Annotated in this window: 108 protein-coding genes (2 of these 108 running past the window's edge); 43 read left to right on the top strand and 65 right to left on the bottom strand. The window is 63.1% G+C overall.

All coding sequences use genetic code 11. The annotated features are described in order from the left end of the window. The 7 genes in view from pilW to der are tightly spaced (at most 39 nt apart) and all read left to right on the top strand, a layout consistent with a single transcriptional unit that may run on beyond the window. A protein-coding gene (pilW, locus tag ACFOEV_RS04280) for a type IV pilus biogenesis/stability protein PilW (protein WP_386771896.1) crosses the window boundary here: on the top strand, positions 1-222 show its end. The gene continues 525 nt to the left of window position 1, outside the view; only the last 222 of its 747 coding nucleotides appear in the window; its start codon lies off the left edge, out of view; it ends in the stop codon at positions 220-222. Positions 223-252: 30 nt separating this feature from the next. After that, positions 253-1,308 carry a RodZ domain-containing protein gene (locus ACFOEV_RS04275; protein WP_386771895.1) on the top strand — a complete coding sequence of 352 codons (1,056 nt, stop codon included), beginning with the start codon at positions 253-255 and terminating at the stop codon, positions 1,306-1,308. A 10-nt stretch (positions 1,309-1,318) separates the two neighbouring features. Further along, positions 1,319-2,434, top strand: coding sequence for a flavodoxin-dependent (E)-4-hydroxy-3-methylbut-2-enyl-diphosphate synthase (gene ispG / locus ACFOEV_RS04270; RefSeq protein ID WP_386771894.1), 1,116 nt, complete (start codon positions 1,319-1,321; stop codon positions 2,432-2,434). 31 nt (positions 2,435-2,465) lie between these two features. Continuing rightward, a complete protein-coding gene (gene hisS / locus ACFOEV_RS04265) occupies positions 2,466-3,752 on the top strand; it encodes a histidine--tRNA ligase (protein WP_386771893.1) in 1,287 nt (428 codons plus the stop codon). 39 nt (positions 3,753-3,791) lie between these two features. Next, positions 3,792-4,451 carry a YfgM family protein gene (locus tag ACFOEV_RS04260; RefSeq protein WP_386771892.1) on the top strand — a complete coding sequence of 220 codons (660 nt, stop codon included), beginning with the start codon at positions 3,792-3,794 and terminating at the stop codon, positions 4,449-4,451. Next, entirely contained in the window at positions 4,448-5,602 is a 1,155-nt protein-coding gene (gene bamB, locus ACFOEV_RS04255; protein WP_386771891.1) for an outer membrane protein assembly factor BamB, read from the top strand. Before ACFOEV_RS04260 ends, bamB begins: the two co-directional genes overlap by 4 nt. Then, positions 5,599-7,002 (top strand): ribosome biogenesis GTPase Der, encoded by a 1,404-nt coding sequence (gene der, locus ACFOEV_RS04250; protein ID WP_386771890.1) that lies wholly within the window; start codon positions 5,599-5,601, stop codon positions 7,000-7,002. The genes bamB and der overlap by 4 nt, the downstream gene beginning before the upstream one ends. A gap of 60 nt (positions 7,003-7,062) precedes the next feature. On the opposite strand, the gene ACFOEV_RS04245 is transcribed toward der, so the two are convergent. Both ACFOEV_RS04245 and ACFOEV_RS04240 read right to left on the bottom strand, forming a co-directional pair. Then, the gene (locus ACFOEV_RS04245) at positions 7,063-8,172 is read right to left on the bottom strand and encodes a PQQ-dependent sugar dehydrogenase (protein ID WP_386771889.1); all 1,110 of its coding nucleotides are present in this window, start codon (positions 8,170-8,172) and stop codon (positions 7,063-7,065) included. Between the two features lie 19 nt (positions 8,173-8,191). Then, entirely contained in the window at positions 8,192-8,650 is a 459-nt protein-coding gene (locus tag ACFOEV_RS04240) for a hypothetical protein (protein ID WP_386771888.1), read from the bottom strand. A 162-nt stretch (positions 8,651-8,812) separates the two neighbouring features. On the opposite strand from ACFOEV_RS04240, the gene ACFOEV_RS04235 reads away from it, so the two are divergent. Further along, entirely contained in the window at positions 8,813-9,442 is a 630-nt protein-coding gene (locus ACFOEV_RS04235) for a hypothetical protein (protein ID WP_386771887.1), read from the top strand. Between the two features lie 12 nt (positions 9,443-9,454). Here ACFOEV_RS04235 and ACFOEV_RS04230 read toward each other — a convergent pair whose 3' ends face one another. From ACFOEV_RS04230 to ACFOEV_RS04215, 4 genes are read right to left on the bottom strand one after another with little or no spacing between them, the layout of a single operon-like run. After that, positions 9,455-9,781: an AzlD domain-containing protein gene (locus tag ACFOEV_RS04230; protein ID WP_386771886.1), complete on the bottom strand. Its 327-nt coding sequence runs from the start codon at positions 9,779-9,781 to the stop codon at positions 9,455-9,457. After that, positions 9,778-10,509 (bottom strand): AzlC family ABC transporter permease, encoded by a 732-nt coding sequence (locus tag ACFOEV_RS04225; protein ID WP_386771885.1) that lies wholly within the window; start codon positions 10,507-10,509, stop codon positions 9,778-9,780. Before ACFOEV_RS04225 ends, ACFOEV_RS04230 begins: the two co-directional genes overlap by 4 nt. Positions 10,510-10,541: 32 nt before the next feature. Further along, the gene (locus ACFOEV_RS04220) at positions 10,542-11,390 is read right to left on the bottom strand and encodes an AraC family transcriptional regulator (RefSeq protein WP_386771884.1); all 849 of its coding nucleotides are present in this window, start codon (positions 11,388-11,390) and stop codon (positions 10,542-10,544) included. Positions 11,391-11,413: 23 nt separating this feature from the next. Beyond that, on the bottom strand, positions 11,414-12,283 hold the full coding sequence (locus ACFOEV_RS04215) for an ATP-binding protein (RefSeq protein WP_386771988.1): 870 nt from the start codon (positions 12,281-12,283) through the stop codon (positions 11,414-11,416). A gap of 114 nt (positions 12,284-12,397) precedes the next feature. On the opposite strand from ACFOEV_RS04215, the gene ACFOEV_RS04210 reads away from it, so the two are divergent. Together ACFOEV_RS04210 and ACFOEV_RS04205 are read left to right on the top strand one after the other, a co-directional pair. After that, complete coding sequence (locus ACFOEV_RS04210; protein ID WP_386771883.1) at positions 12,398-13,192, top strand: M48 family metallopeptidase; 795 nt, start codon at positions 12,398-12,400, stop codon at positions 13,190-13,192. 9 nt (positions 13,193-13,201) lie between these two features. Then, entirely contained in the window at positions 13,202-13,459 is a 258-nt protein-coding gene (locus ACFOEV_RS04205; RefSeq protein WP_386771882.1) for a hypothetical protein, read from the top strand. A 13-nt stretch (positions 13,460-13,472) separates the two neighbouring features. Here the strand turns inward: ACFOEV_RS04205 and aroE are convergent, their stop codons facing one another. From aroE to ACFOEV_RS04180, 5 genes are all read right to left on the bottom strand, one after another. Then, a complete protein-coding gene (gene aroE / locus ACFOEV_RS04200; protein ID WP_386771881.1) occupies positions 13,473-14,285 on the bottom strand; it encodes a shikimate dehydrogenase in 813 nt (270 codons plus the stop codon). Beyond that, a complete protein-coding gene (hemF, locus tag ACFOEV_RS04195; protein ID WP_386771880.1) occupies positions 14,282-15,217 on the bottom strand; it encodes an oxygen-dependent coproporphyrinogen oxidase in 936 nt (311 codons plus the stop codon). The genes aroE and hemF overlap by 4 nt, the downstream gene beginning before the upstream one ends. Before the next feature lie 35 nt (positions 15,218-15,252). Then, positions 15,253-15,810: an L-threonylcarbamoyladenylate synthase gene (locus ACFOEV_RS04190; protein WP_386771879.1), complete on the bottom strand. Its 558-nt coding sequence runs from the start codon at positions 15,808-15,810 to the stop codon at positions 15,253-15,255. A 120-nt stretch (positions 15,811-15,930) separates the two neighbouring features. Beyond that, positions 15,931-17,013: a DNA-processing protein DprA gene (dprA, locus tag ACFOEV_RS04185; protein WP_386771878.1), complete on the bottom strand. Its 1,083-nt coding sequence runs from the start codon at positions 17,011-17,013 to the stop codon at positions 15,931-15,933. Positions 17,014-17,034: 21 nt separating this feature from the next. Beyond that, complete coding sequence (locus tag ACFOEV_RS04180) at positions 17,035-18,141, bottom strand: LysM peptidoglycan-binding domain-containing protein (RefSeq protein WP_386771877.1); 1,107 nt, start codon at positions 18,139-18,141, stop codon at positions 17,035-17,037. Positions 18,142-18,341: 200 nt separating this feature from the next. Between ACFOEV_RS04180 and def the strand changes: the two genes are divergently transcribed. From def to ACFOEV_RS04145, 7 genes are all read left to right on the top strand, one after another. Further along, entirely contained in the window at positions 18,342-18,854 is a 513-nt protein-coding gene (gene def, locus ACFOEV_RS04175; protein WP_386771876.1) for a peptide deformylase, read from the top strand. A 126-nt stretch (positions 18,855-18,980) separates the two neighbouring features. Continuing rightward, positions 18,981-19,979, top strand: a complete 999-nt coding sequence (gene fmt, locus ACFOEV_RS04170) for a methionyl-tRNA formyltransferase (protein WP_386771875.1) — start codon at positions 18,981-18,983, stop codon at positions 19,977-19,979. Continuing rightward, on the top strand, positions 19,976-21,307 hold the full coding sequence (gene rsmB / locus ACFOEV_RS04165) for a 16S rRNA (cytosine(967)-C(5))-methyltransferase RsmB (protein WP_386771874.1): 1,332 nt from the start codon (positions 19,976-19,978) through the stop codon (positions 21,305-21,307). The genes fmt and rsmB overlap by 4 nt, the downstream gene beginning before the upstream one ends. 103 nt (positions 21,308-21,410) lie before the next feature. Further along, positions 21,411-21,617, top strand: a complete 207-nt coding sequence (locus ACFOEV_RS04160) for a dodecin (RefSeq protein WP_449280234.1) — start codon at positions 21,411-21,413, stop codon at positions 21,615-21,617. Positions 21,618-21,754: 137 nt separating this feature from the next. Continuing rightward, on the top strand, positions 21,755-23,128 hold the full coding sequence (gene trkA / locus ACFOEV_RS04155) for a Trk system potassium transporter TrkA (RefSeq protein WP_386771872.1): 1,374 nt from the start codon (positions 21,755-21,757) through the stop codon (positions 23,126-23,128). A 1-nt stretch (position 23,129) separates the two neighbouring features. Next, the gene (locus ACFOEV_RS04150) at positions 23,130-24,578 is read left to right on the top strand and encodes a TrkH family potassium uptake protein (protein ID WP_386771871.1); all 1,449 of its coding nucleotides are present in this window, start codon (positions 23,130-23,132) and stop codon (positions 24,576-24,578) included. Between the two features lie 69 nt (positions 24,579-24,647). Beyond that, complete coding sequence (locus ACFOEV_RS04145; RefSeq protein ID WP_386771870.1) at positions 24,648-25,889, top strand: TraB/GumN family protein; 1,242 nt, start codon at positions 24,648-24,650, stop codon at positions 25,887-25,889. Between the two features lie 62 nt (positions 25,890-25,951). Here ACFOEV_RS04145 and ACFOEV_RS04140 read toward each other — a convergent pair whose 3' ends face one another. The 3 genes from ACFOEV_RS04140 to trkI all read right to left on the bottom strand — a co-directional run bounded on the left by ACFOEV_RS04140 (position 25,952) and on the right by trkI (position 30,236). Further along, positions 25,952-26,725: a tRNA-uridine aminocarboxypropyltransferase gene (locus ACFOEV_RS04140; RefSeq protein WP_386771869.1), complete on the bottom strand. Its 774-nt coding sequence runs from the start codon at positions 26,723-26,725 to the stop codon at positions 25,952-25,954. Positions 26,726-26,883: 158 nt separating this feature from the next. After that, a complete protein-coding gene (gene aceK / locus ACFOEV_RS04135; RefSeq protein ID WP_386771868.1) occupies positions 26,884-28,638 on the bottom strand; it encodes a bifunctional isocitrate dehydrogenase kinase/phosphatase in 1,755 nt (584 codons plus the stop codon). A 113-nt stretch (positions 28,639-28,751) separates the two neighbouring features. Beyond that, positions 28,752-30,236: a Trk system potassium transporter TrkI gene (gene trkI, locus ACFOEV_RS04130; protein ID WP_386771867.1), complete on the bottom strand. Its 1,485-nt coding sequence runs from the start codon at positions 30,234-30,236 to the stop codon at positions 28,752-28,754. A 128-nt stretch (positions 30,237-30,364) separates the two neighbouring features. Between trkI and ACFOEV_RS04125 the strand changes: the two genes are divergently transcribed. Genes ACFOEV_RS04125 through ACFOEV_RS04115 form a run of 3 tightly spaced genes read left to right on the top strand, consistent with a single transcriptional unit; the run spans position 30,365 to position 32,262 of the window. After that, the gene (locus tag ACFOEV_RS04125; protein WP_386771866.1) at positions 30,365-31,165 is read left to right on the top strand and encodes a pseudouridine synthase; all 801 of its coding nucleotides are present in this window, start codon (positions 30,365-30,367) and stop codon (positions 31,163-31,165) included. A gap of 10 nt (positions 31,166-31,175) precedes the next feature. After that, complete coding sequence (gene tcdA, locus ACFOEV_RS04120) at positions 31,176-32,042, top strand: tRNA cyclic N6-threonylcarbamoyladenosine(37) synthase TcdA (protein WP_386771987.1); 867 nt, start codon at positions 31,176-31,178, stop codon at positions 32,040-32,042. Beyond that, entirely contained in the window at positions 32,032-32,262 is a 231-nt protein-coding gene (locus tag ACFOEV_RS04115; protein ID WP_386771865.1) for a DUF1653 domain-containing protein, read from the top strand. The genes tcdA and ACFOEV_RS04115 overlap by 11 nt, the downstream gene beginning before the upstream one ends. Positions 32,263-32,304: 42 nt before the next feature. Here ACFOEV_RS04115 and ACFOEV_RS04110 read toward each other — a convergent pair whose 3' ends face one another. The 9 genes from ACFOEV_RS04110 to lptF all read right to left on the bottom strand — a co-directional run bounded on the left by ACFOEV_RS04110 (position 32,305) and on the right by lptF (position 39,262). After that, on the bottom strand, positions 32,305-32,895 hold the full coding sequence (locus tag ACFOEV_RS04110) for an ABC-type transport auxiliary lipoprotein family protein (RefSeq protein WP_386771864.1): 591 nt from the start codon (positions 32,893-32,895) through the stop codon (positions 32,305-32,307). 19 nt (positions 32,896-32,914) lie between these two features. Further along, positions 32,915-33,838, bottom strand: a complete 924-nt coding sequence (locus ACFOEV_RS04105; RefSeq protein ID WP_386771863.1) for an MlaD family protein — start codon at positions 33,836-33,838, stop codon at positions 32,915-32,917. Next, a complete protein-coding gene (locus ACFOEV_RS04100) occupies positions 33,838-34,608 on the bottom strand; it encodes an ABC transporter ATP-binding protein (protein ID WP_386771862.1) in 771 nt (256 codons plus the stop codon). The genes ACFOEV_RS04105 and ACFOEV_RS04100 overlap by 1 nt, the downstream gene beginning before the upstream one ends. Positions 34,609-34,618: 10 nt before the next feature. Continuing rightward, complete coding sequence (locus tag ACFOEV_RS04095; protein WP_386771861.1) at positions 34,619-35,707, bottom strand: MlaE family ABC transporter permease; 1,089 nt, start codon at positions 35,705-35,707, stop codon at positions 34,619-34,621. A 19-nt stretch (positions 35,708-35,726) separates the two neighbouring features. Then, positions 35,727-36,203 carry a bacterioferritin gene (gene bfr, locus ACFOEV_RS04090; protein WP_386771860.1) on the bottom strand — a complete coding sequence of 159 codons (477 nt, stop codon included), beginning with the start codon at positions 36,201-36,203 and terminating at the stop codon, positions 35,727-35,729. A 188-nt stretch (positions 36,204-36,391) separates the two neighbouring features. Beyond that, the gene (locus ACFOEV_RS04085; RefSeq protein WP_386771859.1) at positions 36,392-36,595 is read right to left on the bottom strand and encodes a bacterioferritin-associated ferredoxin; all 204 of its coding nucleotides are present in this window, start codon (positions 36,593-36,595) and stop codon (positions 36,392-36,394) included. 51 nt (positions 36,596-36,646) lie between these two features. Further along, positions 36,647-37,117 (bottom strand): RDD family protein, encoded by a 471-nt coding sequence (locus ACFOEV_RS04080; protein WP_386771858.1) that lies wholly within the window; start codon positions 37,115-37,117, stop codon positions 36,647-36,649. Position 37,118: 1 nt separating this feature from the next. Next, complete coding sequence (gene lptG, locus ACFOEV_RS04075) at positions 37,119-38,183, bottom strand: LPS export ABC transporter permease LptG (protein WP_386771857.1); 1,065 nt, start codon at positions 38,181-38,183, stop codon at positions 37,119-37,121. Next, on the bottom strand, positions 38,183-39,262 hold the full coding sequence (gene lptF, locus ACFOEV_RS04070) for an LPS export ABC transporter permease LptF (protein ID WP_386771856.1): 1,080 nt from the start codon (positions 39,260-39,262) through the stop codon (positions 38,183-38,185). Before lptF ends, lptG begins: the two co-directional genes overlap by 1 nt. A gap of 150 nt (positions 39,263-39,412) precedes the next feature. On the opposite strand from lptF, the gene ACFOEV_RS04065 reads away from it, so the two are divergent. The 3 genes from ACFOEV_RS04065 (at position 39,413) to ACFOEV_RS04055 (ending at position 44,547) form a co-directional block, all read left to right on the top strand. Then, on the top strand, positions 39,413-40,936 hold the full coding sequence (locus ACFOEV_RS04065) for a leucyl aminopeptidase (protein ID WP_386771855.1): 1,524 nt from the start codon (positions 39,413-39,415) through the stop codon (positions 40,934-40,936). Positions 40,937-41,069: 133 nt separating this feature from the next. Next, entirely contained in the window at positions 41,070-41,510 is a 441-nt protein-coding gene (locus tag ACFOEV_RS04060) for a DNA polymerase III subunit chi (RefSeq protein WP_386771854.1), read from the top strand. Between the two features lie 193 nt (positions 41,511-41,703). Continuing rightward, on the top strand, positions 41,704-44,547 hold the full coding sequence (locus ACFOEV_RS04055; protein WP_386771853.1) for a valine--tRNA ligase: 2,844 nt from the start codon (positions 41,704-41,706) through the stop codon (positions 44,545-44,547). 144 nt (positions 44,548-44,691) lie between these two features. On the opposite strand, the gene ACFOEV_RS04050 is transcribed toward ACFOEV_RS04055, so the two are convergent. After that, complete coding sequence (locus tag ACFOEV_RS04050; protein ID WP_386771852.1) at positions 44,692-45,153, bottom strand: META domain-containing protein; 462 nt, start codon at positions 45,151-45,153, stop codon at positions 44,692-44,694. A 58-nt stretch (positions 45,154-45,211) separates the two neighbouring features. Beyond that, the gene (locus ACFOEV_RS04045; protein ID WP_386771851.1) at positions 45,212-46,345 is read right to left on the bottom strand and encodes a GGDEF domain-containing protein; all 1,134 of its coding nucleotides are present in this window, start codon (positions 46,343-46,345) and stop codon (positions 45,212-45,214) included. A 175-nt stretch (positions 46,346-46,520) separates the two neighbouring features. Here ACFOEV_RS04045 and ACFOEV_RS04040 point away from each other — a divergent pair, with 175 nt between their 5' ends. Continuing rightward, the gene (locus ACFOEV_RS04040; protein WP_386771986.1) at positions 46,521-46,925 is read left to right on the top strand and encodes a DoxX family protein; all 405 of its coding nucleotides are present in this window, start codon (positions 46,521-46,523) and stop codon (positions 46,923-46,925) included. Positions 46,926-46,929: 4 nt separating this feature from the next. Here the strand turns inward: ACFOEV_RS04040 and ACFOEV_RS04035 are convergent, their stop codons facing one another. Further along, complete coding sequence (locus ACFOEV_RS04035; protein ID WP_386771850.1) at positions 46,930-47,631, bottom strand: uracil-DNA glycosylase family protein; 702 nt, start codon at positions 47,629-47,631, stop codon at positions 46,930-46,932. Between the two features lie 45 nt (positions 47,632-47,676). Further along, positions 47,677-48,117: a VOC family protein gene (locus ACFOEV_RS04030; RefSeq protein WP_386771849.1), complete on the bottom strand. Its 441-nt coding sequence runs from the start codon at positions 48,115-48,117 to the stop codon at positions 47,677-47,679. Between the two features lie 173 nt (positions 48,118-48,290). Between ACFOEV_RS04030 and ACFOEV_RS04025 the strand changes: the two genes are divergently transcribed. After that, positions 48,291-48,824: a DNA-3-methyladenine glycosylase I gene (locus tag ACFOEV_RS04025; protein ID WP_386771848.1), complete on the top strand. Its 534-nt coding sequence runs from the start codon at positions 48,291-48,293 to the stop codon at positions 48,822-48,824. A 94-nt stretch (positions 48,825-48,918) separates the two neighbouring features. Continuing rightward, complete coding sequence (locus tag ACFOEV_RS04020; protein WP_386771847.1) at positions 48,919-49,986, top strand: metal-dependent hydrolase; 1,068 nt, start codon at positions 48,919-48,921, stop codon at positions 49,984-49,986. Positions 49,987-50,062: 76 nt separating this feature from the next. Here the strand turns inward: ACFOEV_RS04020 and ACFOEV_RS04015 are convergent, their stop codons facing one another. From ACFOEV_RS04015 to metE, 3 genes are all read right to left on the bottom strand, one after another. Continuing rightward, positions 50,063-50,680, bottom strand: a complete 618-nt coding sequence (locus ACFOEV_RS04015) for an FMN-dependent NADH-azoreductase (protein WP_386771846.1) — start codon at positions 50,678-50,680, stop codon at positions 50,063-50,065. 117 nt (positions 50,681-50,797) lie between these two features. Further along, positions 50,798-51,595: an MliC family protein gene (locus ACFOEV_RS04010; protein WP_386771845.1), complete on the bottom strand. Its 798-nt coding sequence runs from the start codon at positions 51,593-51,595 to the stop codon at positions 50,798-50,800. 262 nt (positions 51,596-51,857) lie between these two features. Beyond that, positions 51,858-54,170 (bottom strand): 5-methyltetrahydropteroyltriglutamate--homocysteine S-methyltransferase, encoded by a 2,313-nt coding sequence (gene metE / locus ACFOEV_RS04005; RefSeq protein ID WP_386771844.1) that lies wholly within the window; start codon positions 54,168-54,170, stop codon positions 51,858-51,860. Between the two features lie 137 nt (positions 54,171-54,307). Between metE and ACFOEV_RS04000 the strand changes: the two genes are divergently transcribed. Beyond that, on the top strand, positions 54,308-55,222 hold the full coding sequence (locus ACFOEV_RS04000; RefSeq protein ID WP_386771843.1) for a LysR family transcriptional regulator: 915 nt from the start codon (positions 54,308-54,310) through the stop codon (positions 55,220-55,222). An 18-nt stretch (positions 55,223-55,240) separates the two neighbouring features. On the opposite strand, the gene ACFOEV_RS03995 is transcribed toward ACFOEV_RS04000, so the two are convergent. Together ACFOEV_RS03995 and ACFOEV_RS03990 are read right to left on the bottom strand one after the other, a co-directional pair. Beyond that, positions 55,241-56,881 carry an ATP-binding protein gene (locus ACFOEV_RS03995; protein ID WP_386771842.1) on the bottom strand — a complete coding sequence of 547 codons (1,641 nt, stop codon included), beginning with the start codon at positions 56,879-56,881 and terminating at the stop codon, positions 55,241-55,243. Further along, positions 56,881-57,594: a winged helix-turn-helix domain-containing protein gene (locus ACFOEV_RS03990; protein WP_386771841.1), complete on the bottom strand. Its 714-nt coding sequence runs from the start codon at positions 57,592-57,594 to the stop codon at positions 56,881-56,883. Before ACFOEV_RS03990 ends, ACFOEV_RS03995 begins: the two co-directional genes overlap by 1 nt. Before the next feature lie 511 nt (positions 57,595-58,105). Between ACFOEV_RS03990 and ACFOEV_RS03985 the strand changes: the two genes are divergently transcribed. From ACFOEV_RS03985 to ACFOEV_RS03975, 3 genes are all read left to right on the top strand, one after another. Next, positions 58,106-61,012: a ribonucleoside-diphosphate reductase subunit alpha gene (locus ACFOEV_RS03985; protein ID WP_386771839.1), complete on the top strand. Its 2,907-nt coding sequence runs from the start codon at positions 58,106-58,108 to the stop codon at positions 61,010-61,012. Positions 61,013-61,124: 112 nt separating this feature from the next. Next, the gene (locus ACFOEV_RS03980; RefSeq protein ID WP_386771837.1) at positions 61,125-62,381 is read left to right on the top strand and encodes a ribonucleotide-diphosphate reductase subunit beta; all 1,257 of its coding nucleotides are present in this window, start codon (positions 61,125-61,127) and stop codon (positions 62,379-62,381) included. 272 nt (positions 62,382-62,653) lie between these two features. Further along, positions 62,654-62,971 (top strand): hypothetical protein, encoded by a 318-nt coding sequence (locus ACFOEV_RS03975; RefSeq protein WP_386771835.1) that lies wholly within the window; start codon positions 62,654-62,656, stop codon positions 62,969-62,971. A 77-nt stretch (positions 62,972-63,048) separates the two neighbouring features. Here the strand turns inward: ACFOEV_RS03975 and ACFOEV_RS03970 are convergent, their stop codons facing one another. Together ACFOEV_RS03970 and ACFOEV_RS03965 are read right to left on the bottom strand one after the other, a co-directional pair. Continuing rightward, the gene (locus ACFOEV_RS03970) at positions 63,049-63,660 is read right to left on the bottom strand and encodes a rhomboid family intramembrane serine protease (RefSeq protein WP_386771833.1); all 612 of its coding nucleotides are present in this window, start codon (positions 63,658-63,660) and stop codon (positions 63,049-63,051) included. A gap of 148 nt (positions 63,661-63,808) precedes the next feature. After that, entirely contained in the window at positions 63,809-64,309 is a 501-nt protein-coding gene (locus ACFOEV_RS03965) for an Lrp/AsnC ligand binding domain-containing protein (RefSeq protein WP_386771831.1), read from the bottom strand. A 357-nt stretch (positions 64,310-64,666) separates the two neighbouring features. Between ACFOEV_RS03965 and nhaC the strand changes: the two genes are divergently transcribed. Beyond that, positions 64,667-66,202, top strand: coding sequence for a Na+/H+ antiporter NhaC (nhaC, locus tag ACFOEV_RS03960; RefSeq protein WP_386771829.1), 1,536 nt, complete (start codon positions 64,667-64,669; stop codon positions 66,200-66,202). A gap of 154 nt (positions 66,203-66,356) precedes the next feature. On the opposite strand, the gene ACFOEV_RS03955 is transcribed toward nhaC, so the two are convergent. The 7 genes from ACFOEV_RS03955 to ACFOEV_RS03925 form a co-directional block, all read right to left on the bottom strand. Continuing rightward, complete coding sequence (locus ACFOEV_RS03955; protein ID WP_386771827.1) at positions 66,357-67,877, bottom strand: hypothetical protein; 1,521 nt, start codon at positions 67,875-67,877, stop codon at positions 66,357-66,359. Between the two features lie 101 nt (positions 67,878-67,978). Next, positions 67,979-68,602 carry an HAD-IB family hydrolase gene (locus ACFOEV_RS03950; protein WP_386771825.1) on the bottom strand — a complete coding sequence of 208 codons (624 nt, stop codon included), beginning with the start codon at positions 68,600-68,602 and terminating at the stop codon, positions 67,979-67,981. Next, positions 68,599-69,354 (bottom strand): SDR family oxidoreductase, encoded by a 756-nt coding sequence (locus ACFOEV_RS03945; RefSeq protein ID WP_386771823.1) that lies wholly within the window; start codon positions 69,352-69,354, stop codon positions 68,599-68,601. Before ACFOEV_RS03945 ends, ACFOEV_RS03950 begins: the two co-directional genes overlap by 4 nt. Next, positions 69,351-70,649 (bottom strand): FAD-binding oxidoreductase, encoded by a 1,299-nt coding sequence (locus ACFOEV_RS03940; RefSeq protein ID WP_386771821.1) that lies wholly within the window; start codon positions 70,647-70,649, stop codon positions 69,351-69,353. Before ACFOEV_RS03940 ends, ACFOEV_RS03945 begins: the two co-directional genes overlap by 4 nt. Then, on the bottom strand, positions 70,646-71,602 hold the full coding sequence (locus ACFOEV_RS03935) for a lysylphosphatidylglycerol synthase transmembrane domain-containing protein (protein WP_386771819.1): 957 nt from the start codon (positions 71,600-71,602) through the stop codon (positions 70,646-70,648). The genes ACFOEV_RS03940 and ACFOEV_RS03935 overlap by 4 nt, the downstream gene beginning before the upstream one ends. After that, positions 71,599-72,465, bottom strand: a complete 867-nt coding sequence (locus ACFOEV_RS03930; protein WP_386771817.1) for a decaprenyl-phosphate phosphoribosyltransferase — start codon at positions 72,463-72,465, stop codon at positions 71,599-71,601. Before ACFOEV_RS03930 ends, ACFOEV_RS03935 begins: the two co-directional genes overlap by 4 nt. 129 nt (positions 72,466-72,594) lie before the next feature. Further along, a complete protein-coding gene (locus ACFOEV_RS03925) occupies positions 72,595-72,720 on the bottom strand; it encodes a hypothetical protein (RefSeq protein WP_386771815.1) in 126 nt (41 codons plus the stop codon). 297 nt (positions 72,721-73,017) lie between these two features. On the opposite strand from ACFOEV_RS03925, the gene ACFOEV_RS03920 reads away from it, so the two are divergent. Next, on the top strand, positions 73,018-73,224 hold the full coding sequence (locus tag ACFOEV_RS03920) for a DUF3565 domain-containing protein (protein ID WP_386771813.1): 207 nt from the start codon (positions 73,018-73,020) through the stop codon (positions 73,222-73,224). Between the two features lie 124 nt (positions 73,225-73,348). Here ACFOEV_RS03920 and ACFOEV_RS03915 read toward each other — a convergent pair whose 3' ends face one another. The 3 genes from ACFOEV_RS03915 to ACFOEV_RS03905 all read right to left on the bottom strand — a co-directional run bounded on the left by ACFOEV_RS03915 (position 73,349) and on the right by ACFOEV_RS03905 (position 75,457). After that, positions 73,349-73,528, bottom strand: a complete 180-nt coding sequence (locus ACFOEV_RS03915; protein WP_386771811.1) for a PLDc N-terminal domain-containing protein — start codon at positions 73,526-73,528, stop codon at positions 73,349-73,351. Positions 73,529-73,635: 107 nt separating this feature from the next. After that, the gene (locus tag ACFOEV_RS03910; protein WP_386771809.1) at positions 73,636-74,388 is read right to left on the bottom strand and encodes an intradiol ring-cleavage dioxygenase; all 753 of its coding nucleotides are present in this window, start codon (positions 74,386-74,388) and stop codon (positions 73,636-73,638) included. A 31-nt stretch (positions 74,389-74,419) separates the two neighbouring features. Beyond that, positions 74,420-75,457, bottom strand: a complete 1,038-nt coding sequence (locus ACFOEV_RS03905; RefSeq protein ID WP_386771807.1) for a GlxA family transcriptional regulator — start codon at positions 75,455-75,457, stop codon at positions 74,420-74,422. A 219-nt stretch (positions 75,458-75,676) separates the two neighbouring features. On the opposite strand from ACFOEV_RS03905, the gene ACFOEV_RS03900 reads away from it, so the two are divergent. Continuing rightward, on the top strand, positions 75,677-76,318 hold the full coding sequence (locus ACFOEV_RS03900) for a DUF1326 domain-containing protein (RefSeq protein ID WP_386771805.1): 642 nt from the start codon (positions 75,677-75,679) through the stop codon (positions 76,316-76,318). 75 nt (positions 76,319-76,393) lie between these two features. Here ACFOEV_RS03900 and ACFOEV_RS03895 read toward each other — a convergent pair whose 3' ends face one another. Beyond that, complete coding sequence (locus tag ACFOEV_RS03895; protein ID WP_386771803.1) at positions 76,394-77,059, bottom strand: cupin domain-containing protein; 666 nt, start codon at positions 77,057-77,059, stop codon at positions 76,394-76,396. A 206-nt stretch (positions 77,060-77,265) separates the two neighbouring features. Between ACFOEV_RS03895 and ACFOEV_RS03890 the strand changes: the two genes are divergently transcribed. Next, on the top strand, positions 77,266-79,098 hold the full coding sequence (locus tag ACFOEV_RS03890; protein WP_386771801.1) for a monovalent cation:proton antiporter-2 (CPA2) family protein: 1,833 nt from the start codon (positions 77,266-77,268) through the stop codon (positions 79,096-79,098). 165 nt (positions 79,099-79,263) lie between these two features. Continuing rightward, positions 79,264-80,094 (top strand): class I SAM-dependent methyltransferase, encoded by an 831-nt coding sequence (locus ACFOEV_RS03885; RefSeq protein WP_386771799.1) that lies wholly within the window; start codon positions 79,264-79,266, stop codon positions 80,092-80,094. A gap of 36 nt (positions 80,095-80,130) precedes the next feature. Here ACFOEV_RS03885 and ACFOEV_RS03880 read toward each other — a convergent pair whose 3' ends face one another. The 12 genes from ACFOEV_RS03880 to ACFOEV_RS03825 all read right to left on the bottom strand — a co-directional run bounded on the left by ACFOEV_RS03880 (position 80,131) and on the right by ACFOEV_RS03825 (position 95,399). Next, entirely contained in the window at positions 80,131-82,425 is a 2,295-nt protein-coding gene (locus ACFOEV_RS03880) for an ATP-dependent DNA helicase (RefSeq protein ID WP_386771797.1), read from the bottom strand. Next, positions 82,422-84,113, bottom strand: a complete 1,692-nt coding sequence (locus ACFOEV_RS03875) for a VRR-NUC domain-containing protein (protein WP_386771795.1) — start codon at positions 84,111-84,113, stop codon at positions 82,422-82,424. The genes ACFOEV_RS03880 and ACFOEV_RS03875 overlap by 4 nt, the downstream gene beginning before the upstream one ends. A 119-nt stretch (positions 84,114-84,232) precedes the next feature. Next, complete coding sequence (locus ACFOEV_RS03870) at positions 84,233-85,186, bottom strand: YihY/virulence factor BrkB family protein (RefSeq protein WP_386771793.1); 954 nt, start codon at positions 85,184-85,186, stop codon at positions 84,233-84,235. A 37-nt stretch (positions 85,187-85,223) separates the two neighbouring features. Further along, the gene (locus ACFOEV_RS03865) at positions 85,224-85,748 is read right to left on the bottom strand and encodes a retropepsin-like aspartic protease family protein (protein WP_386771791.1); all 525 of its coding nucleotides are present in this window, start codon (positions 85,746-85,748) and stop codon (positions 85,224-85,226) included. 110 nt (positions 85,749-85,858) lie between these two features. Beyond that, entirely contained in the window at positions 85,859-87,184 is a 1,326-nt protein-coding gene (locus ACFOEV_RS03860) for a M48 family metalloprotease (protein ID WP_386771789.1), read from the bottom strand. A gap of 20 nt (positions 87,185-87,204) precedes the next feature. Further along, positions 87,205-87,792 carry a hypothetical protein gene (locus ACFOEV_RS03855; RefSeq protein ID WP_386771787.1) on the bottom strand — a complete coding sequence of 196 codons (588 nt, stop codon included), beginning with the start codon at positions 87,790-87,792 and terminating at the stop codon, positions 87,205-87,207. A gap of 70 nt (positions 87,793-87,862) precedes the next feature. Continuing rightward, positions 87,863-89,257 carry an MFS transporter gene (locus tag ACFOEV_RS03850; RefSeq protein WP_386771785.1) on the bottom strand — a complete coding sequence of 465 codons (1,395 nt, stop codon included), beginning with the start codon at positions 89,255-89,257 and terminating at the stop codon, positions 87,863-87,865. Positions 89,258-89,284: 27 nt separating this feature from the next. Beyond that, positions 89,285-89,695, bottom strand: a complete 411-nt coding sequence (locus ACFOEV_RS03845) for a VOC family protein (RefSeq protein WP_386771783.1) — start codon at positions 89,693-89,695, stop codon at positions 89,285-89,287. Then, the gene (locus ACFOEV_RS03840) at positions 89,692-90,891 is read right to left on the bottom strand and encodes a toxic anion resistance protein (protein ID WP_386771780.1); all 1,200 of its coding nucleotides are present in this window, start codon (positions 90,889-90,891) and stop codon (positions 89,692-89,694) included. Before ACFOEV_RS03840 ends, ACFOEV_RS03845 begins: the two co-directional genes overlap by 4 nt. A gap of 50 nt (positions 90,892-90,941) precedes the next feature. Further along, positions 90,942-91,883, bottom strand: a complete 942-nt coding sequence (locus tag ACFOEV_RS03835) for a cobyrinic acid a,c-diamide synthase (RefSeq protein ID WP_386771778.1) — start codon at positions 91,881-91,883, stop codon at positions 90,942-90,944. 135 nt (positions 91,884-92,018) lie between these two features. Then, on the bottom strand, positions 92,019-94,046 hold the full coding sequence (locus ACFOEV_RS03830) for a CocE/NonD family hydrolase (RefSeq protein WP_386771776.1): 2,028 nt from the start codon (positions 94,044-94,046) through the stop codon (positions 92,019-92,021). Between the two features lie 48 nt (positions 94,047-94,094). Beyond that, positions 94,095-95,399 carry an ATP-grasp domain-containing protein gene (locus ACFOEV_RS03825; RefSeq protein ID WP_386771774.1) on the bottom strand — a complete coding sequence of 435 codons (1,305 nt, stop codon included), beginning with the start codon at positions 95,397-95,399 and terminating at the stop codon, positions 94,095-94,097. A 299-nt stretch (positions 95,400-95,698) separates the two neighbouring features. Between ACFOEV_RS03825 and ACFOEV_RS03820 the strand changes: the two genes are divergently transcribed. From ACFOEV_RS03820 to ACFOEV_RS03800, 5 genes are all read left to right on the top strand, one after another. Further along, positions 95,699-97,099 carry a hypothetical protein gene (locus ACFOEV_RS03820; RefSeq protein WP_386771772.1) on the top strand — a complete coding sequence of 467 codons (1,401 nt, stop codon included), beginning with the start codon at positions 95,699-95,701 and terminating at the stop codon, positions 97,097-97,099. Positions 97,100-97,109: 10 nt separating this feature from the next. Continuing rightward, positions 97,110-97,940 (top strand): helix-turn-helix transcriptional regulator, encoded by an 831-nt coding sequence (locus ACFOEV_RS03815; protein WP_386771770.1) that lies wholly within the window; start codon positions 97,110-97,112, stop codon positions 97,938-97,940. 264 nt (positions 97,941-98,204) lie between these two features. Then, positions 98,205-98,945, top strand: coding sequence for a substrate-binding periplasmic protein (locus tag ACFOEV_RS03810; RefSeq protein WP_386771768.1), 741 nt, complete (start codon positions 98,205-98,207; stop codon positions 98,943-98,945). Further along, the gene (locus ACFOEV_RS03805; RefSeq protein WP_386771766.1) at positions 98,942-99,700 is read left to right on the top strand and encodes a substrate-binding periplasmic protein; all 759 of its coding nucleotides are present in this window, start codon (positions 98,942-98,944) and stop codon (positions 99,698-99,700) included. Before ACFOEV_RS03810 ends, ACFOEV_RS03805 begins: the two co-directional genes overlap by 4 nt. Next, complete coding sequence (locus tag ACFOEV_RS03800) at positions 99,697-100,974, top strand: GGDEF domain-containing protein (protein ID WP_386771764.1); 1,278 nt, start codon at positions 99,697-99,699, stop codon at positions 100,972-100,974. Before ACFOEV_RS03805 ends, ACFOEV_RS03800 begins: the two co-directional genes overlap by 4 nt. A gap of 12 nt (positions 100,975-100,986) precedes the next feature. Here the strand turns inward: ACFOEV_RS03800 and ACFOEV_RS03795 are convergent, their stop codons facing one another. From ACFOEV_RS03795 to ACFOEV_RS03785, 3 genes are all read right to left on the bottom strand, one after another. Then, positions 100,987-101,769, bottom strand: coding sequence for a DUF2182 domain-containing protein (locus ACFOEV_RS03795; RefSeq protein ID WP_386771762.1), 783 nt, complete (start codon positions 101,767-101,769; stop codon positions 100,987-100,989). 18 nt (positions 101,770-101,787) lie between these two features. Beyond that, on the bottom strand, positions 101,788-102,420 hold the full coding sequence (locus ACFOEV_RS03790) for a DUF1326 domain-containing protein (protein WP_386771760.1): 633 nt from the start codon (positions 102,418-102,420) through the stop codon (positions 101,788-101,790). A gap of 202 nt (positions 102,421-102,622) precedes the next feature. After that, positions 102,623-103,864 (bottom strand): M20 family metallo-hydrolase, encoded by a 1,242-nt coding sequence (locus ACFOEV_RS03785; RefSeq protein WP_386771759.1) that lies wholly within the window; start codon positions 103,862-103,864, stop codon positions 102,623-102,625. A 139-nt stretch (positions 103,865-104,003) separates the two neighbouring features. On the opposite strand from ACFOEV_RS03785, the gene ACFOEV_RS03780 reads away from it, so the two are divergent. The 3 genes from ACFOEV_RS03780 to aguA are packed head-to-tail and all read left to right on the top strand — an operon-like array spanning position 104,004 to position 107,938. Further along, positions 104,004-105,419, top strand: a complete 1,416-nt coding sequence (locus ACFOEV_RS03780) for an aminotransferase (protein WP_386771757.1) — start codon at positions 104,004-104,006, stop codon at positions 105,417-105,419. 42 nt (positions 105,420-105,461) lie between these two features. Further along, positions 105,462-106,808: a Na+/H+ antiporter NhaC family protein gene (locus tag ACFOEV_RS03775; protein WP_386771755.1), complete on the top strand. Its 1,347-nt coding sequence runs from the start codon at positions 105,462-105,464 to the stop codon at positions 106,806-106,808. A gap of 17 nt (positions 106,809-106,825) precedes the next feature. Next, positions 106,826-107,938, top strand: coding sequence for an agmatine deiminase (gene aguA / locus ACFOEV_RS03770; protein WP_386771985.1), 1,113 nt, complete (start codon positions 106,826-106,828; stop codon positions 107,936-107,938). On the opposite strand, the gene ACFOEV_RS03765 is transcribed toward aguA, so the two are convergent. The 5 genes from ACFOEV_RS03765 to iolB all read right to left on the bottom strand — a co-directional run. Next, on the bottom strand, positions 107,935-108,630 hold the full coding sequence (locus ACFOEV_RS03765; protein ID WP_386771753.1) for an extensin-like domain-containing protein: 696 nt from the start codon (positions 108,628-108,630) through the stop codon (positions 107,935-107,937). The genes aguA and ACFOEV_RS03765 overlap by 4 nt on opposite strands. A gap of 111 nt (positions 108,631-108,741) precedes the next feature. Continuing rightward, complete coding sequence (locus ACFOEV_RS03760) at positions 108,742-109,773, bottom strand: ABC transporter permease (protein ID WP_386771751.1); 1,032 nt, start codon at positions 109,771-109,773, stop codon at positions 108,742-108,744. A 32-nt stretch (positions 109,774-109,805) separates the two neighbouring features. Further along, positions 109,806-111,356, bottom strand: coding sequence for a sugar ABC transporter ATP-binding protein (locus ACFOEV_RS03755; protein WP_386771749.1), 1,551 nt, complete (start codon positions 111,354-111,356; stop codon positions 109,806-109,808). A 63-nt stretch (positions 111,357-111,419) separates the two neighbouring features. Next, entirely contained in the window at positions 111,420-112,334 is a 915-nt protein-coding gene (locus ACFOEV_RS03750) for a sugar ABC transporter substrate-binding protein (RefSeq protein WP_386771747.1), read from the bottom strand. Between the two features lie 326 nt (positions 112,335-112,660). After that, a protein-coding gene (iolB, locus tag ACFOEV_RS03745) for a 5-deoxy-glucuronate isomerase (protein ID WP_386771745.1) crosses the window boundary here: on the bottom strand, positions 112,661-112,854 show its final stretch. It continues 610 nt past the right edge of the window; 194 of the gene's 804 nt are visible here — the last part of the coding sequence; the start codon falls outside the window, past its right edge; the stop codon is at positions 112,661-112,663.

Raw genomic sequence — 112,854 nt, 5'->3', positions numbered from 1 at the left:
ATCGCCCCCCGAAGTCCGCGCAGCTACTTCACGCTGGCCGAAATCGAATATTCGCAGGGCAACTATTCGCGGGCCTGGGACCAGCTGCAATCCTTTATACGCCTGGCAGGCATCACCCCCGAGAGCAAGCGGCTGGCGAGCGCCATCGCTGCCGCCAGGGGAGACGATGACACCGCCGCCTTCTTTTCCGAGCAGTTAGGCAGCTCCCGTGGCGCTCCCTGATGACCGAATCTTGATTAAGGATGCTCAGACATGAGCGAAACACACTACAACGACCCAGCCGAGCTTGCCCCCCCGTCCTCGTCTCCCGGCGAGTTGCTCAAGCGCGAACGGGAGAATCAGGGACTGTCCCGCGAAGAAGTCGCCAGTGCCCTGAACCTGCGTCCCGCGGTGGTCGACGGACTCGAATCCGACAGCTATGACGAAATACCGGTCGCCGCCTATCGTCGAGGCTACCTGCGTGCCTATGCGCGCCTGCTGGGCATCGATGAATCCCCGGTGATCACCGCCTATCAGTCACGCTTCGGCGGTAGCGAGAACGAGCACAAGGTCACCCCGGTGCATGTCACCAAGCCACCGTCGCGCCTCGGCACCTGGTTGTTCAGACTGGTCACCTTGCTGGTCATCGCCGGCCTGGTCGGCCTGACACTGCTGTGGTGGCAAAGCCGCGACGGCAACGATCTGCTGGGGCTGGGGGGCAGTGAGCCGGTAGCCGTGGACACCCTCGATGGCACCACCATCACCGAGGACGCCGATGAGCCGACCGCCGAGGAGTCGCTCCCTCCCTTGCCGGACGAGAGCGACGACATGGGACTGGTCGCCGATGAAGCATCTCCCGAACCCAGCGACGATACCGCTGTCGATAGCGACAGCGTCGATGCACCGGCGTCTGTCCGCCCCGAAGAAGAGCTCGCCGCTGACGCCCCCGTGGCGCCCACGACCACTGCGCCTGCCGAGCAGGAGCCCGGCGTCGACGATCGCGAGGATCTCGCGGCCGGTACGGAAGCAGTCGAGCCCAGCGCGGATGCGGTGACCGAGGAGGACGCTGCGGCGCCGCCTGCCGATCCGCGAATCCTGGAGCTGACCTTCAACGAGCAGTCCTGGACCGAGATCTTCGACGCCAACGACGAGCGTATCTTCGTCGGCTTGCAGGAAGGCGGTACCCAGGCCACCGCCGAGGGTGACCCGCCCTTCCGCCTGACCATCGGCAACGCCACCGGCGTCGAGTTACGATATCGCGGTGAATCCATCGACCTCGGCGCTCGCGCCGGGTCCAACAATGTTGCCCGTTTCACCCTAGGAGAATGACATAGCCGCCATGCACGCTCAGTCTCCCATCATCAGACGCCGTTCACGCCAGATCCATGTCGGCAGGGTCGCGGTCGGCGGCGACGCACCGATCGCCGTGCAGAGCATGACCAATACCGACACCCTGGACGTGGCGGCCACCGTGGCCCAGATCCGCCAGCTCGAGGCCGCCGGCGCCGATATCGTGCGCGTCTCGGTGCCCGACATGGACGCCGCCGAGGCCTTCGGCCGCATCAAGGCGCAGGTGGACGTTCCGCTGGTCGCCGACATCCACTTCGACTACCGGATCGCCCTGCGCGTCGCCGAGCTCGGCGTCGACTGCCTGCGCATCAACCCCGGCAACATCGGCCGGGAGGACCGGGTGCGGGCGGTGGTCTCCGCGGCCCGCGACAACGGCATCCCGATTCGCATTGGCGTCAACGCCGGCTCGCTAGAGAAGGATCTGCAGAAGAAGTACGGCGAGCCGACGTCCGAGGCGCTGGTGGAATCCGCCATGCGCCACATCGAGCACCTCGATCGTCTGGACTTCCCCGACTTCAAGGTCAGCGTCAAGGCCAGCGACGTGTTCATGGCCGTGGCCGCCTACCGCCAGTTGGCCAAGCTGATCGAGCAGCCGCTGCACCTGGGCATTACCGAGGCCGGGGGCCTGCGCTCGGGTACCGTCAAGTCGTCGATCGGGCTCGGCATGCTGCTGATGGACGGTATCGGCGACACCATCCGCGTCTCGCTGGCTGCCGATCCGGTGGAAGAGATCAAGGTCGGCTACGACATGCTCAAGAGCCTGCGACTGCGCTCCAAGGGCATCAACTTCATCGCCTGCCCGAGCTGCTCGCGCCAGAACTTCGACGTGATCGGCACCATGAATGCCCTGGAGGAGCGCCTCGAGGACATCATGACGCCACTCGACGTTTCCGTGATCGGTTGCGTGGTCAACGGCCCGGGCGAAGCGAAGGAAGCCGAAATCGGCCTGACCGGCGGCAGCCCCAACAATCTGGTCTATATCGACGGCAAACCAGCCAGCAAGTTGCGCAACGACCATCTGGTCGACGACCTCGAAGCCCTGATTCGTGACAAGGTCCGTGAAAAGCAGCAGGCCGAACAGGATGTGATCGCCCGCGAGAATTGAGCCACTCGGGCGATACCTTAAGGAGCACATGTTGAGCAAGAAGATCCAGGCCATTCGTGGCATGAACGACCTGCTGCCCGATCAGTCGCCATTGTGGCAGTACTTCGAGGGACAGGTGCGCTCGCTGATGCAGCGCTACGGATACGCTGAGATCCGCACACCGATCGTCGAGCAGACCGCCCTGTTCGCACGTTCCATCGGCGAAGTCACCGATATCGTCGAAAAGGAGATGTACACCTTCGAGGATCGCAATGGCGATAGCTTGACCCTGCGCCCCGAAGGCACCGCCAGTTGCGTGCGGGCGGCCATGGAGCACGGCCTGCTGCACAACCAGACCCAACGGCTGTGGTACCAGGGTCCGATGTTCCGCCACGAGCGTCCGCAGAAGGGCCGCTATCGACAGTTCCATCAGGTCGGCGTCGAGACCTTCGGCCTCGAGGGTCCGGATATCGATGCCGAGCTGATCCTGCTCTCCGCGCGGCTGTGGAAACAGCTCGGCCTCCATGAGCACGTGACCCTGGAACTCAACTCGTTGGGTTCCAGCGAGGCGCGGGCCGCCTACCGCGATATCCTGGTCGCCTACTTCGAACGTCATTACGAGGTACTGGACGAGGATTCACGACGCAGGCTCACGAGCAACCCACTGCGCATTCTCGATTCCAAGAATCCCGACATGGCGCCGATGCTGGCCGAGGCCCCACAATTGCTGGATCACCTCGATGCCGAATCCCGTGAGCACTTCGAGCGGCTGACCGCCATCCTCGACGCCGCCGGCATCGGCTACACCATCAATCCGCGCCTGGTCCGTGGCCTCGACTACTACGGCCGCACCGTCTTCGAGTGGACTACCTCGGCACTGGGCAGCCAAGGGACCGTCTGTGCCGGAGGGCGCTACGACGGTCTGGTCGAGCAGCTCGGCGGCAAGCCGACTCCTGCGGTCGGCTTCGCCTTGGGCATCGAACGCCTGATCCTGCTGCTCGAAACCCTGGAACTGGTCCCTCAGGAGGCCAGTGCTCCCTTGGACGTGTACCTCCTGGGCATGGACGAGCCGGCCACGCGCGCCGCGCTACTGTTGGGCGAAGAGCTGAGGGAACGTCTTCCCGAGCGACGCATCCAAGTGCACTGCGGCGGCGGCAGCTTCAAGAGCCAGATCAGGAAGGCCGACAAGAGTGGTGCCCGCCTGGCCCTGCTGATCGGCGAGGATGAACTGGCTCATGACCAGGTGACGGTAAAGTTCCTGCGCGAGGAGCGTGAGCAACAGCGACTGGCGCGCGGTGAGCTGGCCACCACCCTGGATACCCTGCTCGCAAGCCCCTGATCGGGCGATAGACGATCCCAGAATCAAAGGAGACCGCCCGTGGCGGAGCTGAGAACCGAAGAAGAGCAGCTTGAAGCCATCAAGCGTTGGTGGAAGGAAAACGGCACGTCGTTGATTGCCGGGGTGGTGATTGCCGCCGCAGGGGTGCTGGGCTGGAATGCCTGGCAGGACTATCAGGCCAGCCAGGCCGAAGCCGCCTCGATGCGTTATCAGCAACTCATCAACCTCGCCAGTCAGGATGAACTGGAAGCGGCCGATCGCAGCCGAGCCCTTGAGCTGATCGATGAAATCGTCGGTGAGCATGACGACACCCTGTATGCCGATCTGGCCGGGCTGATCGAGGCCCGCCTGGCGGTGTCCGATGGCGACCTGGCTGCCGCCCAAGCCGCGCTGGGCGATGTCATCGAGGTCAGTTCCCGCGACTATATCCAGAGCCTGGCTCGCTTGCGCCTGGCCCGCCTGCAGCTTGCCGATGGCGATCCCGACGCAGCGCTGGCGACCCTCGACGAGGAGATCTCGTCGTCGCTTGCCGCTCAACGCGCCGAGATTCGTGGTGACGCCTACGTGGCGCTGGAACGTGACGAGGACGCTCGCGAGGCCTACCAGCAGGCCAAGGCCCTAGCCAGCGAAAATGACCAGCCGCTTTACGGCATCCAGCTCAAGCTCGACGACCTGGGGACCCCGGAGGCCACCCTATGAAGACCCCGATGTTCGTGATCATGGTGGCTACCCTCACCCTGCTGGCCGGTTGCGCCGGCAAGGTCGAGCCTCAGTACCCCCCCAAGGACCTGACGAGCTTCGATGCCACCGTGGAACTCGATAGCGCCTGGAGCCAGCGTATCGGTGAAGGCCTGGGCCGGGCCCGCTATCCGATCAGTGCCGCCTCGGAAGATGGCGTCATCTACGCCGCCGATACGGAGGGTCGTGTCGTGGCTCTGGAGGCCAACAGCGGCGATACGCGCTGGGAGAAGAATCTCGATACCGCCATTTCCAGCGGCCTGACCGCCATCGGCGGGGGGCTCTATCTCGGCACTCGCAACGGCGAGGTGCTGGCCCTGAGTCAGGACGATGGCGAGATCCAGTGGCGTTCCCGGGTTTCCAGCGAGGTACTGGCAGCGCCCCAGGCCAACAGCCGGCTATTGATCGTGCAGAGTGTCGATGGCGCCGTGACGGCCCTCGATCGCGCCACCGGCGATGAACGCTGGGTCTATACCGGTAGTCAACCGGCGCTGACCCTGCGTGGCACTGGCACCCCCCAGGTCATCGAGCCGGTATCCTTCGTCGGTTTCGCCAATGGTCGCCTGGCCACCCTCGACAATCGCAGTGGCCAGTCGCTCTGGGAGATGCGCGTCGCCGTGCCCCAGGGACGCAGCGAAGTCGATCGACTGGTCGACCTGGACGGCCAGCCGGTCCTGACTCCCGACGGGCGTCTCTACGTGACCAGCTATAACGGCCGCCTGGTCGCGCTCGAGGCCACCAGCGGTGAAATGCTCTGGGAGCGTGAGCAATCCAGCTACCTGACCCCGCTGGTGGTCGGCGACCACCTGTTCACCGTCAACGACGCCGGTCATGTGCTGGCCATGGATGCCCTGTCCGGGCGCGAGATATGGCGTTCGACAGACCTGGAGGGGCGCTGGCTGACGTCACCGGCCTTCGCCGACGGCAGGCTGGTATTCGGCGATTTCGAGGGCTACGTGCACTTGCTGGATGCCAGCAGCGGCGATATCGTCGGCCGCACCCAAGTCAACGGTTCGGGCATCAGCCTGCGCCCGCTCACCGAGGGTCGCCGGATCTATGCCCAGGCCAATGACGGGCGCCTCGAAGCCCTGCAAATACGCGAGATCCAATGAATCCTGTTATCGCCCTGGTCGGCCGCCCCAATGTCGGCAAGTCGACGCTGTTCAACCGTCTGACCCGCTCGCGGGATGCCCTGGTGGCCGACTTCCCCGGCCTGACCCGAGACCGCAAGTACGGCAACGGCCAGCTCGGCGACAAGACCTACACGGTCATCGATACCGGTGGCATCAGCGGTGACGAGGAAGGCATCGACGCCGTCATGGCCGAGCAGTCGCTGCTGGCCATCGACGAGGCCGATATCGTGCTGTTCCTGGTCGACGCTCGCGCCGGTCTGCATGTCGCCGACGAGGCCATCGCCAATCACTTGCGCGTCAACCAGAAGAAGACCTGGCTGGTGGTCAACAAGACCGATGGCCTGGAAGAACACTCGGCAATGGCCGACTTCTGGACACTGGGCCTGGGCGATCCCCATCCCATCGCCGCCGCCCATGGCCGCAACGTCACCAGCCTGATCGATGAGGTGCTGGCTCCCTTCCCGGAGCGCGAGGAGAATGCCGTCCCGGCGGATAGCAGCAATGGCATCCGCATCGGCGTGATCGGCCGCCCCAACGTCGGCAAGTCGACCCTGGTCAACCGTCTGCTCGGCGAGGAGCGGGTGGTGGTCTTCGACGAGGCCGGCACCACCCGCGATGCCATCGAGATTCCCTTCGAGCGGCGTGGCAAGCCCTATGTGCTGATCGATACCGCCGGCGTGCGGCGCCGCAAGAACGTCCGCGAAATCGCCGAGAAGTTCTCGATCATCAAGACGCTCGAGGCGATCAAGGAGTGCCAGGTGGCGATCGTGGTGCTCGATGCCCGCAGCGGCCTGGTGGAGCAGGACCTGCACCTGCTCGACTACGTGCTGACCTCGGGGCGCGCGCTGGTGTTGGCGGTCAATAAGTGGGATGGCCTGGAGAGCGAGGCGCGCGACAAGATGCGTGCCGACATCAAGCGCCGCCTGGGCTTTACCGACTATGCCGATCTGCACTTCATCTCCGCGCTGCACGGCACCGCGGTGGGCGATCTCTACCCCTCCATCGAGCGCGCCTTCGCGTCCGCGACCAGCCACTGGTCGACCAACCGCCTGACCACCATCCTGCAGGATGCGGTGAGCGAGCATCAGCCCCCGCTGGTGCATGGCCGGCGCATCAAGCTGCGCATGGCCCACCAGGGCGGCAGCAATCCACCGATCATCGTCGTCCACGGCAACCAGACCGGCGCGCTGCCGGAAGCCTACAAGCGCTATCTGACCAACACCTTCCGCAAGGTGCTCAAGGTCCGCGGCACCCCCATCCGTTTCGAGTTCCGCTCAGGCGAAAACCCTTACGATCCCAATGCCGGCGCCAGCGACCGTGAAAAGGCCAAGAAACGGGAACTGGGCCGCACGCGCGAGGCGCGCAAGAAGCGCCGTTAACGCCGCTTGACGTTCGGTCTTCAGAGGGCGCCCATGGGCGCCCTCGCCGTTGTGCAAGGCTCAAGGCGATGTCGCCGGCATCACGCGCAACACCCGCCCTTTCTCGCTATCGGTCACCAGGTACAGCGCGCCGTCCGGTCCGCCCCTGACGTCACGCATGCGCTCGCCGAGTTCATCGAACAGGACCTCCTGATCCACGATCTCGCCGTCTTCACGAATCAGGCGGCGCACCTGCCGGGCGGCCAGCGCCGCAACGAACAGGTCGCCCTTCCATGCCGGAAAGCGCTCGTCATCGTAGAGCGCCATGCCCGCGGGAGCGATGGATGGTGTCCAATGCAGCAACGGCGACACGTATCCCGGCAACTCGGTGAACGGAGTGACCAGCGCACCGGTGTAGTCAACGCCATGCGTGACCAGCGGCCAGCCATAGTTGGCACCCGGCTCGATGCGATTGAGCTCGTCGCCGCCCCTGGGCCCATGCTCGTGACTGAGCAGCTCATCCCGAGTCGCATCGAAGACGATGCCCTGCACATTGCGATGGCCGAGGCTATAGAGTTCCGGTCGCGCCTCGCGATCGTCGACGAAAGGGTTGTCGTCGGGTACCGAGCCATCGAGGTTCAGGCGCACCAGACTGCCCAGGTGGTTGCCCGGGTTCTGCGCCTGTTCCCGGTAGTCGAAACCATCGCCCAGTCCCAATACCAGGGTGTCATCGGGCAGGAAGGCAAGCCGCCCGCCGAAATGCGAGCGCCCGTGCTTGTCCGGCTCGGCGCGAAACAGCGTCTCGCGCTCGACCAGCCGTTCGCCATCGAAGCGGGCGCGATCCAGGCAGGTCGTATTGGCGGCAAGCGTGCCACAGGCATAGCTCAGATACAGGTGCCGGCTCTCGGCAAAATCCGGCGCCAGCGCCACCTCGAACAGCCCCGCCTGGCCGCCGACGAAGACCTCGGGCACGCCGGGGATCGGCGCTTCACGCAGCGTGCCATCGGCCTCGATCAGGCGCAGACGTCCGGCGCGTTCGGTGACCAGCATGCCACCGCCGGGCAGGAAGGCCAGCGACCAGGGGTGCTCGAGCCCCGTCGCCATAGTCTCGATCCGGTAGTCCGTGGCCAACGCCGTGGCACAGGTCGCCAGACCCGTGATGGCCAGCACGACACAGCCGAGTCGACGCATATGACTTCCTCTTGCCAGGTTACGCTGAAACCCCGTCCCACCGGGAGTGCACCAGGATGGCGTAGCCCCAACCACCCAGGGCGGCGGTCGCCATCATCGCCAGTGTGCCCTCCCCGCTGCGGGTGGCCGCGATCAAGGTCGGCATGGGTGCCAGGGTATCGACGATCCACAGCGTCACCCATAACCCCACCGCCGCCGCTAGCGCGTGAATCGGCCAGGCGCCACCCCCCAGCCGGCGGGTGACCAGGGTGGCCGCCGGCATGGCGCCCAGCATCATGATGGTGACGAGGCTGCCATACAGTGGCGTGAAGCCCACCAGATCGCGGGCCGTCGTCGACAGGCGCGTAGCCCACGAGATCTCGACACCCAGCGCCGTGAGTGCCGCCAGGTTGAACTGGGTCTGCACTATCGACCCGAGCAGTGTGGCATCCAGCACGGCGGCAACATAAGCCACCAGCGGTCGCCATCGGTTCGCCATGATCAACTCTCCCGAGCAAGGGCGAGAATAGCGGTGAAGCGATATGCCAGCCATGTTCGGAGATCGCTGGCGCCAGGAGACAACGAAATCGCTTGGCAGTCGCGCGTGGCGGCCCTAGAATGCGCGCGCCCCGACGCGGCAACACTTCAGGAGTCACTCACCATGCATGCCCCTCGCTTCTCATGTCCACGCCTGGCGCGTTGGCGACTCTTCGCGCCCTGGTGCCTGGCCCTGCTGCTCGGCGGCTGCCTGGCGCTGCCGCAGACCGGCCTGTTCGCCATGCGTCTGGCGGTAACGTCGCTGGGCATCGAGGACGTGCGTATCGGTCCCTACACCATTCGCGCCGGCCTGGATACCAGCGATATCACCTCGCTGATCGCCTCCAGCCTGGGCATGGGCAGCCTGCCGATACAGGCGACCCTGGCCATGGGGCTGGGCCTGCCCAGTGGCATGCCACCGGTGGAGCTCAACGGCTTCGCCTGGACCCTCGACGTTCCCGGCGCCGAGCCGGTCAGTGGCCGCTACGCGGAGCGAGTGGCGCTGACCCCCGGCGACGACGCCAACCTGCGCCTGCCGGTGGCTTTCGACGTTCTCGACGACGGCCAGCGCCTAGCCCCCATGATACAGCTGGCCAGCCAGCTCGCCAGCCGTGGCGAACTGCCCGCCGGCAGCGAACTGGCGATCACCCCCGGCGGCGTGCGTGGCCTGGGCGTGAGCCTCCCGCCGGGCCTGTGGATGCCCACCGTGCGCCTGGCCGTGGGCGAGGACGGCAGCCTCGAGCCCCAGACCTGAGCGCGACAGCCATTACAGCGGTAGTTGTCCCAACAGCCCGCGCAGCACAAAGAACACCATCAGGCCGCCAAGGATGGTAGCCAGCAAGTGTCGACCGAGCGCCGCAATGGCGATGGTGACCAAGCCGGCAAGCAAATAGGCATTGTCCCAGTCTAGCGCCAACCGGCCCTCCGGCATCAGGAGTCCGGGCACCACGATGGCGGTCAGAACGGATACCGGCACATAGGGCAACGCCTGACTTAACCACACCGGAAAGCGCAGGTTCGGCCAGGCGAACAGGCTATAGCGGATCGAGAAGGTGATTGCCAGCATGCCGAGGATCAGCCACCACGGATTCATCGAGCCGCCTCCCCGGTCAGGCGGTTCCCGGCACGCCGCTCCAGCAGGACACCGACGACGATCCCCGCCACTGCCGCCACCAGCATCCCCGACTGGAAAGGCAAGTCGCGGCTTGCCAGCGCCGTGCCACCGGCAACCAGCGCGGCGGCCAGACTCGGCCGATTCCGCAGCGTCGGCACGACGATGCCGATGAATGTCGCCAGCATGGCAAAGTCCAGCCCCCAGGCCGTCAGGTTCGGCACTCGCTGACCGAAGAGCACGCCAACCAGCGTGAACAGTTGCCAGTTGGCATACATGGCCAAGGCCGAGCCCAGGTAGAACCAGTGCTTGCAGGATGAACCGTCATCGCGGGCATAGCGCTGCTGCACGACGGCATAGGCCTCATCCGTCAACCAAAATGCCAGCAGCACGCGCCAGCGAGATGGCAAATGCCGTACGTGGGGTTGCAGTGCCGCACTGTACAACAGGTGGCGCAAATTGATCACCAGCGTCGTCGACAGCACGACAGCGGCGCCGGCACTCCCCGCCAATAGGGTGATGGCGACGAACTGAGCCGCACCGGCGAAGACCAATAGTGACATGCCAAGCGTTTGAGCGGTCGTAAGCCCGGCGTCGATCGCCAGGCTGCCGAAGAGAATGGCAAACGGAATGGCCCCCAGAAGCAGCGGCAGGATATGACGGGCACCGTCTAGAAGCTCCCGGGTGCGGGAATCTCGCGAACAGGACATGGGCAATACCTCCTGTTCGCAGCGTGCCCGGCCTAGGGGGGCAGCGTCTTGAACGATCTTGCGCAGGCCTGGCGGTAGGCGCCCGGGCCGACGCCGTAGGCCTGCTTGAACTGTCGGGAAAGATGGCTCTGGTCGGCGAATCCCGCTTCCGTGGCGACCCAGGCCGGGGCCCAGCCCTGTTTCAACAGGGTGCGGGCCCGCTCCAGGCGCTGCTGCTTGAGCCAGGCATGGGGTGGCAACCCGGTGGCACGCCGAAAGACACGGGCAAAGTGAAAGGGAGAGAGTCCCACCATCACGCCCAACTCCTCCAACGACGGAGGGTCCACCAGGCGGTTGGCGAGGCAATCCCTGGCCAGCTTCACTGCCCTTGGTTCACGGCCCGCGACGGGTGCCCCCGGCAAGCGAGCATGACGCTGAAACAGCATCAGCAGGGCTTCGCGCCATACCGTCTGCTGCTGCAAGACACTGGAGCCCTTCTCCAGCAACCGGTGCAGACGCATGAAGGCCCCTGCCACTTCGACATCGTGCAGCACACTGACAGCGAAGGTCGGCAGTCCTCCCCGCGCCAGTTCCAACTCGTTCAGCACCTCAAGGATGTGCTCGGCTTCCGGGTAACAGGCTCGATAACTCCAGCCCGCTTCATGCGCCTTGGAACCGGTATGCACTTCATCGGGATTGATCAACACCATGCTCCCCACCGACGCGAGATGCTCGCTGCCTCTATGGTGGAAGCGTTGCCCGCCTTGCTCGATGACGTTGATGACGTAGCCGGAATGCACGTGGGGGGAAAACCGCTGCTCGACATAGTGGGCATGCAGCAGTTCAACCCCGCCCAGTTGTGAGGCTTGCCAGAAACGCGTCTGCTCATCGCTTCGCCGCATGATCTCGATGACTCCCGCTTGGCTCAGGAACGGCCGGCCAGCCGCTGGCGGCCGACCCACTGGCAGGCGAACTGCCAGGCGGCGCGACCGCTACGCCCACCGCGCAGGGTGGCGAAGCGAATCGCCTCCTCGTGCGACGCCGCATTCCAGTCTGCGGCATCGCCGAGTTGCCGCACCCAATGCCGGCAAGCCTCCAGATAGGTGGCCTGATTGAACGGATGAAAGGCCAGCCACAGACCAAAACGGTCCGACAGCGAGATCTTTTCCTCCACGGCGTCACCATGATGCAGTTCGTCGCCCACCAGGCGGGTGGCCTCGTTGTCGGCGAGCGATTCGGGCAGCAGGTGGCGGCGGTTGGAAGTGGCATAGAGCAGCACATTCTCCGGCGGCCCGGTCAGCGTGCCGTCCAGGACGCTCTTGAGCGCCTTGTAGGCATCGTCATTGCCCTCGAAGGACAGGTCGTCGCAATAGACCACGAAGCGATGCCTCTCATCGCTAAGCTGCTGCACCAGCACCGGCAGCCCGGCCAGATCGTGGCGATCGACCTGGATCAGACGCAGACCCTGTGGCGCCAGGGAGTTGAGCAAGGCACGCACCATCGACGACTTGCCGCTGCCACGCGCCCCCCACAGCAGGGCGTGGTTGGCGGGAAATCCCTCCAGAAAGGCTCGGGTATTGGCGAGCAACGCCTGTTTCTGGCGCTCCACGCCCAGCAGATCGTCGAGCGTCACCGCATCGCGCACCGCCACCGGTACCAGTCGCCCCCCCAGCGCGTGACGCTGCCACAGGGCGGCGATGTCGCGCCCCCAATCCACCGCCTGGGGCGACGGCGGCAGCCACTGTTCGGCGCGTTCGAGAAGCTCCAGCAAGCGCTGGGATAGCTCGGCATCCATATGTTCCTCCCGTGAACCGCGATGGTTGACCTGTACCGGTTTCGGGGTATCTTGTGGCACATTCATCCGCTTTCGTCCAATCGCTCTTGCGCTGGACACGACGAGGACAACCGCATGCGCTGGATCTCCCGACTCGCCATGGGCGCGCTCTGCATCAGCCTGGCCGCCTGCACCAGTTCACCGACAGGTCGCCAGCAACTGACCCTCTACTCCGACGAGCAGCTCAACCAGATGGGGCAGCAGGCCTTCAATCAGTATCAGCAGGAACTGCCGGCCGTCGGTGGCGCCACGCATCGCTACGCCGAATGCGTGGCCAGTGCCCTGGTAGCGGAACTTCCCCAGCAGCAGCGCGCGCAGAACTGGCAGATTCGGGTCTTCGAGGACGACTCAGCCAACGCCTTCGCCCTCCCCGGCGGCTACATGGGCATCAACACCGGGCTACTCGACATCGCGACCAACCAGGATCAGCTCGCGGCGGTGATCGGCCATGAGATCTCCCATGTGCTGGCCAACCACGCCAACGAACGGGTCTCGACACAGTCGGCCACCCAGTTGGGCCTGTCGGTACTGCAGTCTACCGCCGGCATCCAGAACGAGCAGATGCTCGGCCTGCTCGGTGCCGGCGCCCAGTACGGCATTCTGTTGCCGTTCTCGCGCCGTCACGAGAGCGAGGCCGATATCCTTGGCCTCAACCTGATGGCCGATGCCGGCTTCGATCCCCGCGCCAGCCTCACGCTGTGGGAGAACATGAGCGCGGCCTCGAATGGGCAGCCCCCGGTGTGGATGTCCACCCACCCCAGCCATGGCCAGCGCATCGATGACCTGCAAGCCGGCATGAACGAGGCGTTGGCACGCTATGAGCAGGCGAGTAGCGCCGGCAAGCGCCCCAACTGCTCAAGACCCGGTTAAGGAAAGCGAATGCTACGACTCGGCATGCTACTGCTGTTGGCACCCATCCTGATCCTGATGGGCGTGTATTTCTGGGAGCTCGGCGACGTGCGTGCCTGTACCCTGGCCGGCGGGCACTGGGACTACCTGGAGGGCGTCTGCCGCGACACCCCCCAGCCCTTCGTTTCCTGGCTGGAGCGATTTCCCTGGCTGGTCAACGGCGGCATGCTGCTGTCGGTGCTGGGCCTGGCGCTGTGCACGGTTGGGCTGTACGTCAAGAAGCGCTGACCAGCACCTCCCGCTATAGCGACGCGCGCAGGCTCGCCAGCACCGGTGCGGTATCGGGACGCTTGTGGCGCCATTGGAAGAACGCTTCGGCGGCCTGCTCGACCAGCATGCCCAGGCCGTCGATCGGACGAGCACCACGCTCGAGGGCCCACCGCAGGAAGACCGTGGGCTCGGCCCCGTACATCATGTCATAGGCGGTGGCGGTGGCCGCGAAGAGGTCGTCGGGCAGCGGCGGCAGGTCGCCGGCGAGGCTCGCGCTGGTGCCGTTGATCACCACCTCGAAGGGGCCTTCCACGGCCTCGAAGCCGCCGCCGCGAATCGCACCCAGGTCGCTGAAATCCGCCGCCAGGCTGACGGCTTTTTCAGCGGTACGATTGGCGACCAGCAGACTGGCCGGCTGCGCTGTCAATAACGGCTCGAGCACGCCACGCACCGCCCCGCCGGCCCCCAGCACCAGAATGCGTGCGCCGGCCAGGTTCACGCCATGCTGCGCGAGATCGCGTACCAGGCCCACGCCGTCGGTGGTATCGCCGTAGGTCTGGCCATTGTCGCCCAGTATCAGGGTGTTCACCGCCCCGGCGCGTCGGGCACGGGCGCTCAGGGTATCGCAAAGCCGGAAGGCGTCTTCCTTGAACGGCACGGTGACATTGGCCCCACATCCTCCCGCGGCGACGAAGGCCCGCCAGGCGCCGGCGAAGTCGTCCAGCGGCGCCTCGATGGCGGTGTAGGTGATGGCCTCCCCGCTCTGCTCGGCGAAGGCGGCGTGAATCTGCGGCGACCTGGAATGGCCTACCGGATGGCCGAAGACACAGTAACGATCGGTCATGATGGTTCTCCCGACGAGGATTCGCCCAGCCAGTCACGCGGACGCAAATAATCACGATAGAGGATGTCTTCCGGACTCCCTGGCTCGGGAATCCAGCCATACTGCCAGGTGGCCAGGGGTGGCATCGACATCAGGATCGATTCGGTGCGCCCGCCGCTCTGCAGGCCGAACAGGGTACCGCGGTCCCACACCAGGTTGAACTCCACATAGCGCCCGCGACGATAGAGCTGGAAATCGCGCTCGCGCTGCCCATAGGCCGTATCGCGGCGGCGACGCACGATGGGCAGGTAGGCGTCGAGGAAGCTGTCGCCGACCGAGCGCTGAAAGGCAAAACAGGTCTCGAAGCCGCCCGCATTCAGATCGTCGAAGAACAGCCCGCCCACCCCGCGAGTCTCGTCACGATGCTTGAGATAGAAATACTCGTCGCACCAGGCCTTGTAACGGGCGTAGACGTCGTCACCGAAGGGGTCGCAGGCCTGCTTGGCGACACGATGCCAGTGCACCACATCCTCAAGCACCGGATAGAAGGGGGTCAGGTCATAACCGCCACCGAACCACCAAACCGGCGCCTCCCCTTCCTTCTCGGCGATGAAGAAGCGCACATTGCCGTGGCTGGTCGGCACATGAGGATTGAACGGGTGCAGCACCCAGGACACCCCTACCGCATGGAAGCTGCGTCCGGCAAGCTCCTGGCGTGCAGCGGTGGCCGAGGGAGGGAGTCGATCCCCGTGGACATGCGAGAAGTTGACGCCGCCCTTCTCGAACAGCGCACCGTTCTCGATCACTCGTGAACGTCCTCCGCCCCCCTCCGGACGCTCCCAGGCATCCTCGCGGAAATCGGCGGCGCCGTCCTCGGTGGCAAGCTGTCGGCACAGACGGTCCTGGAGGTCGAGCAAATAGGTCTTGACGGCATCGAGATGAGGATGAGCCACAGGGCCTCCGGCAATCAATCGGTAAATACAGGGGATCAAGCGCGCAGGATACGGCCGCTCCTCAGGTCACGTATGGTGCTGGGGCGCTCATACCCCCCGAGTGGGCCGTCGACGATGGCAGCGAGCTGCGTGCCGAAGCGCTGACGAACCTCATCGGCTGTCATGGCCGGCGGCTCGCCGGCATGGTTGGCCGAAGTCGAGACGATGGGACCGCCGAAAGCGGCACATAACTCGGCCACCAGGGGATGGTCGCTGACCCGCAAGGCCACGCCGTCATGACCGCCGCGCAGCAACGGATGGGTACGACCGTTATCGGGTACCAGCCAGGTAGTGGGCCCCGGCCAGCTCGCCACCAGCGGAGCATGCAGCGCGTACGGCAAGTCGCTCAGCCACGGGCTCAACTGGGCAATATCCCCGGCGATCAGGATCATTCCCTTGGCGGGGTCACGTTGCTTGAGCCGCAACAGCGCCGCCAAGGCCTGATCATTGTCGGGGTCGCAGCCCAGGCCCCACACCGCTTCGGTGGGATAGGCGATCACCCCACCGGCGCGCAAGGCCGTCACTGCGGTCTCGATGGCAGCGGTATCACTCATGGGGACATGCTCCTCGATCAGGCCATTCGTCTCAAAAGACAATAGTTTAACATGGCCCGACGCCTGTCGGGCGCGAGTGATCGTCGCGAAGGAACAGCCATTCACCAACGTCGGGCTCTTCTACCCGGGCAGGCGTATCCACCCGCCTGCCGCCTGGGTCACCCGGCCCTCGAGCTCCAGTTCCAGCAACCGCAACTGACAACTCGTCACATCCTCGCCGGTCAGGGTGACCAGGGCATCCAGTGGCGTCGGGGTGTCGCTGAGCCAGCCCAGCATGGGATCTTCGTCGACCGGCCTGGTGACACCGGGCAGAGTGGCTGACGGCATACTGCCCGCCCAGTGTCCGAGTTCGGCGAGGATCTCGTCGATGCGGGTGACCAGTACCGCCCCCTGGCGAATCAGCCCCAGGCAGCCCCGCGCCTGAGGATTGTGCAGCGAACCGGGCAAGGCGAAGACCTCCCGGTTCTGCTCCATGGCCAGTCGTGCGCTGACCAGCGATCCGCTCTTCTCGGCGGCCTCGACGACCAGCACGCCCAACGCCAGCCCGGTCACGATACGGTTGCGGCGCGGGAAGAAAGCCGGTCGAGCACGCGTCCCCGGCGGATGCTCGGAGAGGATCAGCCCGCCCTCGGCGAGCAGGCGATGATAGAGCTCGCCGTGGCGCGGCGGATAGACGATATCCACCCCGCATCCCAATACCGCCACGCTGCGGCCGTGGGCGTCAAGGGCCGCGCGTTGGGCGCAACCATCGATCCCCAGCGCCAGACCGCTGACCACGCACCAGCCACGCTCGGCCAGCTCACCACCGAAACGGGCGGCATTGCCCAATCCGTCGCGGGTGGGGCGACGCGAACCGACGATGGCCAGTGCCGGCGGTGCCAGCGCCTCCAGATCGCCAGCCGCCCACAGCACGGGAGGTGGATCGGGCAGTTCGCGGAGCAGTGCCGGCCAGGCGGGATGATCGGGATGCAGCAGATCATGCGCCGGACTTGCGGCCAGCCAGGCTTCCAGCGCATCGCTTTCCACCTGCAGCGGACTGCGGCGGGGATGATCGAGCCACAGCCGCAGGGCCTGGCGGGCCTCGTCGGACAACAACGCCAGCCACCCCTGGGGCCAGCTCGGGCAACGCGCCGCCAACTCGGCCAAACGCCGTGGCCCCAGCCCCGGCAGTCGTGAAAGCACCAGCCACTCCTTGGCCGTCATGTCGTCTCCTGAACGCCGCTTTCAGCGCATGAAGGATGTCGTTGTCACGCGACCCGCCGTGTCGGGATCGTACACGCGATCGCCTACCGAGAGAGGGCGGCTGGCGCGCATCACCAGGCCATAACTCATCTTGTCGTAGGCACGAAATACCATGATCTGTCCGGCATCCACGCCCGGCAGACGCAGCGATTCGTCCGTCACTGGGTCGATCACCAGCTCGCCACGCTGCTCCACGGCCAGGACATGCCCCGGAGCCAGGCCATCGCGACTGCCGCGATCCAGGGCCACCACCTGCAGGCGGCCGATGAAGTGGACCCCGTCGGGCACCGCCAGGATGGTCCCGTCCACGCTACGCTGTGGTGCCCGTGGCTGAAACTCGGCGGTCAGCGGGAACGGCTCCAGCGGCATGACCAGGTCGCCGTTGCGCACTTCCTGGCGAGCCGACACGATCTCGAGCCGGGCGATATCGCCCTCGCGACGCACCCAGCGCGCCTGTCCCACGCTTTCGAGTTCCAGGCCCAGAAACTCGCCGCTGGCACTGTCATGGTAGCGCTCGCCCAGGCGATAGAGTCCGAAGCGGCCATGCTCCTCGACATCGCCACGAGCATAGACATGGTCCCCGGCGCCACTGACGATACGTCGGTCGTCACCGGCCACCACATAGGCCAGTTCATCGACGCGCGCGGGGTCATCGACGACACGGTGAGCGCTGAGAAAGTGCTGCACGGTTTCCAGAGGCAACGGGGGTATCGCCTCACGTCGCGGAATATGACGCACTTCCGGGGATAGCCTGACCACCTCCTGCCCCCGCTCGAGACCGAGGCGCGGCCGGCCATTTCGATAATAGAGATAGACGACGTCGCCAGGATAGATCAGGTGCGGATTGCGGATCTGCGGATTGACCTGCCACACCTCGGGCCATTGCCAGGGATGGCGCAGGAAGCGCCCCGCGATATCCCACAGGGTATCGCCGCGCACCACGGTGTAGCGTTCGGGCGCATCGTCACGCAGCCCGACCTGGGTAGGGCCCTGTGCCTGAGCCGATCCACTCGCCAGCCACACCAGCAGGGCCACCAGCACGGCTCCCCGCCAGTGACCGGCCCTGATGTCGCCATAGCCTCGTTTCATTCCCTCATCCCCCGCGCGGTGACCATGGCCTCTCGATGCTCGTCGAATATCGTTGGTTGCCGGGCACCGTGGGGCCCGAAATGGAACCATAGGCATTCGCTATCGGTCTGATGTACAAGCTCGCGGTTCCGTTGTCGGCATCCGCCCACTACAATACGTGCAATATTCTGGCATAACAGCATAACGGTGATTTCAACGCCATGGCCAAATTACCCATCCTCGAATTCCCCGATGAACGCCTGCGCACCAAGGCCGCGCCGGTCGAACGGGTCGACGACGAGGTGCGCCAACTGGTCGACGACATGCTCGAGACCATGTACGACGCCCGCGGCATCGGTCTGGCGGCAACCCAGGTCGACGTGCACCGTCGTGTCATCGTGATGGACGTCAGTGACGACCAGTCCTCCCCGCGGGTGCTGATCAATCCTGAATACCGCATCATCGGTGACGAACGCGAACCGATGCAGGAAGGCTGCCTGTCGATTCCCGAATACTACGCCGAAGTGCCACGTGCCCTGCGTGTGCACCTCAAGGCCCTGGGTCGCGATGGGCAACCCTACGAGCTGGACGCCGAGGGCCTGCTGGCCCACTGTATCCAGCATGAGCACGACCACCTCGAAGGGATCCTGTTCGTCGATTACCTGTCGCCGCTCAAGCGCGACCGCGTGTTGAAGAAAATGCAGAAGCGCCACAAGCAGTTGCAAAGCGCCTGACAACTCTCTTTAGCTCTCTGAAGGCCGGTCCTGACTCGATCGTTAGGCCGGTCTTCGTCGTTGGCCGGCCGTTTCCGTTATCATGTCGCCATCCCATCAGAATCGACGACGCCAAGGCCAAGCTCCATGACCCACCCCCTGCGCGTGATCTTCGCCGGCACTCCGGACTTCGCTGCCGCCAGTCTCTCGGCACTGCTCGACAGTGACCATCAGGTTGTCGCCGTCTATACTCAGCCCGACCGCCCCGCCGGACGCGGCCGCAAACTGACCCCCAGCCCGGTCAAGGCGCTGGCGTTCGAGCATGAGCTGCCAGTCCATCAACCGCGCACGCTCAAGGACACCAGCGCCCAGGCCGAGCTGGCGGCGCTCGATGCCGACATCATGGTGGTGGTGGCCTATGGCCTGTTGCTGCCCCAGGCTGTGCTCGACATCCCACCGCGAGGCTGTCTCAACGTGCATGCCTCGCTGCTGCCACGCTGGCGCGGCGCCGCCCCCATCCAGCGTGCCATCGAGGCCGGCGATACGGAGAGCGGGGTGACCATCATGCAGATGGATGCCGGGCTGGACACCGGCCCCATGCTGCTGACACGCCGCACGCCGATCACTGCCTCGACCACTGGTGGAGAACTGCATGACCGCCTGGCCGCACTGGGCGGCGAAGCCATTGTCGCGGCTCTGGACGCCCTGGCCGGCCCAGGACTGACCGCTATGCCCCAGCCCGAGACGGGGGTCACTTATGCCGCCAAGTTGTCCAAGGCCGAGGCCGAATTGGATTTCACCCAGCCCGCCGCTCGCCTGGCCGCACGGATACGCGCCTTCAATCCCTGGCCGGTGGCCTGGACGCTGCTGGGAACCGAGCCATTGCGCCTGTGGTTGGCTGAACCGGGCAACCGTCGCGATGACGATCCCGCCGCGCCTCCCGGCACCCTGCTCCCCGCCGACGTCGATGCCTTGCGTGTCGCCTGCGGGCCGGGCGGTGGCGATGTATTGCGTGTGACTCAGGCGCAGTTGCCCGGTGGCAGGGCATTGGCGGCACGCGACCTGCTCAATGCGCGGGGCGAACGCTTCGCCGCAGGCACATGCCTGGGCCAGATCGACACCTCAACGGAGGAGACTCGCCCATGAGCCAGGACGGTAAGCCACAGGTCGCCAACGGCCATACGGTTCGCGCGGCAGCGGCGCGGGCACTGGTGCCGGTGATTACCGGCCAGGGTTCACTGGCCAGTCTCGATGACAGCCAGGTGGTGCCGCGCGACCGAGCCTTCCTGCGTGCACTATGCTACGGCGTGTGCCGTACCCTGCCCCGTCTCGAGGCCTTGGCGGCCGAGCTGCTGAGAAGCCCTTTCAAGTCCCGCGACGCCGATGTTCAGGCCTTGTTGCTGGTCGGCATCTACCAGTTGCTCTATCTGCGTGTCCCACCCCACGCTGCCGTGGGCGAGACCGCCGGGGCAGCACGCACACTCGACAAGGCCTGGGCCACCCGAGTGCTCAACGGCTGTCTGCGTCGCCTGCAACGCGAGGCAAGCGCCTTGCAGGACAAGGTCGATCGCGATCCTTGTGTCGCCCTGCTGCATCCGACCTGGCTGCTCAAGTGGCTACGCCGCGCCTGGCCCGACGACTGGCGCGAGATCGCCATCGCCAACAACCAGCCGGGCCCCATGACGCTACGCGTCAATCGCCGTCACTGTGATCGCGAGGCCTATCGCGACCGGCTCATCAGTGCCGGCCTCGATGCCACGCTCTGTCAGCACGCACCGGATGGCCTGACCCTCGTCGAACCTTGTGACGTCGGTGCCCTGCCCGGGTTTCATGAAGGCATCGTCAGCGTCCAGGACGAAGCGGCCCAACTCGCCGTGGAACTGCTGGGACCGGCCTTGGCCCCACGTCCGGGAGCACGCGTCCTGGATGCCTGTTCCGCCCCCGGTGGCAAGACCGCGCACCTGCTGGAAGTCTTCGATCTGGACATGACCGCGCTCGACAGCGACGCGGTACGCCTGGCGCGCGTCGATGCCACCCTGTCGCGACTCGGCCTCTCCGCCCGCCTGCAGCAAGCCGATGCCAGCACGCTTGAATGGTGGGACCGTACCCCCTTCGATGCCGTCCTGCTCGATGCGCCCTGTTCCGGCAGCGGGGTGATCCGTCGCCACCCGGACATCAAGTGTCTGCGTCGACCGGACGATATTCGCGAACTGGCCGCTTTGCAGGCACGGCTGCTCGACAACCTGTGGCAGACTCTCGCCCCAGGCGGCACCCTGGTCTATGCCACCTGCTCCGTGCTGCCCGAGGAGAATGCCGACCAGATCGAGACCTTTCTGGCACGCACCCCCGACGCCATGGCCACCACCCCCGAGCGGATGGCTTGGGGCCGCCCGGCCGGTGCCGGACGCCAGCTGCTGCCGGCGGAACACGGCCACGATGGTTTCTTCTATGCGCGGTTGGTCAAGCAAGCATGAAGGCTTGCCACCCCGCGTTCCCCCTTGCCTATACTGGCGATAGATGCCCCCCGACACGGGCATCGCGAGGTAGCGAGCAAAACACAAGGCAAAGGAGTGACCCATCATGTCCCACGTCTACAAGCATATCGAGCTGACAGGATCGTCTACCGAGAGCATCGAGGATGCCGTCTCTCAAGCCCTCGCCAGGGCCAACCAGACCCTGCACGGCATGCGCTGGTTCGAGGTGGTGGACACTCGCGGCCACATCGAGGACGGCCAAGTGGCTCACTGGCAAGTCACCCTCAAGGTCGGTTTCACTCTCGAGTGACCCCGCCACTCCGGCATACTGCAAAAAGGGTACCCACGACCCGCCCTGTCCTGCCCGGGGCAGGTGATATATGCTAGCCTGCGTTCTTCGACGGCCGACCCGGCACGTCGGGTCAACAGCATGTGGATGGCTGATTCATGAAGATCATCATTCTGGGCGCCGGGCAAGTCGGCGGCACCCTGGCCGAACACCTGGCCCACGAGGAAAACGATATCACCGTGGTGGATACCAGTGGCGAGCGATTGCGCGAGCTGCATAACCGCCTGGATATCCGCACCGTATCGGGCCCGGCCTCCTACCCCATGGTCCTGCGTCAGGCCGGTTGTGAGGATGCCGACATGCTGATCGCGGTGACCAACTCCGATGAAGTCAACATGATCGCCTGCCAGGTGGCACACACCCTGTTTCGCACGCCGACCAAGATCGCGCGGGTGCGCGCCACCGCCTACCTGACCCGCAAGGGTCTGTTCGCCCACGATGCCGTTCCTATCGACGTCCTGATCAGCCCCGAACAGGTCGTCACCGACCATATTCGCCGCCTGATCGAATACCCCGGCGCACTGCAGGTGCTGGAGTTCGCCGGGGGCCAGGCTCAGCTGGTGGCGGTCAAGGCCTTCTATGGCGGCCCCCTGGTGGGGCAGGAGCTTGGCTTCCTGCGTCGCCACATGCCTAATGTGGATACCCGCGTGGCGGCCATCTATCGGCGTAACCGGCCGATCATTCCACGTGGGGATACCGTCATCGAAGCCGACGACGAAGTGTTCTTCATCGCCGCTCGCCGCGATATCCGCACGGTAATGAGCGAGCTGAGGCGCCTGGATCGCGACTTCCGCCGCATCGTGATCGCCGGTGGCGGCAATATCGGCGAACGCCTGGCCGAAAACCTCGAACACAGCCATCAGGTGAAGATCATCGAACACAACCTGGAGCGCTGCACGACGCTCTCCGAGCGCCTCGACCGCACCGTGGTATTGCACGGCAGCGCCACCAGCAAGCGCCTGCTGCTGGAAGAGAACATCGAGGACTGCGATATCTTCTGTGCCCTGACCAACGACGACGAGGTCAACATCATGTCGTCGATGCTGGCCAAGCGCCTGGGAGCCAAGAAGGTACTGACGCTGATCAACAACGCTGCCTATGTCGACCTGGTGCAGGGCGGTGAGATCGATATCGCCATCTCGCCGCAGCAGGCCACCATCGGCAGCCTGCTGACGCACGTGCGTCGCGGCGATATCGTCAATGTGCATTCACTGCGTCGCGGCGCCGCCGAGGCCATCGAGGCCATTGCCCACGGCGACTCGCGCTCGTCCAAGGTGGTGGGACGCGCCATCGACGAGATCGACCTGCCCAGCGGTACCACCATCGGCGCCATCGTGCGCGGCAAGGAGGTCTTGATCGCCCATGGCGACGTGGTGGTGGAATCCGGAGACCACGTCATCCTTTTCGTGATCGACAAGCGCCGCATTCGCGATGTGGAGCGGCTGTTCCAGGTCGGCCTGACGTTCTTCTGACATGAGCCTGCGCGTGATCCTGCGCATTCTCGGTCTGCTGTTGATGCTGTTCAGCCTGACCCTGGTTCCCCCGGTCCTGATCTCGCTGCTGTTTCGCGACGGTGCCTGGGAAGGTTTCGTCATCGCCCAGGGCATCACCCTGCTCACCGGGGCGCTGCTCTACTGGCCGAATCGCCTGGCCCGCAAGGAGTTGCGCACGCGTGACGGGTTCCTGATCGCCGCGCTGTTCTGGACCGTATTGGGGCTATTCGGCGCTCTGCCCTTGATGCTCGAAGAGACCTTCACCCTGTCGCCCACCGATGCGGTGTTCGAATCCTTCTCGGGGCTGACCACCACCGGTGCCACGGTGATCACCGGCATCGACTTCCTGCCCGAGGCGATCCGCTACTACCGACAGCAACTGCAGTGGCTCGGCGGCATGGGAATCGTGGTGCTGGCGGTGGCGATTCTGCCGACGCTGGGGGTCGGTGGCATGCAGCTCTATCGCACCGAGATCCCCGGACCGCTCAAGGATTCCAAGCTCACGCCACGCATCACTGAAACCGCCAAGGCACTGTGGTACATCTATGCCAGCCTTACCCTGGCCTGCATCGTCGCCTACTGGCTGGCGGGCATGGACTGGTTCGACGCCATCGGCCACGCCTTCTCGACCGTGGCCATCGGGGGATTCTCCACCTACGACGCCAGCATCGGCCACTTCGACAGCGCCGCCGTCGAACTGGTCTGCGTGGGCTTCATGATCGTCTCGGCGATGAGCTTCAGCCTGCACTTCGCCGCTTGGCGCGAAAAACGCCTGACCCAGTACCTGAAGGACCCCGAGGCGCGTTTCCTGCTGCTGTTCCTGAGCGGCCTGACCCTGGTCACGGTGACATTGCTGTGGGTCACCGCCACCGCCACCGGCAGCCTGGGCCTGCGCCACGGCCTGTTTCAGGTCGTCTCGATCGCCACCACCTCCGGCTTCGGCGTCGCCGACTTCGCCGCCTGGCCGGGGGCCCTGCCCTTTTTGCTGTTCGCCACCGCCTTCGTCGGCGGCTGTTCCGGCTCCACCGGGGGCGGCATCAAGGTGATCCGCATCATCCTGATCCTCAAGCAGGGCATGCGCGAGGTCATGCGCCTGATTCATCCCAATGCAGTGATCGCGGTCAAGGTCGGCAAGGTCAGTGTTCCCGATGGGGTCGCCCAGGCGGTATGGGGGTTCTTCTCGGTCTATCTGCTGCTGTTCTTCCTGATGCTGCTGGGCGTCATGGCTACCGGGGTGGATCAGATCACCGCCTGGTCGGCAGTGGCCTCGGCACTCAACAACCTGGGGCCGGGTCTCGGCGAAGTCACCAGCCACTATGGCGACCTTCCTTCCCTGGCCAAGTGGATCCTGGTGCTGGCCATGCTGCTTGGGCGCCTGGAGATCTTCACCGTGCTGGTGTTGTTCACCCCCGCTTTCTGGAGAAGATAGCCATGCCGTTTGGCCTGCCGCCCGCCATCGTGGATAATCGGACAATCATTCCGTAGAAGCCGAGCGTCAATGACCGACTCCCAGGACATCACCGCCAGCGAGAGCGAATCTCCGGTCGCTTCGACTGGCCCCATTCGCGTGGTGGAACGAGGCGATACCCGCTATACCCTGCTGGGTACCGCGCATGTTTCCGCCGAAAGTGCTGAGGAGGTCCGCCGCCTGATTCGCTCCGGCGAATTCGATGCCGTGGCCATCGAGCTATGCCCTTCTCGCCACCACAGCCTGGTCGAACCCGATGCCATGGCCGGTCAGGACCTGTTCCAGATCTTCCGTCAGGGCAAGGCCGGGATGGTCGCCGCCAGCCTGGCGCTGGGCGCTTTTCAACAGCGCGTCGCCGAACAATCGGGCATCGAGCCCGGCGCCGAGATGCGTGCCGCCCTGGAGGAAACCCGCGCCGACAAGCTACCGCTGCTGCTGATCGACCGCGATGTCGGCATCACGCTGAAGCGCATCTACCACAACGTGCCCTGGTGGCAGCGTGTTGGTCTACTGTCGGGCCTGCTCGGCAGCGTGCTGTCGCGCCAGGAAGTCTCGGCCGCGGACATCGAGCGCCTCAAGGAAGGCGATGTCCTGGAGTCGACCTTCAGCGAGTTTGCCGAGCAGTCCGAGTCCCTGTATACCCCGCTGATCAGCGAGCGTGACCGTTATATGGCCTTGCGGCTAGGGGAAGAGAACGCGGCGGAACGCTACCGCAACGTCCTGGTGGTGATCGGTGCCGGCCATCTCAAGGGGTTGGCCGAACACCTCGAACGGCCGTTGCCCGACGATCCACGGCCGGAGCGCGAATCACTGGAGCACACGCCGCCCCGCGCTCGCTGGTGGAAAGCCGTTCCCTGGCTGATCACCGCCCTGGTACTGAGCGGTTTCGCCATCGGCTTCTCGCGCAATATCGACCTCGGCTGGCAACTGGTCGGCGACTGGTTCCTGATCAACGGCGTACTCTCGGCACTGGGCAGCGTCATCGCCCTGGCCCATCCGGTGACGGTGATCGCCACCTTCTTCGCCGCGCCGCTGACTTCGCTCAACCCCACCATCGGCGCCGGCTTCGTCGCTGCCGGCGTAGAGCTGTGGATGCGCAAGCCCAAGGTCGGCGACTTCTCCCATCTGCGCCATGATGTCGCCTCGCCACGCGGTTGGTGGCGCAACCGTGTCTCGCGAACCCTGCTGGTGTTCCTGCTCGCTACCCTGGGCTCGGCGGCCGGCACCTGGATCGCCGGTTTCCGCATCGCCGAGAAGCTGCTGGGGGCATGATCGAGCGGCGGTAGCGCAATGCACGGGACGATACTGCTGCGCCCTAGCGGAGCGGAACGCTACTAAAACGCTCGCTCTTTTCTCTGCAACAACCGCTGCATCGCCACGGTCGGGCGCTCCAGCTTGTGGTGGGTGCGGCTGGCGGCGTAACTGTCGTTGAAGGCATCGAAGTAGTCGTCGAGGACGGCGGCTGCGGCATCATCGCCGGTCTGGCGCAACAGCTCGGCAGCGACCTCGGCGGTACACAGGTGCGCCGATGAAGCCGGTTTACGCAGCCGGTAACGGGTCAGACGTTGGGTCGCAAGCGGCAATACCGGCAGGCCGTCCAGGTAGGGGCTCTTGCGAAAGATGCGCCGCGCCTGACGCCAGGTGCCGTCGAGGATGATAAAGACCGGGATTCGGCGTTGTATCTTGGCGTCCTCTACCGCCTCCCTTCCGACTACCCGGTCGGCATAATCCGGCTGGTCGTCGGGAAAAATGATGAAGGGGGCGTAACGTTCATCCTCGAGCAGGGCCAGCAAGCGGGAGTCGGGCACGGTGCGGTACCAGGTGAAGACCTCCGTGGTCCCCAGCACGTCGCCGATCAAGCGCCCGGTATTGGTCGGTTTGTGATGCTCCAGAGGGTGGGTCAGCAGCCAGAAACGCGCCACGCTCCTGGCCGTCACCCGATAGGGACATAGGCAATTGAGCCTCGGCAGGTTGCAGCCGGAGCAGCGCTCGACGAAGCTGCCACGTGCCTTGAACTCCCGCCCAGGCGGCCGCAGATGGCCGGTCGCCGGGTCGTGGTCATGAGTCTTCACGGGGTGGACCGTTTCGGAAAGGATAGCGTCACGCATGGCGTTCAACACGAGCAGAATGGCCAGGCATTCTAGCATGTCCCGTGGCGGCTGCCCTCAGCCCAGTAGCGTCTCCCCTTCCCCGGAAACCCGTTGCCGCAGGGAGGCCGCCGGCATCACCAGGTGAGGTCATGGCTCTTGCGTCATGGTTGCCCGGATCAATAGATCAGCGAATGGCCGTCGGTGACGAAACGCTGCTTGTTGCGATACGGATAGACATCGATGACACGCCCGTCGAGGATGGCCTGCTTCAGCCCCTGCCAGTAGTCGGCATCGAACAGTTCCGGGTGCAGTTCATAGAACAGCTGTCGCAACCTGCGGTCAGCGAACAGGAAGGGGCCGAATTCCTCGGGAAAAATATCATTGGGCCCCACCGAGTACCAGGGTTCGTCGGCCAGTTCCTGCTCGGGATACATGGGTTCGGGAATCTTGCGGAAGTTGCACTCGGTCAGGTAGCAGATCTCGTCATAATCGTAGAACACCACCCGGCCGTGGCGGGTCACGCCGAAGTTCTTGAGCAGCATGTCGCCGGGAAAGATATTGGCAGCGGCGAGCTGCTTGATGGCGTTGCCGTAGTCTTTCAGGACCGCGTGGGTTTCCTGCTCGTCGCACTGCTCGAGATAGAGATTCAGCGGCGTCATCATGCGCTCGGTATAACAGTGCTTGATGATCACCTTGTCATCGCGGAGTTGCACCGTGGAGGGCGCCACCTCGAGCAACTCCTCGAGACACTCGGGCGCGAAGTGATCGGCCCTGGCGATGAAATTGGAAAACTCCTGGGTATCGGCCATACGTCCTACGCGGTCGTGGCGCTTGACCAGATAGTACTTCTCACGCACGTTGTCGCGGCTCATGTCCTTGGTCGGATCGAAGCGATCCTTGATGATCTTGAACACCGTGCGGTAGGACGGCAGCACGAACACCGCCATGACCATGCCACGAACCCCGGGGGCGATGATGAACTTGTCCTCACGCTTGGCCACCTGGCGGTTGAGGCCACGGAAGAACTCGGTCTTGCCGTGCTTGTAGAAACCGATGGCCGAATACAGCTCGCCCTCGGGCTTGTCGGGCATCAGCTCCTGCAGGAAGTCGACGAATTCACCGGGCACCTGAGCGTCCACCTGGAAATAGGCACGGGTGAAGGAGAAGATGATCGAGACCTCCTGCGGTTCGATGATCAGCGTATCCAGGTGCAGGCCCTCGCTGGCTGCCTGGTGCTCGCCGTGTAGCACCGGCAGTACCAGCGGCACCTGCTCCCCCGCGCCGCGAATGCGACCCACCAGATAGGCGCCCTTGTTGCGATAGAACACGCTCTTGAGCAGCTCGACCTCGGCGTCGTCAGCGTCGAGGATCGCCGCCGGCAGGTGATCGTCGAGGAAGTTCGCACCCAAACGGGTATCGCGTTCGAGATCCTCGAAGGGGGTATCCAACGGCGCCTCGGCAAGGGCCCAACGCAGTGCCCCGACCCAGTCGCCCTCCACGCGCCGGGTGCGTGTCAGGGTAATGCCGGAATGATGGGCGGCGGCACTGCGGGAGCTGTAGACGAACACCCAGTCGTTGCGAATATGGCGGTGATGGAAGATCGAGCAGAACAGCGAGTTGAAGAAGGTCTCGGCCAGTTCGTAATCGAGACGCTGGGCGATCAGCTCCGCGTAGTGGGTCTTGGCCTCACGCCAGCATTCACAGTTGGTCAGTTCCTCTTCCTCGAAGGTCCGCTGCAGGCGATCCAGGGTTTCCTCGACCTTCTCGTCATAGAGGTCGATGCGCTCGGCCGAGGCCTGCTGGGCTTCTCGCCAGGCGGCGTCGCGGAAACGGCGCCTGGCATCCGCGGTGATCTGCTTGAAACGCGAGCGATACTCGTCGAAGCCATGCAGGATGGTGGCGGCGAGGCGATAGGCAGCGGACAGTTTCATGGCAAACTCCGGGCGACGTCAGCCTGATAGCATCGACGATTGTGCTGCGCAAGGCGAGGCGACCATGGTGGAGGTGGCTGTAGTGCTACGACAACGCGAGCCGCGGTCATGACTCACTTGCGCCAGAACATCGGCGTCAGCAGCACCAGCACGGTGAGAATTTCCAGGCGCCCCAGCAACATGCCGAGACACAGCAGCCATTTGGCGGCATCGGGCAAGGGCGCGAAATTGCCCGATGGCCCGATGGTGTCACCGAGCCCCGGACCGACATTGGCCACCGCGGTGGCGGCGCCGGACAGCGCCGTGACGATGTCGAGCCCCAATAGCGCCAACCCCAGGGCCAGGCCGGCGATGGTCAGGAAGAAGAAGAACGAGAACGCCACCACACCGCGGGAAATATCATCGGTCAATGGCATGCCATTGTAGCGCGAGGAAAACACGCCACTGGCGTGGATCAGCAGGCGCAACTGGCTCTTGAGCATCTCCGCGGCGACCTGGAAGCGAAAGATCTTCATGCCGCCACTGGTCGAGCCACTGCAGCCACCGACGAAGGTCAGGTAGAAGAAAGCCACCACGGCCAACGGCCCCCACTGGCTGTAATCGTCCGAGGCATAGCCGGTGGTGGTCACCACCGAGACCACGTTGAACGTCGCATGGGTCACCGCCTCGAAGGGCGCGGTGCCCAGCCCGATCCGATAGGCGGCGAGCCCCGCGATCACCACGCCCAGCAGCCCCAGCAGGCCACGCACCTGCTCGTCATGCCACAGCGCCAGGCGAGCGCCGCGCACAAAGCGGATATACAGCACGAAGGGCAAGGCGCCGGCCAACATGAACAGCGAGCCCAGCCACAGCAGATGCGGTTGGTCGGCATAAGCGCCGAACGAGGCATCGCTATTCGCGAAGCCCCCGGTGGCTAGCGAGGTCATGGCATGAACAATGGCATCGAGCAGCGTCATGCCTCCCACCCAGTAGCTCAGCATGGCGATCAGCGTGAAACCGACATAGATCGACAGAGTGGCCTTGGCGATGCCCCCGGTGCGCGGCATGACCTTGTCCGACCAGTCGGAGGATTCGGTATGGAACAGTCGCATCCCCCCCACCTTGAGGAACGGCAGGATGGCGATGCCCATGACGATGATGCCGATGCCGCCCAGCCACTGCATGATGCCACGCCACAGCTTCAGCCCATCGGACAGATCCTCGATTCCCATCAGGATGGTGGAGCCGGTGGTGGTGATCGCCGAGACGGACTCGAAGACCGCATTGGTCAAGGAAAGCTGCGGGGCGCCCAGGGCCAGTGGCAGGCTGGCGAAGCCACTGATGGTGACCCAACTGAAGGTGGTCAGAAGAAACATCTGGCGCGGCTTGAGTTCGAGGGACACACGCCATGTCGTCAACCAGACACTCACCGCGGCCGCCAGTATGATGAGTATCGACAGGCCGAAGGCGAGAGCATCGGGGTCGCGTTCGAACAACAATACCAACAACGGCGCGGCCATGAAGGTGGCCAATACCAGCCACAACACGGACAAGACCTTGAGCACCGCCGCCCATTCCAGCAGATGGCGACGAGCCTGCACCTGTATGACCAAAGACATCGCAAGCTTCCCGACAGGACATAATGGCGCAACACTATAGCCGAAGATATTAGGCGTTGCCGACAATCGAGTGACATCCTTTCCTTGCGAAGCGACAATAGGCGCCCCTTTTCGACGTTGAAGTGCCCATGGCCGAGAGTCTGTCGGAAGCGACCCCCTCGAAAGCGGTCCTACCGATCGTCTATCGCGACGAGGACCTGGTCGCGGTGAACAAGCCTGCCGGGATGCTGGTCCATCGCTCGCCCCTGGCCCACGGCGAGACCCGTTTCGTGGTGCAGACGCTGCGCGACCAGTTGGGTCAGCGCGTGTATCCCGTGCATCGCCTCGACCGGCCGACCTCGGGACTGCTGCTGTTCGCGCTTTCTCCCCAGATCGCCGCCCGCCTGAGCGAGGCCTTTTGCGAACACCGCGTGGAAAAGCGTTACCTGGCGGTGGTGCGCGGCCTGGGACCGGAACGCGACCGCCTGGACTACGCCCTGCGCGAGGAGGACGGCAGCCGCCCCAAGGCCGAGATGCCGGCCATGGCGGCGGTTACCGAGATTCGCCGGCTGGACAGTGTCGAGTTACCGGTGCAGGTGGACCGCTACCCCCAGGCACGCTATTCGTTGATGGAAGCGCGGCCGCTGACCGGTCGCCGCCATCAGATTCGTCGCCACCTGTCGCGTCGCGGCTATCCGATCATCGGCGATGCCAAGCATGGCAAGGGCAACCACAACCGCTTCTTTCGCGAGCGGCTTGACTGCCCTAGGCTATTGCTGGCTGCCGTCGGCCTATCGTTCCATCATCCGGTCAAGCGAGCACGACTGCACCTGAGTGCCACGCTCGACGGCGACATGAGCAAGCTGTTCGAACGTTTCGGCTGGGCGGGTCATGTCCCCTCTGCCGCCATCCGCTGGGAAGACGACGAGGTAGCCTGTGCCCGCACATGACAATGCCCCGGTGGCACAAGACGAGCACGCTCGCGACAGCCACCCGTACGCCGACCTCCCTGACGACGACTACGATTTCCGTTTCGGCGGTATCCGTCGTCTGTATGGCAACCGCGCTGCCGAGGTTTTCCGCCGCGCCCATGTGGTGGTGGTCGGCGTCGGCGGCGTGGGTAGCTGGACGGTGGAGGCCCTGGCCCGTGCCGGGATCGGCAAATTGACCCTGATCGATCTCGACGACGTCTGCGTGTCCAACGTCAATCGCCAACTGCATGCCCTGGAGGGGACCATCGGCCACCCCAAGGTCGAGGTATTGGCCGCACGCTGTCGCGCCATCTACCCAGGCATCGAGGTGATCGCCGATACCGCCTTCGTCACACCGACCAACCTGGCCAACCGCCTCCCGACGGATGCCGATCATGTGGTCGACGCCATCGACAGCGTGGTGGCCAAGGCGGCGCTGATCGCCTGGTGCAAGCGGGCCAAGCTGGCGATCACCGTGACCGGTGCCGCCGGTGGCCAGACCGACCCCACGCGCATCCGCGTCGCCGACCTGGCGCGTACCGAGCACGACCCCCTGCTGGCCAAGGTACGTGCGAAGCTACGGCGGGACTACGGCTTCTCGCGCAACCCCAAGCGCCGCTTCAGCGTCGAGTGCGTCTACTCCGACGAACAACTGGTCTACCCTGGCAACGATGGCGAAGTGTGCCTGCAGAAGCCCGGCAACGGCTCGGTCACCCGCCTCGACTGTGCCAGCGGTTTCGGTGCCGCCACCTTCGTCACCGGCAGTTTCGGCTTCACCGCCGCGGCACGGGTCATGGCGCGCCTGGCCCGGCGAGCCGCATTGCCACCGCCACAGGAGAGCCACGATGAGCCATGAGCCAACCCAGCCGGTACCCGGTATCTATGTGCACTACAAGGGCGCACGTTACGAGGTCCTGGGCGTGGCCCATCACAGCGAGACCGAAGAGGCCATGGTCGTCTACCGTGCGCTGTATGGCGACTACGGCTTGTGGGTCAGGCCTCTGGAGATGTTCTGCGAAACCGTCGAGGTCCTGGGCGAACCGGTGCCACGCTTCGCCCTCGAGAAGGCGTTCTAGCCAGATGCTGCGCCACGACCAAGCCGGCAGGACCTCGACGCTTCAGCGCGCCACCGCTCGTGACAGGTGCTGCAGCAGATCGTCGAGATAGTCGCCGAGAAGTCGCTGCTGCATGGCCACTCCGGCTTCGGCACCGGCCGGGGCGAAGACCCGTTCGCCGCTCCAGCGCCATTGATCGACGACCCGATCGCCATCATGCAGGGTGGTGCGCAGCACGATCCGCGCCCGCGGCTGAGCGGCACGGTAGTCGTGCAGCCATTCCACGACCACCAACTCCAGAAGCCAGTTCGACTCCACGCTCCCATCGTGAACCACTTCCACGGCACCGCTCTGTGACAGGTAGTCCATCAACAGGTCATGCAATTGGGGGGACAGCGAGGCCCTCCACTGCGCTTGCGTGTAAGGCCGCCACTGTCGGTCCCGCTCGCTGTAGAGGATATCGTGCTCGCTGAGGTTGGCGGCCAGCCGCACCTCGGCGATGCCCAAGGCATCGAGCATAAGGGGCTGGTGTGGCGGCCGGGGCGTCTCCAGGTGGAGTGGCGTGGGGGCCTGGCGAACCAGGCCATTGGCACATCCCGCCAGGCTCAGAGCGAGTAGCGTTCCCATCACGAGAACAGGCGCCAGCCTCCTCATGCTCACCTCCTTGTGGTCGTCAACGCTCACCGGGGCCGGGTGGGTGCTGTTCGGGTCCGAACAGCAGTTGGCGAGGATCCTGTTCGAACTCTCGCGCCAGTTCCTCGAGTTGCTCGACCAACTGGTCGAGCTGTGACAATGACTGGCGAGTCTCGCGTTCGGTACGATCGAGCGTTTCACTGGCATCGGCGCTCAGCGAAGACAGCAACTGTTGGATTTGTCTCAGAATGTCCCGCCCCTGGCGGCCCAGGCTCTCGATCTCACCGGTGGCGTTGCCGGTCAGCCGTTCCAGGCGCGCCGTCAAGGCTTCGAGGTTGGCCAGGGTGGCACTGAGGTTGTCGATATTCTCATCATCCAGCAGGCGTTCGACCCGTTCGGCGCTCTCGCTGACGCTGGCCAGCAGCCGGTTGACCGAGTCGCGGTTCTCGTCGTCGAGCATGTCCTCGATGCGGGTACTGATCACCACCACGCGCTCGGCGATCACATCGACGCGATCGAGCACCTCGCCCAGCGCCTGGTCGAGCTGGGCCAGACGGGAGTGTTGATACTCGAGCAGCGGGGGGCGTTCCTCGTCATGGGGCAACACTTTGCCCGTCCCTCCGGAGAGTTCCACGGAGGTGGTACCGGTCAACCCCCGGGTGCGCAGCGTGGCCGTAGTCCCCTCGCGCAACGGGTGATTCGGCGAGATGCGCAGGGTCAGCTCGACACGTTCCAGGTCCTCGCTCAACGCCACCCGCTCGACGAAGCCGACCTCCACGCCCCGATAGGTCACGGTGGCACGCTCCGACAGTCCACCGACCGACTCGCCGACGACATGAACGCGATAGGGCAGGTAGTCGCTTTGCTCCAGGTCGCCGCCAAGCCACACGGCGACCAGCACCAGCAAACCTCCCAGGCCGACCACGAAAACACCCACCAGGGAATAGTTGACTCTCGTCTGCATCACGGCCCTCCCTGAGGGTCGCCCAGGAAGCGTCGGGCCCGGGCATTGCCGAAATAACGCGCGACCATGGGCACCTCGCTGTCGGCGAGTTCACTGGCCGGGGCCACCGCCATCAACCGTCCCTCACCCAGAAAAGCCACACGATCGGTGACCGTGAACAGTGAATCCAGGTCATGGGTCACCAGCAGCATGGTCAACCCCAGCGCCTTGTGCAGGGTATCGAGCAGGCCGTCCACCTCGGCGGCACTGACCGGATCGAGGCCGGCACTAGGCTCGTCGAGCAGCAACAGCTCAGGATCCAGGGCCAGCGCCCGCGCCACGCCCGCTCGCTTCAACATGCCCCCGGAGAGCTCACGCGGATAGCGTCCCGCCGCCTCCACCGGCAGCCCGACCAGGGCGATCTTCAGCCGCGCGAACTCCTCGACCAGCACCAGCGGCAAGCGGGTATGCTCCCGCAAGGGTAGCATCACGTTCTCGAGCACGGTGAGCGAGGAAAACAGCGCCCCATGCTGGAACATCACCCCAATGCGACGTCGCAACGGGATCAGCGAGGTCTCCGTCATGCGCGTATCCACGGGCTCGCCGAAGAGCATCAACTGGCCGGCACTAGGCGTCTTGAGCAGAGCGATCACCGACAGCAATACCGACTTGCCACTGCCGCTACCGCCCACGATGCCCAGTGCCTCGCCCCGGCGCACCTCGAGATCGAGGCCATGGTGTACCCGCTGCTGACCGAAGCGGGTTTCAAGCCCTTCGAGGCGTACCGGCATCGACATATCGTCACCAGCCCATCAGGTTGAAGACGACCGAGAACAGCGCATCGAGCACGATCACCCAGAAGATCGACTGCACCACGCTGGCGGTGGTATTGCGTCCGATGCTCTCGGCATCGCCGCGCGCGCGCATCCCTTCACTGCAACCCACGAGGGCGATGACCACGGCGAACACCAGCGACTTGCCGATGCCGATCCAGAAGTGGTGAGGGGCCACGTTCTCGGGAATCCGCGTGTAGAACGTCTCGAACCCGACATCGAGCAGTGTGTCGGCCACCACCATGCCCCCCAGTAACCCGCTGACATTGGCCAGTACCGTCAGCAGCGGCATGGCCAATACCAGGCCCAGCAACTTGGGCAGCATCAGCCGCTCCACCGGCGACATGCCCAGTGTTATCAGTGCATCGATCTCACGGTTGCCACGCATGGTCGCCAGTTCGGCGGTGAAGGCCGCGCCGGAACGCCCCGCGACGATGATCGCCGTGATCAGCGGACCGAACTCACGGAACAGCGTGATGGTGACCAGTTCGACGATGAAGACATTGACCCCGTAATTGCGCAACTGGATGCCGCCCTGATAGGCCAGCACCGCACCCAACAGGAAGGCCAGCAAGGCGATGATCGGTACCGCCATGGCACCGCTGGCGGTCAGCACGTTGAGGGTTTCACGCAGTCGCAAGCGAGCGGGGCTGGCGAACACGCGCAACCCGGCCAGGGTCAGTTGGCCGAGGGTGGCAAGCAAATGATCGAGCTGACTCAAGGAGGTCACGGCATGGCGTCCGAGGCGCGCCAGCCACGACTCGCGGGGCAGGGCTTGTGACCGCGACGCCTCCAGCGACGCCACCACCAGCTCGAACAATGGCTGCCACTGGGGCGCCAGATGCCGGGGCACCTGGCCATCGCTCAACATCGCCAGCAAGCGTGCGCCATTGCTATCCAGACGCCCCAGTGACCGAGCATCGAGCTGCCAGGGGCCGCGTCCACTCAGCGACAGCACCTCATCCGCCACGCTGGCGAGCTTCAGCGTCGTCCAGTCACCCACTGGATGCAGTTGCGACCGATCGACTTCGAGGCGAGGTAACGGCGCGTCATCCATGAGCGTCCCGGCACGGTCATCAGCCTGGTTCGTGCATCTGCTTCTGCAGGTAGTTCTCGATGCCCACCTTGTCGATCAGGCCCAGCTCGGTCTCGAGATGGTCGATATGCTCTTCTTCGTCGTCGAGGATGCAATTGAAAAGATCGCGGCTGACATAGTCCTTGATCTGCTCGCAGTAGGTAATGGCGTCGATCAGGTCGTTGCGTCCCTGGTGTTCCAGGGCCAGATCGCATTCGAGCATCTCGCGCGTATTCTCACCGATACGCAACTTGCCGAGATCCTGCAGGTTGGGCACGCCCTCGAGGAACAGGATACGCTCGATCAGGACATCGGCGTGTTTCATTTCCTCGATGGATTCGTCGTATTCCCATTTCGCCAGTGCCGCCAGGCCCCAGTCCTTATACATCTTGGCATGCAGGAAATACTGGTTGATGGCCACCAGCTCGTTGCCGAGCACGGTGTTGAGGTGGGTAATGACCTTGGCGTCGCCTTTCATCGAACTTTCCTCCTGGAACCTTTGGCGCGAAGAAGCGGCCGGCACATTCGGATATGCCCAGCCTCCCTCATTCCACGCAGTATTGTCAAAAAAGGAGAAAAAGTCCAATCGCGACAGTATGTTAGCGAGACGTCAGTGCAACTGTGAAAGGTTGACACTTGACCTTGTCTATCAAGTGACCGGCATTCTCACACGGCGTAGGCCAGGTCGGCAGACGGCATGATCTCGCGGGCGATGGTGTCGCGGGTGATGCTCTTGCCCATGCCGGCACACTTGCCACACTGATCGGCACAACCGGTCTGCTCGCGCACTTCACGCCAGCTGCGTGCGCCATCGCTCACGGCTTGCCGGATGGCACGATCGGTCACTCCCTTGCATAGACATACGTACATCGCATCACCTCGCTACAGATTGCGAGGACAAATGTAAATGATTCGCAGAGACTATTGCAACCCTGAATTTTTCCTATCGCTGACTTTTGATTTGGACACCACCACGACGCGCGTGTTCGAGGCGATATCCGACCAACTGCGCTTCTCGGTATCGAACAGGATCCACCAGTATCCCAGGCCAAAGGCCGCCAGAGACACGCAGGCAGCCACGAAGCGCACCAGGCTCTGGACGAGCGTGATGCTCATGCCATCGTTCGTCTGCACTCGCAGTCGCCAGGCCTGCATGCCCAGCGTCATACCGCCACGCATCCAGAAGAAGGCAAAGAAGACAAAGGTCGCCACCAGCAACAGGCTGTGGAACAGCGGAGACTCATTGGCCTCGCCCTGGTTGAGTGCCACGGCGATGAAACCCATCAGCATCCACAGCGCCACGACGAGGAACAGGTCGTAGACCATGGCGGCCAGCCGACGTAGCAGCCCGGCAGGCCAGGTATTATCGAGATCGGTGAAACGTCGTCGCATGTCAACCACTTCGTCGTAACAGGTAGAATCCCACTGCGGCACAGAGGAGGGTCGGCCCCAGCACCGCCCAGGCCGGAGAAAAGCCGAACACCGTGGAAGCCGGCGCCAACAGGTCCTGAAGGTACTTGAACGACAAGCCGGTGATCACGCCATAGAACACCCGGGTGCCGGCGGCCACGCTACGCAGCGGACCGAACACGAAGGACGCGGCCACCAGCACCAGCGACGCCATCGTCAAGGGCATCAGTATCTTCTGCCAGAAGTACAGCAGCGGCTGGGTCGCCTGCAGGCCCTGGCCTTGCAGGTAGCGGGCATAGGCCCACAGCTCGCTGGGTGCCTGGCTATTGACCGGACGCAGCAGGCGGCTCAACTGCTCGGGGGTAAGGCGGGTCTGCCACTCCAGCCGTTCATGTTGCTCGGTTTCCGTGCGCTCGTCGAGAAAGCGGGTGATCCGGACCTCCTCCAGTGTCCAGCGCCCATCCTCCCATACCGCGCGCTCGGCGGCAGTCGCTTCGCGCAGTTCCTGCCCTTCGAACGCGTAACGGGTCAGGTCGAGGACCGTGTTGTCGGCGCGAATGGCCCCGAAACGGTAGAAGGTGTCGCCTTCGCGCTGCCAGCCGCCGCGCTCGGTCACGACGGCACCCTCGCCTTGCAGTTGCTCCAGGCGCCAGGCGTTGGCGAATTGCTCGGTGCGCGGACTCACGTACTCCGCCGTCAACAGTACCACGACGATCACCAGGATGATCGGCTTCATCACTCCCCACAGGATCCGGGCCAAGGATCGCCCGGCGGCACGCATCACCGTCAACTCGTTGCTCGACGCCATGCTGCCCAGACCGATCAATGCACCGATCAACACGCCTACCGGCGCATACTGGTAGAAACGCCAGGGCAAACGCATCAGCAGGTAGAGCAACACCTCGAAGGCCCCGTAGTCGCCTTCGACATCATCCAGGTCGTTGATGTAGGTGATCACCAGGTCGAGCCCCAGCAACACCACCTGCACCACGATGATCGCCCATAGCACGTTACGGGCGATATAGCGGTCGAGACGGTCGGCAATCATCAACGCATCCCCTTCCGCTGCGAATGCCACATCAGCCACACGCCGATCAGCAGGTAGGCACCGTGAATCGGCCACATGCCGACCAGCGGCGACAGCGCACCGCGCCCGATGGCGTCCAATGCCGCCAGCATCAGGCTGAGATAACTGATGTGCAGGAAGATCGCCGGCAACAGCTTGGCGAAACGGCCATGACGGGGGTTGACCCTGGACAGCGGCTGGGCCATCAGGGTCAGGATCAGTACCGTCAACGGCAGCCCGAAGCGCCAATGCAACTGCGCCTTGGCCTCGAGGGAGTCATCGTTGAACAAGGCCAGCGTGGTCGCATACTCGGGCGATTCCAGATCGCGAATCTCATCGGCCCGCGACAGGCGCACGGCATAGGTCCCGAATTCCAGTCGTTCGGCCTCGAAACGCCCGGGGTCGACACTGTAGCGTTCGCCGTCGGCCAGCACCAGGAAGCGGCTGCCGGTGTCTTCATCGACGGTCTGATAACCACTGGAGGCACGGGTGACCACGCTTTCCGGCGTCCCGTCACGCCGCTGCTGACGCTCGCTGATGAACACCTCCTGCATGCGGGTCTGGTTGTCGGTAAAGGCTTCGGTATAAGCCGTACGTCCGTCACCGAAATCCTGGAAACGGCCCGGCGCCAAGGCCGTGAAATCCAGACGGCTCTGCTGCTCGGCGATCAACTCTTCGTTGTACAGCGCGCCGGCCGGCGTCAGCCACAGGCTGCACACCCCGACCAGCACCGCCACCAGCAGCGCCGGCACCAGGCTCACCGTCAACAACCGGTTGGGGCTGGTGCCACAAGCCACCAGCACGGTGATCTCACTGTTGAGATAAAGCTGGCCATAGGCCAGCAGGATACCCAGGAACAGGGACAACGGCAGGATCAATTCGGCGAATCCCGGCAGATGAAACAGCATCAGGGTGCCGAGAATGCTGGCCGGGATCTCGCCCTCGGCAGCATCGGTGAAATAGCGGATGAAGCGGCTGCCCATGATCACCAGCAGCAGCACCCCGGCTACCGCGGACATGGTCAGCAGGATTTCACGCGTCAGATAACGAAATATGATCAACACACTCTCCCGGGGCGACTCCCTGGCACTCCATGCACCATCCTCCATGCAATGACGAAACGCTTTGCGTACACTGGAAGGATTCGGCAGCGGTAATTTGCCGTGCCGGCATTATCCAGAATCCCCCTACACTTGTCTTGTGGAGACGCCATGGAATTCCCTGTTCAGACGACCAACCCGGCCAAGGTCGAAACGGCTTGTGTCGTGGTACCGGTGTTCAAGGATGGAGACCTCCTGCCGGCCGCCGCCAAGCTCGACGATGCCAGCGAGCGGCTGATTGGACAGTTGATCGAGCGCGGCGACTTCAAGGCCGGTCTCGGTAACGTGCAACTCATCCCCTTCGCCCCGGGTTTGAATGCCGAGCGCCTGCTGTTGGTCGGCCTCGGCGAGCGCGACAAGTGTAACGAAGGCAGCTTCCGCAAGGCGGTGGATGCGGCCTTCACCGCCCTGGCGGGACTCCCCATCGACGACGCCGCCGTGGCCATGATCGACGTCCCGGTCCCCGACCGCGATAGCCAATGGAAGGCTCGCATGATCGCCGAGTCGACACTGCGCGCCATCTACCGCTTCAACGAATTCAAGTCCGAACCGTCCCCCGAGCCCAAGCTCGAACGCGTCACGCTGCTGGTCAGTGAGAGCGATGACGACAAGGATGCCAAGGAGGGCGCCCGTCTTGGCGGCGCCATCGGCGAGGGTATCAACTACACCCGCACGCTCGGCAACCTGCCCGCCAACGTGTGCACGCCACGCTACCTGGCCGACCAGGCCGAGCGGCTCGGTAAATCTTCCAAGGGCGCGCTCACCGTCGAGGTGCTTGGCGAGGAGGCGCTGGAGGAACTCGGTGCCAACACGCTGCTCTCGGTGGGTCGCGGCAGTGCCGAGCCCTCGCGGCTGATCGTGATGCGCTATCAGGGCGCCGAGGACCCCGAGGAGGCCCCCCACGTACTGATCGGCAAGGGCATCACCTTCGATACCGGTGGCATTTCGCTCAAGCCTGGCGAAGCCATGGACGAGATGAAGTTCGACATGTGCGGAGCGGCCAGCGTCTTCGGCACCGTCAAGGCGGTGCTCGCCATCCGGCCCAAGATCAACCTGGTCGGCATCGTCGCGGCGGCGGAGAACATGCCCGATGGTCGCGCCACCAAACCCGGCGACATCATCAAGACCCTCAAGGGCCTGTCGGTGGAAGTACTCAATACCGATGCCGAGGGTCGCCTGGTGCTATGCGATGCCCTGACCTATGCCGAACGCTTCGAACCGGCCAGTGTGGTCGACATCGCGACCCTCACCGGCGCCGCCATCATTGCTCTCGGCCACCATGCCACCGGCTTGCTGTCCAACGACGACGACCTGGCGCTGGATATTCTGGAGGCCGGTGAAACCGCCTGGGACCGCGCCTGGCACATGCCGCTGTGGGACGAATATCAGGAACAGCTCGACTCCAACTTCGCCGACCTGGCCAATATCGGCGGCCGTCCGGCAGGGACCATCACCGCTGCCTGCTTTTTGTCACGCTTCGCCGACAAGTTCCCCTGGGCCCACCTCGATATCGCCGGCACTGCCTGGACCTCGGGCAAGCAAAAGGGCGCTACCGGCCGTCCGGTGGGGCTGCTGACCCAGTACCTGCTCGATCGCGCCCAGGATACCCAGGTCACCGAAGGTGAAACAGACTGAGCCAGCCTGGCCACCCGCCGCTGGGCGGGTGGCCCCATCAGCTCGAAGCTCGAAGCTCGAAGCTCGAAGCTCGAAGCTCGAAGCTCGAAGCTCGAAGCTCGAAGCTCGAAGCTCGAAGCTCGAAGCCAGGACCATGACCCAGATCGATTTCTATATCCTCCCCGACACCACCCTCGAGGCACGCCTGGGCTTCGCCTGCCGGCTGGCCGAGACCATCTATCGCAAGGGCTACCGCTTGCACCTGCATGCCGAGGACGAGGCCATGGCCCGTGAACTCGACGACAAGCTATGGACCTTTCGTCCCGACAGCTACCTGCCGCATGCCCTGCAGGGCAGCGACATGGCCGCAGAGGTGCCGGTGACCCTGGGTTGGCAAGGTCCGCCCGAGCCCGGTATCGATGCCATGCTCAACCTTCACCCCGAGATCCCCGAGTGGTTCTCGCGCTTTTCCCGGGTCGTCGAGATCATCAATCAGCACCAGGACGTGCTCACCGTCAAGCGCGAGTGCTGGCAGACCTACAAGCAGCGCGGCTATCCGGTCACCGCCCACAAGCTGCCTGCCCACGGCGACTAACCGTGTCGCCGGGGTTGGAGCCTCATGACGTGGCCCGTGTCTCGGGCTATAATCGGTGCCATTTTTCGCGCCCCTCATGCTGGCCAACCGTCATCGACAGTGTCGCGCCTTGCAAGGCTGTCGCCACGCTACGCATAGTAGTCAACGATGATGGCGAGTCATCGAGCGCAGCCATTTCCGACAAGAGCGATCCATGGACAAGACCTACCAACCCGAACAGATCGAAACCCGCTGGTACGAGCGCTGGGAGGCCGACAACCGCTTCGCGCCGAGCGGCTCGGGCAGCCCCTACTCGATCATGATTCCGCCGCCCAACGTCACCGGCAGCCTGCACATGGGGCATGCCTTCCAGGACACCATCATGGATGCCCTGATCCGCTGGCGGCGCATGCAGGGGCACAACACCCTGTGGCAGGTGGGTACCGACCACGCCGGCATCGCGACGCAGATGCTGGTGGAACGCAAGCTGGCCGCCGAGACCGGCCAGTCGCGCCATGACCTGGGTCGCGAGGCGTTCATCGACAAGGTCTGGGAGTGGAAGCACGAATCCGGCGACCATATCACCCGCCAGTTGCGGCGCATGGGTGCCAGCGTCGACTGGTCCCGCGAACGCTTCACCATGGACGATGGCTTCTACAAGGCGGTGCAGGAAGTCTTCGTGCGCCTGCATGAGGAAGGCCTGATTTACCGCGGCAAGCGCCTGGTCAACTGGGACCCGACCCTGCATACCGCGATCTCCGATCTGGAAGTGGAGAATCGCGAGCAGCAGGGCCAGTTCTGGCATTTCCGCTACCCGCTGGCCGACGGTGTGACCACCGACGCTGGCAAGGACCACCTGGTGGTGGCCACCACCCGCCCCGAGACCCTGCTTGGCGATACCGGTGTAGCCGTCAATCCCGAGGATCCACGCTACGCCTCGCTGATCGGCAAGTTCGTCGAGCTGCCGCTGGTCGGCCGCCGCATCCCCATCGTCGCCGACGAGCACGCCGACATGGAAAAGGGCTCGGGGTGCGTGAAGGTTACCCCGGCGCATGACTTCAACGACTACGAAGTCGGCAAGCGCCAGGGGCATGTGCTGATCAACGTCTTTACCCTGGACGCCAAGGTGCGCGAGAGCGCCGAGGTCTTCGACCTGCAGGGCCGCCCGCGCCCCGACGTCGATCCCACCCTGCCGGCCAAGTACGCCGGCCTGGACCGCTTCGAGGCCAGGACGCTGATCGTTGCCGACATGGACGCTCTGGGCTTGCTCGACCAGGTCGAGACGGTCAGCAATACCCTGCCCTACGGTGACCGCTCGGGTGACGTCATCGAACCGCTGCTGACGGACCAGTGGTTCGTCGCCGTCGAGAGTCTCGCCAAGCCCGCCATCGAAGCGGTCGAGAATGGCGATATCGAGTTCGTGCCCAAGAACTACGAGAACATGTACTTCGCCTGGATGCGCGACCTGCAGGACTGGTGCATCTCGCGTCAGCTATGGTGGGGGCACCGCATCCCGGCCTGGTACGATGCCGATGGCAACGTCTACGTGGCACGCACCGAGAGCGAGGCGCGCGAGAAATATGGCCTGAGCGCCGATCTGGCTCTGACCCAGGACGAAGACGTGCTCGACACCTGGTTCAGCTCGGGACTGTGGACCTTCGGCACCCTCGGCTGGCCGGAGAAGACCGAGGACCTGGCGACCTTCCATCCGACCAGCGTGCTGGTCACCGGCTTCGACATCATCTTCTTCTGGGTCGCGCGCATGATCATGCTGACCCTGAAGTTCACCGGCGAGGTGCCGTTCAAGCAGGTCTACGTGCATGGCCTGGTGCGCGACAGCCACGGCCAGAAGATGTCCAAGTCGAAAGGCAACGTACTCGATCCCATCGACCTGATCGACGGCATCGAGCTGGACTCGCTGGTCGAGAAGCGCATCGGTAACATGATGCAGCCACAGAAGGCCAAGCAGATCGCCAAGGCCACCCGCGACGACTTCCCCGAGGGTATCGAGCCCCACGGCACCGACGCCCTGCGCTACACCTTCCTGTCGCTGGCCACCACCGGGCGCGACATCAAGTTCGACATGGGACGTCTCGACGGCTACCGCAACTTCTGCAACAAGCTGTGGAACGCCTCGCGCTACGTGCTGATGAATACCGAAGGTCAGGACACCGGCACCGGCGACGAACCGGTGGAACTGTCGCTGGCCGACCGCTGGATCGTCTCGCGCCTGCAGCAGACCGAGGCGCAGGTCACCAAGGCACTGGAGGAGTACCGCTTCGACCAGGCCTCCCAGGCGCTCTACGAGTTCGTCTGGAACGAGTACTGCGACTGGTACCTGGAGCTCTCCAAGCCGGTGCTGTGGGACGACAACGCCTCGCCCTCCGCCAAGCGTGGTACCCGTCGCACCCTGGTGCGGGTGCTCGAGGCCATCCTGCGCCTGGCGCACCCGATGATGCCGTTCATCAGCGAAGAGATCTGGCAGCGCGTCGCACCGCTGGCGGGCAAGGCGAGCGGCGGCGAGTCGATCATGAACCAGCCCTGGCCGCAGGCCGAGGCGAGCAGGATCGATGAGCAGGCCACACGCGATATCGAATGGCTCAAGGGCGTGATCGTCGCGGTGCGCAACATTCGCACCGAGATGAACATCGCCCCCGGCCGCAATCTCGACATCCTGCTGACCAAGGGCAGCCACGCCGACCGCGAACGCCTGGAGGCCAATCGCGTGTTTCTGGCCCGTATGGCCAAGCTCGACAGCGCCACCTGGCTCGACGATCCCGAGCAGGCCCCGCTGTCCGCCACCCAACTGGTGGGCGAGATGGAGGTGCTGGTGCCGATGGCCGACCTGATCGACAAGGATGCCGAGCTCGCGCGCCTGACCAAGGAGATCGACAAGCAGGACACCTTGATCGCCGGCATCGAGAAGAAGCTCGGCAATGAGAGCTTCGTCGCCAAGGCCCCGCAGGCGGTGGTGCAGAAGGAGCGCGACAAGTTGGCCGAGTTCCAGACCTCGCGCCGGGCCCTGGTCGAGCAGCGCAACAAGATCGCCGCGCTATAGGTCGCTTGTGATGACTCGCGTCGTCAGCCACTGCCCTCGGTGCACTCTGTGTGGTGATCCTCAGCGCCCCCGGCTACTGGGGCGCATCACATCACCGGCAAGATGCTTCGCATGCAACAGCGGCTCCTCGTCACGAGGCGTTGCTCAACGCGCTGAGGTGCGCTGAAAGCCGCCCAGCACGCGGCTGTCGCGGCCGAAGAACACCAGACGATCGTCATCGATCAGATAGCGATAGGCATTCTCGAGCAGCGCATTGGCCCGCTGTGCCTCCGCCATATTGGGGCAGGCCATCCGCGTCGAGGCCAGATTCTGGATACGGATGCGGTTGCCGTCGTCGAGCTCGACCTGGCCACTGAGCCGATTGCAGCCATCGCTGCCCACCAAACGCAAGGTACCTCCCTCGGGCGCCACCTCGAACCAGGCGGGCTGGTTGCCCGACCAGCGTTCGTCAGTACCCAACAGGATCAGTCGCCAACGCGGGCCGATCACCGGCGAATCCGCCACGTCCATTGCCGCCTGCTCCCGCTGCGGGGCAGGGGGAGAAGAGCCGGCACACCCGGAGAGCAACACCGCCACAAGCCCGATCGCCACCCAAGATCCCTTCATCAATCCGTTCTCCTCTTATGGCATTGCGCGACAGAGTGCCCCATCTTGTCGTGGATCGCTAGAGGAGGGAATCACCGGCGACACGCACCGCCGCACTGCCTCCGGCGTACGCCGTCACCTCTTCCCCGCCTTCGATCACCAGTTGGTCGCGTCCCGATGACTTGGCCAGATACAGCCGCCGATCGGCCAGCTCCACCAGGTCACGCAACGTCGTGGCCTCATGAGACTGCGCCAGCCCCATGGAAAGTGTTACCGGCAGGGCCAGGGCATCGAGTCGACAAGGTTGCTCGGCCAGTTGGTGGCGCAACCGATGCGCCACGGATTGCGACTCATGGCGACTCGTGCCAGGCAACAGCACCAGAAATTCCTCACCTCCGACCCGCCCAATCGAGTCGCCATCGCGCAGCGTGTTGTCCAGCAAACGCGCCAGATGCCGCAGCACCTGGTCACCCGCGCTGTGACCGTGGCTGTCATTGATGCTCTTGAAATGGTCGGCATCGAGCAACAACAGGCTGAAACCGGTGCCCTGCTGCCACAAGGCGTCGGCACGCTCGAAAATGGCCCGGCGATTGAAGACACCGGTCAGGGAGTCATGGCTGGCATCGGTACGAAAGCGCAGCTCGGTACGCTCGGTGATGAAGTGCATCTGCAGAATGATGTAGGCGAAGAGAATTCCGGCGCAGGCCAGGTTCAATGAATGCAGCACGCGCAGGGAGGCCTCGCTGTGCGGCCAATGGCCCCACGTGCCATACAGGGCGTTGACCGATACCAGCGACAATACCAGCAGCGACAGTCCCAGCAGCAGCTTGTAGCGACGGCGCATCTCGCTGATCAGAATCTCGAACAGCACCACGAAGAAGTAGTATTCGAAACCGGTATGCTGCCCCATCAGCATGCCACCCAGAGTGATCAACGTCACGATGGCCAGTATCTTGATCAGCAGAGCCGCACTGAAACGACAGTGGCGGTGCAACGAAATCGCTGTCAGATTGATAGCGATGCAGGCCAGATTGGCGAGCTGCAGCAATAGGCTGTCCAGCCAGACGAGTACCGGCACGAAGGCGATATGTGCCAGGCTGGCAAATAGGTAGATCTGCATGAAGACCTGATAGGTACGCTGACGCTCGACAGCCAGACCGACAGGAGGGCGCAGCAATTTCAACCAGCTACGCTGGATGACGCGATACAACATGAATATCCTCGTCTCACGCCATGACCGAAAATTCCCGTAGGGCAGATAGCCGGTCGACCTCGATTCGACCCGAATCGCCCCACTTCACTAGGTTATCGGCCGCAATTCAGATAACTTTCAGTCATGGTCGTGGAAACCCATGCCCGAGCCCCTCGACCTCAAGGAGAGAGCCCTGATGCTTCATGCCCTGCACAACGATGCCCTGGGAAAACTGATCCTGCGCCTGGCCGTCGGCGGCCTGATACTGTTCCACGGCATCGCCAAGCTGCTCAACCCCGACACTCTCAACTGGATCGGCAGCCAGCTGGCGGACTACGGTCTACCGTCCTTTCTGGCTTACGGGGTACTGGTTGGCGAAGTGCTCGCGCCCTTGATGGCGATCGTCGGCTGGCAGGCGCGCCTCGGAGGTTTATTGATGGCCATCAACATGGTGGTAGCCGTCATATTGGTACACACCGGCGAGCTGTTCACACTGACCGACAGCGGCGGCTGGGCCTTGGAACTGCAAGGCATGTACCTGTTCGGTGCCATTGCCATCGTGTTCCTCGGCAGCGGGCGCATGGCCTATCGTCCTGACTGACCCGCTAGGCACCGCTGTGGCGGGCCAGCATGTCCGCCACACCCAACTGCTCCAGTCTCGCCTGGAGTAGTTCCGGAAAGCGTTTGAACCAGGCCTGGTTGAGTGGGGAGGGATGGGGCAGTGGCGCCAGGCGAAATGTCGCTTCGCGTCCATCCTCCAGGACCAGAGGTGTGGTATGCCGGGCATCGAAGCGATCGTCGCGGCGCCAGAAGTCTTCCAGCGCCTGACGCACCTCGCGCGGCTGGTTGATGCCAAACCACAGGAAGGCCTCACGCCCCAGCGTGATCACCTCGCGGCCCTGCCAATGCTTGACCAGTAGTGCCGCTATCAACGGCTGGAAGCGCCGCTTGGTGGTCATCGACCATGCCTTGTTGCCGACCGGCTTGTAGGGCACGGAATTGGCCCAGAAGACGTGACGCCCCACCTCTCGCGAGGCCTCGAAATCCGGAAGCGGTTCGCCATGCATGGCCAGGTACAGCCCTTCGCGCACCTTCTGCCCACCGCTGCCGATGAACGGTTCCCCCCACTTGACCTCCCGACGCCCCGGATCACGGCCGAAAAAGCCTACCGGTGCATCGCAGGGCCCCAGGCCAATGATCGGTTCGAGCGGATCCTTGTCGAACTGGCGGTAGGTAGCGAGGTCGATGCCCTCCAGCGCTTTCGCCTCACGCCGGAAGGCCTCGTGCAGCGTGTCATCCAGTGGCATGGGCTTCCCTTCCTCAGCCGATACGCTCCGCGCTCATGGTCCCGGTTACCAACTGCCGGTATTCTCCATCGAGGCCCAAGGTTCCTCGGCGGGCAATGGTTCGCCGGCCTGCAGCAGCTCGATGGAGATGCCATCGGGCGAACGCACGAACGCCATGTGCCCATCGCGCGGGGGCCGGTTGATGGTCACACCGTTGCTCTGCAGCCTGTCGCACAGGGCATAGATGTTGTTGACGCGATAGGCCAGGTGACCGAAGTTACGCCCACCGGTGTACTCTTCCGGATCCCAGTTATAGGTCAGCTCGAGCATCGGCGTACGGCTTTCGTGAGCCGAGATCTCGTCCTCCGGCGCAGCGAGAAAGACCAGCGTAAAACGCCCCTTCTCGCTATCCTTGCGATCGATCTCGACCATTCCCAGCAAGTCACAGTAGAAATACAGCGAGTCCTCGAGATCGCTGACGCGAACCATGGTGTGCAGATATTGCATGATGACGGTTCTCCTTCCTGAGCCTATTCCTGAATATAGCGCGGGAAGACTTGCGGCAACCGCATGATGATCTTGGGAGCGGGCGTCGTCATAATGGCATACTCTGTCGCAGCGAAATCCATGCATCATCATGGCAGGCTCTTGCCCGAACGCCAAACCTCGAGGAGACGCATGTGGCCGACTATTGCGATCAGGCCCCCGGCCATCCGTTCCATGGCCCCTACCACGACCGTGAATACGGTTTTCCGGTCAACGACGATGCCGTGCTGTTCGAACGCCTGATCCTGGAAATCAACCAGGCGGGACTCTCGTGGCTCACGGTCTTGAAGAAACGCGCCGCCTTTCAGGCCGCCTTCGATGGCTTCGACATCGACCGTGTCGCCACCTACGGTGGCGTCGAACGCGAACGCCTGTTAAACGATAGCGGGATCATCCGCAACCGCCTGAAAGTCGAGGCCACCATCCACAACGCCGGAATCATCAGGACACTGCAAGCGGAGCACGGCAGCTTCCATGCCTGGCTGGAGCACCATCACCCCTTGCCCCTTGACGACTGGATCAAGCTTTTCAAGCGCACCTTCCGTTTCACCGGGCCGGAAATCGTCAATGAATTCCTGATGAGTACCGGTTATCTGCCCGGGGCCCATCGCGACGATTGCCCGGTACAGGCGCGAATCCTGGCGACCGAGCCGCCGTGGGCACGCTAGCCGCTCGCCCACGGAACCCATTCCGCTCGGCGACGTCGCAATAGCTTGATATCGGGGCCACTTTACAGACGCCCGACGAGGAGGCTTCGGCACGATGGATTCTCTTACCCAGGCAGCCCTCGGTGCCGTGGTCGGTGGTACCGTGCTGGGGCGCCGGCTGGGCCGCAAGGCCGTCTTGATCGGGGCGGTCCTGGGCACGCTACCCGACGCCGATGTGGCGCTCGATTACGGCAACGCCATCGCCGACTACACGGAGCATCGCGGCTTCAGCCATTCGCTGTTCGTGCTCGGAGGGCTCGCCACCCTGCTCGCCTGGCTCTGTACACGCTTCGCGCCGGCACGCGACATATCCTTGCGTCACTGGTGGCTGTTCTTCGGCTTGTGCCTCATGACCCATCCGCTGCTGGATGCCCTGACCACCTACGGCACCCAGCTCTGGTGGCCACTGGGCGCTCGCCCCAGTGCCTGGCCGGTGATATTCATCATCGACCCGCTGTATACCCTGCTGCTGCTGGTCAGTATCCTGGTAGCGCTGGTCACCGGGCACGGTCGACGCGCACCGGCCTGGGGCCTGGCGCTGTCCAGCGCTTACCTGATCTTTGCCATGGGAGCCAAGGCCATCGTCGAGACCCGTCTCGCCCCGGTGCTTGCAGAACATGACCTGAAAAATGCACCACGCCTGGTGCAACCCACCCCCTTCAATACCATGCTGTGGCGGGTCACCATCATCGACGGCGATACCCACCACGAGGCATTGATCGGGTTGTTCGACGGTACCACGTCGCCGATGCTGGAAACCTTTTCCCGCGGTGCCGAACTCGAGGACGATGCCCTGGCTTTGTCCAGCGGAGCCCGACTCGACTGGTTCGCCGGCCCCTTCCTGCGCTACGAGATACGACGCCTCGATGGCGTACCGACCCTGGTTGCCACCGACCTGCGCCTGGGCTTTCCCGGTTTCCATCCCTTCCGCTTCGCCTTGGCACAAGTCGCTCCCGATGGCGACTGGCAGGCCATCCCTCCGTGGCAACTGGACACCCCGACGACGCGACAGCGTGAGGCCCTGGCCAGGCTAGGGCAACGCATTCTCGGCCCCGAACCGGTGCTGTGCACCAGTGACTTCGTCGCCGAACGGTGGCTGATCGCCAAGCCTGACGCCTGCTGATCGCTCCCCCGCTGACCGATAACGACAAGGGGCGGCCATCGCTGGCCACCCCTGACATCGAACAGGCAATCGAGCGTTACAGGCGCTCGATCAGCCCCCCGATGGCCTGCCGCGCTTCCTGCAAGGCGCGCTCACGATGATCGCCTCCCATTGCCAGCCCCTCGGCAAAGACCACATCCACCTCGGTGACTCCGATCAGGCCCAGCATGGCCTTGAGATGGGGCGTCTGGGAATCCAGCGCGGTGCCGGCATACTGCCCGCCACGGGCCGCCAGGATTACCGCCCGCTTGCCTTCGACCAACCCTTGAGGACCCGCCTCGGTATAGCGGAACGTCTCGCCGGCACGTAAGATGCGATCGAACCAAGCCTTGAGTTGCGAAGGAATGCCCAGGTTGTAGAGCGGTACCGCCAGCACCAGCACATCGTGGGCCCGCAGTTCCTCGATCAACGCCTCGGAACGGGTAGCCAGTTGGCGTTGCTCATCATTGCGGGCCGTAGGCTCGACTTGCCAGCTGGCCAGCTCCTCGGCCCCCAGGTGCGGCAGGTCCAGGGCCACCAGGTCGCGTTCGGTGACCTGGATATCGCCGCGCGAGGCAGCCAGCGTCTTGAAATGTTCGGCCAGCGCCAGGGACTGACCATGAGAGCCGAGAATGGACGAGGTAACGACAAGCGCCTTGGTAGTGGAAGCGGTCATGATGTTCTCCTTCGAGAAGTCGGGTTAATCACCATGACCGTCATGATAGATGCGATTTTTCAAACAAAAAGCGCAAAAAACCGCGTCAATCATTCGATAAAAACGAATACAAGGGTATTAGGGCGCAATGCCTTGCCCACATCCCCGATACCTCTGCCCGTCAATGTCCAGCATCACCCGTACCGGGAAGGGCTGGCCGCTCATGTCATCGAAACAGGCGCGCGCCTCCAGTTCCAGACGGAACGGCTGATCTTCCCGGCCACTGGCCAGGGTGACTCGGCCGTTCTCGTTGTCCATTTCGGTGACGCGATAGGGCAACTCCAGCTCACGCTCGCCATAGTCGAGCAACATGGTCACCTGCGGCGCATCGTGAGCCAGGTTGATCACCCAGCCCGGTTCGTTGCCACGCCCGTGGAACATGACTCCGGGCCGCTCCTCGCGGGTCATCGCCTGGCGAGCCACGTCCTGCTTGCACTCCAGACGCCCGTTGTCGCTCTCGACCCGCGCCTCGTCGCCCTTGTTCCAGAAGCTCAGGTCACCCTGTACGTAGCGGGCACCACTGGCGACGACGGCCGGCGCGAGACGGTAGGCGCCATGCGACGACCACAAGCGCAGCTCGCTACCGGGGAAGGCCGACACCAGATCCTGTGCCGGCGTGCAGCGCCAGGCCACGAACCGCTCGGCACCGCCGGCGAAGAAGGTCGACGGCATCAGGGGGGCCGGCTCGTCGAGCCCCTCGTCGGCGTCGGTATCACCGCCTTGCTGGCGGGCAATGGCCGTGGCTGCGGCGCTGTCGACCACGGCGGGCTTGGGGTCCGGCCGCGACGACGGAGGCGTGGCGCACCCCGCCAGCACCAGGCCGGCACCCAGTAGAAGCGGCAGGAAGCGAGAAGGAGAAATGACCGCTGACGACATCTTGGCTCCTTGCGAGACGATGGTGACAGGCATCCAATATAAGAAGTCCCTTGAGGTTCCAAGCATAACAGGCGCCGAGGCGAAATGCCCCGGCGCCTGTCGTCCAGCACGAGATCGTGAACACCTCACGTTATCGTCAGCCTACTGTTTGCCTGCCTTCAAACGCCATGGCTTCGTTCCGCCTACCGTCGGAACGCCGCCCGGGCTGAAGCCGCCCCTACGGCCCTCGCGGGACGCTCCGGCCTTGTGGGTAGCACTTGGCTCAGCCGTGGCGACGGCGCAGCTCCTTGGCGGCTTCCACCATATTCGCCAGCGCCGGCTCGACCTCGGCCCAGCCGCGAGTCTTGAGACCGCAATCCGGGTTGACCCACAGCCGCTTCAGGGGGATGCGCTCGGCGGCCTTCTCCATCAGCCGAACCATCCACTCGACCTCGGGAATGTTCGGCGAGTGGATATCGTAGACTCCCGGACCGATCTCGTTGGGATAGGCGAAGTCCTGGAAGGCATCGAGCAGCTCCATGTCCGAGCGCGAGGTCTCGATGGTGATCACGTCGGCATCCAGCGCGGCGATCGAGGCGATGATGTCGTTGAACTCCGAGTAGCACATATGGGTGTGGATCTGGGTTTCGTCGCGAGCCACCGCCGCTGCCAGCTTGAAGCATTCCACCGCCCAGTCGAGATACGCCTGCCACTGGCCATGGCGCAACGGTAGCCCCTCGCGCAGTGCCGGCTCGTCGATCTGGATGGCCTGGATACCGGCGGCCTCGAGATCGGCCACCTCGTCGCGCAGTGCCAGGGCGATCTGGCGACAAGTGGTGGCACGCGGCTGGTCGTCGCGCACGAACGACCACTGCAGGATGGTTACCGGGCCGGTGAGCATACCCTTCATCGGCTTGTCGGTCAGCGACTGGGCATAGGTGCTCCAGCGCACCGTCATCGCCGCGGGCCGGCTGACGTCACCGAAAATCACCGGCGGCTTGACGCAGCGCGAGCCGTAGCTCTGCACCCAGCCAAACTCGGTGAAGGCAAAACCGTCGAGCAATTCGCCGAAGTACTCGACCATGTCGTTGCGTTCCGGCTCACCGTGTACCGGCATATCCAGCCCCAGGGCCTCCTGACGCGCCACGGCAAAGGCGATTTCCTCGCACATCTTCGCTTCGTAGGCGTCCTGGCTCAGCTCGCCGGTCTTGAAGGCACGCCTTGCCGCACGGATGTCCGCCGTCTGGGGGAAGGAGCCGATGGTGGTGGTCGGAAACAGCGGCAGGTCCAGCTTGCGCCGCTGCACCGTGGCTCGTGGCGCATAGGGACTCGCACGTTCGGTATCGCCAGGCGTGATGGCACCCAAGCGCTCGGCGACGGCAGGCTTGTGAATGCGCGTCGACCGGCGACGGGCGCTCAGGGCGGCAGTGGCCGCTTCCAGGCGTGCCTGGTCGTCCGGGGTGGCTCGCTTGTCGAGCAGCCGCGACAGGGAGACCACCTCATCGAGCTTCTGCCGGGCGAAGGCCAGCCAGCTTCTGAGCTCGGTATCGAGCTTGGTTTCGCTGTCGAGATCGACCGGGACATGCAGCAGCGAGCAGCTCGGTGCCAACCACAGCCGCTCGCCAAGCCGTGCCTTGGCCTCGGCCAGCGACTCATGCAGCGCGGCCAGATCGGCACGCCAGATGTTACGGCCGTCGATGGCCCCCACCGACAGCACCTTGTAGGCCGGCAGGCGATCGATCACCGCGGCGAGCTGTTCCGGGGCACGCACCGCATCGATATGCAAGCCATCCACCGGTAGGCTCGTTGCGAGTTGCAGGTTGTCGCCGAGCGTCCCGAAGTAGGTGGTCAGCAACAGCTTGACCGGTGCCGACTGCAGCTTGTTATAGGTGGCCTCGAATGCCTGTTGCCACTGCGGTGGCAAATCCTGGACCAGGGCCGGCTCGTCGAGCTGTACCCATTCCACTCCCTGATCGGCCAGACGGGTGAGGATTTCACCATAGACCGGCAACACGGCATCCAGCAGCTCGAGGCGTTCGGCGTCATCGCCGCGCGCTCCATCCCCCTTGACCTTGCCCAACCACAACCAGGTCAAGGGCCCCAGCAATACCACCTTGACCGGGTGGCCGGCGACCTTGGCCTCGTCCACTTCCTGGAACAGCCTGTCGGAGGCCAGCCGGAAGGTCTGGCCGGCATGCAGCTCGGGGACCAGGTAGTGGTAGTTGGTATCGAAGTACTTGGTCATCTCGCAGGCGGCCGCCGGCTGGCCGCTGGGAGCGCGACCGCGGGCCATGCGGAAGGTCGTGTCCAGGTCCACCTCGCCATCCGCCTGACTATCGAAGTGTCCAAAGCGCGACGGCACCGCGCCCAGCAGCACCGAGACGTTGAGTACCTGATCGTAGAAGGCGAAGTCGCCCACCGTCACCAGATCGAGGCCGGCATCGCGTTGTGCCTGCCAGTGACGTGCACGCAGTTCCGCACCGACGGCTTCCAGGGCGTGCTGGTCGATCTCGCCCTTCCAATACGCCTCGGTGGCCTTCTTCAATTCCCGTTTCGCGCCGATACGCGGATATCCGAGGGTATGTGCCAGTGTCATGATTGCTATCTTCCCGTCATTGCTCGATAAACTGAGTGGCTAATCGCCATCCTCAACGATACAGACAGTCTCGCTGGCCATTAGGAGTGAATCAAACTAAATTGGTTAATCATCAACATGAAAAGAACTCATTCAATATGCTCGAGCTACGCCACCTCCGCACATTGATTGCCTTGCGCGACGCCGGTTCCCTGGTCGAGGCCGCCGAGCGCGTCCACCTGACCCAATCGGCGCTGTCGCATCAGATCAAGGATCTCGAGGAACGCCTGGGCAGCCCGCTGTTCCTGCGCAAGTCGCGTCCCGTGGAGTTCACCCGCGCCGGTCAGCGTCTGCTGACCCTCGCCGAGCAGGTGCTGCCTCAGGTGCGCATGGCCGAGCGTGATCTGGCCCGCCTGGCCGGTAATGAGCAGGGCCGACTGCACATGGCGATCGAATGCCATAGCTGCTTCCAGTGGCTGATGCCGACCATCGATCACTTCCGCAACCACTGGCCCGAGGTCGAAGTGGATATCCCCAGTGGCCACAACTTCGATCCGCTGCCGGCCCTGGCTCGCGAACAGCTCGATCTGGTGATCACCGCCGATCCCCAGCCGCTGCCCGGCATACACTACGAACCGCTGTTTCGCTACGAGGGACTGCTGGCAGTGGCCAAGCAGCATCGCCTGGCCAGTCGCCCCTGGATCACCCCCTCGGACCTGGCCGAGGAAACCCTGATCACCTATCCGGTGGAACACTCGCGCCTGGATGTGTTCAGCCAGTTCCTCGACCCGGCCGGCATCCGCCCCAAGGAAGTCCGCACCGCCGAGCTGACCATCATGATGATGCAACTCGTCGCCAGCGGCCGCGGCGTCTGTGCCTTGCCCAACTGGGCACTCACCGAGTACCTGGAGCGGGATTACGTACGCGGCGTGGCGCTGGGCGAGGAAGGCATGTGGAGTACGCTGTTCGCGGCGATCCGCGAGGACAGCCGCGAGGCACCGTGGATGGAGGACTTTCTGCGCACCGCGCGCGAGACGTCGTTCGCGGTGCTGGAGGGCATCAAACCCGCCTGAGGTATCGCCGACCTGGTGCTATTGCGAGCGCACCCTGGGGGGCGAGACCGGCAGCAACAGCGAGAAGCGTGCCCCACCGAGGGCTTCGCTGTCATCGACCATCACGCTGCCACCATGCCAAGCCATGATCTTGTGCACGATCGACAGCCCCAGCCCGTAACCACCGGAGCGCCGAGTGCGGCTGTTGTCGAGCCGGGCGAAAGGCTTGAAGATTTCCAGGCGGTCGGCCTCCGGTACGCCGGGGCCGTCGTCTTCCACGTCCAGGCGTATCGCACGCGGCTCACCATGCAGGCGAATCTGGACCCGCGTCTCGGCATGTCGGCAGGCATTGGCCACCAGGTTCTGCAGCGCCCGCTGGAGATAGCGCGGCTCGGCGACCACCTCGACCTCGTCACCGGGAACGATCGACAGTTCGAGATGGCCATGCAATGGCGCCAAGGCATCGACCACCCGTGCCGCCATGGCCCGGCAATCGACCATTTCGGTTTCCAGGACCATGCCGTGGGCCTGGTCTCCCCCCAGCTTGGCGTAGGTGAGAATCTCATCGATCAGACCGTCGAGCTCCTCGATGTCACTGTCGATACCGGACAACTGGCGACGTACCGGCTCGCTGTCGGTCATGTCCTCGACCATCTGCACGGCGAAGCGGATGCGAGCCACCGGCGTGCGCAACTCATGGGACACCGCCCGGATCATTTCCTGCTGCGCACGCAGCAGCGACTGCACCTGGGCCGCCATGCCATTGAAGGCCATTCCCAGGCGCCCCAGGAAGTCGCCGCTCTCGACCTTGACCCGCGTCTCCAGATGCCCCCCGGCGATGCGCGTCGCCGCCAGTTCCAGGCGCGCCATCCGCGCCTCCACGCCGCGTACGATCAGGTAAATGGTGGCAGCCAGCACCAGCAGCATGATCACCAGCAGCAACAACGACAGCGACAGCGGCATGGGTTCGAAAGCCTCGATGGGGCCAACCTGGACCCACTGTGGCGCCCCACTCTCGTGCGGCAACTGCAGATACAGCGAGAGCGCCCAGCTCTCGGGTAACACGCGGATGACCACCCCACCGTTGGCGAGGTGTTCGCGCTGCCCCTCATCCAACCCCTCAGGGGGAACATCGTTGAGCTCCACACCAAGTGCCGTTGCGGTCAGAACCTTCAGACGTTCCTCACGCTGATCGGGATCGACGCGCTCCAACCACTGCCTAAGCCCCTCGGCTAGCCCACGGAGCTGGCGCTCATTGAGGCTGGTCAGGACGACTTCCAGCACCCGCGGCTCGCCGGGCAGACTCTGCTGCAAGCGCCAGCCCTGCTCGTCCAGCGAGTGAATCAGCACACGCCCGGCATCCAGCCGCGAACGTTGGAAATAATTGAGAGGCAAGGACTCACGTTCATACAGGCGCAGGCCGATATCCAGCGCCGCGCTGCGCTGTTCGAGCCACGCCTCGCGCAGCGCGGCCGGCTGTTCCGCCAGTTGATTGACCAGCAACGCCATGGGAGCCTCGGCGAGCCGCTCACGATAGTGTTCGCGACGCACCTGATCGACCATGGCGAAACCGGCCAGTGCCAGGCCGAAAGTCAGCACCAGCGCCAGTGCCAGCAGGACATAGACGCGCAGGAAAGTACTGTCGGCAAGCGGGCGGGCCAGGGAACGCGGCACTGCCATCAGCCGTCCTTGACGAACAGATACCCCTTGCTGCGAACCGTCTTGATACGATGCGGCTGGTTGGGGTCGTCGCCGATCTTGGGACGAATGCGTGACACCCGCACATCGATGGAGCGATCCTGCCCGTCGTATTTGATCCCGCGCAGTTGCGAGAAGATTTCCTCGCGGGTCAGCACGCGGCCGGCATGGCTGGCCAGCAGCCACAACAGGTCGAACTCGGCGCTGGTCAGGTCGATGCGTTCACCCCCTAGCCAGGCTTCGCGAGTGGCGCTATCGATCTCCAGGTTGTTGAAGGTCAGCCGCACCTCGCCGCCGCCCTCGCCCGGGTCACTGCGGCGCATCAAGGCACGCATGCGGGCCAGCAGCACACGAGGCTGCACCGGCTTGGGCACATAGTCGTCGGCGCCCATTTCCAGTCCCAGCACCTGATCCATGTCATCGGTACGCGCCGTCAGCATCAGGATCGGACCCGCGTAATCGGGCCTCGCCCGGCGGCAGATCGACAAGCCATCCTCACCGGGCAGCATCAGATCGAGGATCACCAGATCCGGCTGCAGCTCGACGATGCGCTCGACACCTCGCGCCCCATCGGCTTCCACCGTCACCCGGAATCCATTGGCTTCCAGGTAGTCGCGGGTCAGGCTAGCCAGCCGCTCATCGTCCTCGATGATCAGTACATGATCCAAGTCGTTGCTGTCCAAGCTCTCGTCCATCCCTTTGATATCCCTTCCTGGTGGCCCCTCGTGCTCGGGCCACGCCTGTTTACGGGCGCCCTGCTCCAGGCCGTTACCCCAACCTGACAGGACCTCACTGCCAGTAACCTCCAGTAACCGCTGTCTCATTCGGCTACATCCATGTTAGCGAATGATACCCGAGGATACCTGAAATTCCGCTAGTGAATCTCATTCTCTAGCCATTCCTCGATTGCCCCCACCGCAGGCGCTGCCACGGGGCTCCACGAGGATCTGCCATTCACCCCCAGAAGAGACACAAGATACTCACAACTTATCCACTTGATGAACGGCAAATGGCACACTATCTTGTGTTCGTGACCAGAAAGACTACAAGATAGTGTGCTGCCAGCAAGCAAGGACGCCACTGTCAAATTACATTGTCAAGGCGGTAGCGAGACCAGTTTCCGCCCGGTTCCGGCCGATGTCCAGAACCCAGGCCTTCGCCCAGGCCCGCTTCGTCCATCAACCATCGCTAGGAAAACACGGCGCCATGGATACCACTCTTACTCCCGGCAAGACATCAGTGAACGTGACCGCTCCCCAGCAACTGCGGGTGATCAAGCGCAACGGCGACGTGGTCGCCTTCGATGCCAGCAAGATTGCGGTGGCCATGACCAAGGCCTTCATCGCCGTCGAGGGCGACAACGCCGGGGCTTCATCACGCATCCGCGAGTTCGTCGCCCACTCCTCCGACGCCATCTGCGAGGCGTTCCTGCGCCGCATGCCCGACGGTGGCACCCTGCATATCGAGGATATTCAGGACCAGGTCGAGCTGGCCCTGATGCGTGCCGGCGAGCAGAAGGTGGCGCGCGCTTACGTGCTCTACCGTGAGGAACATGCCCGCGCCCGTGCCGCGTCCGGCGAAGACATCGAGAAGCCGCATCCCACGCTCAACGTCACGCTGCCCGACGGCAACCGCCGCCCGTTGGATCTGGGCCGCGTCGAGACCCTGGTGTTCGATGCCTGCGAGGGCCTGGCCAATGTCGATCCGCAGAAGATCGTCGACGACTCGCTGAAGAACCTCTACGACGGCGTCTCCGTCGACGGCGTGGCCACCGCCCTGACGATGACTGCGCGCACCCTGGTCGAGAAGGACCCCAACTATACCTACGTCACCGCGCGCCTGCTGCAGGACAATCTGCGCCGCGAAGCGCTGTCGTTCCTCGGCGTGGCCGAGGAAGCCACCTTCGGCGAGATGGCCGACCTCTACAAGCCGGCCTTCAAGGCCTACATCGACAAGGGCATCGAGTTCGAGCAGCTCGACGAGCGCCTGCGCGAGTTCGACCTCGAGCGCCTCGGTGACGCCCTGGATCACACCCGTGACAACCAGTTCACCTACCTGGGCCTGCAGACCCTCTACGACCGCTACTTCATCCACCGCGACGACGTACGCTACGAGCTGCCCCAGGTGATGTTCATGCGCGTGGCCATGGGCCTGGCGCTCAACGAGAACGACCGCGAAGCACGGGCCATCGAATTCTACGAGCTGCTCTCCAGCTTCGACTACATGGCTTCCACGCCGACGCTGTTCAACTCCGGCACCCAGCGCAGCCAGCTCTCCAGCTGCTACCTGACCACCGTACCCGACGATCTGGACAGCATCTACAGCGCGATCCGCGACAACGCCATGCTCTCCAAATGGGCCGGTGGCCTGGGCAACGACTGGACCCCGGTGCGCGCGCTCGGTTCCTATATCAAGGGCACCAACGGCAAGTCCCAGGGCGTGGTCCCGTTCCTCAAGGTGGTCAACGACACCGCCGTCGCCGTCAACCAGGGTGGCAAGCGCAAGGGCGCGGTGTGCTCGTACCTCGAGACCTGGCACCTCGACGTCGAGGAATTCCTCGAGCTGCGCAAGAACACCGGCGACGACCGCCGCCGCACCCACGACATGAACACCGCCAACTGGGTACCGGACCTGTTCATGAAGCGGGTGTTCGACGATAAGGAATGGACCCTGTTCTCGCCGTCCACCTGCCCGGATCTCCATGACCTGTACGGTGCGGCCTTCGAGAAGCGTTATCAGGAATATGAGGAGATGACCCGCAATGGCCAGCTCAAGCTGTTCAAGCGGGTCAAGGCCAAGGATCTGTGGCGCAAGATGCTGTCGATGCTGTTCGAGACCGGCCACCCCTGGATCACCTTCAAGGACCCGTGCAACCTGCGCAGCCCGCAACAGCACGCCGGTGTGGTGCATTCCTCGAACCTGTGCACCGAAATCACGCTGAACACCAGCGTCGACGAGATCGCGGTATGCAACCTCGGCTCGGTCAACCTGGCGCAGCACGTGGTCGACGGCAAGCTCGACGGCGACAAGCTGAGAAAGACCGTGCGTACCGCCGTGCGCATGCTCGACAACGTCATCGATATCAACTACTACGCGGTGGACCAGGCGCGCAATTCCAACTTCAAGCACCGCCCGGTGGGGCTAGGCATCATGGGCTTCCAGGACGCTCTCTACGCCCACGGCATCGCCTATGCCAGCCACGAGGCGGTGAAATTCGCCGACCGCTCCATGGAGCTGGTCAGCTACCACGCCATCGAGGCCTCCAGCGACCTGGCGGCCGAACGCGGCCAGTACCGGAGCTACGAAGGCTCGCTGTGGAGCCGTGGCATCCTGCCCATCGACTCCATCGAGAAGCTGGTGCAGGAACGCGGCGAGAAGTACATCGAGGTCGACACCTCGACCACCCAGGACTGGGATAGTCTTCGCGGCAAGGTCGCCGAACAGGGCATGCGCAACTCCAACGTGATGGCGATCGCCCCGACGGCGACGATCTCCAACATCTGTGGCGTCTCGCAGTCCATCGAGCCGACCTACCAGAACCTCTACGTGAAGTCGAACCTGTCCGGCGAATTCACCGTGGTCAACGCCTACATGGTCAACGACCTCAAGGAACGCGGCCTGTGGGACGAGGTGATGATCAACGACCTCAAGTATTACGACGGCAGCGTGCAGCCCATCGATCGCGTCCCCGAGGACCTCAAGGCCAAGTACGCCACCGCCTTCGAGGTCGAGCCCAAGTGGCTGGTCGAGGCCGCCTCGCGGCGCCAGAAGTGGATCGACCAGGCTCAGTCGCTGAACCTCTACATCAAGGGCGTGTCGGGCAAGAAGCTCGATGTGACCTATCGCATGGCCTGGTTCCGTGGCCTCAAGACCACCTATTACCTGCGTGCCCTGGGCGCCACCTCGGTGGAAAAATCCACCGTCGAGCGCGGCAACCTGAATGCCGTGGGCAACGCCGGCGCGCCCAGTGCCCAGCCGGCGCCGGGCGCCGAGACCGCACCTCAGGCCAACAACGAACCACGTGGCATCGAGGACTTCCTGCAGGGCAAGGGTGGCCAGCGCGCCCCGTCGGCCGGGGAGATCGATGACCTGGGCTGCGAGGCCTGCCAGTAACGCCAGCTGCGAGCGACGAGCAGCGAGCCACGGGCGCACCGAAGCTCGAAGCTCGAAGCTCGAAGCTCGAAGCTCGAAGAGTATAGCCACCAGCGAAAGAACAGGACGACTCATGCTTAACTGGGAAGAGTTTCACGAAGACGAGACTGCGGTAGCCACTAGCGCGGCGAAGACGCCCGAGCCCGCCCCCCAACCGGCCGCCCAGGCCGATGAAGTCGAGCACGTGGCGGAAAGCCAGGGACACTACCAAAGCCAGTACCGCCCGGCAGATACCGAGCGCCTGGCTCGCGCCCGGCAATCCCTGGAGGAGCTCGACGTGGCCGCCGGCCTGGAAGAGCTCGAGATGGGTGCCGCGCGCATCGAGGTCGACGACAAGCGCATGATCAATGCGCGTGCCGACCTCAACCAGTTGGTGCCCTTCAAGTACGAATGGGCGTGGCAGAAGTACCTGGACGGCACCGCCAACCACTGGATGCCCCAGGAAGTGAACATGAACGCCGATATCGCGCTGTGGAAGAGCCAGGACGGCCTGACCCCGGACGAACGGCTCATCGTCGAGCGCTCGCTGGGCTACTTCTCCACCGCCGACTCGCTGGTGGCCAACAACCTGGTGCTCGCGGTCTACCGCCTGATCACCAACCCCGAATGCCGCCAGTACCTGCTGCGCCAGGCCTTCGAGGAAGCCATCCACACCCACGCCTACCAGTACTGCGTGGAATCGCTGGGCATGGACGAAGGCGAAGTCTTCAACATGTACCGCGAGGTGCCCTCGGTGGCCGCCAAGTCCGCCTGGAGCCTCAAGCACACCCAGTCGCTGGCACGCCCGGACTTCCATACCGGCACCCCGGAGACCGACCAGGAACTGCTGCGCAACCTGGTGGCCTTCTACTGCGTCACCGAAGGCATCTTCTTCTACTGCGGCTTCAGCCAGATCCTCTCCATGGGCCGGCGCAACAAGATGACCGGCGTCGCCGAGCAGTTCCAGTACATCCTGCGCGACGAGTCCATGCACCTGAACTTCGGCATCGACATGATCAACCAGATCAAGATCGAGAATCCCAACCTGTGGACACCGGAGTTCCAGGACGAAGTGACCCAGATGATCCTCGAAGGCACCGAGCTCGAGATCGCCTATGCACGCGATACCATGCCGCGTGGCGTCCTGGGCATGAACGCCGCCATCATGGAAGAGTACCTGCACTTCATCTGCAACCGCCGCCTGGCCCAGATCGGCCTCAAGGAACAATTCCCCGGCGCGCAGAACCCCTTCCCGTGGATGAGCGAGATCATCGACCTGCGCAAGGAGAAGAACTTCTTCGAGACCCGCGTCACCGAATATCAGGTCGGCGGCGCGCTGAGCTGGGATTGACCGTGGCCAGCAAGAGGAAGATCCTGAATTAGCAAGCACGGAGGAAGTGATATGACGGAATCGAAAAGTGTCATCAAACGCGTCTACGTGCCCACGCACGTTCGCGATCTTCCCAACGGGGAAAAGGTCAAGATCCCCGGCCACTACAAGGCTCCTTCGAGTTGATATGGCGACGCCCCACCCGGCAACGGATGGGGCGTTTTTCATGACCCTGGCAGCGCCCACCGCCCGGGCGAGGCCTCTCTTCAGACGCACCAACCGAGGGCAATCCGATGCATGCAACCCATGAAAGCAGCACACATCGCGACACCCAGGCGTGGCAATCGGCCTTGGACCTCGCCCTGGCGGCCCATGACGACGTGGTCGCCCTGGCCCACTACTCCCATGTGGCCAACGCCTTCCCCTCCTCGTCTCCCAACCCCCACACCCGGGAACACCCCCTGCTCGACTATCGCAAGCTGAAGGCTTGGGCGATTCATCGGGGCTGGTACGTGCGACCGGCACCGGAGCGGGCCTCCCAAGAGGAGAAGTACCGCCCGCCGGTTCGCTTCAGCCGTCAGTCGCGCGGCATGAACCTGCACACACATTGACCCATGACGCCACCGCCGCGCGGCCCTCGTGCGCGCGGCGGTGGCGCGACCGAGCCTGAAGTCAGCGATCATCTCCCTTATCGGGAGGGCGGTGGGCGCTGTCGCCAGGAGAGTATCAGGATCAGGCCGAACAGCATGCCGGCGAGATGAGCGAAATGGGCTACCCCCTGGCGAGTCCCAGCGATCCCGGACCAGAGCTCGACCAGGCCGATGACGATCACGAAGTACTTGGCCTTCATCGGGATCGGCGGGATCAGCAAGAGGATGTACTGGTTGGGGTAGCGCATGCCAAAGGCCAGCAACAGCGCGTAGACGCCCCCCGAGGCCCCCACCGTGGGGGCGAACTGTCCCGCCGAGACCACCAGTAGCTGCACCGCCCCCGCGCCCAGCACGCAGAGGAAATAGTAGAGGGCGAAGCGCTGCGTGCCCCAGGCGCGCTCGAGGGGGCTACCGAACATCCACAGCACGAACATGTTGATGAACAAGTGGAAGACACTGCCGTGCAGGAAGGCATAGCTCAGCAGTTGCCAGAGCCGGAACTCCCCCACCGGCATGTTGGCGGGCAAGGAGGCCCCCTCCGAGCCCCCCAGAGGCCAGAGCGCGAAATGGAAGAACATCAGGCGTGGCATGGCGAGCTCGACCAGGAAGATCAAGCCATTGAGGACCAGCAGCAGGGTGACCAGGGACATACCGCCTCGGCCACCCAGGCCCGATCCTTCGAATCCCCGTCGCATCCGTTCCAGCCCTCCCGATGACGTTCCCTTTCTCAAGGTGGACGGCGACAGGGCCGCGGCGCAACCACCATTTTGGCGTTAGCGCCCGCCGGGTACTCGTGAGCTATTCCGGCCAGGTGGCGTGATCGATGGGAACCGGCACCGTCACTTCGTCTTTCACGAGCTCCATCACGACGAAGGAGTGCGTCTGGTGGACATTCGGCAGCCTGCCGATCTGTTGACCCAGCACCGCACGATAATGCGAGATGTCGTGGGTTCTCACCTTCAGCATGTAATCGAAATTCCCCGCCACCATGTAGCAGCCTTGCACTTCGGGGATAAGACGCACCGCCGCATTGAATCGATCCAGGGCGTCCTCGCTCGTCTTGTCCAGTGTTACCAGCACCACCAGTACGTGGCCCGCACCGAGCTGCTCCGGGTTCAGATCGGCACGATAGCCGCGGATGAAACCGGCCTGTTCGAGTCGACGTACGCGCTGCGCGCAAGGCGTCTTGGTGAGATTCACCCGATTTGCCAATTCCACGATGGGAAGGCGCCCATGTTCCTGAAGTTGCTGCAAAATGCGGCGATCTATGCGGTCTAAGCGCTCCATCTTGTTAGCCATATTGCCTGCTTTTATTTTATTTTGAGGACAAAAGTAAACCATTCTAGTGTTATTTGGAGCCAATTCCTAGCCATTATGACTAACAATGAGCCAAGAGGGCTACGAAGATGAAACAACGATAGTCAGATATGGCAATGCGACCGCCCTCGACACCGGTCACGGTGACATTGCAGCCCTCTGGACGGGGTTCGCGATATCTGACGGCAAAGGGTGAATACGCATGACTGACAACAACTTAGCAAGCAACTCCCGTTATCGCCTTCATCGATCGAGAGTCGATCGATGAATCTCGGAAAGCTGCGTATTGCTTAATCAAGCAAAGCAAAAACAACGCACACCAACCCGAAGGTGATTGACATGACAAATCCAAAAGATCCAATAAGCTATAAGCAGCCAAGTTTGATATTGGCGCTCACCCCCGTCGTTTTGACATTGCTGGTACTGGGGGTGCAACTGTTCTATTTCGGCGATTTCACCCCCCATATTCCCCTGGCCATCGGCCTGGCGATCACAGCACTGGTCGGCGTCAAGCTCGGCTTCCGGTGGAAACAGATCGAAGAAGGCGTCTTTCACGTCATCCACGTGTCCCTGCCCTCCGTCTCGGTGTTGATATGCGTTGGCATGATCATCGGCGTGTGGATTGCCAGTGGCACCGTACCGACACTCATCTATTACGGACTGACGATCCTCTCGCCAACCATCTTCCTGGCGGCGGCCATGCTGCTCTGCTCGATCGTCTCGGTGTCGCTGGGTACCTCCTGGGGCACGGTCGGTACGGTGGGCCTCGCCCTGATGGGCATCGGCGCGGGCTTCGATATCCCGATGTACTGGACCGCCGGCGCGGTGGTGTCAGGCGCCTTCTTCGGCGACAAGATCTCGCCGCTCTCGGATACCACCAACCTCGCTCCGGCGGTCACCGGCACGGACGTCTTCTCGCATATCAAGAACATGATGCCGACGACGATCCCGGCGATGCTGATCGCCTTCGCCATCTACCTGGTGGCCGGTTTCACCCTGATCGACGACGGTGTCGCCTCATTCGACAGGATCGAGGCCATCACCACCGCGCTGCAGGCGAATTTCACCATCTCGGTCTGGCTGCTGCTGCCGGCGCTGCTCGTCATCGTGCTCGCGGTCAAGCGGATGCCGCCCATTCCGTCGCTGTTCGCCGGCGCCCTGGCCGGTGCGGTCACCGCCATGATCGCTCAAGGTGTCGGCGTGCATGACCTGCTCACCTATGCCAACAGCGGTTATTCGATCGAGACCGGCATCGGCGCCATCGACAGCCTGCTCAACCGCGGTGGCATCCAGTCGATGATGTGGACCATTTCACTGATTCTCATCGCACTGGGCTTCGGCGGCGCGCTGGAAAAGACCGGCTGCCTGGAAACGATCATCCGGGCGATCATGACCAAGGTGCACAGCTTCAAGGGGGTGCAGACAGCCGCGGTGCTGACCTCGGTGTCCACCAACCTGGTCGCCGGCGACCCGTACCTCTCCATCGCCCTGCCCGGCCGCATGTACGCCCCCACCTACCGGGGCCTGGGCTACTCGACCCTGAACCTGTCGCGCGCCATCGAGGAAGGTGGCACCCTCATCTCGCCGCTGATTCCGTGGAATGCCGGCGGGGCCTTCGTGATCAGCGCCCTCGGACTCGGCATCGTTGAGGGAAATGTCGAGAACCTGCTGTACATTCCGCTGGCCTTCGCCTGCTGGTTGTCCCCGGTGATCGGCCTGATCTATGCGCAGACCGGCCTGTTCTCACCTCGCGCCAGCGAAGAAGAGCGGCGTCTCTGGCGGGAGCAGGGCGAAGCCGTCGCGACCCAGTCCGAGCTGGGTGCCGCCGGCCAGACCAGCGGAGAGCCCGCTGTAAGCCCGCGGCCGTCGAGCTGACGCCGTATTCGCATGACGCTTGGTCGCGTCATGGTGTCGGGACCCTGATAAGACGCCCCGTCCGGCTTTGCCGGGCGGGGCGTTGTCATGCCCACCATCGAGTGCTCGATCATCAGCGAGTCACGGGGCGGAATTGGCGCGCGACACCTGGCACTCAGAATCTAAGCAGCCAGTATCCGTTATCGGATATCCCCCCTGAGCAGATCCTCGGATTGCTCCTTGCGCACCTTTCAAACGACACGCCTTCCACCAGCTTGCATTTCCCGGGATCTCCTGGCTCCTTGCCCCCGCAGAAATGCACCTCGTCGTAGCCAAGCTCATAGAAGGCCCTTCCCAGCCGGCCTGGACTATTCAAGCTCTCCATGAACTTGTATCTGTCCGGCCGCACATGGGAATAGTCAATTGGCCACCGATCCCATTCGATTTTTTCCGCGTACTCACTGATTTCGACAACCACGCCCTTCAGATTTCGAGAGCTCCCCTCTTCGACTTCTAGTAATGCATTCACGAAATCCGATGTAAAAGCCGTATACCATCTTACATTAATATATGACAAATACATCGGCTTTATCGAAACAAGAAGAACAAAAGCAATGGATGCCGGAAAAATCCATTTCTTATCCAAATCAAGCGAGCTCATTGCCACGTAAAAAGCAATGGCCACCAGGAACAAAGCCACCCCGAATGTGAACGTTGTCCTGTCCGCTATGATCGTCCCCATGGGAGCGGTAAAGACATAGACCGAAAGCAGGAAACATGTCCCCAACACCAACAGCAAGGAAGCAATGACAAGTTCTTGCAGCTTCCGCTTTACGAAAAGAGCCACTCCCAATAAGACAAAAATGGCAACCACCGTCAGCAATAGCCAGGGAGAATAGATAAAGGTCACATGTTCAACAAAGTCAGCCAGGTTGGTCATAACATTGTTGTACAGGTCGAGCGGCGACTTCACTGGGTGAGCACTCCGCCATTCAGGAAGCCCCGGCAAGCTTCCGAAATACACATACTGAGCGAGCTTCGAAATGAGCCAGGAGACGAGGATGGAAAAGCCCCAGAAAATCAAGATACCGAAAAAGGTCATTACCACTTTTACCTTTTTCATATGCAACAGGGTCTTATAGCTTGGAACGGCAAGCAGCACCGCCAAGAAGGCAAACGTTTGGAGGATTCCAAACACAAGAATGGTGGCAATACCACTCAACAGCCAACTTGCCTTGTTTCGAGAGAGCAAGGAGAACAAAAAAAGTAAAAAGATCGCAGCCAGGGTATGAATCGGCCAACCAAGCTGCTCCATGAGTCCCGGTTGAAAAATGACGACGAACGGTACCGCATAGAGGAATGTCTTGCTCTCCAGTTGACTCCCAGCGAGGAACCTGTTCAAGAACACGTATCCATAACCCCATGCCATCGCCATGCACAGCAGCCAGGCCAGGTAATGAGGCATATCTTTCGTGACGGAGTGAAAGATGGGGGCAAGCCACCTGGCGTTTTCAGAAAACTCCAGAAACTCGGACTTCGTGTATCCCCATGCATCGTGACGCCAGAACCCATACTCCCCCACGTGCACGGCCAGGATAATGGCAAAGGCGAGAAAAAAGAGAGCCGGTAAAAATTCCAGCCACCTTGACTTCACGGTGGACAACCTCCCACTGCCTCCAAGCACCAACTTGCTCATTGCAAGCCTCCCTTTTTCCCGACAATCACACAGCAACCCTCGAAGGTAAAATTACAGATACTCAAGTGAGAGCATCAGTCACAATAACTTTTATAAAATACTCATGTTCTTAAAAAGCGATTACTTCTTGCATCGTACCTCCAACCTTCATTAACGCTCTGGAGCATTTGTATGTCGCCTTTGGAATCACCATACGCATACGTCATATCAGGTTTTCGTTTATCCATCCAAGCCTGGATTCTTAGACATTTTTCCCAACCAAAACAATTGGCGGCATTCAAGTGCCCTGTCACCTTGCCATACTCATCCTGTCTCAAGCTTGACGTCAATGCCGCTGTAAAGCCCTGGCACTCCGCCCATTCCTTCAGATACACATCCAGTGATGCGCTCACCAGGACGCAGTCATGGCCTTGGGCCTGATGCCACGCCAGTCGTTCGATACCCTCAGGCCGCAACATGGTGGGGACGATCTCTTCGCTGAATCGCTTGCCGATATCCTGCAGTTCCTTCAGGGGATATCCGGCGAGGTATTGTCTGAGCACAATTTCCTTGGCGATATCGTTACGCAGCAGTTTGGTGGCATAGGCTCCCAATACCGGGCTGAGCAAGGCCAGCTTGGTGTAATAGGTCGGCGCCCCTACCACGTATTTCAGGAAAGGCAGCAGGGTATCGCCGGTGGTCAGAGTGCCATCGAAGTCGAAGAAGGCGACGGGGGTCGTGTTCACAGGGACATCCGCTTGAAGACGAACTCGGGAATATGCCGGATGATCAGCATGATCCAATACCAGAACCAGGGCAGGTAGACTTCCCCCCTGCCCTGGCTCATTGCCTTGACGATACCTTCCGCGATCTGTTCCGGCTTGGCCCACAGCGCGCCCGACTTGTCCATCGCAGCGGTCATGGGGGTATCCACGAAGCCAGGCTTGATGGTCACCACATGCACATTGCTACGTGATAGGCGATTGCGCAGGCCCTGAAGGAAGATCGACAGCATGCCCTTGGCGGCCCCGTAGACGTAGTTACTCTGGCGCCCCCGGTCGCCGGCCACCGAGCTGATCACGGCGATCACCCCCGAACGCTGCTGCTCAAGACGGTTGGCCAGCAGGGTCAGCAGGCTGATGATACTGACGGCATTGGTATCGATCTCTTTGCGGGTCTGCTCGAATGATGCCTCGCATGCCTTCTGATCCGGCAGGGTGCCATGGGCAATCAGCACGGCATCCACACCGCCCAGGAAATGCTCGGCAGCATCGAGCAAATGCCCATGGTCGGCGGTATCCAGCAGGTCCGCCACCTTGCCATCGATGCGCTGGGCGTCCGAGGCTCTGACCCGCAGATCACAGACCATGGCATCGAGTTTGGTGGCATTGCGCCCGATGCAGTAGACCGAGGCTCCTCTGGCCACCAGTCGCCGGGCGGACTGTTCCGCGATGGCCGAGGTGGCGCCAAAGATGATAACGCGCTTGAGTGAATTCATGAGGTGACTCTACGCCAGAAACGTGATGAGAAAGCAGGGTCGACATAATCAGCAAAGCGTTCCCACTCGGGGAAGCCGGACTGGAACAGATCGGCCGGCATGCGGGCATCCTTGGCCGGGTACAGGGCACCACCGGTGTCTCGCAGGATGGAATCGAGGGAGGCCAGCAGACGCAAGGTCTTTTCTCCTCGGTTGGAGAAATCCAGTGCCAGCGTGGTGCCGGGCCGGGGAAACGACAGCATGCCCAGTGACGGTTTTTCACCAAAGGTCTTCAGTACGGCCAGAAATGACCCCTGACCACTGGCAGCAATGGTATTCAGCAGTTCCGCTATGCCTTCCTGTGCCTGGTGGGGTGGCAATACGCATTGGTACTGGAAGAACCCCCTCCGCCCATAGATCCGGTTCCAATCCTGGATCGCATCCAGCGGGTAGAAGTACGGCACGTAATGCTGCAGTGTTCCTTGAGGCTTGACCCGCTGACGGTAGTACAGGGCATTGAAAACACGCAGGCTCAGGTTATTGATCAGCGAAACGGGAGGATCGAGCGCGATGCGCCTGCTACGTTCCTGGAAGGCGGGTAGCGTGGCCTGGGGAGGAGCATGCTGGGCTGCCAGAAAGATTCCACGCCCCCTGGCCTTGCCGCTGGCCAGACAGTCGATCCATGCCACCGTATAAGGCCACTGGCTCTCGGCCTGACGATTGAGCGACCAGAATTCGTCGAGATTGCCAAAGCGCTGGGATGCTACCCACATCCAGGGACTCTGGATGGGCAGCAGTTGAAACTCGACCCAGCTGATCAGTCCCGTCAGTCCCAGGCCACCGATGGTGGCGCGGAAATAGTCTTCATGCTGGTCAGGCGTGCATTCCAACCGCTCCCCGCTGGAACGCACCAACTCGAAGCGGCGGACATGATGCCCGAAGGTGCCGGCAACGTGATGGTTCTTGCCATGCACGTCATTGGCCAATGCCCCACCCACGGTGGCATAGCGGGTACCGGGCGTGCTGGGCAGAAACCAACCCTGAGGAACCACCAGGGAAAGAATCTCGGCCAGGGTGACGCCTGACTCACAACGCAGAACACCAGAATTCGGATCGAACGCCATGAAGCGATCCAGCCTTCGCGTCAACAGCAGCGTTCCCGACTCGGTCAGACATACATCGCCATAACTACGTCCATTGCCATAGGCCAGTAGTGGCCAGTCCACTTCTGGCAACGCCGTCTTGCAGTGCCCAAGATGATGCACCTTGTCAGGCTGGACACGAGGAAAGCGATTCCAGGACAGTGGCGCCTTCATGATGCGACGGCCTCCCCATGACGACTGCTGTACAGGGCAACCAGCCCGATCACGACAGCGAACCACAGTGTGGCCAGGCGTATAAAAACCGTCGCAGCAATGGCGGCCGGCATCGTCATGCCTTTTACCACCAGAAGCGACACCATGACGGCTTCAGCGCCACCGAGACCACCGGGCAGGAAGCTCAGGGCCCCGGCCAGCATCGACAGAGCATAGACGAAGACAGCGAAGGACAGCGAGACGTCGGCGCCCAGCCACATGAGCACCCAATAGAATGCCAGCGCTTCGGCACCCCAAGCCATCACACTGAGGAAGGTAGCCAGCACCAGTAGCCGGGGTCCATGGCAACGCCGAGCATCCTGAAGCATGTCGGTGAGGTGCACGACCAGCCCGCCCACCTTGCCGGTCCGACTCTTCGCCCAAGTGTTGAGATGGGAAAGCAGGCGCTGACTGGAAAGACAGGCCAGTACCATCACGATACCGGCTAGCCCCGCCAGCACCAGCCCCCGTGCCTGAGGGTACTGGGCCAATCCCAGCAGGGTCAGCAACACCACCGCTACCAAGTCGGAAAGCCGTTCACTGAGGAACGCGGCGAATGTCGAGGGAAAGGGAATCCCTCTTTGCTTGAGCAATATGCCTCGGAAGGCCTCGCCTGCCTTGCCCGGGGTAGTGGTCAGGGCAAAACCACTCAGGTAGATACGCAGACTAGGGGACCACGGCACCATGTACCCAAGTTGTGATAGATAGAACTGCCAGCGTATAAAGCGCAAACTATAGTTGACCAACGACATGCCAAGAGCGATGACGGTGCCGATCACGCCAATGCGAATAAAGGCAGCGACCACCTCCTGCCAGCCTCCCCACAGCGAGAAAGCCAGATACCCGGCGGTAGCGATCATGATCGAAAGGATCAACGCCCGCAGGCGCCATCCGTTGAATTGTCGCTGCGTCATGCCAGCACCCACAGGGTGGCCATCACCCATCCCAGCACCGTGATCAATAGATGCTTGTCGGTTAACAGCTCTTTCGCCGTATCGTCACCTTTTTCCCGATGGTGTAACAGAAACAGGTAGCGAAAGATGCCATACACCACGAATGGCAAGGTATAAATCAAATCCGTGCTGCCATGCAGGGCCACAGTGGTTGACGATACGGTGTACAAACCATAACTGATGATCGTGCAAGCCGCCGTGACTGCAATGAACTGCTCCAGCATAGCGGGGCTGTAATCATCCAATACGCGTCGAGCCAAGCTCTCATTGGCCTTTGTCGATTCCAGCATGAGTAGTTCGGCACGCCGTTTGGTAAAGCCCAGGAACAGGGTCACCATCAACCCGCAGAGCAAAAGCCATTCGGACGGTGTAATCCCCAGTCCCACGGTACCGGCAAGAATTCTCAGCATGAATCCTGCCGAAATGATAAACACATCCAGGATCACGATATGCTTCAATTTCCAGGAGTACACAATGTTCATGAAGAAATAGGTGGCGACAAAGATAAGCACCCAATGGCTGACAGAAAGAGACAACAGCAGTGCAGCGATGACCAATATGGCCAGCAGCCACTTAGCGGAGGTCAGCGAAATTTCTCTACTGGGCAAGGGGCGATAGCGTTTTACCGGATGCTCCCTATCGGCTTCAATATCGACAATGTCGTTCAGCACATAGACGGCACTGGCGATACAGCAAAATGCCAAGAAAGCCAGCAGTGCCTGGGACAAGGTCATCAATGTCCATTGGTGGGAAAACAAGGGACCGATCAATACGAATCCGTTTTTGATATATTGATGCGGCCTTAATATTTTCACGATTGGCATCAGGCGCTCCTTCCTAGAAAGCCTTGATTGTCGATGCTTGAATATTGCCAACAACAGACTCGCCTCCTCCCTTAGCATGGACGGGCTCCCGGCCTCACCATGTCGAGCGAGAAGGTATCAAAGTGTTGGTCAATTATTCTTTCCCAAAGTACCTGTTCCCATGTGGATAACGATCCACTCTGAAATAACTCGGGCTTTTCCGCCGACCCGTCCTTCGGCATCCCGCTCGACGATCCATGCCTCGATGCCTTCCATGTGTCGACCACACCCTTCACAAGGGGTTCAACATCCCGCACGATACCTCCACGCAGGGTCCATAGAGCGACCGCTTGTGGCGCTTATCGTCCTTCATCCGTGACAGGTGCAAGGCGAAGCTCCCACCTGAGCCGATGAGCACCCGAGCGCCATCCTGCCGGAGAGCCGCCGAGCAGAATTTGACCTCTGCACGGAGATGGCAGCAGCCTATTCGGAAGCAAAGAGGAACGTTTTTTCACGGCGCCGGGGCTAGATGAAGCACGGCCCGGGGCTCCCGCAGGCAACCTTCCGACCGTCATGAAACAACCCATCATCAGCTATCATCAGGACGACGAGAACCACTGGGTGGCAGAGTTGGCATGTGGCCATTTCCAGCATGTCCGCCACCAGCCTCCCTTTATCGAGCGCTCTTGGGTCATGAGCGAGGAAGGCCGAACGACCATGCTCGGGCTCCTGCTGGAGTGCAAGAAGTGCGATGAAGGCGCACCCAAGGACAAACCATGACCGAGAGCAGTTACGACCCCTGATAGCCCAAGTGACTCAACACCGCCGGCGCACGTTGATCCGAGTGGAGAAAGGGCAAGCCGATGGGCCTGCCCTTTTCTGCACGTCGGAGGACACGCCTTGGCTACCCCTTGGGCCCCAGTAACAGCCAGATGATCAGACCCACCAAGGGAAAGAACAGCAGAATCAGGATCCATAGCAGCTTGGCGATGGGACCGGCCGAACTCTTGGCAGTCTTGACGATGGCCCAGATAACGATGACCAGCCAGATCAGGCCCAACAGGCCGCCCACTTCGATACCCATATGCATGCTCCTTTGCCGTTTGGCGAACTCCTTCGGGTGCCAGAAGTAGCATGATTCGACGATTCGGCACAATCGCAACAGCCGGCCACCAGACTCCCCCAGTGCCGTCACGCCCCTTCCAGGACAATGGCGAATCGACCTTCGAACCCCTCTCCGCTTTCGGTCAAGGCCAGCACCAACTCGTCTCCGCCACTGCGCCGGTAGATCCCGTCCCTGGCATTACGCACGTCGCGCTGCCCCTTCTCCGCGTAGGGAGGCTGGGCATGGACCCGGTCCGTAAGGACATCGTCGAAATACAACTGCGAGGTGAATTCCAGGCCGCGCGCGGCGTCCGGGTCGGTACGGATCTTGAAGTGGATATGCACCGTGCGCCCCGGATACCAGCCGGGATAGATCGTCACGAAGCGCGCACGTCCTGCGCTATCGCTCACCTGATAGCCGCGCAGGAATGCCTGTCCGCGGCTATCGAAGCGCCCGGCGAAGTCACGCACCCCGGAGTAGACGCCCAGGGCATCGCACTGCCAGAGATCGATCACGGCGCCCGGTAACGGGGTGCAAGTTCCGTCCTCCCACCGAGAGACATGGAAGCTCAGCGTCACCGGTACGCCCGGCTTGCGGGGGCCACCACCGGGTTCCGAACGAATATCGCTACGCTTGAGCCGGGTATCCACAAAATAGGGCCCCTCCGTCTGGCGAGGCCTGGCTACGCAAGTACTCGTATCGTCGGCGGCCACCGTGTCGGCCGTTCCTACCCCGCCACTCCACCATGCGATAACGGCAGCCGCCCCGGCCAGACGCAGCATCTGGCGACGGTTCAGGCTTGACGACAGGGGATGAGATTTCACGATGTTGCGACCCATTGCCCGACCTCCCGTGACACGCTGTTTTGCGCTAAGCGTATTCCTGCTCAGCGGTGACCATGGCCAGGGACGGAAAATGAAACTTGCGTCGATACTGGCCGGGTGTGAGCCGGGTGATCCGTTTGAAGAGGCGGCGAAAGAAAGCCGGCTCCTCGTAGCCCACGGCCCAGCAGGTCTGGTCGATCGGCATGTCGGTACGTTCCAGAAGCGTCTTGGCCTCTTCCACGCGCAGGTGTTGCACATAGTGCAAGGGTGAGTAACCGGTGGCATTACGGAAACGGCGCTTGAAGCTGCTCTCGGGCAATCCCGAACGCTGCACCATCTCATCCACCGGCGAGATGATCGCATAGTGCTCGCGCAACCAGGCCTGCAGTGCACGGATGACGGCATCGCCATGGTCATCGGATGGCGTGAAGGAGATATCGGGGGCCTGGGTAGCCTCGTGCCAGGGAAACAGCAGGAACTTGCTGATGGCCTGGGCCGTGGTCGGACCGGAATGACGAGCGATCAGATAGAGGATCAGATCCTGCCACGAGCTGGCGGCACCGGACATCACGAACTCATGGCGAGGGCCCGCGGTGACGAGTACCTCCTCGATACGCAGCCGAACCGTCGGAAAATTCCTGCGGAAGGTCGGGGCAAAGGCCCAGTGGGTAGTGGCCTCCCGGCCATCGAGCAGTCCGGTTTCCGCCAGCAGCAGAGCCCCTGCACAGGCCGAGCACAAGCTCGCACCACGATCGTGCATATCCTTGAGCCAGGCCACGATCTCCGGATGACGCCCGATGATCCATTCGTCATCGAAGAACATCGAGGTGATGATCACGATATCGGTCCGGCGAACATCGGATATCGCACGATGGACATCGAGAGGCAGCCCACAGGCGCCACGCAGAATGCCGGGAGCGGGCCCGACAACCTCGATCTCGAACAGGCGTGTCCCATCCTCGGACACATTGCGATCCACTGCCTCGAGCATCATCAGCGTCTCATACAACCCGTGAATCGGCGTTGCCATCGACTCCGGTAGGGCAACGATACTGATGTGCGTGGTCCCGGGCTTGATCCCCATCTGTCCGGCCTCCCTGAGCTGAATGGACCGGTCATGGTCAGTTTGGCTCTTACCCTATACCCCAGCAAGTCGCAGACTCGTCAGTGGCAACAAGGACGCAAGCCACGGCGGAAACATGTGCCAGCGCGCCGATGGATGGCTGCAACTGGTTCCTGTTCCTGTAGGCATCAGCGACACTTCCGTCGCATTGCCAAGCGCCTAGCGGCGCAGGAGGACGAGATGTCACCCGTGGACTGGAAGATCGAAGCGACCGACTTCACGACCTGTAACTGCGATTTCAGTTGTCCTTGCCAGTTCAATGCCCTGCCGACCCACGGCGATTGCCGGGCAGCGGTCGGAATGCGCATTGACCGAGGCCACTTCGGTACCACATCGCTAGACGGGGCGGTGTTCGTTGGCTTGCTCGCTTGGCCGGGCGCTATTCATGAAGGCCGAGGACAGGCGCAGCTGATTCTGGACGACCGCACGACAGAGGATCAGCGCCAGGCGCTGACGGCGCTCTTCAGGGGCGAGGAAACCGAGCCCGGCGCCACGGTATTCAATGTGTTCAGCAATGTGATCGACACCTACTTCGACCCCATCGTGAGCCCCATCGATTTTCAGGCGGACGTGGACGCGCGCACCGGCCGTATTGCCGTACCCGGCATCGTCGAGGGCAGGGGTGAACCGATCCGCAACCCCGTAACCGGCGAACTCCACCGCGCTCGGGTCACTCTGCCGGAGGGCTTCGAGTATCACGAGGCAGAGTATGGCAGCAGTACGGTCAAGACCGAGGAGGCGTCCATCCCGCTCGAGTGGAACGATGGCCATGCCCACTTCGCTCGTGTCACCTGGACGCCGCAGGGCGTCGTGCATGCCTGAAGTCGGCTGAAACCCGCGCCGCGTCGACCGACCTGCCTAAGCCGGCCGAGCGCGGCGCCGACCTGGTGAAAGGGCTCAACCGGGCATCAGGTGGCCGCTCTTCACATAGACCAGCGCCCCGTCTTCTTCAGTAAAAGGAGTATGCGTGCTCTGGTGCGGGTTGCGCAGCCAGCTTCCCTTGGGGTAGGCGCCATGCTCATCATGGTAGGTGCCTTCCAGCACCAGAATTTCCTCTCCGCCCCGGTGGATATGCAGCTCGCAAAGAGTGTCGGGAGCATACTTCACCAAGGCCACATGCTCCCCGTCGAAGTCGTGCAGCGGCATCGTCATCAGGCCTTCCTCCGGCCCGGACTGCCAAGGTCGAGCCTGGGTATCGATGACCTTGCGTGCGGTGTCCCGGGGGGAGAACTGGTGCAGTTTGACGAAGAGAAGGGTGCCCTGCCGGCCCGCCCTGGGCGCGTGCGAGGTGCCGATGGGGTTGCGCAGGTAGGTGCCCGCCGGGTAGATGCCATGTTCGTCGGCGAACTCGCCTTCCAGCACCAGAAGCTCCTCGCCACCGCCGTGCTCATGAGCCGGGAAACGGCTGTCGGGCGCATAGCGTACCAGTGATGTGGCGCGGGCCACTTCCTCACCGATACGATCCAGCATCATTCGCTGCACGCCCAGCGTCGGTGAGTCCACCCAGTGGTACGCATCGGGGGTCATCACCACGCGTTCGGAGAAATCGGCGTTGAGTCGCATCGTGCTATCTCCCTCCGGGTGTCCCGGCGTTGCAGTCGCAAGACAACCTTTACATGAACATTTTCGACGACTCGGCGGCATACGTCATCATCGACACAAGCGCCGTCCATTGGCTCGACTTTTGCTTTATCAATAAGAAAGGCCATGGCGTCATGTAGAATCGACGCGATGAAACTGGCTCCTGCCGGGGCCCCAAGGAGCGCCAAGTGGCAATTGAACTACTGCTCAATGCGTCAATCTTCCTCGCTGCAGCGGTACTGATCGTACCGGTCTTCAAGTGGCTGGGGCTCGGCGAGGTGTTGGGTTACCTGGCCGCCGGCGTGGTGATCGGCCCGTCGGTGCTGGGGCTGGTGCCGGATGCCGAAGGGGTGCTGCAGTTCTCGCAGGTGGGCATCGTGTTCCTGCTGTTCGTGATTGGCCTGGAACTGAAACCGGCACGCCTGAAGATCATGCGCAAAGCGGTATTCGGTTTCGGCAGCCTGCAGGTCGTCGTGACCACCGTGGTACTTGCCTTTGGTGCCTGGTGGCTTGGCCTTTCCCTTGTTGCGGCGCTGGTGGTGGGCTTCAGCCTGGGGCTGTGCTCCACACCGCTGGTACTGCACCTGCTTGGTGAGCGCAAGGAACTGCAAACGCGTCATGGGCGCAACGCCTTCGCGCTGCTGCTGTTTCAGGACATGGCGGCGATCCCGGTCCTGGCGATCATTCCCATTCTCGCCGCCGGCTCGCTGATGGCCGATGGCATGACCCCGCTGTTGAGTGAGGTCGCCCTCGGGACGGGGGCTTTCGCCGGTTTGATCGTCGGCGGCCGCTACCTGCTGCGCCCGCTGTTCCGCCTGGCGGCAAGCACCCGCAGTCGCGAAGTCTTCGCCGGCACCACCCTGCTGGTGGTGATCGGCGCCGCGCTGTTGATGGAACTCGCCGGGCTGTCGATGGCCATGGGCGCCTTCATCGCCGGGATCCTGCTCGCCGACTCGGAATACCGCCATAACATCGAGGCGGACATCGAACCCTTCCGCGGTCTACTTCTGGGGCTATTCTTCATGGCCGTGGGCATGACCGCCCAACTCGGGCTGCTGGCCCAACAACCGTTGATGATCCTCGTCCTGACTCTCGGCCTGGTGGCCAGCAAGGGGCTAAGCATGGTGCTGGCGGCGCGACTGTTCGGCACCAGCTGGAAGGAGGCGAGCAATCTCGGCGTGCTGCTCTCCCAAGGCGGTGAGTTCGGCTTCGTGGTCCTCACCGCAGCGGGTGGTGCCGCTTTGCTGGATCAGGGGCTGGTGAGCCTGCTGGTACTGGTGATCTCGTTGTCGATGGCTACCACCCCGGTGCTGTTGTTGATCCATGTGCGCTGGATTCGACCGCTGTTCGGGACCTCAAAACCCAAGCCGGTCTATGACCACCCCGTGGACGACTCCCCCCAGATCATCATCGCCGGTTTCGGGCGTTTCGGGCAGATCATGGGGCGAGCGCTGCAGGGATTGAAGATCCCCTATACGGTGCTCGACATCAATGCCGATCACGTGGAATTCGTGCGCCGCTACGGCAACAAGGTCTATTTCGGCGATGCCTCGCGCGTCGATCTGCTACGTGCCGCCGGCGCCGATCAAGCCCGCGTACTGGTGGTGGCAGTGGGCGACATCGAGGCCTCGATGCCCATCGTCGAACAGGCCAAGCGCCAGTTTCCGCATCTGCGTATCTTCGCCCGAGCCCGCAATCGCTACCATGCCCATCTGCTGATGCGTGCCGGCATCCATAACATCGTACGCGAACTGCTCCCCGCTAGCCTGGAGCTGACCCGCGACGTGCTGATCGAGCTGGGCATCCCGCGCGAACAGGCGCAGCACACCATCGACACCTTCCGCCCCCATGACGAGCAAGCGCTGATGCGTCAGCTCGAGGTCTTCGGCAACGAGAAGAAGCTGATCCAGACCGTTCAGGAAGCCGCCCGCGAACTCGAAGCCCTGTACGAAGCGGACGAAGAAGTCGCCACCACGACACCACGGCACGGCAACGTCCCCCAGGAACGGCAAGATACCTGAGGGCCCCGACTCAGTCCCCATCATCGGCTACGGCTGCCAACGCCGTGGGGCGTAAGTACCATCATGGAACTTTTCATCGGCCGCACGGAGGCCAATACTGAGAAGGTGGCAATCACGCTGAGAAACACCGCTGTCAATCCCGCCAATTAGAAGAGGGAATACAAGATGGCAACCATAGAAGAAGGCGTGGCCCAGCATTGGAGCCACGGTTCACTGGAGCGTACGATCCTCGACGGATTGGCCGCCATGGGACGCGACCTGGACAACGTGCAGATCGAGGACCTGGCTGCTGTCGATGAATTCCACATGGGTGGCCATGAGGCCACTGTACACCTCGCCTCGCAGATGGGACTCAGGCCGGGCATGTCGCTCGTCGAAATCGGCTGCGGAATCGGCGGGCCAGCACGATTCTTCGCCCACCAATACCACTGCACGGTGTCGGGGATCGACCTGACGCCCGAGTACGTCGCCGTTGCCGAGACACTGACCCGGATGGTAGGCCTGGCGGACCGTGTGACGTTCCGTGTAGGCAGCGCGATGGACCTGCCTTTCGATGACGCGAGCTTCGATGCCGCCACACTGCTGCATGTGGGGATGAACGTACCGGACAAGGACCGCCTCTGCACCGAAGCGGCGCGGGTGGTCAAGCAGGACGGCGTTTTCGGCGTCTACGAGGTCATGCGTACCGGGGAGAGCGACCTGTCATTTCCGGTTGCCTGGGCCGATACCCCGGAGATGTCGTTTCTCGCCTCCCTGGCCGCCTACCGGCAGGCACTGGAGGCAGCCGGTTTCGAGGTGACGGCGGAAGAAGACCGACGCGACCCGGCTCTCGAGTTCTTCCATCGCATCAGGACGCGCATTGCGGAAAGCGGACCTCCCCCACTCGGGCTTCACGTTCATCTGGGACCGCAAGCGCCACAGAAGATAGCGAACATGATTGCGAACCTGGAGCGGGGAATCATTGCCCCGATCCAGATGATCTGCCGTCGCCGCTGATCCGGGGATGCCTCCGGCCATCCCCCGGGATCCGGTTCAAAGGTTCCACCACCCCGGCAACAGCGACTTCACCTCCGCCCTGGTGAAGCGATCGTCCATCAGCACCACCACCCCGCGATCCTCTGGGTCGCGGATCACCCGGCCAGCGGCCTGCACCACCTTGGTGAGCCCGGGATAGTGATAGGTGTAGTCGTAACCACAACCGAAGCGGACCTCCATGCGCGCCCTGAGCTGCTCATTGACCGCATTGAAAGGCGGCATGCCCAGGGTGGCGATGAAAGCACCGATCAGTCGCTCACCAGGCAGGTCGATCCCCTCGGCGAAAGCGCCACCCAGCACGGCAAAGCCAATCCCCCGGCCACCCGGAACGAAGCCGTCGATGAATGCCTGGCGCTCGGCTTCACGCATGCCACGGGTCTGGGTCCAGGTAACGATGTCCGGATGTTCGGTTCGGAAATGCTCAAGAACCGCCTCCAGATAGGCGAGGCTGCTGAAGAAGGCCAGGTAGTTGCCTGGTCGGCGGCGATATTGCTCGGCCAGAGTGGCAACGATGGGAGCGATCGACGCATCGCGATCCCGGAAACGCGTGGAGATCGCCCGTTGAGTTCTGACGTCGAGTTGATGACTGACGAATGGCGATTCGACCTCGAGCCAGAGAGCTTCCAGCGGTAAACCCAGCAGATCGCGATAATAATGACTCGGGCTCAGGGTCGCAGAGAACAGCACTGTGGAACGACTGGCTGCCAGCCGCGGAGCCAGGAAGTCTGCCGGAATGACATTGCGCAGCGTGAGTACCGCCCGTCCGCGACCATGGCGATTAATGTCGAACAGCGAATGTTCGCCGAAATGCTCTGTCAGGCGACAGAAGTGCAGGGCCTCGAACAGGAACTCCTGCAAGCCGGTATCCACGCCGGTAGGATGCTCACTCAGGTAATCGGTAATCGCCGAGCTGGCCTGCTGCAAGGTGTTGAGCATGCCCTGGGGCGGCGCCTCCAGCACTCGATATTCCGGAGCCTCTCGCGATTTCAGCTCACTGAGACCAACATCCTTGAGCAGCTCGCTCCAGCGCCTGGCGACCCGCCCCAGGGGCTTGCTTAACGCCGGCGGCACCTGACGGCGCAGCGCATTGACGCGTTGCTGGTCGAGCGTGGCGCTGTACATGCCGCGGGCGCGCTCCACCAGGTTGTGGGCCTCGTCCACCAGAACTCCGACTCGCCACTGGTTGAGCTGGACCAGGCCATGCAGCATGGCGTTCAGGTCGAAGTAGTGATTGACATCACCCACCACCAGGTCGCACCAGCGCGCCAGCTCCTGCCCCAGGTAGTAGGGACAGACATCATGCTCGAGCGCCACCTCGCGCAACGCCATCCGATCAAGAAGCCCACCCCTGTCGATGGCCGCCTGTCGCGCCATCGGCAGTCGGTCATAGAAGCCGCGGGCCAGCGGGCAGGCCTCGCCATGGCAGGCCTTGTCCGGGTGCTCGCAAGCCTTGTCGCGGGCGATGAGTTCCAGTACCCGCAACGGCAGTGCCCCCTCCTCGTCCTCGCGGACCACGCCCAGGGTCGTCAGCGCTTCCAGCGCCAGACGTCGCCCCGGTGTCTTCATGGTCAGGAAGAACACACGGTCGAGCGCCTGGCGCGGCATCGCGGTGAGCACGGGAAACAACGTGCCGAGCGTCTTACCGATCCCGGTGGGCGCCTGGACCAGCAGGTGGCGCCCGGTGCTCACCACCTTGTAGACCGCTTCGGCCAGGGCTCGTTGCCCATGGCGAAACTCGCAGTGGGGGAAGCGTATCTCAAGCAGCGCGCCGTCGCGCCGCTCACGGTGTGCGACTTCCTGCTCGGCCCAGGCCAAGAAGCGCTGGCACTGCGCGACGAAGAAGGCCTGCAGCTCCTCCGCCGTGGCTTGCTGGGTGAGCCGTGTCTCGCGGCCGGTGGCGATATCCAGATAGACCAGCGCCAGGGTCACTTCCGACAGTTCGCGCTCCTGGCACAGCAATGCCCCATAGACCTTGACCTGCGCCCAATGCAGCGCTCGCTGATTGTCGCCCAGACGCTCCAGACTACCCCGGTAGGTCTTGATCTCCTCCAGGCAGTTGATTGCAGGATCGAAACCGTCGGCACGACCGTTGACGCTCAGCGTCCTGTACTCGCCGGACAACGCCACCTCGGATTGGTAACCGTCACCACGCCGTTCGGCCACCAGGGCATGACCGGCGATCCCTTCCCGAGCGGAGGGCGACGGTGTGAAGCGATGATCCAGATCGCCGCTCCGGGCGGTGAACTCACACAGCGCCCGCACCGCGACCCGGTATCCCCTCGGCTTGCTCACCTCGCGCCGTCCTGCCAAGTGACGTGACACACCGTCACCGGCATCTGGTGCCGATGGAAGAAGGCCAGCCAGCGGCGCTGGTTGTCCTGCAGGCGGTCGCCCGGCCCCTTGACCTCGATCATCCGGTAACACCCCGGTTCCCCTTTCTCCGGCGGCCACAGCTGGATCAGATCCGGCAGCCCGGCACGATTGGCCTTGAGATCGCACAGCAGGCGTTCGAAGAGTCGTTTCAGATGGGTCGCGGGCAGGCTGACCAGAGCCTGTTCCAGCAGCGTTTCGCTGAGCAGCGGCCAGTGCACGAATGGCGAGGCCACTCCCTGTTTGGCTCGGTAGGTCTGGCGGATACTGTCCCGGTAGCGGCCATCGTCCAGCTCTCCCAGGCAGGCGTCGAACACTTCGCGACGCCGCGCCACGAAATCCTCGCGGTCGAGATCCGCCGGGCCGGTATGGAACGGATGGAAGAAGGCGCCCGGCAACGGGGCGAAGATTGCCCGCCAGCACAGCAGGCCGAAGAGACCGCCGATCAAGGTATTCTCCACGTAGTGGACCGGGGCACGCTCACTGCTCAGATGCTCGCACACCGCCGCCTCGACGCCTGCGGCTGACGGCGGCAAACACAATTCGAGACGCTCGATGCGGGGCTCCGGCGGCCGGGGGGCAGGTGGCAGCCCCAGGCGGCGACGCAGGCGCGGCAACAGGCGTTCGAGGGCCTGCGACTCGGCCTCGCTGCGCGGGGCTTTCCCGGCCCGTTCGGCCAGAGTGTGGGCGGTGACGAACTCGCCGCGACGCTCGAGCAGGCGCAGGTGCCGCACCCGAGCTTCGGGATGGCCGCAGTCGGGATAGATCGTCAGCGCCAGAACGTGTTCCTGGCGGCGTTCGGCCTCGCGCGCCAACTGGAACAGCAATTTGGCGCGGCGTGCTTCGAGCCAGGGATTGGCAGGCGTCGTCGGCATCTCCTGCCACAGCGCCTGCGGTGACTCGCCCTCTTCCAGATGCTCGCGCAGCCGATGCAGCTCCAGGTAAGCGTCCACCTCCTCCCGCGTCTGGAAGGCGCGGGACTCACGCGACAGCTCGACCGTCTCGAAGCGCTGCCGACCAAGCTCGGCGAGTACGAACTCCGCCCAGTCCTGGCGCAGATTGCCGAAGAACATCAGACGCAGCCGATCGCAGATCGCCATCTGGGTCAATTCCACTACCCGGTCCGGGGCCTGCGACCACCAGGAGGAGAGCGGGCGCGGTGAAAGCCGAAGCGCCTCCAACGCCTCGCGCAGCACCGCCTTGCCGCTGCTGGCAGGCAATCCGGCCGCGGCAATCTCGTGCCTCAGGGCCTGAACGATTTCGGCCTTGGTCAGCAGTGCGAACAGCGCCTCGAGGTCGAGTTCGGGATCGACTTCTACCCAACCGCCTTCGTTCAGCGGCGCCAGGGCGGCCTCGGGATCGCCGATCTCGGCATAACGCAGCTTGCCGGTGCGAAAGCAGGTGCCCTTGCGCATCACCATCCGCACCAGTAGTGCCTGCGAGGGACGCGGCAGGCGCGCAAAGTCCGCCAGGAAGGCACGCTCGGCATCGCTCAACAGGTCGCCGTAACGCTCGGCGACCCAAGCCAGCACGAAACGGAAGTTCGCCAGATAGTAGAAGGGATCGTCGAGGGAGGCCGTTACCGGTCCAGCATGCGAGATACTGTTCATTTATCCATGATAGCAAGACGGCCCATTGTCAGACCAGCGTCTACCTCTGGAGTCCGGCAGCCAATGTCCGAGGCAATGGCAGCAGTGGCCAATACCACCTCACTGAGGGGAGACCCCGTTCAAGGGCGCTTTTCGCCGACGGCATCCACGGCATGAGCGCTGCGCCGCCCCACCGACCGCGGTGTGCCGGTCGTGGTATTCCGTCGGGCCTGACGCTCCATCGCGGTGTTGAGTTCGGCGCCCAGCAGGACCATGAAGGCGGACAACCAGAACCACAGCAACAATACCACCACGGCCCCCAGGGAACCGTAGATCTCGCTCAGATTCGAGAAGTAGCGCACATACAGCGACAGACCGAGCGAGCCAAGCAGCCACAGCAAGGTGGCGGTGACGGTCCCGACACTGATCCACTCCCAGTGTGGATGGGAGCGATAGGGGCCATAACGATAGAGCACCGCAATGGCGAACATCATCACCAGCACCAGAATCGGCCAGCGCAACAGGCCGATCACCCTCAGCGGGGTACTGTCGATCCCGAGCATGCCGATGGCCAGGGGAAACAGCGTGATGAACGGGATAGTGACCAGCGTCAGCACGATCATGCCCAGCGTCAGCAGCGAGACGGTCAGCGCCTTGTGGAGAAAGCCGCGGCGCTCCTGCTCGCCATAGACGACATTCAACCCCACGATCACGCCCCTGATGCCCTTGGAGGCGATGTACATCGCCACCAGCAAACTGGCAATGGCCGTCACACTGAGACCCGCTCGGGTGTTGGAACTGATCTCGTTGGCCTGTTCCTCGATGATGGAAGCAGCACCCGGCGGAATGAAGCGGCTCAGCTCGGCGATCTGGCGGGCCATGTCCAATGGGTCGAGGACCAACGCCCAGAGCGAGATGATCGCGGCAATGGCGGGAAACACGGCCAGGAAGGCGTAGAACGCCGCGCCGGCGGCGAGCATGGTGATGTTGTCATCGGCCATCTCCCGCCTCACGCGCCACAGGATATCCAGCCAGCCCAGGCGCGAAATCTCGCTCGGCCGCACGGCCCGGCGGCTGCGGAATATGTTTCGCATGACCTTACCACCCTGTCCGGTTACCGAACCGACGGTCTCACTGTCGCGCCGGCGGGCGCAACACCATTTGGCTGCCGCGGATCTCGATATCGAAACGGTTGAGGAAGCTCATGCCCAGCAATGCGGTCTCACCACTCATGCCGGGATTGATCGAGCCACGTACGTTCTGGACCGAAAGGCCACCCAGGCTGACCCGGTCGAGATGGGTCAGGTAACCCTCGACGCGGCCATTGGCGGTATGGAAATAGGCGGGGCGACCACGCTCCAGCCCCAGCCGCTCGGCGAGATCGGTGGACACGGCGAGATAGGTCGCCCCGGTGTCGAGCAGGAACTCCACGGGCTCGCCGTTGATCCGCCCGGTGGCCACGAAGTGGCCCGCGGCATTGCGTTGCAGGAGGACGTCTTCGCTCCCCTCCACTGCGTGCACCAGATGGGCATTGGGGTTACGGCGCTGCTCGAGGTAGCCATGGAACCACCAGGAACCGATAGACAGCATCAACAGCCAGAACAGCAACATCATGCCCAGGCCGGTTCGCCGCACCCCTTTCGCGTCGTCGTCCACCGCACCTCCTCGCTACCCGCGGTCCCCGTCACCGATATCTTGCCCCTATCGGTCGCCGCCGCCAACACCGGACAGGTTCGGGGCGAATAACAACGGCCCAAGGCGCGTGACTAGTCGCTGCGCCAGGCCTCCCACGTGCCGCCGTCATCGCTGGAGCGCTCGAGGCCCCAGGTACCATCGAGTCGCTGGCCATCGGGGCTGGCCTCGAACACACCCTGTCCCTGATCCGCGCCCAGCGTCCAGCCGTAGTGCAGACGACCATCGCGTACTTCGCCCCGCAGCTGTCCCAGGCCGAGCCCGTAGGTAAAAAAGCCCTGCACCAGATCGCCATGGCGTTCCAGAGCCAGCAGCACCGGTAACTCCCCGCTACTGTCGCGGAGCACTCCCTCGAACTCGCCCTCGAAGGGCCGCCCTGCCGCGCTCACGGAATGCTCGATAGCCAGTTCTCCGACCTTTCGCGGCTTCAGCATCGCCTCGCCGGTGGCACGGCCGGTCCGCACGATGCCCTCCTGGATATCGCGGTCGTCCATGAAGCCCGCCAAGCGGTCGATCTCCGTCGCCACGGCCGCGACCCTGGCCCGAGCCGCGGCGAAGTCCGGCTCGGCCCGGGCGAAATCGTCGTCACGTTCGGCGAGGGCCGCGGCCAGTTGACGCAGACGCTCGGCGGTCAGGGGATGGGTGGCCGCCTCCAGATACGCCCGATGGCTCGCTTCATCGGTAAAGTGCCAGCGATTGGGCTCCCAGTGGGCCATCAGGGTAAAGAAGACACTCATGCCCAAGGGCGGATAGGCGAGCCGTGCCATCACCTCCAGCGCGAAGGCGTCGGCCTCCGCCTCGTTGTGGCGCGTCTGCTCCCGCGAAACTTCGGGTCCGTAGCCGGGGTGGCGATGCAAGGCATGCCCGAGTTCGTGCAGCAACACGAAGACCAGCGAGGAGGTGTAGATCTTGCCGTACAGCGCCATGACCTCCGGTTGTTCGCGTACGTCCTCGGGAATGCCCAGCACCGCTAGCGGCGCCGGATAACGTCCGCCGGGGAACTCCTCCGCCCGGCGATGACGCAGCATGGCCAGATATTGACTGGGAGTATCGATGGCATGGTCGGTCAGCTGCAGCCAGGCCATCGCCAGAGCGAGATCGCCGAAGGCGCGCAGCGACGCCACCGACATCACCACACGCCGCTGTCCTTCGCTTGAGGTCACCAGGTAGTAGCAGAAGGGCTCGCTGGCAATCAGGGGACAGCGCAGGGGAAAGGCCAGCTCGACGTCGTCCAGCCGGCGGCGCTCCTCGGCACTCAGGGCCGGGCGGATATCCTCGGCGTAGAGCGCGCGAATATCCGCCGGGGTGATCGCCGCCCAGTGATTCAGAAGATCATCATCATACAGTCGCAACTGGGCGGCGGCCGGGAACGCCATCAGCAGCAACCATGCCCCCAGCATGAGACCCGCCCGGCACCGCATCACGGCAGCCGCCCTTGATGAAACAGCGCAGCCGGCTCGGTATAGCGCGAGTCGGGCGGTTCGCCGCGGGCGTCCTGGCCGTTGGCCCAGGCGGCAAACCCACGAAAGTCCCCCCAGCCCTCGTCCCACACCGTCTGCAGCAGGCGTACCTTGGTCTGACGCAGGTCGCGCCCCTGACGTGCGGCGGCGCTGTCCTCCGCCACGGAGGTGTCGGCCAGTTCGTTGAGGGTGAAGAACAGCGCCCGCAATCGGGTCTGTTCACCTGCAGGATCGACTTCGACCCGGGTCGGGGTCAGGCCGACGTAACCTCGTTCCACGGTCAGTTCCTGGGACGACATCGTCAGCGGCGTCACCTCCACCCGGTAGAACAGCGACATCCCCAGGGCGATGGTGCCGAACAGGGCGAAGAAGGCGCCGGGACCGACGCGGCTCAGCACCACCTCGGTGCCGCCGGGCAGTACTACCTTGCCATCGGCATCCTGCTGGGTCGGCACCGCCAGGAACAGCCGGTACCCCAGATAGATGGCCATGCCGGCGAACAGCACCACGAGGATACGCTCGACGGCGCGCAGGATAACGGGATCCATGGCAGGAGTCTCATGGCTGGCGGGATTCTTCCAGCGTAGCCCAATATCCCCTGCCCGATGGTGCTCCGGCTCAGGCCGAAGTCCCACCCTCCCGCTGTTTGCTCGCCGCCCGCGCCTCCCACTCTTCGGCCACGCGCTGACCCCGCGCCTGGTTGACGGCCAGGCAGATCAGGATGGCGATGATGAACAGCGCCGCGCATAATAGGATCGAGGCCTGCAGGCCGACCACCGACTGCAGCAGGCCCAGGCCGATGATGCCGCCGACGCCGGCCAGCTTGTTGGCCAGGCCCCAGAAACCGAAGAACTCCGCCGACTTCTCCAGTGGCGAGAACAGCCCCACCAGCGCTCGGCTGGCGGACTGGCTGGAGCCCAGGCTGAGACCGGCCAGGCAGCCCACCACCAGGAACAGATGCTGGGCCTGCCAGTCGAGGTTCAAGTGAGTGTTGAGAAACGCCGTGACCTCCGGAGTGGCCCAGATCGCGATGATCGCCGCCACCCACAACAACAGGGTGCCGATGTAGGTGATCTTGGCGCCGATGCGATCCTGGATGAAGCCGAAGCCCAAGGCTCCCGCCGCGGCGGTGATCTGCACGATGATGAACATGATGTTGCGGATATTCTCGTCCCAGCCGATCACCTGGGCGCCGTAGATGAAGGCGAAGGCGATGATGATGTAGATTCCGGCCATCGAGAACAGCAGCGACACCAGGAAAATTCCCAGATCGCGGAAACGCCTCAGCTCATGCAGGGTCGTGGCGACCCGCTCGCGGGCGATGCTGACGTAGGTGTGACCGGGCGGCAGGGGATGCGGCGTACCGCGCTCCTTGAGCCACAGGAAGGTCGGAATCGCGGTGAGCAGAAAGAAGCCTCCGGCGAAGGGTCCCACCCAGCGCACGCGCTCGAAATTCGCCGCCGTGGCCTCACCCAGCACCACTAGGGTGAAACCGGCGGCGAACAGTCCACCGACATAGCCCAGCGCCCAGCCGAAGCCGGAGATCTTGCCCAGATCCCGGGGTGGCCCCAGGTCGGGCAGGAAGGCGGCGATGAACGACTCGCCCATCGAGTAGGCATAGTTGGACAACACGATCAAGGCGAGCCCCAATACCACGTAGCCCGGCGCCACGAAATACAGCATGGCGGTGGTGGCGACGGTGGCCAGATAACTGATGAACAGGAAGCGCTTCTTGGCCGCCGAGAAGTCCATCATCGCGCCGCAGATGGGGCCGGTGACGACCACCAGCAGATAGCTTACCGCCAGCGCCAGGCTCCACAGCAGATTGGCCAGGCGATAGTTGTCGCCGCGGTCGCCGACGATCACCGTGGTGAACAATTCGCCGAACACCACGGTGATGATCAGCAGCGTATAGGCCTGGTTGGCGAAGTCGAACATCGCCCAGCCGAAGATTTCCTTCCTCGAGGCGCGTTGCCGAGGGGCGCGCTCGAGGGGAACGGAGATGGCACTCATCGATGGCGTTCCTTGCATGAATGGCGGTCATGGGGACCAGGGTGGCCCCTTCAACTCGACCGTATTGCCTTCCGGGTCGGCGAGATACAGCGATGGGCCCTCCCCTTCGGCACCATAGCGCGAGGCCACTTCGCCCACGGCGATCCCCAGCGGCTCCAGAGACTCGCGAATGGCGTCCTCGTTGAAGGGCTCGACGCGCAGGCAGAAGTGATCCAGGTTGCGCCCTTCGTGCTGCGGCGCCGCGCCGCCCTGGCGCCCCAGCTTGCCGCTGACCGGCACCAGGTCGATCAGCGCGGCCCCGGCACGCAACTGGATCAGGCCGAGCTCGTCGTTGCGACGCTCGACCGTACACCCCAAGGCATCGACATAGAAGTGCAGCATGGCGTCGAGGTTCACGACCCTCAGCACCAGATGATCGAGACCGCGCAAGGGAATCATGGCGTCTTGTCCTGTAGCTGGTTGCCATGTTCGAGTCGCTCGATGGCTTCACTGCCCTGACGCGACAGCGCCGCCAGGCGATCGATCTGTTCATCGAGCTTGGGCAGGGCTTCCTGGCGATAGCGCGCCAGATCGTCGATGGCACCCATCACTTCCCCGAAGGCTTCTTCCAGGGCCTGCATGTCGAGCATCGCCGACGATGCCCGGGTCTGGATATCCACGCCCTGATGACGCAACGCCTTGGCCGTACCGGAGATCATCTCCGACGTGGTGGCATTGAGCGACTCGACACGATCCAGCACCAGGCGCTGATTGGCCAGTGCCATCGCCACGGTGACGGCAACCGTCAGCGCCGAAACGGTGACATGGATGGCCCGGTCGACGCCACGAATCAGTTCACGATTGTTGCGGATGATCACTTCCAGCGCCAACACGCCCTGCTGGCTGACCGCCAGTTGCTGTTGCAGATCGACGATGCGCTGGCGCAGGGGAAAGAGCAGTTCCTCCTCGACGAAGGCGCGGTGGGGATCGTCGGCAGCGCGCTCGGCGACGGCCTTGCCCAGGCGGCGGTCGATCAGCCGGCCCAAATCGATCTGACGACGCAATTGGCCGAGAATCTCGCGCAGCGCCTCCTGGTCGTCGGCCAGAGTCAGGTTGTCGCGGCGCAGCATGTCGCGCCCGCTTTCCAGATCGGCGATGATGGCGTCCAGGGCATCCTGGGCATTCTCGAACTTGCGGAAATAGCGCTGCAGGCGATTGCTGACACCGGGAATGACGGCCAGAATCCGGTCGAGCCCCCCCTGCGACAGGCGATGCTGGTTGGGATCGAGTTCCTGCATGCGTCCGCGCAGATTGACCAGCGCCTGGGCCACCGGGCCACCTTCGTCACCCTGATGCGCCAGCTTGCGCAGCGGCGTCTGCAGCATGGCGCTGTGATGGGCCGCCTGACGCTGGATCTCGATGCCCATCTCGTCCACCGCCCGACGCTGGCGCTCGGCTGTGGTCTCGGCCTCGTCTCGCGCCAGCACCTCCTCGACGAAGGCATCGGCCATGGCCACCAGTTCCGGGTCGTGCTCTAGCTCCGTATCGGCCGCTTCGCGCTCGGCCGGAATCTCCTCGGCCAGGCGATCGGCGATCTCCTCCACCGGCGGCAAGGACAGACGGCCGCCACTGTCATTGTCACGCTTGTCACTCATCGGCTCGGCCTCTCTTGCGGGTGGTGTTGGCTATAGGGTGGCACAAGCGCTCAAGAGCTGCGTCCATAGCGCTCGGCCCGATCGATGAAGCGGCGCAGGTCGGCCAGTGCCTGGTCGGCGGCCACCGTGGCCTGGGGCCGTCCGGTCTCGATTCTCGCCATGGCCACGGCGGTATCGTCAAGGGCGGTGAGCGCCGATTCGTTGCGCGCAGAGAGATCGCGCAGGTGACGCTCGGTGTCCTCGACCAGCTCCAGACGGCGCTTGAGGGCGACGCGTTCGGCCACCGTCAGCCGCTGTCCCTCGCGCTCCAGACGGCGGCGTACGAAGGCGCTGTCCACCCCGGCCACGCCGCGCGCCTGCGAGGCCATGGCGGTAAAGTTGTCCACCGCCCCCAGACAGACCTCGGTGATCAGGGTGCGCGAGCGTTCGAAGGCCAATTCGCTGCTGTCGAATCTGGCCTTCAAGACCTCCAGCACATGGGCATAGCGACTATAGAGCCGGTCGACCTGGGTGGCGAGATCGGGGCGCTGGGCCTCCAACAAGCCCTGCTTGGCCTGGCACAGTGCCAGCACCACCTCGTCGGCATCCACCGGTGGTCTGGCGGGGTCGAGCTCGGCCACCCCCGCTTCGCGGGCCTCGCGTTCGCGTTCCGCCCGGCGGCGTGCGTCCTCGGCGGCACGTTGAGCCTCCAGCCGACGCTGGCGTCGTTCGGCGCGCCAACGCCGCCAACGCCGCTCCAGCGGGAGCTCCACGGCGATGGCGCAAAGCCCTCCCAACCAGCCCCACAGGCTGGGTCCGAAACCGCCCCACAGTGACGTCAGCCACAACAGGAAGGCAACGAAGGGCACCAGCAGCCAGTAACGCAGCACGACCTGCAGGCGGTTTGGCGCCTCTGTGGGTATCACCAGCGCCGGGTTGACCATGCCGACGAGAAACCACGGCAGACAGGTGAGAAACAGCCCGTAGGCAAACCCCTGAAGAAATCCAAGCATAGGCCGCGACGTCCGCCGTTCCCGAAAAGAAAGCCTGAGTGTAGAAGAACATGAATCGCGCCATAAAGACCACTGGCTCAACGGCAGGTTCTCCGAAGAGCCGTCGGCGACCAGCGATGGCAAGTCTTGCCGAATTTACACCAGATCGCGGGGAATCGTCTCATCCCAAGACTTGGCGAAGACCCGGGTCTCGCCCTCGTAGGCGTCGAGGGTGGCGCGCAGGCGGAAATGATCGGCGTCGCAGGTCATCAGCGTGCGGGTCAGGGTACGCACCTGCCAGTCGCCACGGCGGAAGCTGCGCTCCCATTCGGTCCAGCCGCTGAGGCTGTCGTAGTTGCCGTAAGCATAGCGATAGCGTTCACTGACCCGGGCCCAGATCTCCAGGTCGATCTCGTCCAGACGATAGCATCCTTCGTCATTGATCACTTCCAGAGTCGTCTGATCGCTGGCCAGGTCGCGAATCACCCGCCAGGTTTCCTGGCTCGGCTGGATCAGCGTCTTGGCCAGCGGCCGGGCCCCTTCCGGCTCAACGAAGACCGGCAGGGCCGCCTCTTCCTCGGGGCGGGGCGCCCGCACCGGCAGAATCAGCCGGCTCTTGCCGGGGCAGACCGTAAGCTTGACCGGCCGGGGTGCCGGCCAGGCCAGCGGCCAATAGCTGGTCGATATTGCCAAGCGGATGGCATGGCCGGCCGGGAACTGTTGAGCGATATGCTTCAGCAGGACACGGACTCGGTAACGTTTGCCCGGCATCAACGCTTCGGGATGTTCGTCGCTGTCGCGATGGGTCAGGTTCAACAAGCCATAGGAGATCCGAGTGGCCTTGTCGTCCGAGGCGATATCGGAGAGACGCAGGGCGACCATGGCCACCGGTTGGTCGGCCGCGAGCTCCAGCTCGACCACCGGCTGACCGCAGATCTCCAATGGGCTTTCGAGCCTGGGGGTCTGGAAGATCAACGCCCCGCCATCCTCGTCGCGCTGGTCGTGAGGCAGGTCGGGAGGCGCATTGTAGGAGCACCACTTGCCGGCGTAGAGCCCCACCGACAAGGGAGAGCGGATCTCCAGCATCGCGGCGTCGTCTTCGCCCACCTCTTCGGGCACCAGGTCATGCCCCACGGTCAAGCGGAACGACGTCGGCACGATACTCGGCGACGGCCAGGTTGGCTCGGCCACCCAGCGACCGGGACGGGTCTCGTAGCGCGCCGACGGCGGCATGGACTCCTGCATCCACACCCGCAGCATGGGCTCATCCATGATGCCGGTGTCCTCGCCCTTGAGCCAGTAATCCCACCAGCGCAGCGCTTCCTGAAGAAAGCCGATCGCCGGCCCTGGCACCCCTAGGTGGGGATACTTGTGCGCCCAGGGACCCACCAGCCCCTTGCGCGGCACCGTCAATCCCTCGAGCAGACGGAACACGGCATTGCAGTAGCCATCGGCCCAGCCACTGATGGCATACACCGGGCACTCGATACGCGAGAAGTCCTCGCACACCGAGCCGTGTTTCCAGTAGGCGTCGCGGCGCTGGTGCCGCAGCCAGGTGGCCAGCCACATGCCACTGCCATCGAGTCGCTCGTGCCACATCTCGCGCCAACGCTCGCCCACCAGCGCGGGATCCGGCGGACAGGCATTGCCGTCGAACATGGTCGAGGCCCAGGACAGGTTATCGCCCAGCAGGCAGCCCCCCATGTGATGGATATCGTCGGCATAGCGATCATCGGTGGAGCACAGCGTGATCACTGCCTTGAGCTGCGGCGGGCGCAGCGCGGCAATCTGCAAGCCGTTGAAACCGCCCCAGGAAATGCCCACCATACCGACGTCGCCGGTGCACCAGGGCTGCGCGGCCAGCCACGCCAGAACGGCCATACCATCATCGAGTTCCTCCTGCAGGTACTCGTCGGTCAACACGCCATCGGACTCGCCAGTGCCGCGAATATCGACCCGTATCCCGGCATAGCCATGACCGGCCCAGTACGGATGTGTCTGGGCATCGCGCTCGGCGGTCAGGTCACGCTTGCGATAAGGCAGGTATTCGAGGATCGCCGGTACCGGATGACGCTCGGCATCCAGCGGCCGCCAGATTCGTGCCGCCAGTCGCGTGCCGTCGGGCAGGGGGATCCAGGTTTCCTCTTCCATCACTTGGCGAGGAAAGGTTTCGATGATGCGCATGTGCCGGGTCTCCTTTTGCCCTCATGACTCCTCACCACGACTCACGCTTCAACCGAGGATGTCGCCGAATTCGAAATGCAGCCGTGACGCCAGGCTCTCGTAGTTGGCCAGCAACTCGTCTTCATTCCGGGCGCCCATCCACACATGGGCCAGGGCGAAGCTGTAGCTATCCTGCTCGGGCAATGTCGACAGTCGCTGTCCCTCATGGACCTGCAAGTCGATCATGGTGCCGGGAAACTCCCTCGTCAGGTCCTCGAGCTCCTCCGCCGTGGGCACCCGGGTCACCACCGCATCGGTGAAGAATACCCGGTAAAAGAACTTGGCCGCCATCGAGAACTTGCCTTGACGCGACGGCATGTCGGGACGCTTGCCAAGCGCCAGGTCGATGGTGACCTGCTGATGGCTGACGCCGTCGACCTTCTCGAACAGGTCGCAATGAGACTGGGAAATTCGCGTATTGATCTCCAGCAGCCAGATACGATCCTGCACCTCATCCCAATAATACTCGATGTTGAAGGCCGCATTGTCGTAGCCGATGTGGCTCATCACCGTACGGGTCAACTCGACCATCTTGTCCTGAATATAGTCGGGCAGTCCCGATGGGTAACGATAGTGGAAGAAGCTCAATACTTGAGGATAGCGCAGCGAGTCGACGATGCCGTAGCTCACCACCTCGCCCTGGTAGACATAACCTTCCACCGTGCATTGCCAGCCACCGATGATCTCCTCGGCCATGCAGAAATGGCCATCGACAGCCGCAATCTCGGGCGGCAGACGCGCATGCTCGAGCACCGCATTGAAGGGATCGGCAATCAGACCGATCTGAGTGCGAAACTGCTCGATGGCCAGATAGAAGGTCTCGAGACTGGCAATATGGAAGCCCAGTCGCGAGCCCGAGGACTTGATCGGCTTGGCGAAGAAGGGGATATACAGCCCTGCCTCGCCGATGCGGATCATGGCATCGTCATCGAAGGGATCGAAGGCGGTAAAGGTGGGAATGAAGTCGGGGATCACCTCACGCTGGACCCGCCGGCTCCAGTACTTGTGTTCGCATTTCAACAGGCTTTCCAACGACGTGGTGCGAGTCCCGAAGCGCTCGCACAGGATCGGCAGCATGGTCGATACCGGAAAATCCATATACCCAACGATGGCATCGATGGACCCATCGAACGCCTCCAGCTGTTTCGTCGCCCTGTCGATCATGTCGGCAATGGGAAAGACTTCGGTATCATAGACCTCTTCGGGTTCGATCACGCCATGGAAATGATATCGCTCGGCTCCGCGCAGTTGCTGCAGACGCTGGCGATTGAAGTCGTTGAGCCCTACCACGAAGATATTCTTGTCGTCGTTCATGGTTGTCACCCTTGGGCTGACAACGGGGGTCTCCACTCACTATCCGTGTCTACGACAATATGGCGATCCCCATTGTCAGCCGCGCAGACAGACCGAAACATTTCGGTCGCACCATCAGCATAGTTCAGGCGATCTCGCCCCAACCCGGTCCACGGCGAAACGCTTTCCCCTTCCGTTGGTTGAACGAAAGAGCCGAATACGATACAAGCTCCTATCATGGCTTGCGTTTTTCAGCCTGATCAGGAACTTAGCTTACCCTCTCTCATCGCACCCCGAGCAAGTGAACAAGGACGCTCTCAATGCCCACGACCTCCACCCCTCGTGTACTCTTTCCGCTGGCCACCCTGTCGGTCGGCCTGGTGATCGGCTGGTTCGCTGCCGACCGACTGGGCAATGCCGCCCCGACCGACACCTCGTCCGTCGAATCCGAGCCTTTGACGCTGGAAGACACCTATCGCGGCGAGATCACCTCGGCGAGCGGCCTCAACGCCAACGATGGCAGTCGCTTCGAACGCCTTACGCTGGCGCTGGAGGCGGATACCCTGGTCGAGCTGGAGCTTGGCGGCGTCCTCAACGGTACCCTGGCCCTCTACGATGACGAGGGTAGCTTTCTGACCGCCTCGCCGGATGACGGCATGTCGGCTCGCCTGCACCAGCGTATCGCTCACGACGGCAACTATATCCTCGCCGTCAGTGGGCGCGACCGGCACAGTTACGGCCCCTTCCGCATCACCGGCCGCCCCCTGGAAACCCGGGATTCCGGTCCTCTGACACTGGACGACCCCGTCCATGGCTGGCTACAGGACGACGCCAATGCCTACGATATCGAGATCCAGCAGGCCGGGCTCTATCGCATCGAAATGCGCTCCGACGACCTCGACGCCTACCTTGCCCTCTCCGGCCCCGGGGGAATGACCCTGGAAGACGACGACAGCGGCGGCGACCTCGATGCCCAGCTTTCCGGCTATCTCGAAGCGGGCCATTACCAACTCGAGGCACGCACCGTCCAGAGCCAGGGCCGCGGGCTCTACACCCTGGCGCTGACCACTCGCGACTTGCCTGGCGGTATCGAGCTGCAGCATGGCGGTGACCTGTTGTTCGACCAGCCACTGCATGGCTGGTACAGCGGTGAAAGTCTCGAGTACCGCCTGGACATCGCCGAACCGACATTGGTCAACATCGATATGTTGTCGGACGATCTCGATGCCTATCTCGAAGTGAGTGGCAACAACATCACGCTCGATAACGACGACGGCGGTGACGGCTATAACGCACGCATTCACAGCCTGCTCTCACCAGGCACCTATACCGTCAAGGCCAAGGGGTATGGCGGCTCGGACACCGGCCTGTTCACCTTGCAGGCGGCCGCTTCCGACCTCGCCGACACCGACAATGGCGTCATCGAAATCGGTTCCACGGTCGCCGGGCAGTTGAACGGCGGCAGCCACGATTATTACCGCTTCCGCGTGGAGCAAGCCGGCCAGTACACCATCGAGATGACGTCCAGTACCGTGGATGCCTATCTGGTACTGCAAGGCAATGGGTTGTTCGTCGAAGACGACGATGGTGGTGGCGACTATGATGCCCGTATCCAGACCTATCTGGAGCCCGGCGACTACCACGTGATCGCCCGCTCCTTCGACACCTCGGAGGGTGGCCCCTATCGCCTGGGCATCCGCCCGGCGGGAGCGATGCTATGACCCGAAGCCCATGCTGACCACCGACCTGCTCGCCAATCCTGCCAGCCGCGACTGGCACCAGCGCCTGGCCCGGCTGGTCCGCGGCGCCGGCTCGATCGACTTTCCCAAGGCCCTCGAGCAGACCCTGCGCGAGCTAGTGACCTATGACTCCATCCTGATCAACACCTACAAGGGGCGCCATCGCCCCTTGCTGATTCACGACGACTATCCACCACATCGCCGCAAGCAGGGTATCGAGCGCTACTTGAGCGAGGCCTATCTGCTCGACCCGTTCTTCAGTGCCGTACGCGATGGTCTCGACCATGGTACCCATCGCTTGCGCGAACTGGCCCCGGACCGCTTCGAAGCCAGCGACTACTATCACCATTACTACCGTGCCCTGGGCCTGAGCGATGAAGTCGGAATCTTTGCCCGCGTGGCAGCGGACGTCGTGATGGTGGTATCGCTGGGGTTTCGCCATGAAGCCGCGCCCCTGACCCGGCGCGGGCTGCAAGCATTGCGCCACATTTCACCGATCGTGGAAGTGCTGCTCGCGGAATACTGGAGATGGCAGGGGGGACAGTTTCAGGAACATCTGGAATCCCGGGCACCGGTGGAAGCGGCCTTCGAAAGCTTCGGTCGCGAGCGCCTGACCGCTCGCGAGCAGGAAATCGTGCGTCTGCTGCTGGCCGGGCACTCCACCAAGTCGGCGGCCCGCGAGCTCGGCATCAGTGATGGCACCGTCAAGGTCCACCGCAAGCACATCTACCAGCGCCTGGATGTCTCCAGCCAGTCGCAGTTATTCCGCTCCTTCCTCGATCATGTGGCACTGGTATCTCGGCAGCATCAACAGCAGCACTGAGCAGGCCCTGCTCCCGGCCGGGCTCGGCTTACCAGAGACGATTCATCATGTCAGTGATGGCCTGCGGCAACTCACGGGATTGGGTCGATTTTCGTCACAAGCATGTCGCACCCGCCACCGTCTCATTCGATACTGAATTTCAGGGATGACAGCAGGAAAGCCCTGATTTATGTTGAAACGGTACTCATCAAAAAGGAGGCCAAGCTGAGAGCGTGGCTCTCTACATACATCAACCATAACTAATAAGCCTGGGCGGGAAAGGGAATGAAAAAGTCTTCATGGCTCGCATGCTGCCTGATGGTCGCAACGGCCGCATCCGCAGATTTGAACGGTCTAACCTATATCACGGAAGAATATCCTCCCTATAACTTCAAGAGAAATGGGGAAGTGCAAGGCATTTCCGTTGATGTACTGACTGCCATCTTCGAAGCAACCGACTCCGACCTGACCCATGATGACATTCGCATCCTGCCTTGGGCCCGGGGATACGATACGGCCCTTAACGAGCCCAACACGGTGCTGTTTTCCACCACACGCACGACATCACGCGAGACACTGTTCAAGTGGGTAGGCCCCATTGCCCGGGACCGGGTGACATTGCTCGCACGCCGGGACCGAAATATCGACATTGCTTCCATCGAAGACCTCAACCGGTCGAACTATCAAGTGGCGGTCATTCGCGAAGATATTGGCGCCCAACGCCTGCTCGAATCGGGTGTCGATCAAGAAAGGATCCTTGGTGCGATATCCAATGTCAGCGCCATGAAAATGCTCAACCGAGGCCGGGTCGATTTATGGGCCTACAGCGAAGACGTCGCCTTCTGGCTCATCGAGGAAAGTGGGCTAAAGAAAGATGACTTCGAGTCGATATATACCCTGAGTGAATCGTATCTCTACTTCGCACTGCACCGGGACACCGAGGACCGTCTGGTTGACGCCATGCAGGCGGCTCTGGACAGTCTGCGTGAGCAGGGTGTCATCGACGTCATCTCGGAGCACCGATGAAGAAAAAGACGGCAAGGATCGGTCAACGACTGGCACCGCTCATGGTCATCCCCCTGCTTCTGCTATCCCCTTTCTCCCAAGCCGGGACACTGATCTTCAATACCGAAGAGTACCCGCCATTCAATTTCGTCAACTCGGCCGGCAATATCGACGGCTTTTCCACGCGCCTCCTCGAAGCGGCATTGGACGAGGCAAACCTCTCGGCCACCTTTCGTCTCTTGCCTTGGGCAAGGGCCTATACCGAAGCGCAGCTTCGTGAGCACCACTGCGTTTTTTCCACGGCCCGAACACCGGAGCGCGAATCCCTTTTTCAGTGGGTCGGACCACTTGTCGTGACCGACTGGGCCGCCTTTGCCTTGACCGACAGCGATATCCAGGCAAGCCGTCTAAGCGAACTGGAAAACCTGCGCGTCGGCAGCTTCCGGGAAGATGCCGTGGGTCGTTTCGTCGAGGATAGCGGTGTGCCGATATTGGTCACCGCCGCCGACCGGGAGAATATCTCACGCCTGGAGGCCGGTCTGATCGACGTCTGGGTCAGCAGTGAAACGGTTGCCCGTCACATCGCCACCGAGGCCGGGGTATCGATAGAGCGACTATTCACTTTCAACCACGCGGAAATGTACCTCGCCTGCCACCTCTCAGTGCCTGAATCCATATTGTCGCGTCTTCAAACATCGCTGGATACGCTACGTAGCGAAGGCCAGTACGAACGCATTCGCGAGCGTGTGCTGAAGCAGTGGGAGCGGGAGCCATGAGCGATTTCGTTCCGACGGGCCGGCGCAAGGGTATCTCGCGCTGGCGAGGCATTACCGCCAAACAGGCAGTGTTGACCCTGATCATCGCCGTGCTGCTGAGCATTCTCGCCGGCATGGCCGAGCTGACGACAGACGTGCGCATCATGCGAGAAGAAGTGCAGGTGCAGACGCGAAAGCTGCTCGAGCTGGTGGACGGTACCGCGGCCGAAGCAGCCTTTCAGCTCAATCCGGACCTGGCGCAGCAAGTGGCGGATGGTCTGTTCGAAGGCGGTGACGTGAAGCGGGTAGAACTGCGCGATGATTTCGGCCGCACCATGGCCCGACGCGAACTGCAGCGTGACACTGGGGCCGGCTGGCTCTCGAACGCGTTATTCGGCGATATCATCCACTATGCCGGCACTCTCGAGTACGAGATGGGCAGCGGCATACCTCCCGAGCCAGTGGGGGAAATCGAGCTGACACTAGCACTCGACAGTCTTGGCCGCTCCTTCCTCGAACGGGGCCTGCTCATCTTCACGCTGAGTGTGGTGAAAGCCCTGGCGATTGCCGCCCTGGTCGTGATGGTGTTCTATTTCCTGATAACGCGCCCCTTGCTCAAGGTGCATGCGGCCATCTCGGAGGTCGACCCACAACGGCCGGGAAGCTGGCCAAAGCCCCGACTCAAACACCATGCCAACGATGAACTGGGCCATCTGGTGGAGGGTCTGGACGATCTGTTGAATGCCTTCCAGCGAGGCCTGAACCAACGTGACCACCTGCACCAGATATCCACCATCGACGGGCTGACGGGCATTGCCAACCGGCGCCGCTTCGATGCCTTTCTTGCCGAGGAGTGGTGCCGCGCCCGACGCTCGGGTCAAGAACTGTCGATCCTGTTCATGGACATCGATAACTTCAAGGCCTTCAACGACAACTATGGTCACGTCATGGGAGACGATTGTCTGCGCGATGTGGCCCGAGCCCTCACTCAGACGGTATCTCGGGCTTCCGATCTGGTGGCGCGTTACGGCGGCGAAGAATTCGTCTGTGTTTTGCCCGATACCGACCTCCATGGCGCACTAGCCGTGGCACGCAGAATCCACGCAGCCGTTCTGGATCTGGCTATACCCCATGCCTTTTCCGACACACACGATTGCATCAGCCTGAGCATCGGCGTAGCCAGTGCGACGCCAAACAAGCAAGGCGCCACCCCCGACCAGTTGCTGGAAACCGCGGATCGGCGCCTTTACCAGGCCAAGAGTGACGGTCGCAACTGCGTGATCTGTCAGCCATAGAGCCTCGGGGTCTCACCAGGGGAGCGCCACCGTCAGCGTGGCAATACCCCAGCCAATCAACACCATCCCCATGCCGCGTCCCAGCCAATGTCCGGCTGGGGCCAGCTTTTCGACCAGCACCCACAGGGCCAGGCCGGCGATCCACAGCAGGTTCATGACACCACCGACGAACAGCAGCAGCATCAATACCCAGCAACAACCGACGCAGTACACACCGTGTCGAAGCCCCATCATGAAAGCGCCCCAGCGCCCTTCGCGCCAATGCGTCAACACGAAATCCAGAGGCGAGCGACAGTGTCGTAGGCAAGCATCTTTCAGTGGCGTCCATTGATAGATTCCCGCGCCTATCAACACCACGCCAGCCGCCACCAAGCTGGTCATCGTCATCATCGGCGAGAGCAACGCGGCTCGCTCCAGACCGTACTGCAGCACCACAGCCAGCAGACTGAAGGCCAACCACACCACGAGATAGCCCGATGCGAAGATCCCCGAGGCCACGGCCCGCTGCCCCCGCGCCTGTCGATTGCGCGAGATGGTGGTATGAAGCAGGATCATCGGGGTGGCGCTGGGCAGCATCATCGCCGTCATCATCACCACCCACATGACCAGCACCAGGCTCGCTTCGCCCAGTGTCCAGGGATCCGAGCTCATGGGCTTCAGCATGGCGCCCATCTGCGCCATCGACGCCGCTTCCACGAACAGATAACCCCAGCACAAGGCAATGACGGCGACCAGCCCACCCATCACGAGTTGCCGGTCGCGTCGCAGCAAGTCTTCCATCGTCGCGGAGTTCATTACGAGGACATGGTTCTCTTACGCGGCCACCCCCTGCGGTGTCTGCACCACATGCGCCAAGGTGCTGTGCGAGCCTGTGGTGGAGAACGAGATGGCACCGCTACTCTGGATATTCGCCGCGGCGACTTCGCCTTCGTTATGCTCGAACCCTTCGGGCATCACGACCCGTATCCGGTGCGGCGCACCGGTCACCGGGTTCTTGATCGGCTCCACATCGCTTTGAAGTGCCCCGGGAATATCCAGACGTGCCGTCCTCGCCTCCTGGTCGAACTCGACCGTGATCGGGGCGAAGATGGGATCGTGCATCTTGGTCACGATCAGGCTGAAGATGTTGAACAGCGTGCCCTCGTCCGAGTGTTCCCCCGACATGATGGCGAACAACGCTTCACGTTGTTCGGGGCTGGCCCCCTCATCGATGAGCGGCTGCGCCTCGCCATTGCCTTCGTGAAGCGGCCCCGGGAAATGCACGACGACATAGAATCCCAGACCATCCAGGCGGGTATCCTCGAAAAACCCGGAGTCGATCTGCATGCCCAGAAATCCCCAACATTCTCCGTGGCTCGGGGGGGCATTGAAATCGCAAGGACAACCAAATGCGCAGTTACAGTTCTTGAGCCAACGACCTTCAAGACGCCAGTTTGCCTGTGCCATGACCGCAGTCCCCCTTATTATTGTCGGCAGAGGAATACCTTCCCTGGACGATGCCTTGTTCCCTTCTCACCATCGTAGTCTAGCGGGCATGGACTTGACCGGAAGCGTCTCGGAAACCTATTCATCATTAAACCAAGGCTGTTTTTTCTCATCATTTCGAACGATAGCGCGGCTCATCGAATCGAATGAACGCATGAGAGCGTCATGTCCTGGCCACGCCGGCTTTCTCGAGCATGGCCTCCAGCAATACCTGACAACCCAGGGCACAGTGCTCCGGCGTGGCGTATTCGGCTTCGTTGTGGCTGATGCCATCACGGCAGGGGATGAAGATCATCGCGGTCGGGGCGACGCGCGAGACATAAACGGCGTCATGGCCGGCACCGCTCATCATCCTGCGATAGGTCACGCCTTGGGCGCGGACTGCGGTTTCCACCGCCTCGATGCAGCCGTTGTTGAAATGCACCACCGGCGATTTCCAGATCCGCTTATGGGAAGTCTCGACATTGAAGGCCTCACCGGCGGCGGCCAGCTCGCGTTCGAACCGGCCTTCCAGCGCATCGAGTTCGCTTTCCACCACATGGCGCAGGTCGACGGTGAGGCGGACCTCACCGGGAACCACGTTGCGCGAGGCACTTTCGATCTCCAGGCAACTGCAGGTGACCTTGGTCGCGCCACTCTCGTCCGCCAGGGCATGCGCCTGCAGCCGGTCGATCAGGCGTGAACAGGCCGCCAGGGCGTCGTGGCGATAACGCATCGGCGTGGGGCCGGCGTGAGCGGCCTGTCCGCGGAAGATCACGTCGAACCAACGCATGCCCTGCACTCCGGTGACCACGCCGATGCTCTCGCCTTCCTCTTCCAGTACCGGGCCCTGCTCGATATGCAACTCGAAGAAGCTGGAAAAGCGCGGCTCCCCCACCGGCAGCTCCCCGGCGAAGCCGGTCGCTTCCAGCGCCTGGCCCAAGGTCACGCCATCACGGTCGCGACGTGCCAGGGTCGACTCGACGCTGAATTCGCCGGCATAGGTGCCCGAGGCGACCATCGCCGGAGTGAAGCGGCAACCTTCCTCGTTGGTCCACACCACCAGCTCCAGGGGCCGCTCGGTGACGATACCCCGATCATGCAGGGTGCGGAACACTTCGAGGCCGGCCAGCACGCCGAGAATGCCGTCGAAGCGGCCGCCCCGGGGCTGGGTATCCAGATGGCTGCCGGTCGCCACCGGATCCAGGTCATCGAGCGTGCCGGGGCGGCGAATAAACAGGTTGCCGACCCGGTCCACCCTCACCGAACAACCGATCGCCTCGCACCAGTCAATCAATAGCCGCCGACCGGCGGCATCCTCCTCGCTCAACGCCAGGCGGCAACTGCCGCCGTTCTCGGTAGGGCCGATCTCGGCCATGGCCATCAGCGATTCCCACAACCGCTGACCGTCGATGGTCACTGTCATTGTTGTTCCTCCCGTCGCTCACTCATGAGACGAGCTTAGACACGGCATTCATGCGGCGATATACCCCAATCGGGATATGTTACCGGTCACTCGGGTCTCGCTAGCCTGCTTCCCATCCACACAACAAGAGGCCGAGCAGATGACCACCCTCAACGATACCCTCGAGCAGTCCCGGGCCTACGACCCACAAGACCTGTGGCGGAAGGACAAGGATCACTTCATCCATCCCTTCACCGACTTCAGCGTCTTCCACGATCAGGGCTGCGACCTGATCACCGACAGTGAGGGAATTTACGTAACAGACTCGCACGGGAATCGCTTCATCGACGGCATCGCCGGGCTGTGGTGCGTCAACGTCGGCCACGGTCGAGCGGAGATCGGCGCGGCCATGGCCGAGCAGGCCACGCGCATGGCCTACTTCTCGACCTTCAACAACCTCTCCAACGCGCCGGCCGCCGAACTCGCCGCCAAGCTCGCCGAGCTGGCACCGGCACACCTCAACCATGTGTTCTACAGCTGCGGTGGCTCGGCCGCCAACGATGCTACCGTCCGCCTGGTGCACTACTACTTCAACCGCCTGGGCAAGCCGACCAAGAAGCGTATCCTGTCGCGCAAGAATGCCTACCACGGCACCACCTATCTGGCCGCCAGCCTGACCGGTATCGAGAGCAACAACTGGGACTTCGACACCCTCGATCACCTGGTCACCCACCTCAGCGAGGCCAACTGCTATCGCCGCCCCGAGGGCGTGAGCGAAGCCGAATACTGTGACCGCCTGGTCGAAGAGTTGGAGGAGACCATCGGGCGACTCGGCGCCGACAATATCGCCGCCTTCATCGCCGAACCGATCATGGGGGCCGGTGGCGTGTTGATGGCACCCAAGGGCTATCATGCCCGCATGCAGGCCGTGTGCCGCGCCCACGACATCCTGTATATCGCCGACGAGGTGGTCACCGGCTTCGGCCGCCTGGGGCACTTCTTCGCCTCCGACGCGGTGTTCGACACCCAGCCGGACATCATCAACGTCGCCAAGGGGCTGTCGTCGGGCTATGCGCCCCTGGGCGCCACGCTGCTCTCCGACGAACTCTATGAGGTGCTGTCCACCCCCCAGGGGCCAGGCGGCGTGCTGAGCACTGGCTTCACCTACTCCGGGCATCCGGTGAGCTGTGCCGCGGCCTTGAAGAACATCGAGATCATCGAACGCGAGGCGATCTGCGCCAACGTCCGCGAGGTGGGGCCCTACCTGGAAAGCCAGCTCAAGACCCTGGCGCACCACGCGACCATCGGCGATATCCGTGGCAGCCATTTCATGCTGTGCATCGAGAACGTCGCCGACAAGACGACCCGGGAGCTGCTGCCGGTGGAGGCCCGAGTCGGCGACCGAGTGGCCTTCGAGGCGCAGCAGCGCGGCCTGATCATCCGCCCGGTGGGTCACCTGAACATCGTCTCGCCGCCGCTGATCTGGGACCGCGCCGTGGTCGACCGCGTGGTCGCGATTCTCGACCGGGCCTTCACCGCCGCCACCGCCTCGCTCGAGGCCGACGGCTACCTGTAACCCCGCAATCCGCCGTCATCACAACGACAAAAGAGACGCTCAATGGAAACCTTCGGACTCTGGAGCCTGTTCCCCACCCTGGTGGTGCTGGGCATGGCGATCATCACCCGCCGCACCATCGAATCCCTGCTGGCCGGCACCCTGGTCGGCCTGCTGATGATCGACCCCACCACGGTGGTGACCCAAGGCTCCAATATCCTGCTCGATGTCCTCGGCGACGACACCGTGACCTGGATCGTCCTGGTCTGTGGCCTGTTCGGCAGCCTGATCGCCCTGCTGGTCAAGACCGGCGGCGTGCTGACCTTCGGCGATGTGGTAACCCGGCGCGTGCATAGCCGGGCCCAAAGCCTGCTGACCACCTGGCTGCTGGGCCTGGTGATCTTCGTCGACGACTACCTCAATGCGCTGACCATCAGCGCCTCGATGAAGAAGATCACCGACCGCTTCAAGGTCTCGCGCGAGATGCTCGCCTACGTGGTCGACTCCACCGCGGCACCGATCTGCATCCTGGTGCCCTTCTCCACCTGGGCGGTGTTCTTCGCCGGTCTGCTGGAGGACAACGACGTCGCCGCCAGCGGCATGAGCCTGTATATCGAAGCGATTCCCTTCATGTTCTACGCCTGGATCGCTGCCGCCATCGTGCCGCTGGTGGCGCTGGGCGTGATTCCGGCCATCGGACCGATGAAGAGCGCCGAGCGGCGCGCCGCGAACGGCCAACTGATGCCCGCAGGCGTCGACGACAATGCCCTGGAGGTCGAGGAGTCCGGCAAGCGCCGACCGCACCTGCTCAACTTCCTGTTACCCATCGCCACGCTGATCTTCTTCACCTGGTACTTCGAGATCGACATCCTGCGCGGGGTGATCGTGGCACTCGGCGTGACCCTGGTGCTGATCTTCGCCCAGCGCCTGCTGAGCTTCCACGACACCTTCGACACCGCGCTGGAAGGCTTCAAGGCGATGATCATGCCGCTGGGCACCCTGGTCGCCGGCTTCACCCTCAAGGAAGTCAACGACGTACTGGGCCTGACCGACTATGTGATCGCGACCGTGCAGCCGCTGATGACCGCCGGCATGCTGCCGGCGGTGGTGTTCATCACCATGGCCTTCCTGGCCTTCGCTACCGGCTCGTTCTGGGGGCTGTTCGCCGTGGCCATGCCCATCGTGCTGCCGCTGGCCGCCAGCGTCGACGCCCACATGCCGCTGGTGATCGGTGCGCTGATCTCGGCCAGCTCCTTCGGCAGCCACGCCTGCTTCTACGGCGACTCCACCGTGCTTTCCGCCCAGGGCAGCGGCTGCACGCCGATGGCCCATGCCCTGACCCAACTCCCCTATGTGCTGATTGCCGCCACCCTCGCCACTGGTGTATTTCTGGTGGTGGGCCACCTGTGAGAATCGCCATGACCCAGATGCCAACCACTCCCGACAAGACCGCAGCGACGCCGATCCTCCCCGCGGGCCTGGGCTTTCGCATGCCCGCCGAGTTCGCCCCCCATGAGGCCTGCTGGATGCTGTGGCCGCAACGCCCGGACACTTGGCGCTATGGCGCCAAACCGGCCCAGCAGGCGTTTGTGGCGGTGGCCACTGCCATCGCCGAGAGCGAGACCGTCTTCGTCGGCGTCAACGATGAGCAGTACGAGAATGCCCGCAACCAGTTGCCCGCCCATGTGCGCGTGGTGGAACTCTCCAGCAACGATGCCTGGATGCGCGATGTTGGCCCGACCTTCCTCACCCACCCGGATGGCCGTCTGGCCCTGGTCGACTGGGAGTTCAACGCCTGGGGCGGACTCAAGGGCGGGCTCTACTTTCCCTGGGACAAGGACCGGCGCATCCGCACCAAGATCGCCGAAATGCTCGGCATTCCTCGTTTCGAGGCTCCGGTGGTGCTGGAGGGTGGTGCCATCCACGTCGACGGCGAAGGCACCCTGCTCACCACCGAGGAGTGCCTGCTCAACCCCAACCGCAACCCGGAGTTGTCGAAGACCGAGATGGAAGGCGTGCTCGCCGACTACCTAGGGGTGGAGAAGGTGATCTGGCTGCCACGGGGCTGCCATCTCGACGAGACCGATGGCCATGTGGACAACCTGTGCTGCTTCGTCGCCCCGGGCGAGGTCGCCTTGAGTTGGTGCGACGACGAGGCGGATCCGCAGCATGCCATCTCCCGCGAGGCCCTCGACGTGCTGCAAAACGCTACCGATGCCCGCGGCCGGACGTTCAAGGTGCACAAGCTGCCCCAGCCTGGGCCGCTGTGTATCGCCGAGGAGGAAGCCAGCGGCATCGACCGCCTGAGCAGCTCGCACCCACGCCAGCCCGGCGACCGCATGGCCGGCTCCTACGTCAACTTCTATATCGGCAACGCGGTGGTGGTGATGCCTCTCCTCGACCCCACCCGCGACGACCAGGCCCGCGAGATCCTCCAGCGGCTGTTCCCCGAGAAGCAGGTGATCGGCGTGCCGGCACGGGAGATCCTGCTCGGCGGCGGCAATATCCATTGCATCACGCAGCAACAACCGCAGCCTTAGCGGCACAAGCGAAAGCCGCGCATGCCGAAGTGGAAATGATCGGCATGCGCGGCGTTGTACTCCGGCCCCAGCACACTGCCGAAGACGTCACAGGCGCCATCGCGCACCTCGCGCAGGAACGCGCCTGCGTCATCCTCGTCGCCCCAGTCGTCGCGCAAAGTGATACGCCGGCCATCGACCAAGCGAAAGGCCGCCACGTCCAGCGCCTCGGCAGTCGCATGCTCGCTGCGCCGATCGTCCTCACGCCCATAGACATTGCGGCAAGCGAAGCTGCCATAGTGCTCGACCCGAGTCACTGGAGAGTCGAAAACCGCTTCCGCGGCAGGCTGCAGCCGCTGGCGCTCGAACATCACCCAGGCTAACGCCAGCGGACAGGTGGCGACGAAACTGGCATTGAACTCCACGCCGCTTTCTCGCAGGCGTACCACATTCGACAGTGGACAGCCTCCCACCGGAGTATGGTCATCGAGCGGCGCATAGCGTAGCGCAGCATCTGGCACACGCTCCAGTGTCGCCAGGCAAGCTTCGCGATCTCCCGACAGGCGCTTGAGCTTCCACTTGGTCACCGGCGTCAGCGGATCGTCCACTGTCAGCGGCTGCCAGGGATTCCAATGGCGTGGAATCGACCACCAGCCCCTCTCGAAGCCCATGCCGATCACGATCAATATCAGGATGATGATGAGGATACGCATGCGGTCCTGCCTGAGGGATACCGGATGCACTTCAGCCTACGCACAGACACTCGCCATAACAAAAAACCCCGCCGCAGCGGGGTTCGTCAATAGTGAGACATCACGAGAGGGTCAGGCCGTCTTGTTACGCTTGCGCTGACGGTATTGGTCGACGATGACCGCGATGACGATGATCGCGCCCTTGACGATGTCCTGGTAATAGGCGTCGACGCCGAGGAAGGTGAAGCCACTGAGCATCACACCCAGGATCAAGGCTCCGATGACGGTACCGGTGACACGGCCGACGCCACCTGCCAGGCTGGTACCACCGATGACGGCGGCAGCGATGGCATCGAGCTCATACATGATGCCCATGCCCGCCTGGCCGGTGCCGGCACGTGCCGAAGCAACAACCCCAGCCAGGCCAGCGAGCAAGCCGGCGATGGCATAGACCACGACCAGGTGGCGACGCACATTGATGCCGGAGACACGGGCCGCCTGGGGATTGGCACCAATGGCGTAGGTGTACTTGCCATAGCGGGTGTACTTGAGGGCGATGTGGAAGAATGCCGCCACGGCCAGGAAGATGATCACCGGGTTGGCGCCCGAACCGATCCAGGTGAACTGATCGGTGAGCATGCTGACCGGCTGGCCATCGGTATAGGCTCGTGCCACGCCACGGGCGCTGACCATCATACCCAGAGTGGCGATGAACGGCGGAATCACGGCGAAGGAAATCAGCGCGCCGTTGATCACGCCGGCCAGGGCCCCGACCAGCAAGCCAGCCAATAAGGGAACCATCCATGGCATATCGGTGAGCGCGGGGAATACCGCACGTGCGTAGTCGGAAGATTGCGCCAGACTGGCAGTGACCATGGCGGTCAGGGCCAGTACCGACCCCGACGACAGGTCGATACCACCGGTGATGATCACCTGGGTCACCCCGATGGCGATGATGCCGATGATCGACACCTGCAGGATCATGATCAGCAGACGCTGAGGGTTCATCAGAAAGGAGTCGCCGCGCACGATCCAGCCCAGGATCTCGAACAGCACCGCGATGCCGACCAACACGAGAAAGATGCTGACTTCGGTAGGTACGCGCCGCTTGCGCTTCTTGGCGACTTCCAGATGTTGAGTGGTGGTTTCGCTTGAATTAGCCATGGTTTTATACCTTGTTGATACCTTGGAATCCCTCAATCATCTGTCGCCGGCAATTCCACCGGTGACGACGCGAGTTCCATGATGTTCACCTGATTGGCTTCACCGCGGTCGAGGAAGCCGGTGACCTTGCCCTCGTGCATGACCATGATGCGATCGCTCATGCCCAGCACTTCCGGTAGTTCCGAGGAGATCATGATCACTGCCACCCCCTCGCCAGCAAGCTTGGAGATCAGCTTGTGGATCTCGGCCTTGGCCCCCACATCGATACCCCGGGTCGGCTCGTCGAGGATCAGGATGCGAGGCTTGGTCAGTAGCCAGCGACCGATCAGCACTTTCTGCTGGTTGCCACCGGAAAGGTTGCCAATGCGCTCCTCCATATCCGGGGTCTTGACCCGCAGCATTGCCTTCATCCCGTCGCACTCGTGATCAATGCGTCCCTGTTCGACGAAGGCCCCCTTGGTGTATCCATCACGCAACACGGCGATTTCCATGTTTTCCAGCACGGAGAGGTTCAGGAACAGGCCGGTTTCCTTGCGGTCCTCGGTGAGCAAAGCCAACCCGCGTAGCATGGCTTGATGCGGTGAAGTGATGGCGACTTCCTCGCCATGGATCGAAATCGTTCCGGAAGTGGCCGGCGTTACACCGAACAGGGTCTCGGCAACGTTGGTACGCCCCGAGCCCACCAAGCCGGCGATGCCGAGAATTTCTCCAGCACGCACATCGAAACTGATGTTCTCGAACACACCATCGAGGGCCAAGCTCTTGACCGACAGCACGACCCCGCCGATCGGCACCTCTTCCTTGGGGAACATCTGATTGACTTCACGGCCGACCATCAGCTTGATGATCTCGTTGGAGGTCAGCTCACTGGCCGGGGCGGTGTGGATGAACTGGCCATCGCGGAATACCGAGATGTCATCGGCAATCTCGAAGACCTCATCCATCTTGTGGGTGATATAGATGATGCCCTTACCCTGGGCCTTGAGGTCGGCGATGATGCGGAACAGATGCGCCACTTCGCGATCGGTCAGCGCCGAGGTCGGCTCGTCCATGATCAACACATCGGATTCGTAGGATACCGCCTTGGCGATCTCGACCATCTGCCGGCCGGCCACGGTCAGGTGCCGTACTTCCATGTCCGGGTCGAGCTCGATGCCGAGACGATCGAACAGCGCTTGTGTCTTGTCATATAGGGCGTTGTGATCGACCAAGCCGAATGCCGTCAGCGGCTCGCGACGAATCCAGATGTTTTCGGCAATGGTCATGTACGGCATCAGGTTGAGTTCCTGATGGATCATCGCGATGCCGGCTTCCAGGGCATCCAGTGGCCCATTGAGCTGCAAGGGCTCGCCATGCAGGCGAACCTCGCCCAGGTCGGGAATGTAGATGCCGGCGATGATCTTCATCAGGGTCGACTTGCCCGCGCCGTTCTCGCCCATCAGCGCATGCACGGTGCCCGGCCGAATCTTGAGTTGAACGTTGTCCAGCGCCACTACTCCGGGAAATGTCTTGCGGGCATCGACGACTTCCAGCAGGTATTCGGACGTCGCGGTGGAAAGTTTTTCAGCGGTCATGGTTGCCATAACGAGCACTCCTGCGCATCTCGGCGGGATGGCCTGCCCACACGCGGGCAGGCCGCGCGGCTATCAGTTGAGGAAGTCGTCGAGGTTGTCGGAGGTCACCAGCTTGAACGGCACCATGTTGATCTTCTCGACCGGCTCACCATTGATCATGTCGATAGCGACCTTGACGGCACCGCCACCCTGCCCGACCGGATCCTGGAAGACGGTAACGGCCAGTTCACCGCGCTGCATGGCGTCGAGGGCGTCGCGGGTGGCATCGATGCCGGCGACCTTGATGTCCTTGGGGGAGATACCCGACTGGCGCATGGCAATCAACGCACCGAGGGCCATCTCGTCGTTGTTGGCGGCAATAGCGTCAATTTGCTGGCCACCCACGATCCAGTTATTCATCAGGTCGATGGCTTCGCTACGCTGATAGTTGGCTTCCTGCTCCTCGACGATCTCGATGTCGGGGAACGTGGCAGCCACCTCCTTGACCCCTTCGGTGCGCTGATGGGTCGCCCCCGACGAGAGCTCGCCGAGCATGATCGCGACCTTGCCCTCGCCGCCGAGCTGCTCGGCCAGGGCTTCCATCTGCATCACACCGGATACCTTCTGGTCGGAGCCCACGAAGGCGACACCGTCATTATCGAGGTCGTTACCCTCCGGCTCACGGTTGACGTAAACCAGAGGAATACCATTGCTGACCGCAGTTTCGGTCATCTTGCCGGTAGCAGCGGTATCCACCGGATTGATGATGATGGCATCGACGCCTTGAGCGGCGAGGGTCTGGGTCTGGCTGAGCTGACGGCCGATATCGCCCTGGGCATCGAGGAACTGGATTTCGTGGCCCTGTGCTTCTGCCTCGGCCTGCATGGCGTTACGCATCGTGGTGAGGAAGTTATCGTCGAAGTAGGCAACGGATACCCCGATGCTTGCGGCCAGGGCGGAAGAGGTGCAGGTAGCGAATATGGCGGCGCCGAGAAGTAGGCGTTTCATGAGAGCAGACTCCTGAACACGAGTGTTGTTGTGTTTGTCGAGCCAACCAGGCCGCCGAGGCGGTGGGAAGGCACTGGCGGATCGGAAGCATTCTTTCCGAGTCGCACTTTATGGAATATAGGTTCTATTTTTATTTTTTACAAAAAAATCATTCTATACTTTGGTATAGTTGAAACGTACATTCCATGATGTTTCTTGCGCTTTGCACTCGACCTGGACCAGTGCACCAAGTGGAGGCCATCACAAAAAAGCCCCGCCGCAAGGGCAGGGCAAAGCAAGACAGCCACACACTGCCTGGAGAGAGTCTCAACCAGCGAGCGTGGCGATCACTGCTTGACGATCCATTCATGATCCGGGTCGTTCTGGAACTTCCATTCGCGCTTCGGCCCGGCCATCACGTTCAGATAATAGAGTTCATAGCCGTGGGGCACGCCCGCGGGGTGATAGCCCCGTGGCACCATCACGCAACAGCCGTTCTCCACCGCCATGGTCTCGTCCAGCGAGCGGTCGTCGGTATAGA

The sequence above is a fragment of the Litchfieldella rifensis genome, assembly GCF_042646605.1.
In the GTDB taxonomy this organism is placed as follows: Bacteria; Pseudomonadota; Gammaproteobacteria; order Pseudomonadales; family Halomonadaceae; genus Litchfieldella; species Litchfieldella rifensis.
The sequence above is the reverse complement of the archived record's forward strand: the minus strand, read 5'-3'. Positions and strand labels throughout refer to the sequence as shown.

What these genes read in the sequence shown, in the direction of transcription:
- ACFOEV_RS04205 (WP_386771882.1), top strand. Translation starts at nt 13,202, where the DNA reads ATGCTACGACTCGGCATGCTACTGCTGTTGGCACCCATCCTGATCCTG.
- ACFOEV_RS04105 (WP_386771863.1), bottom strand. Translation starts at nt 33,838, where the DNA reads ATGCAGACGAGAGTCAACTATTCCCTGGTGGGTGTTTTCGTGGTCGGC.
- ispG (WP_386771894.1), top strand. Translation starts at nt 1,319, where the DNA reads ATGCACGCTCAGTCTCCCATCATCAGACGCCGTTCACGCCAGATCCAT.
- ACFOEV_RS03845 (WP_386771783.1), bottom strand. Translation starts at nt 89,695, where the DNA reads ATGATTCCCTTGCGCGGTCTCGATCATCTGGTGCTGAGGGTCGTGAAC.
- ACFOEV_RS04095 (WP_386771861.1), bottom strand. Translation starts at nt 35,707, where the DNA reads ATGGATGACGCGCCGTTACCTCGCCTCGAAGTCGATCGGTCGCAACTG.
- ACFOEV_RS04110 (WP_386771864.1), bottom strand. Translation starts at nt 32,895, where the DNA reads ATGAGGAGGCTGGCGCCTGTTCTCGTGATGGGAACGCTACTCGCTCTG.
- ACFOEV_RS03940 (WP_386771821.1), bottom strand. Translation starts at nt 70,649, where the DNA reads ATGAAGGCGCCACTGTCCTGGAATCGCTTTCCTCGTGTCCAGCCTGAC.
- ACFOEV_RS04150 (WP_386771871.1), top strand. Translation starts at nt 23,130, where the DNA reads ATGAGCCTGCGCGTGATCCTGCGCATTCTCGGTCTGCTGTTGATGCTG.
- ACFOEV_RS03840 (WP_386771780.1), bottom strand. Translation starts at nt 90,891, where the DNA reads ATGAGTGACAAGCGTGACAATGACAGTGGCGGCCGTCTGTCCTTGCCG.
- ACFOEV_RS03945 (WP_386771823.1), bottom strand. Translation starts at nt 69,354, where the DNA reads ATGAATTCACTCAAGCGCGTTATCATCTTTGGCGCCACCTCGGCCATC.
- ACFOEV_RS04100 (WP_386771862.1), bottom strand. Translation starts at nt 34,608, where the DNA reads ATGCCGGTACGCCTCGAAGGGCTTGAAACCCGCTTCGGTCAGCAGCGG.
- ACFOEV_RS04125 (WP_386771866.1), top strand. Translation starts at nt 30,365, where the DNA reads ATGGCCGAGAGTCTGTCGGAAGCGACCCCCTCGAAAGCGGTCCTACCG.
- ACFOEV_RS03760 (WP_386771751.1), bottom strand. Translation starts at nt 109,773, where the DNA reads ATGGCTAATTCAAGCGAAACCACCACTCAACATCTGGAAGTCGCCAAG.
- ACFOEV_RS03765 (WP_386771753.1), bottom strand. Translation starts at nt 108,630, where the DNA reads ATGCGTATCCTCATCATCATCCTGATATTGATCGTGATCGGCATGGGC.
- ACFOEV_RS04040 (WP_386771986.1), top strand. Translation starts at nt 46,521, where the DNA reads ATGCTTCATGCCCTGCACAACGATGCCCTGGGAAAACTGATCCTGCGC.
- metE (WP_386771844.1), bottom strand. Translation starts at nt 54,170, where the DNA reads ATGACACTGGCACATACCCTCGGATATCCGCGTATCGGCGCGAAACGG.
- ACFOEV_RS04020 (WP_386771847.1), top strand. Translation starts at nt 48,919, where the DNA reads ATGGATTCTCTTACCCAGGCAGCCCTCGGTGCCGTGGTCGGTGGTACC.
- ACFOEV_RS03975 (WP_386771835.1), top strand. Translation starts at nt 62,654, where the DNA reads ATGCATGCAACCCATGAAAGCAGCACACATCGCGACACCCAGGCGTGG.
- ACFOEV_RS03875 (WP_386771795.1), bottom strand. Translation starts at nt 84,113, where the DNA reads ATGAACAGTATCTCGCATGCTGGACCGGTAACGGCCTCCCTCGACGAT.
- ACFOEV_RS03860 (WP_386771789.1), bottom strand. Translation starts at nt 87,184, where the DNA reads ATGCTGGGGGCATGGTTGCTGCTGATGGCGTTCCCGGCCGCCGCCCAG.
- ACFOEV_RS04055 (WP_386771853.1), top strand. Translation starts at nt 41,704, where the DNA reads ATGGACAAGACCTACCAACCCGAACAGATCGAAACCCGCTGGTACGAG.
- ACFOEV_RS03980 (WP_386771837.1), top strand. Translation starts at nt 61,125, where the DNA reads ATGCTTAACTGGGAAGAGTTTCACGAAGACGAGACTGCGGTAGCCACT.
- aguA (WP_386771985.1), top strand. Translation starts at nt 106,826, where the DNA reads ATGCCAACCACTCCCGACAAGACCGCAGCGACGCCGATCCTCCCCGCG.
- rsmB (WP_386771874.1), top strand. Translation starts at nt 19,976, where the DNA reads ATGAGCCAGGACGGTAAGCCACAGGTCGCCAACGGCCATACGGTTCGC.
- ACFOEV_RS04220 (WP_386771884.1), bottom strand. Translation starts at nt 11,390, where the DNA reads ATGCGGCGAAGCGATGAGCAGACGCGTTTCTGGCAAGCCTCACAACTG.
- ACFOEV_RS03805 (WP_386771766.1), top strand. Translation starts at nt 98,942, where the DNA reads ATGAAGAAAAAGACGGCAAGGATCGGTCAACGACTGGCACCGCTCATG.
- ACFOEV_RS03995 (WP_386771842.1), bottom strand. Translation starts at nt 56,881, where the DNA reads ATGGCAGTGCCGCGTTCCCTGGCCCGCCCGCTTGCCGACAGTACTTTC.
- ACFOEV_RS03910 (WP_386771809.1), bottom strand. Translation starts at nt 74,388, where the DNA reads ATGGGTCGCAACATCGTGAAATCTCATCCCCTGTCGTCAAGCCTGAAC.
- aceK (WP_386771868.1), bottom strand. Translation starts at nt 28,638, where the DNA reads ATGAAACTGTCCGCTGCCTATCGCCTCGCCGCCACCATCCTGCATGGC.
- ACFOEV_RS04275 (WP_386771895.1), top strand. Translation starts at nt 253, where the DNA reads ATGAGCGAAACACACTACAACGACCCAGCCGAGCTTGCCCCCCCGTCC.
- ACFOEV_RS03815 (WP_386771770.1), top strand. Translation starts at nt 97,110, where the DNA reads ATGCTGACCACCGACCTGCTCGCCAATCCTGCCAGCCGCGACTGGCAC.
- ACFOEV_RS04240 (WP_386771888.1), bottom strand. Translation starts at nt 8,650, where the DNA reads ATGGCGAACCGATGGCGACCGCTGGTGGCTTATGTTGCCGCCGTGCTG.
- ACFOEV_RS04085 (WP_386771859.1), bottom strand. Translation starts at nt 36,595, where the DNA reads ATGTACGTATGTCTATGCAAGGGAGTGACCGATCGTGCCATCCGGCAA.
- lptG (WP_386771857.1), bottom strand. Translation starts at nt 38,183, where the DNA reads ATGATTGCCGACCGTCTCGACCGCTATATCGCCCGTAACGTGCTATGG.
- ACFOEV_RS04080 (WP_386771858.1), bottom strand. Translation starts at nt 37,117, where the DNA reads ATGCGACGACGTTTCACCGATCTCGATAATACCTGGCCTGCCGGGCTG.
- ACFOEV_RS03750 (WP_386771747.1), bottom strand. Translation starts at nt 112,334, where the DNA reads ATGAAACGCCTACTTCTCGGCGCCGCCATATTCGCTACCTGCACCTCT.
- ACFOEV_RS03810 (WP_386771768.1), top strand. Translation starts at nt 98,205, where the DNA reads ATGAAAAAGTCTTCATGGCTCGCATGCTGCCTGATGGTCGCAACGGCC.
- ACFOEV_RS03785 (WP_386771759.1), bottom strand. Translation starts at nt 103,864, where the DNA reads ATGACAGTGACCATCGACGGTCAGCGGTTGTGGGAATCGCTGATGGCC.
- ACFOEV_RS04245 (WP_386771889.1), bottom strand. Translation starts at nt 8,172, where the DNA reads ATGCGTCGACTCGGCTGTGTCGTGCTGGCCATCACGGGTCTGGCGACC.
- ACFOEV_RS04060 (WP_386771854.1), top strand. Translation starts at nt 41,070, where the DNA reads ATGACCCAGATCGATTTCTATATCCTCCCCGACACCACCCTCGAGGCA.
- ACFOEV_RS03930 (WP_386771817.1), bottom strand. Translation starts at nt 72,465, where the DNA reads ATGCCAATCGTGAAAATATTAAGGCCGCATCAATATATCAAAAACGGA.
- ACFOEV_RS03970 (WP_386771833.1), bottom strand. Translation starts at nt 63,660, where the DNA reads ATGTCCCTGGTCACCCTGCTGCTGGTCCTCAATGGCTTGATCTTCCTG.
- ACFOEV_RS03915 (WP_386771811.1), bottom strand. Translation starts at nt 73,528, where the DNA reads ATGGGTATCGAAGTGGGCGGCCTGTTGGGCCTGATCTGGCTGGTCATC.
- ACFOEV_RS03885 (WP_386771799.1), top strand. Translation starts at nt 79,264, where the DNA reads ATGGCAACCATAGAAGAAGGCGTGGCCCAGCATTGGAGCCACGGTTCA.
- ACFOEV_RS04235 (WP_386771887.1), top strand. Translation starts at nt 8,813, where the DNA reads ATGCATGCCCCTCGCTTCTCATGTCCACGCCTGGCGCGTTGGCGACTC.
- ACFOEV_RS03990 (WP_386771841.1), bottom strand. Translation starts at nt 57,594, where the DNA reads ATGGACGAGAGCTTGGACAGCAACGACTTGGATCATGTACTGATCATC.
- ACFOEV_RS03850 (WP_386771785.1), bottom strand. Translation starts at nt 89,257, where the DNA reads ATGAGTGCCATCTCCGTTCCCCTCGAGCGCGCCCCTCGGCAACGCGCC.
- fmt (WP_386771875.1), top strand. Translation starts at nt 18,981, where the DNA reads ATGACCCACCCCCTGCGCGTGATCTTCGCCGGCACTCCGGACTTCGCT.
- ACFOEV_RS03905 (WP_386771807.1), bottom strand. Translation starts at nt 75,457, where the DNA reads ATGGGGATCAAGCCCGGGACCACGCACATCAGTATCGTTGCCCTACCG.
- ACFOEV_RS03870 (WP_386771793.1), bottom strand. Translation starts at nt 85,186, where the DNA reads ATGCGAAACATATTCCGCAGCCGCCGGGCCGTGCGGCCGAGCGAGATT.
- ACFOEV_RS03795 (WP_386771762.1), bottom strand. Translation starts at nt 101,769, where the DNA reads ATGAACTCCGCGACGATGGAAGACTTGCTGCGACGCGACCGGCAACTC.
- trkI (WP_386771867.1), bottom strand. Translation starts at nt 30,236, where the DNA reads ATGTCTTTGGTCATACAGGTGCAGGCTCGTCGCCATCTGCTGGAATGG.
- aroE (WP_386771881.1), bottom strand. Translation starts at nt 14,285, where the DNA reads ATGACCGATCGTTACTGTGTCTTCGGCCATCCGGTAGGCCATTCCAGG.
- ACFOEV_RS04045 (WP_386771851.1), bottom strand. Translation starts at nt 46,345, where the DNA reads ATGTTGTATCGCGTCATCCAGCGTAGCTGGTTGAAATTGCTGCGCCCT.
- ACFOEV_RS03790 (WP_386771760.1), bottom strand. Translation starts at nt 102,420, where the DNA reads ATGGCACAGGCAAACTGGCGTCTTGAAGGTCGTTGGCTCAAGAACTGT.
- dprA (WP_386771878.1), bottom strand. Translation starts at nt 17,013, where the DNA reads ATGACGGCCAAGGAGTGGCTGGTGCTTTCACGACTGCCGGGGCTGGGG.
- bfr (WP_386771860.1), bottom strand. Translation starts at nt 36,203, where the DNA reads ATGAAAGGCGACGCCAAGGTCATTACCCACCTCAACACCGTGCTCGGC.
- ACFOEV_RS03825 (WP_386771774.1), bottom strand. Translation starts at nt 95,399, where the DNA reads ATGAACGACGACAAGAATATCTTCGTGGTAGGGCTCAACGACTTCAAT.
- ACFOEV_RS03895 (WP_386771803.1), bottom strand. Translation starts at nt 77,059, where the DNA reads ATGCGACTCAACGCCGATTTCTCCGAACGCGTGGTGATGACCCCCGAT.
- ACFOEV_RS04115 (WP_386771865.1), top strand. Translation starts at nt 32,032, where the DNA reads ATGAGCCATGAGCCAACCCAGCCGGTACCCGGTATCTATGTGCACTAC.
- ACFOEV_RS04225 (WP_386771885.1), bottom strand. Translation starts at nt 10,509, where the DNA reads ATGTCCTGTTCGCGAGATTCCCGCACCCGGGAGCTTCTAGACGGTGCC.
- ACFOEV_RS03935 (WP_386771819.1), bottom strand. Translation starts at nt 71,602, where the DNA reads ATGACGCAGCGACAATTCAACGGATGGCGCCTGCGGGCGTTGATCCTT.
- ACFOEV_RS04050 (WP_386771852.1), bottom strand. Translation starts at nt 45,153, where the DNA reads ATGAAGGGATCTTGGGTGGCGATCGGGCTTGTGGCGGTGTTGCTCTCC.
- ACFOEV_RS04210 (WP_386771883.1), top strand. Translation starts at nt 12,398, where the DNA reads ATGCGCTGGATCTCCCGACTCGCCATGGGCGCGCTCTGCATCAGCCTG.
- ACFOEV_RS04015 (WP_386771846.1), bottom strand. Translation starts at nt 50,680, where the DNA reads ATGACCGCTTCCACTACCAAGGCGCTTGTCGTTACCTCGTCCATTCTC.
- ACFOEV_RS03820 (WP_386771772.1), top strand. Translation starts at nt 95,699, where the DNA reads ATGCCCACGACCTCCACCCCTCGTGTACTCTTTCCGCTGGCCACCCTG.
- ACFOEV_RS04190 (WP_386771879.1), bottom strand. Translation starts at nt 15,810, where the DNA reads ATGAGTGATACCGCTGCCATCGAGACCGCAGTGACGGCCTTGCGCGCC.
- der (WP_386771890.1), top strand. Translation starts at nt 5,599, where the DNA reads ATGAATCCTGTTATCGCCCTGGTCGGCCGCCCCAATGTCGGCAAGTCG.
- ACFOEV_RS03755 (WP_386771749.1), bottom strand. Translation starts at nt 111,356, where the DNA reads ATGGCAACCATGACCGCTGAAAAACTTTCCACCGCGACGTCCGAATAC.
- ACFOEV_RS03920 (WP_386771813.1), top strand. Translation starts at nt 73,018, where the DNA reads ATGAAACAACCCATCATCAGCTATCATCAGGACGACGAGAACCACTGG.
- ACFOEV_RS03985 (WP_386771839.1), top strand. Translation starts at nt 58,106, where the DNA reads ATGGATACCACTCTTACTCCCGGCAAGACATCAGTGAACGTGACCGCT.
- ACFOEV_RS04000 (WP_386771843.1), top strand. Translation starts at nt 54,308, where the DNA reads ATGCTCGAGCTACGCCACCTCCGCACATTGATTGCCTTGCGCGACGCC.
- ACFOEV_RS04230 (WP_386771886.1), bottom strand. Translation starts at nt 9,781, where the DNA reads ATGAATCCGTGGTGGCTGATCCTCGGCATGCTGGCAATCACCTTCTCG.
- ACFOEV_RS03835 (WP_386771778.1), bottom strand. Translation starts at nt 91,883, where the DNA reads ATGCTTGGATTTCTTCAGGGGTTTGCCTACGGGCTGTTTCTCACCTGT.
- ACFOEV_RS03965 (WP_386771831.1), bottom strand. Translation starts at nt 64,309, where the DNA reads ATGGCTAACAAGATGGAGCGCTTAGACCGCATAGATCGCCGCATTTTG.
- ACFOEV_RS03900 (WP_386771805.1), top strand. Translation starts at nt 75,677, where the DNA reads ATGTCACCCGTGGACTGGAAGATCGAAGCGACCGACTTCACGACCTGT.
- ACFOEV_RS03775 (WP_386771755.1), top strand. Translation starts at nt 105,462, where the DNA reads ATGGAAACCTTCGGACTCTGGAGCCTGTTCCCCACCCTGGTGGTGCTG.
- ACFOEV_RS04010 (WP_386771845.1), bottom strand. Translation starts at nt 51,595, where the DNA reads ATGTCGTCAGCGGTCATTTCTCCTTCTCGCTTCCTGCCGCTTCTACTG.
- ACFOEV_RS04180 (WP_386771877.1), bottom strand. Translation starts at nt 18,141, where the DNA reads ATGAAACGAGGCTATGGCGACATCAGGGCCGGTCACTGGCGGGGAGCC.
- ACFOEV_RS03780 (WP_386771757.1), top strand. Translation starts at nt 104,004, where the DNA reads ATGACCACCCTCAACGATACCCTCGAGCAGTCCCGGGCCTACGACCCA.
- ACFOEV_RS04030 (WP_386771849.1), bottom strand. Translation starts at nt 48,117, where the DNA reads ATGCAATATCTGCACACCATGGTTCGCGTCAGCGATCTCGAGGACTCG.
- ACFOEV_RS03925 (WP_386771815.1), bottom strand. Translation starts at nt 72,720, where the DNA reads ATGGAAGGCATCGAGGCATGGATCGTCGAGCGGGATGCCGAAGGACGG.
- ACFOEV_RS03955 (WP_386771827.1), bottom strand. Translation starts at nt 67,877, where the DNA reads ATGAGCAAGTTGGTGCTTGGAGGCAGTGGGAGGTTGTCCACCGTGAAG.
- ACFOEV_RS04035 (WP_386771850.1), bottom strand. Translation starts at nt 47,631, where the DNA reads ATGCCACTGGATGACACGCTGCACGAGGCCTTCCGGCGTGAGGCGAAA.
- ACFOEV_RS04145 (WP_386771870.1), top strand. Translation starts at nt 24,648, where the DNA reads ATGACCGACTCCCAGGACATCACCGCCAGCGAGAGCGAATCTCCGGTC.
- trkA (WP_386771872.1), top strand. Translation starts at nt 21,755, where the DNA reads ATGAAGATCATCATTCTGGGCGCCGGGCAAGTCGGCGGCACCCTGGCC.
- nhaC (WP_386771829.1), top strand. Translation starts at nt 64,667, where the DNA reads ATGACAAATCCAAAAGATCCAATAAGCTATAAGCAGCCAAGTTTGATA.
- ACFOEV_RS03800 (WP_386771764.1), top strand. Translation starts at nt 99,697, where the DNA reads ATGAGCGATTTCGTTCCGACGGGCCGGCGCAAGGGTATCTCGCGCTGG.
- ACFOEV_RS04140 (WP_386771869.1), bottom strand. Translation starts at nt 26,725, where the DNA reads ATGCGTGACGCTATCCTTTCCGAAACGGTCCACCCCGTGAAGACTCAT.
- ACFOEV_RS04065 (WP_386771855.1), top strand. Translation starts at nt 39,413, where the DNA reads ATGGAATTCCCTGTTCAGACGACCAACCCGGCCAAGGTCGAAACGGCT.
- ACFOEV_RS04215 (WP_386771988.1), bottom strand. Translation starts at nt 12,283, where the DNA reads ATGGATGCCGAGCTATCCCAGCGCTTGCTGGAGCTTCTCGAACGCGCC.
- bamB (WP_386771891.1), top strand. Translation starts at nt 4,448, where the DNA reads ATGAAGACCCCGATGTTCGTGATCATGGTGGCTACCCTCACCCTGCTG.
- ACFOEV_RS03830 (WP_386771776.1), bottom strand. Translation starts at nt 94,046, where the DNA reads ATGCGCATCATCGAAACCTTTCCTCGCCAAGTGATGGAAGAGGAAACC.
- ACFOEV_RS03855 (WP_386771787.1), bottom strand. Translation starts at nt 87,792, where the DNA reads ATGGATCCCGTTATCCTGCGCGCCGTCGAGCGTATCCTCGTGGTGCTG.
- def (WP_386771876.1), top strand. Translation starts at nt 18,342, where the DNA reads ATGGCCAAATTACCCATCCTCGAATTCCCCGATGAACGCCTGCGCACC.